Source organism: Streptomyces xiaopingdaonensis (genome assembly GCF_000262345.1).
Taxonomy (GTDB): domain Bacteria; phylum Actinomycetota; class Actinomycetes; order Streptomycetales; family Streptomycetaceae; genus Streptomyces; species Streptomyces xiaopingdaonensis.
This window is the reverse complement of record NZ_AJTQ01000257.1, coordinates 1-97,329: the sequence shown is the minus strand read 5'-3', so window position 1 is coordinate 97,329 and position 97,329 is coordinate 1. Positions and strand designations below refer to the sequence as shown.

Sequence of the window (97,329 nt, the reverse complement as noted above, 5' to 3'; positions counted from 1 at the left end):
GCCAAAGTGGCTGCCTAAAGCCGTGGAGCCGACCGCCCCAGCCACGATGTACCTCATCTCTGACCTCAACTGGCCGCTGTCTGCTGTCGCGCGGGGCGGCGGGGCCGGGCCGGAGCGGGGCGAAGACAGGAGCGGCGGCGCGGGCCCGCCGGGCCGCGCGCGGGCCGCGTGAGCGGGCCGCCTTGAAGTCGTAGAGAAAGTTGTTACTCACGCCCCTGATGCGGGAGTTGAGCCGTCGAGAACCACTCCGTGCAGGGAGGTAGTGCTCCGGCTTGGCGGTGTGCCAGGGGCAGGAAGATGACCGGGCGTACGGTCCAGGTGATCTCGGCGGCCTGGTGGTGGAGCGTGAGGGCGTATGAGTGTCCCGCTCTGAGGTCGCGGAGTGCTGTCTGATGGTCGTGCGTGATCCAGCTCCACGCTTGCTCGAACGCCTCACCGTCCAGTGTGGAAGCGAGTGTTCGGAGTGTCACCCGGATCCATCGCACCGCCTGGGCCGCGTCCTGGGCGTCGAAGTACGCGCGCAGAGTAGATGCACCCGTGTCCGGCTTCGCGAGGGACGTGCACTCGCACCAGTAGCCATGGCTCGCCTCAAGACCGTGCGAACTCATGACACTTGGTGCTGAGCAGGTACGGAATCGTCGGGGTGTTCGTGCTCCTCCGGCGTCTTGCAGCTGAGTTCGGCCGTGACCGTGTAGCCGTGCCTGCTGTCGCCGCGGACTTCTACGCGGTCGGCAAGGGCGGCGACCAAGCCGAGGCCTCTGCCGTGGATCGCATCCTCGTCCGGCTCCTCGGTGTGCGGGGTCGACTGCCGGCCTCCGGAGTCCTGAACCGAGAGAGCGACCGAATCGGCCGTGCGTCGCAGGTGGATGCGGACGACACCCGTGCCGTTCCCGCTCGCGCTGTGCAGTAGGGCGTTCGTGCCCAGCTCCGTCACGATCAGGGCCGCATCGTCGGCGCACGGGCTGTCGCTGAGGATGTCGCGCGTCCAGCGGCGGGCGCGTCCGATCTCTTCCCGAAGACCTGGACAGGAGAGTTCCCAGATCCGCACTGTGCTCGTATACTCGTGCATACAAGTTCCTTTGTGCTGGTGGCCGCTATGGGTAGTGGAAGTGAGCTAGACGAGTTTCACGCCGTCGTGCGCACGCACGGCCGGCGGGGATGCTGCGTCGAGTGCGTCCAGGACGCGAATCGCGTATGCCTCGTCGGCCAGTTCGGAGACTTCATCGCGAGTCGCCCAGTGCAGGGCGTACGTCTCGTCGCCGGTCGTCGCGGAACCGTCGGCCGCCTCGCAGCGGAAGACGAGCGAGACGATCAGGCCGGTCATGTTCTTGTAGACGCCGGTCAGAGTGGCGGGGAGAGAGATCTTGAAGCCGGTCTCTTCCAGGACCTCGCGCTGAAGCGCGTCCGGGACGGTCTCGCCCGGTTCGAGAACACCGCCCGGCGGCTCCCACCTGCCGTTGTCCCTGCGCTGGATCAGCAGGGCCCGGCCGTGGTCGTCGACGATGACTCCGGCGACGCTCACGGAGTGGGGGCGTTCAGCAGTGCTCACGTTCCTCGGTCCCCTTAGCTGACTAGGCTTCCCCACCGTAGCAACGTAACTCAGCCTCTCGTCTAGATATCCGAAGGAGTACAGCATGGTGGCTCTTCCCTCCGGTCTGCTCGGAGCGCTCGACCCGACCAGCGACCGCGCGGTCTTCCGGCAGATCGCCGACCAGATCCGCGAAGCGATCGACAAGGGGCGCTTCAAGGAGGGCGCCAAGCTGCCTTCCGAGGCTGAGCTCGTGGAGCACTTCGGGGTCTCGCGGATGACCGTGCGGAACTCGATCTCTCAGCTCCAGGGCGAAGGGCTCGTCTCGTCCGAGCACGGCAAGGGAGTCTTCGTACGGCCCCGGCCCCCTGTGCGACGGCTGGCCTCCGACCGGTTCGCCCGGCGGCACCGCGAGCAAGGGAAGGCGGCTTTCACCGTGGAGGCAGAAGCCGCGGGGAGCCGTCCCGAGGTCGACAGCCTGGAAGTGAAGGAAGAGCGGGCCTCGCAGGACATCTCTGCCCGGCTCGGATCGGTGCGCAAGGTTCTCTCGCGCCGTCGGCGGTATCTGCTGGACGGCCGGCCGGTCGAGTTCGCCACGTCGTACCTGCCGTTGGACCTTGCGCGCGGTACGCAGATCGCCGAGCCGAACCCGGGGCCCGGTGGCATCTACGCCCGGCTGGAAGAGCTCGGGCGCCACCTGGACCACTTCGACGAGGAGGTGCAGGCGCGCATGCCCTCGCAGGAGGAGACCAAGACGCTGCGGCTGGCTGCTGGTGTGCCGGTCATCCATCTGGTGCGGACCGCGTACGACTCCGAGGGTCGTGCGGTGGAGGTGTGCGACACGGTGATGGCCGCCGACGCGTACGTGCTGGCGTATCAACTTCCCGCCAACTGATCGTCGTTGCTGGTCAATGGGCTGGTGGGTGCGCTTCTCCCGAACTCGTACACGCCGATGGGCATACTCGTATAGACGAGTGAGCAAGCTGTGTGTCACAGTGGTTCTCATTCCGCCCGAGCGAACTGTTCTGGTGGAACTCATCTAGACGACTAGGCGTCGCTCGCTGCCGGGCGACGGCATACGAAGAAGGAGAAGTGACCTTGCGAACCATCCGTATCGAGACCTCGAACGCGACCGTCCTGCTCACCGAGGCCCCGGAGCCGAAGGTGCGCGATCGGCAGACCGGCGAGGTCGCCAAGGACGCCGTCAGCGGCGAGTCGCTGATGAAGATCGGCGTGGTCTACATCGACGAGGGGGAGTCCTCGCTGATCCACGTGACCGTTCCGGAGAGCGGGGTGGCCGAGGGGCTGACGCTCGGCGCCTCGGTCTCCCTGCCGGGGCTGATCGCCCGCCCCTGGGAGTCGGTGTTCAACGGCCAGCAGCGGCACGGCATCGCCTACCGGGCAACGGCCGTGGTCCCGGGCGCCGTTCCGGCCGGTGTGGGGGCCTGACCCTCATGTCCGAGCTGACGACGCTGATGGAGGTGGGTGGCCCCCTCGCCGCATGTGGTGGCGGGGCCGCCTACCTCCGGGCCCGGCACCCGGCGGCCTACTGGTCCACGGTCGGTCTGCCGGTCTCGGTGGCCCGGCTGGTGGGCACGTGCGGGTCGGTCATGGACTCGTGCGGGCTGACGGTGCAGCCGTCCCGGCTGCGGGTGCTGGCCACTCGGGCCACGACTCGGCGGGAGATCCGCCCGGTGCCGCCGCGCCGTGGGCTGATGCGGCCCACTTCGACCGGTCTGCGGCTGCGGCTCCGGCTCGCACCGGGCCAGGAGCCCGAGGACGTGGCGGCTGCGGCGGAACGGCTGCGGCACGCCTGGGGAGTTCACTCCGTGTACGTGCGGGACGTGAAGCCCGGCGTGGTCGAACTGCGGCTTGTCGGCTTCGACGTGCTGTCGCGGGTGCGCATGCCGCGCAAGGCCGGTGGCGGCTTCCTGCGGATGCCGGTCGCGCTTCGGGAGGACGCCACGGCCTCCGTACGGGACTACCGGGCGGTACCCCACCAACTGACCATGGGCGCCACGCTCTCGGGCAAGTCCATGTACCTGCGGCACCTGCTCACCGGGCTCGCGCGTCAGCCCGTCGCGCTGGTCGGTATCGACTGCAAGCGGGGTGTGGAACTGGCGCCGTTCGCTTCCCGGCTGTCCGCCCTGGCGACCGATCCGGAACAGGCGTCAGGGCTGCTGCCGGTGCTGGTGGACCTGATGGAGTCGCGCTACGACCTGATCAAAGCTCGCCAGGGAATCGCGCCCAGCACGCCGGACGAAGAGATCACGTCCGATGTGTGGGGCCTGCCGGAGAGTGAACGGCCGGTGCCGGTGGTGCTGTTCGTGGACGAGGTGGCCGAGCTCTTCCTCGTCGCGACGCGGAAGGACGAGGAACGGCGGGACGAGATGGTCACCCAGCTCATCCGGCTCGCCCAGCTCGGCCGCGCGGCCGGCATCTACCTCGAAGTCTGCGGCCAGCGCTTCGGCGCCGAGCTCGGCAAGGGCGCGACCATGCTCCGGGCCCAGCTCTCCGGCCGCGTCTGCCACCGCGTGAACGATGAGGCCTCCGCCAAGATGGCCCTCGGCGACATCGCTCCGGAAGCGGTCGGTGCCGCGTGCGCCATCGCCCCCGAACTGCCCGGCCTCGCCGTCGCCGGGGACACCTCCGGCGGCTGGACCCGCATCCGTACGCCGTACCTCTCGCTGGCCGACGCCTCCGCCGTCTGCCAGGAACACGCACACCTGGTGCCCGACGTGCCCGCGCTCAAGCCCTTCCGGCCCGCCGTCCCGGCCGGGCCCGTCGAGCGCCCGGCCTCGCTCGTGAAGCCCCGGCCCGTGGCCGACTGACCTCCTTCCCAACCCGGTTGGCGTGACCGCCTCGCGCCGCGTCCCTACCCCGCCCATGCCTGAATCCGGAAGGAGGCGCCGCGTGCGCAGCTACCTCGCCCGCGTCGACGCCGTACTCGTACAAGCGGTCATCGCTGCCGCGCTGTCCTTCGCCCACCTGCACGACCTGGCGTCGGCGGCCGGACAGGACGGCTGGAAGGCGTGGGCCTATCCGGTCTCCGTCGACCTGCTGATGGTCGCCGCCTGGCACCGGCTTCGGTCCGGACAGGAGAAGTCCGCGGCCTGGTGCTGGTTCCTCGTCGCCCTGGCCGCCTCGCTCGGTGCCAACGTCGCGACCGCCGGCCTCCTCGACCTGAATGACGTGCCCGACTGGCTCCGGATTCTCGTTGCGGGCTGGCCGGCGCTCGCCTTCCTCGGCGGGACTCTGCTGGCGCACACCGCCAGGGAGGAAAGCGGTACGCGGCAACCTGCGGGCCACTCGGCGCCGTTGAAGCCTGCTGCCGAGCCTCCGGCCTCCGAGCCTGAGCCCGCGCCGGTTGTACCCGCGCCGGTCGCCGAGCCTGCGCCTCTGCCCGCTCCCGAGCCTGAACCCGCGACAGAGCGGGAGCCCGCTCCTGCGGCACCGCCCGTACCTGCCGCGCTCGTCGCGCATGCCCGCAAGGTCGCCGACGACCACCAGACCCGTACCGGCTCGCCCATCGACGCCGACACCCTCCGCACCCGCCTCGGAGTCCCGGCGCCCATGGCCGACCAGCTCACCGCCCAACTCGCCTGACACCGAAGGAGATCTGCCATGACCGGAGACACACCGGACCGCTTCGACTTCCTCGACGCGGCATACGAGATGGCTGCGGAAGGCCGTCCCACCCTGGCCCGCCTGCTCGCCGAGGAAGCCGCCGCATCGGTCTCGGACCCCGCCGAAGCGGCCCGCATCCTGCGCGACTTCCCCGGCCGCTCACTGCGACTGGAGGACTGCTGATGCCGCTCAACCGCCGCTTCCGCCGCGTGATCCGCATCGGGCCCGTCCAGGTCGGCACCGCCAACGACCACTGGGGGCGCGAGAAGCACACCGCCGCCTGCACGGCTCCGCGCTGCGGCTTCTCCGCCGACTACGACTAACGCGCCGCCGCCGAACTCGCCGCCCGTACGCACCGCTGCCCCGTCCGCTGAACGGATCGACAGGAGCACTCACGCCATGACCGTCAATCTGCCGCTCGTCGTCGTGCTCGGCCTCATCACCTGGGGCGCCGTGAAGTTCCTCGGCGTCCGCGTCTGGCTCGTCGTCGTGATCGCGCTCTTCGGCTTCTACCTCGCCGACACGTTCCTCGCCCCCGCCATCGACTCCGGCGCCCGCAACGGGGTCGGGGTCGTCAACGGCAACCACGACTGAACGGAGATCGTCATGCTCTTCCGGCCTCAACTGCCCGACCCTCCGCAGCTTCCCGTGCAGATCACGAGCGTGCCTGGTTCGAGCGTGACGGGTTCAAGTCCCGTCATTCACGACCACGCTTCGGCCCCGGCCTGCGGCTGCCAGCACACCGCCGGCACCGCTGCCCCGGCCATCACCCCCGCCCGCCGGTCGCTCTCCAACGTCAGCACCGGAGCCATCACCGCCGTGATCGTCGGCGGGGTCGTCGTCACCGCGCTCCTGGCCGCCGTCGCCGTCACGGCCATATCCGTGGCCGTCGCCGCCGTGGTCCTGCGCTCCCTCATGAACTCCCAGCGCCACCACTGACGCGCTACCGGGGCGGCCTCGATACCGCCAAGCATCCGCCGCCCCGGCAGCCCACCCCTTCACGACCGAAGCCGTAAGGAGAACTTCCATCATCACCCGCCAAAACCCGGCTCCGCTCGCGGACCTCGGGAGCCTCGCCTCAACGGGCGCCCTGCCCGGTATCATCCGGCAGCTCTCCAACTTGGGCGGCTGCACCCACCCCATACGCCTGGCCGGACACCGCACCGAGCACACCGTGAACACCAATACCGGTGAGATCAGCCCGGCCCTGCGCCGCCTCGACTCCACCGACCTCCCGGCCGGCGACCTTTTGGTCCGCTGTGGCAACCGCCGGGCCACCCGCTGTGCGGCCTGCGCCGAGGTCTACCGCCGCGACACCTTCCACCTGATCACCGCCGGACTCCGGGGCGGAAAGGGCACCCCGGAAACGGTCACCTCGCACCCGCGCGTCTTCGCGACCTTCACCGCGCCGAGCTTCGGCCCGGTGCACAACCACCCGACCGGGCCCGGTGGTTCGGTACGGCCGTGCCGCTGCGGCCGACGCCACACCGACGACGATCCGGCGCTCGGGGCGCCCCTGGATCCGGACCGCTACGACTACGACGCGGCCGTGCTCTGGAACGCGCACGCCGGGATGCTCTGGCGCCGCTTCACCATCTATCTCCGCCGCGAGATCGCCCGCCGGGCCGGACTCACCCAACGGGCGTTCCCGGACCATGCGCGGGTCTCCTTCGCGAAGGTCGCCGAGTACCAGAAGCGCGGCGCCGTGCACTTCCACGCTGTCGTACGCCTCGACGGCCCCGGCGGTGGTGACACCCCGGCCCCGCACTGGGCCTCCGCCGAGCTGCTGGCCGACGCGATCCGTACTGCTGCACGCAAGGCAGAGGTGGCCGGCCCCGAACTCGACGGCCGCGCACACTCCTTCGCCTTCGGCCGCCAGCTCGACGTACGCACCATCCGGGGCGCCGACTTCGACGGTGGAGTCGAGCTGACCGACCGGGCCGTCGCCGCGTACATCGCCAAGTACGCCACCAAGGGCGCCGAGACCGCGACGGGCGTCCTCGATCGTCCGCTGAAGTTCGCCGCCGAGCTGGCGCACCTGAACCTGCCGCCGCATGCCGAACGCATGATCCGCACCGCCTGGTGGCTCGGTGCCCGCAAGGACCTCGAACACCTCAGGCTCCGCGCCTGGGCCCACATGCTCGGCTTCCGGGGCCACTTCTCCACCAAGACCCGCCGGTACTCCACCACCCTCGGTGCCCTCCGTCAGGCACGCGCCGAATGGCGCCGTCTCCAGGCCGCCATCGCACGCGGCGAAATGGATCTACAGCCTGTGGATGGTGCTCCGGGGGCCGCCGAGGAGACCACCCTCGTCCTCGCCCACTGGACCTACACCGGAACCGGCCTCACCCCAGCCGAGGAATGGCTCAGTGCCTCACTCGCCCAGGAAGGAGAGACCAACCATGGCTGACGAGCTGCTGACCGTGCCCCAGGTCATGCGACGGCTCAAGCTGGGCCGGTCCGCTGTCTACGACTTGATCAGGTCTCGTCGGCTGGCCTCCATCACCATCGGTCGTTCCCGCCGGATTCCTGAGAGCGCTGTTCGCGACTTCATCGCGCACGAGCTAAAGGTGGCGGCCTGATGGCGCAGCAGCGCAAGCGGAACCCCAACGGCGCGGGCACGATCACCAAGCGCAAGGACGGCCGCTATCAGGCCGCCGTCTACGTGATGCAGCCCGACGGCAGCCGAGCCCGCAAGTTCGCGTACGGCAAGACCTGGACCGAATGCGACACCAAGCGACGGGAGTTGCTGGACAAGGCAGACCAGGGCATCCCGGTGCCTACCAGGTCGGCAAAGCTCGCTGACTGGCTGCCCTACTGGCTGGAGCACGTCGTACGCCCGCGTCGGAAGCTCAGCACCTTCGACAAGTACGAGGCGCACGTACGGCTTTACCTCGTCCCCATGATCGGCACCAAGCGGCTGGAATCCCTGGGCGTCGCCGATGTACGCCGCTTCCTGACCCGGCTGGAGAAGCAGACCACGGCCGCCACCGCGAAGGAATCGCACCGCGTGCTGCGGTCGGCTCTCTCCGCCGCCTGCCGGGAAGAGCTGCTGACGCGGAACGTCGCCAGCCTCGTCGAACCGTCCCGCGTGACCGCTCGGGAGCTGAGCCCGTGGACCCTGGACGAGACGTTGACGTTCCTGGGCGCCGCGCGCAAGGACCCGCTGTACGCGGCCTTCGTGCTCGCCGTGACCATGGGGCTCCGGCGGGGTGAGATCGTCGGGCTCCGCTGGTCGGACGTCGATCTGGAGAACCGCGTTCTGTACGTGCGGCAGCAGACACAACGGCGGCGCGGAGAGCTCTACAGCGACGGTCCGAAGGGACGCCGTAGCCGTGCGATTCCGCTTCCCGCCATGTGCGTCGCCCCGCTGCGTTGGCACCGGATGCGGCAGGCAGCAGCGAAGCGGAAGGCGGGGGAGAAGTGGCAGGACAGCGCGTACGTCTTCACCACCGGTACCGGGCGACCGGTTGAGCCGCGCAACGTGTACCAGTCCTTCACCCGTGTCGCCAACTCCGCCGGCCTTCGGGTGATCCGGCTGCACGATGCCCGGCACGGGTGCGCGACGCTCCTCGTCGCTGCCGGGGTGCCTCCTCGCGTGGTGATGGAGATCCTCGGGCACAGTCAGATCAGCATCACGATGGACGTGTACACGCACGTCGTACAGGACACTCAGCGAGAGGCCATCAGCCACATGGACCGCATGCTGAAGAGGCGGCCTGACCGTGGATGACCGCCCGCGTTGATGTCAGATGTGGATGTCAATGGCCCCTCACCTACTAAGTTTAGTAGGTGAGGGGCCATTGAGCTGGTGCCCCCGGCAGGATTCGAACCTGCGACACCCGCTTTAGGAGAGCGGTGCTCTATCCCCTGAGCTACGGAGGCGGGGTGGCCGTTGCGGCCGGTGGGCAGGGCGGGGTGTTGCGCTGCCCGGGCCAGTGTAGCGGGTGATCGGGAGGTGGTGTCGGGGAGTGCGCAGGAGTGCGGCCGGAGGTGGGGAGCGGGGGAGCGCGTCGTGGGGACGTGAGGGCAACTACCCGGTGTGCCAGGACGGTTGGGGACGGGCTGCCGGGGTCGGGGTGCGGTGGGCTACGAGTAGCGGAGGCCGTGGCCGTAGGGGAACAGGGTGCGGGTGGGGTCGTCGAGGGCGGGGATGGGGACGGGGAGGCGGCCGGTGGGTGGGGTGTCGCCGTAGAGGATGCGGACCAGGGAGTCGAGGGAGGGGGTGGTGTGGGAGTAGGTGGTGAGGTAGGTGGGGGTGTCGGGGAAGTGGCGGATGTCGTACGGGTTCTGGACGGCCGCGACGATGACGGGGCGGTTGCCGGCCGACTTGCGCAGGGCCTCGACGAGGGCGGCTTGGGCGGTGCCGCGGTCGGAGGCGACTGCCGCGTTGGTGAGGACGAGGACGACGTCGTGGTCGGCGAAGGCTCGGACGCAAGCGGCGATTTGGTCGGCGTCGGGGGCCGAGCCCGTCGACAAAGGGGAGGCGTACTGGTCGGTGCGGGCGGCGATCGCTGCCGAGACGCCGTCCACCTGGTCCGTGCCCCAGCCGGTGACGAGAACGGAGCGGCGGGTGGTGGGGAGGGGGAGGACGTCGCCTTCGTTCTTCACCAGCGTGATCGTCCGGTCGGTGAGCGCGGAGCCGTCGAGGAGGTGGCGGCGCTTGCCGACCGTGCGCTCGGCGCGGGACTCCTGCACGTAGGGGCGAGGGAAGAGGCCGTGCCGCAGTTTGTGTGCGAGAAGGCGGACGACGGAGGCGTCGAGGCGGGCTTGCGTGATCGTTCCGTCGCGGACGGCCTTGAGGACGGCCTTGCGTGCGGTGTCCAACTGCGGTGCCAGGACGAGCTGGTCGCAGCCGGCCTGGAGGGCGCGTACGGGGGCGATGTCGGGCGGGAAGTCCTCCGTCGCTCCGCCCATGTCGAGGGCGTCGGTGGCGATCACGCCGCGGAAACCCAGCTTTTCGCGCAGGAGTCCGGTGATGATCGGGGGCGACATGGTGGCCGGTCTCTTCGCCGGGTCGAGGGCGGGGACGACGATGTGTGCGGACAGTACCGTGTCGACGCCCTGTGCGATGGCGGCGCGGAACGGGGGGAGGTCGATCCTGTCGAGCTCGTCTAGGGAGTGGTGGATGACGGGCAGGCCGGTGTGGCTGTCGGTGTCGGTGTCGCCGTGGCCGGGGAAGTGCTTCGCGGCTGCGGCGGTGCCGCCGCGGTGGAAGCCGCGGATGCTCGCGGCGACGAGCTGGGAGCAGAGCTCGGGGTCGGAGCCGAAGGAGCGGACGCCGATGGCGGGGTTGTCGGCGTTGACGTTGACGTCCGCGCTCGGCGCGTAGTCCTGGTTGATGCCGACGGAGGCGAGTTCGGCTGCCGTGATCTCCGCGGCGCGTCGGGCATCGGTGCGTGAACGGGAGGCGGCGAGCGCCATGTTGCCCGGGAGCTGGGTGGCGGGGGAGGGCATGCGGTAGACGACGCTGCCGCCCTCCTGGTCCGTCGCGATGAGGAGCGGCAGGCGCGCGCCCGAGTGCAGAGCGGCGCGTTGGAGTCCGTTGGAGAGCGCGGCTGTCTGGCGGGGGGTGCGGAAGTTGTCGGTGCCGCGTCGCGCGTCGAAGTAGATGACGCCGCCCGGACGGTACTCCTTGATGACGTCCGCGGGGGTGTCGACGCCGTACAGCTCGCGGTTCTTAGAGTGCGGGGCGTCCGCAGCCTGTCCGTACACCTCGACGACGAAGAGCTGCCCGACCTTCTCCTCCAGCGTCATCCGGCGGACGAGCGCCTCGGCGCGCTCCCGCACCCGGCGGGAGGCGGCGGCCGGAGGCGGGGCCGCGTCTGCGTGGACTGCGTTCATACCGAGGGCTGCTGCGGTTCCGGCGGCGGCGCCGAGTACCTGTCTGCGGGTGGTGTGCGGCAACGGAACGCTCCTCACTGGGGGGGTGTGGGAGTGCGCAGGTCGTGTGATCAGCACATCGTGGCAGCGGGGGCGGTGGGGGGGCCAGACGCCGCGCAGGGGGTACGGGTGAGTGGTGACCGTTGGGGGGAGTGTGTTTGGGCGTCGTCGGGGTGCCTGGCTTTCGCTGAGTTTGCGATGTGGGGTCGCGAGGTTTGACGTCGTCTGTGTGGGGAGGCGCCCTGGTGGCACTCGAGAAGAGAGGACGGGAACTCCCCGACTCCGACCGGAGAATGCGCATGCCGACGTTGTGATCCGCTCCGCTCCCGGGCTGGGGACACTGCGGCCGTGGCGCCGGACTCGGGCGGTGAGCCGTGGACGAGATGCCGGGCCGTCGAAGCGGAACGTGCTCGAGGCGCAACCAAGCGCGGCCGTACGTCGTCAATGCGGACGAGGGGCGCAGTACCCGCCGGGCACCGAAGGACCCGGCGCCGCCTTGCCGGAAGCAGTACGCCGACGCGCAACCGGCGGGACCGAGGCGGGTGCGCCGGGCGAGGGAGCCGACCGTGGCTCCGGCCGACCGCCGAGGAGCACGAGGCTCTCCGGAGGCCCCGCGACCGGCTGCTTTGCAGCCGGGGCGGCAGCGTGGCCGCACAGGGTACTGCATCGTCCGGAAAATGTTGCGTGAGTTGGGAATTCTGTCCGGATTCCAGTCGTTGAACTGATCGCAAGAGGGCACTCGGGGAGTGTCCGAGCTAGCCGCCAGGCCAGTTGAAGACCACTCGCAAGGGAGCACGCATGGCAACCCGTGCCGTCGCCCGTCGTAACGCCACCTCGACCGGTGCTGCTGACACGGCAAGCAGTGTTCGCGCCGCAGGCAGCGAAGTCGCGGACCGCGACCTGGTCGGCATGTACTTGGACGAGATCGCCCGCACCCCGCTGCTCGACGCGGAGAAGGAGGTCGAGCTCTCCCTCACCATCGAGGCCGGCGTCTACGCCCGGCGAATACTCGATGGTCTGGAGGAGCCCCTCGCCGGCGACTCGCCCAGTGCCACCGCCTCGCGTGAGGAACTGGAGCGGGTCGTGGCCGAGGGGGAGCGCGCGAAGGACGTCTTCATCAGGTCCAACCTCCGCCTCGTCGTCGCCGTTGCACGGCGCTATCCGCGCTCGGGGCTGCCGCTGCTCGACCTGATCCAGGAGGGCAACGCGGGTCTTGTGCGCGCGGTTGAGAAGTTCGACTATTCCAAGGGCTTCAAGTTCTCCACCTACGCGACGTGGTGGATCAGGCAGGCGATCACGCGTTCCATCGCCGACCAGTCGCGTACGATCCGCCTCCCCGTGCATCTCGTGGAGGAGCTCGGCCGTATCCGCCGCGTGCAGCGGGAGTTCAACCGCGAGCACGGGCGCGATCCCGAGCCGGCAGAGGTGGCGCAGGAACTCAACTCCACACCGGAGCGCGTCACCGACGTGCTGGACTGGGCGCGCGACCCGGTGAGCCTCAACATGTCCGTGGACGACGAGGGCGAGACGCAGTTCGGCGAACTGCTCGAGGACACCTCGGCGGTCTCCCCGGAGCAGTCCGTCCTCACGGTGCTCCGCCGCGAGGGCCTCGACGACCTCATCGGCCGTCTCGACCCGCGTACCGCGTCGATCATCAAGGCGCGCTACGGCATGGAGGACGGTCGCGAGCGGACCCTTACCGAGGTGGGCAAGCAACACGGGCTGACCCGTGAGCGCATCCGGCAGATCGAGAAGCACGCGCTGCTGGAGCTGAAGAAGATGGCCCATGACACCGGCTTCGACGAGGCGGCCTGACCGTCCGATCGAGCCCCCTGAACGAGCCCCGGCGCCCTCCCCCGAGCGCCGGGGCTCACCTCTGCCGTGGCCGTCCCGCCAGGGCGACGCGGTCAGCTGCTCGAAGTGGCCTTCGGCTTCGTCCAGTTGAGCGAGTAGCGGTAGTAGAGGCGGCGTCTGACGCGGGAGCCGGGGAGGAGCTCGGCGGCCGTACGACGGATCTCGCCGAGAGACTCGTACGGCTCCGCGACGACGACGCCGACATCGCGTGACTCCCGGTGCACGAGACCCATGAAGCGGACCGGCAGCACCGAGAGCGCTGCGACGAACACGTCGAGCTGTGATCTTCGCGCGGCCGAACCGACCACGCGGAGCCGCCCGCCGGGAGCGAGGAGTTCGGCTGCGCGGCGGAGGGCGGGTCTCAGCGGCATGTGGTGCAGGCTCGCCACGCAGAGGACCGTGTCGAACCCTGGCTGCCAGGGGGCGCCCCCGGAGTCGGTGCTCTCGAGGAAGTCCCCTTGCACCACCTGGCAGTTGGGCGCCTCCGAGAGCCGCTCCCGCGCGACCGCCAGAGCGCAGGGGTCGGCGTCGACACCGACGACCTCGTGGACGAGCGGGGAGAGCCGTTCCATGAGCAGGCCGTCGCCGCAGCCGATATCGAGGACGCGACCGCCCTGCCTCGCGGCGATGGCGCAGAGCTCGGGGTGGTACGCGGCGTTGTGGTTCCAGTACGTCTGCGGCGCCATACGGTGAGCGTAGCCAGGAGGACGACCGGATCCGCCGGACACCGGGCACCCCAGTACGCGGGGGACGGTGACGCCGCGCAGTCCGGCGTGGACGCAGCGCAGCCCGCCGTGCCGTGCTCCGAGGAGCGACGGCGGATTCGGGAGCCTGGCCGGCGGTCAGCGACCGTAGAGGTCCCGGTAGGCGGGGAAGACACCGCCCGGGCCGTCCACCCCTTCGGCTGCGAGGACCGCCTTCACCATCGCGCGCGTCAGCACGTCGGCTCCCGCGGCCAGCACCGTGTTGAACTCCTCTTCCTTCAGGGAGCGTTGGCAGGTGGCGAGTGCGAAGACGGAGTCCCCGTCGTACGTGAGGTGGATGGGGCGGACGGCGCGGGCCATCCCGTCGTGTGCCACGCCGGCGAGTTTCTGCGCTTGCGCCTTGTCGAGGCAGGCGTCGGTCGCCACCACGGCGAGTGTCGTGTTGAGTACGGGGCGGACCGGCCCGCCCGTCCGGCGGGACGTTTCCTCGGCGGCCTCGGTGAGCAGCATCACCGCTTCGGCGTGCTCGTCCGCCGAGGGGAGGTGCGGAGCCCGGCCGAAGAGTGCCTGGGAGCCGAGGAGTTCGCCGTAGAGAGCCCCCGTCGACGGGTCGATCGGGGAGCCCGCGGCGTTCACCACCGAGAGTGCGGCGACCGTCGCCCCGGAATCCATCACCGCGGAGGCCGTACCGACGCCGCCCTTGAGGCCGCCTGCGACCGCGCCCGTACCGGCGCCTACACACCCCTGCTCGACCGGAGCGCCTGCCGGGCTCTCTCCCGCCGACTGGGCTGCCGCGCGGCCCATGGACCGGTCCGGGCGGTTCCTCCAACCCCCTCCGCGGCCGAGATCGAAAAGGATCGCCGAAGGCACGACAGGCACCACCTGCCCCGGCTCGGGGCCCACCTGGACGCCGAGGCCCTGCTCCTCCAACCACTCGGCCACTCCGGAGGCCGCGTCGAGTCCGAAGGCGCTCCCGCCGCTGAGCACCACGGCGTTGATGCGCTCGACGGCGTTCCTCGGCTCCAGCGCGTCCGTCTCCCTCGTGCCGGGGCCGCCCCCGCGCGAATCGACCGCCGCTACCGCGCCTTCGGGGGCGAGGACAACGGTCGTCCCCGTGAGCCAGCCCTCGTCGGTGCGTTGGGAGTGACCGACGTGGAGGCCGGGGACATCGGTGAGCGCGTCGCGGGCGCCTTGGTTCTGCATGGAGCATGAATACCAGCGGGTCGTCCGACCGCGACAGCCGCGCGCCCCCGCCGCCGTACGCTGGAGACGTGAGTACCAGCGCGCAGCCTCCGACCGAGCCCGTGCCCGACGGCCCCGCTGAGGGCGAGGTGCCGGCGGACCGCCCGCCGCGGATCGCTCGTCGCGCGGCGCTCGTCTTCGACGATCCGCTCGACGGACGTTCCTGCGACGACTCGGACTCCGGCTGGGGGGACGACCGCGGGGGAGACCAGGACGATCTCGCCCGCTTCCTCCGTGAGAAGCCTCCCCACCACCTGTAGGCGCGGTGCCCGGCCGGCGGCTGCTTGGCTACTTCTGCAGATCGGTCCCGGGCTGCTGCCGCGGGATCTCCGTGCCGGTCGTGGAGGCAGCGGTCGAGGAGCCGCGCTGCTGCACGAGTGCGTCGCGGATCTCCTTGAGGAGCTCGACCTCCGTCGGCTCGGGCTCCTCCGGGGGCTGCTTGGCCGCGAGATGAGCCTTGTACTTGTTCATCGGCAGGATCATGAGGAAGTAGACGACCGCTGCCGTCATCAGGAACGTCAGGGAGGCGCTCAGGACCGGGCCCCAGCTGATGGCGATGCCCTCGCTGAGCTCCCCGCTCTTGTCGAAGGTGCAGGGGCCCTGAAGGCACGAGCGGTACTTGTCGAGGTCCTGTGTGCCGATGGCGCCCACCAGTGGGTTGATGAAGCCCTGCACCACGGCGTCGACGATCTTGCTGAAGGCGGCGCCGACGACGACCGCGACAGCCAGTTCGACGACGTTCCCGCGCATCAGGAACTCCTTGAAACCGGCGAGAAGGCCCTGCTTCTCCTCCTGCGCGGCTTCCGTGCCCTGCTCCTCGTCCTGCCCGCTCGCACGCGGGGTCTGCTCGCTCAACTTCCTGCCTCTTCCCGTGGCCTGTGCCCTGCTCGTCCCGTGGCTCCACCGGAGCGCACGGGGAATGGCGACGCCGGACGGTGCGGCGTGCCGCGACGGGGCAGAGAAGCGCCGCCGCGCGGGCGGTCAGGCGTCCGACGATGCTCAGCACAGCGTGACCGCCAGCCGTGTTCCCCGGGCCTTCGCCAACGCCGCCGCCGTGCTCCGCGTGACGTGGAGGACGGCGAGCGCCCCGTCGCCCGGCACAGTCTCTCGATTACGCGGCAAATCGGCCACTCGGACACATGTGGCGAGCATCCGAGCACGTTGGGTCCCGCGGCCGACGGAGAGCACATCGATCCGGTCACCGGGCTTCAACAGACGCACCGCTTCAGCATCCGGAAACCGGACGGGCGCGGAGACCCGGCGTTCGGTGCGGCTTCGGGCACCCCGCGCCGCAGGCCCCGAGGAAGCCTCGGCACCGTCCGCACGAGCGGCACCCGGCGGTGCGCTCGGCGCCACCCGGCCGGGGACCAGGGCGACAGCAGCGGCGACCGCCGCAACGGCGAGCCCCGCGGCCGCAGCACCCCGGCGCCTCCGGAGCCGTCCCCGCAGCCGGAAGCGACCCTGCTCGACGCGGATCGGGGCGAACGAGGGCACCGGCCCGAGGACTGCCGGGGACGGGCCACCGCCGCTGGGCGGGGTGTTGGTGCGCGGAGCACGCGGTTCTGCGGGCACGGGTTTCACCACCAGGTCTCGGGGCGGCCACGGTCAGGCCGTCGAGGACCACCGTGCCTGCTTCCCCGAAATCCCGCTCGAGCCTGTGGACAACCCCGGTTCTGTGGAGAACTCCGTCACTCGTCCGAGTCAACCTCCGCTCCCGGAAGGCAGGTTGAGACACCGCGGCAGACCCCGGACGCCAACCCCGTGTCGCACTTCAGGGCAGCAGTATCCCCGTCTCCAACCCGGCAAGCGCCGTCGTACAGGGGCAGTCGCGCTCCGCAGGAAGCTCCTTCACCGCGTCGAAGAGCACCCGCCGAAGCCGCTCGACGTTTTCGCCGAAGACGCGCATGACCTCCTCTTGCGAGACGCCGTCCCCGGTCTCCGCCCCCGCGTCGAGGTCGGTGACGAGCGTCATCGACGCGTAGCAGAGCTCCAGTTCGCGCGCGAGGACCGCCTCGGGATGCCCCGTCATCCCGACCACCTCCCAGCCCTGCGCCGCGTGCCAGCGGGACTCGGCCCTTGTCGAGAACCGGGGCCCCTCGATGACGACGAGGGTGCCGCCGTCGACCGCCTCCCAGCCGTGCGCCCGCGCGGCGGCGAGCGCGGCGTTGCGGCCGGCTTCGCAGTACGGGTCGGCGAAGCCGAGGTGGACGACCTCCGGTACGGCGCCGTCCTCGCGGGGGTAGCCGTCGAAGAACGTCTGGGTGCGTGACTTGGTGCGGTCCACGAGCTGGTCGGGGACGAGCAGCGTGCCGGGACCGTACTTGGGTTGGAGCCCGCCGACGGCGCACGGCGCGAGGACCTGGCGCACGCCGACGGAGCGCAGCGCCCACATGTTGGCGCGGTAGTTGATCCGGTGCGGCGGGAGGTGGTGGCCGCGACCGTGGCGCGGCAGGAACGCGACGCGGCGCCCGGCGATCTCGCCGAGGAAGAGGGAGTCGCTCGGGCGCCCGTACGGGGTGTCGACGTCGACCTCGGTGACGTCGTCGAGGAAGGAGTAGAAGCCGGAACCGCCGATGACACCGATCTCTGCGTGGTCACTCATGCGGCAACCCTAGAGCCGCCTGTTCCTCTGTCCGACCCGAACACCCGTGCCGGGACGCGGAGTCAGGCGGCGGTGCTGCTCGCCTTGCTCGTGCTCGACGACGAACCGGACGAACCGGATGACCCGGAGCCGCTGTCGGAGGAGCCCGACGACTTCGAGGAGTCGGACGAGGAGGAGGACGAGGAGTCCGACTCGGACTTCTTCGAGGAGGAGTCCGAGGACGACGTCTCCGAGGAGTTCGACCCCGAGCCGGAGCCCACCGAGCTGCTCGAGGAGCTGCGGCTGTCGTTGCGGTAGAAGCCGGAGCCCTTGAAGACGATGCCGACGGCGGAGAAGACCTTCTTCAGGCGTCCCTCACATCCGGGGCACTCGGTCAGCGAGTCATCGGTGAACTTCTGCACCACCTCGATGCCCTCGCCGCAGTCGGTGCACTGGTACTGGTACGTCGGCACGTTCTTCCTCCTGGCACTCGTACTCGTTGAGTGCTAACGACGCTCCATAGTGCAGTATTCCGGCCCGTCAGTCCACCGCGGCACCTTCGCGGTGACCGACGCCACGCGACGGGAGCGCCTCGTGCGCCGGGCCGTCCAGCGCCCCCCGGAAGACCGCGAGGACGGCGAGGGCGAGAGCGGTGCCGGCGAGCGGTGTGAGGAAGCCGCCGCGCGCGCCCATGCCGTCGGCGAGTTGGCCGGCGACGGTCGAACCCAGGGCCTGGCCGAACGCGATCGCGCCCGTCAGCCACGTGAACGCCTCGGTGCGGACGCCGGCGGGGACGAGCAGTTCGGTGAGGGTGAAGCAGGTGATCATGCACGGCGCCACGCAGAGCCCCGTGAGCAGTCCGAGTCCGCCGAGCAGTACGGCCCACGTTCCCCACTGGGCCGCGACGGCGAGCGCGAGCGTGGCCAGGACGAGCAGCGGGTACGCGGTGAGCAGCCTGGTCCGTGGCCCGCGCCCGCCCCGGAGGGCGCCGACGGCGAGCGCGGCGAGCATGTTGCCGGCCGCGAAGACGCCGTACATCACGCCGTTCGCCTCCGGCCGCCCGATCGACTCGGTGAAGGCCGTCAGCGAGACCTGCATCCCGCCGAAGACGATCCCGATGCCGAGCACGGCGATCGCGAGCACCCTCGTCCCCGGCACCCCCAGCGCGGACCGCGTGCCTTGTCCCGACTGCGTGCGCGGGGCGCGTACGGGCGCTGGTTGCGTGCGCCGTTGCGCGGCGAAGAGCAGCCCGCCGGTGAGCGTGACCGCCCCCTCAGCGACGAGCCCCGCCGCCGGGTGGACACCGGTGCACAGCGCCGTCGCGATCACCGGTCCGACGACGAACGTGAACTCGTCGGTCACCGACTCGAATGCGGCCGCCGTCGAGGCGAGCGGCGAGCCGCCGAGCTTCGCGGCCCACCGCGCCCGGACCATCGGCCCAGCCTGCGGCGCCGTCCCGCCCGTCGGCACCGCGGCGACGAAGAGCGCCCACGTCGGCGCCTGCGCGAGCGCAAGCGTGACGAGGACGGAGACGGCGGCCGCGTGCAGCACCACGCCGGGTACGAGCACCGCGCGCTGCCCGAAGCGGTCCGCGAGCTTGCCGCTCTGCGGGGCGAGGAGCGCGAAGGCGAGGCCGGAGGCGGCGGAGACGGCGCCGGCCGTGCCGTAGGAGCCGGTGGTGTGCTGGACGAGCAGGAGGATGCTGATCGCGAGCATCGCGAAGGGCTGCCGCGCGAGGTATCCGGTGGCCACGAAGGTCCACGCGCCGCTGGTGCGCAAGAGCCGCCCGTAGCCCGGGCGTTGCCCCGCTTCCGGGTGCTCGGTCTGCTCGTCGGTGCCGGCCGGGGATGCCACGGTCTGGCCTCTCCGCTGCCTGGTGACGCGCACGCGGTACGCGCCGAGAGCTGTCCTCTCGCGCATGACCGGGGTAGATACCTGGTCCCTCGACCGTGGCCGCCGTGCGGTCGTGCCAGCCCTGCGCCAGACAGAGTCGGTGCTGGTGGTTGCGACCCCGAGCGTACCGACTCGCTCCGGGCGAGCGGGAATCGGCCGTCGGCCCGGATGCTCCGACGTCGATGGGCGCCCAACTCCCGTACCGCCGTCGGTCGTTACCGAGAGCGGTCGTACGGTTACCGAATGCTTGCTCCTCGTCGAGTGCCGTAGGGTCGGAGGGGACGCGCTGGACCGTCCGTCAACTCCGCCCGGATACGGGTGGTTTGCGCTCACCCGATCGGTGGGCGTGGCGTGCGCCGCCGACTCGCTGTGTCGGCGCTACGGGGCTGCGCCTATGGTTGCTTCCGTACAACTCCCCGTCGGCAACCGAGCTCCAGATCCGCCCTGCCCCGCGAAGGACAGCGATGCCCGCCAAGAAGACCTCGCGACGCGCCCGTCTGATCGTGATCGCAGTCGTGCTGCTGCTCCTGGCGGGCCTCGGCGGCGGAGCGTACTGGAGCGTCGACACCGTCCGGGGCTCCTTCCCGCAGACGACGGGCTCGTTGAAGGTCAAGGGCCTGGGCTCACCGGTCGACGTCAAGCGCGACGAGCACGGCGTCCCGCAGGTGTACGCGGACTCCGCCGACGACCTCTTCCTCGCGCAGGGCTATGTGCAGGCCCAGGACCGATTCTGGGAGATGGACGTACGACGGCACACCACCTCGGGGCGGCTCTCCGAACTCTTCGGCGAGGAGCAGGTCGAGACGGACGCCTTCCTGCGCACCCTGGGCTGGCGGAAGGTGGCGGAGAAGGAGTACGAGCAGCTCTCCGGGAAGACGAAGAAGTACCTCCGGTCCTACGCGCGCGGAGTCAACGCCTACCTCAAGGACCACAAGGGCTCGGCGGCCTCCGTCGAGTACGGCATGCTCGAACTCACCGGCACCGACTACGAGCCGGAGCCCTGGGACCCGATCGACTCGGTCGCCTGGCTCAAGGCGATGGCCTGGGACCTGCGCGGCAACATCTCGGACGAGATCGACCGCGCGCTGATGTCGAGCCGATTGACGAAGAAGCAGATCGAGGACCTCTACCCGTCCTATCCCTACGACCGCAACAAGCCGATCGTGGAGGGCGGTTCGGTCAACCCGACGACCGACGAGTTCAGCACTTCGGATTCGTCCGACGGGCAGATGGAGAACCGTGGCGGGACGCAGAGCCCGCAGGACGCAGCGGGCGGCGTGGCGACCCAACTCGGCGGCGTGGCGGAGAAGCTGGACTCCGTCCCCTCCCTGCTCGGCCCCAACGGCACAGGTATCGGCTCCAACTCCTGGGTCGTGTCGGGCGAGTACACCACGACGGGCAAACCGCTCCTCGCCAACGACCCGCACCTGGCGCCGCAACTCCCGTCGGTCTGGTACCAGATGGGTCTGCACTGCCGCCAGGTCGACGCCTCCTGCCCCTTCGACACTGCGGGCTTCACCTTCTCCGGGATGCCGGGCGTCGTCATCGGCCACAACCAGGACATCTCCTGGGGCTTCACCAACCTCGGCGCCGACGTCACGGACCTCTACCTGCAGAAGGTGAGCGACGGCAAGTACCTCTACGACGGCAAGCGCGTCCCCTTCCGCAGCCGTCAGGAGACGATCGAGGTCGCCGACGGAGCGAGCCGGATGATCACCGTCCGGGAGACCAACAACGGCCCCGTCATCTCCGACCGGGACACCGAGATCCGCCGCGTCGGCGACGAGGCACCCGTCCGCAGCGCCGCCCCCGACCGGGCCGACGGATACGCCGTCTCGCTGCGCTGGACGGCGCTCGAGCCCTCGCGCACGATGGACGCCGTCTTCGAGCTCAACAGCGCCTCGAACTTCAAGGAGTTCCGCAAGGCGGCACGCGACTTCGCCGTCCCCTCGCAGAACCTCACCTACGCGGACACCGAGGGGAACATCGGCTACCAGGCCCCCGGGCGCATCCCCGTGCGCGGCGCCGGCGACGGCCGCTACCCCGCGCCCGGCTGGGACCCGCGCTACCGCTGGAAGCAGGACCCGGTCCCGCAGTCCGCGCTGCCGTGGGAGTACAACCCCGAGCGCGGCTACATCGTCACGGCGAACCAGGCCGTCGTCGACAAGGACAGCTACCCGTACCACCTCACCGACGACTGGAGCTACGGCGCCCGCAGCCAGCGCATCAACGACTTGATCCACTCGAAGATCAAGGACGGCGGCAAGATCTCCATGGGCGACATGCAGACCATGCAGATGGACAACAGCTCCGAGATCGCCAAGCTCCTCGTGCCGTACCTGCTCAAGCTCGACATCGACGACGAGTACGTCCGCGAGGCGCAACAGCTCCTGGAGGGCTGGGACTACACCCAGGACGCCGACTCCGCACCGGCCGCCTACTTCAACGCCGTCTGGCGGAACCTCCTCAAGCTCGCCTTCGGCGACAAGCTCCCGAAGGAGCTCCGCGTCAAGGGCGAGTGCCTCAACGTCCCACCGTCGGATGAGTCAGGACCGCTCGACGACCTCGACGGCAACGCCCGCCTGGTGCGCGAGTGCGGTAAGCGCGACGCCGCCTCCGCCCAGCCCGACGGCGGCGACCGCTGGTTCGAGGTCGTGCGCCGGCTCCTCAAGGACCCTGCCAGCGACTGGTGGAAGACCCGCAACACCAAGACGCGCTCCGGCGACAAGAACCGCGACGAACTCCTGCGGCACGCCATGAAGGACGCCCGCTGGGAGCTCACGGCCAAGCTCGGCAAGGACATCGACACCTGGAGCTGGGGCCGCCTCCACCAGCTCACGCTCCGCAACCAGACGATCGGTACGGAGGGCCCCGGCATCGCCCGCTGGCTGCTCAACCGTGGCCCGTGGAACCTCTCGGGCGGTGAGTCGGCCGTCGACGCCACGGGGTGGAACGCGGCCGGCGGCTACGACGTCACCTGGGTCCCGTCGATGCGCATGGTCGTCAACCTCGACGACTTCGACGACTCCCGCTGGATCAACCTCACGGGCGCCTCGGGGCACGCGTACAACGACCACTACACGGACCAGACGTCGCTCTGGGCGAAGGGCGAACTGCTCCCGTGGGCGTTCAGCGACAAGGCCGTGGAGAAGGCGACGGACGACAAGATGGCGCTCACCCCCTGACGGGTGCGCCCCGTCAGGGCGCCGAGCGCGGTCAGTCGCGCTCGGCGAACCTGTGCACGCCGGAGGGGGTCACCGCCGCGTGCACCGGCCGGTCGTGCGCCTCCGCCGGGACGTGCGCCACCACCTCGTGGTCGTAGAGGAGGACGGCGAGCGCCGGCTCGACGCCCGACTCGGTGAGCCGCTCCAGCACACGGTCGTACGAACCGCCGCCGCGCCCGAGGCGTACGCCCCGCGCGTCCACGGCGACCCCCGGCAGCAGCACCGCGTCCGCCGCGACGATCGCCGACGTGCCCAGCCGCGGGCCCGCCGGCTCCAGCAGGCCGTACTTCGCGGGCGTCAGCGCCGCCTGGCCCGCGTACTCGCCCCAGTCAAGGTCGTTGTCCGGAAGGAGCACGGGGAGCAGCACTCGTACCCCCCGTGCCCGCAGCGCGTCGAGGAGCGGCCCCGTGCCCGGCTCGCCGCCCATCGAGACGTAGCCGGCGACGGTACGTGCGTCCGCCAACTCCGTCAGACCGAGGGCGCGTTCGGCGAGGACCGAGGCGGCACGGCTGACCTGGTCGGGTGTCAACCCCGTCCGGGCGTGCAGGAGTTCGTGGCGTACGGCGCGCTTGTGGTCCTCGGTGCCGCTCACTTTTCGATCACCGCGCCGTCAAAACCCCTCTGTAAACGCGAATGTACGTGTACCGCAACAAACCGTAGCGAAGCTTATTCAGTGCTCATCCGGCCGTTATCGTGCGGGACATGACTACCTCCCGTTCTCGGACCGGCAACGGCCTCACCAAGGCCGTCATCCCGGCAGCCGGTCTCGGCACGCGCTTTCTCCCCGCGACGAAGGCCACCCCCAAGGAGATGCTGCCGGTCGTCGACAAGCCTGCCATCCAGTATGTGGTCGAGGAGGCCGCCGGAGCCGGGCTCTCCGACGTGCTGATGATCACAGGCCGGAACAAGCGCCCGCTGGAGGACCACTTCGACCGCAACTACGAGCTGGAGCAGGTCCTCAGGGACAAGGGCGACGCCGCCAAGCTCGACCGCGTCCAGGAGTCGAGCGACCTCGCGACGATGCACTACGTCCGCCAGGGCGACCCGCGCGGACTCGGCCACGCCGTGCTCTGCGCCGCTCCCCACGTCGGCGACGAGCCCTTCGCCGTCCTCCTCGGCGACGACCTCATCGACCCGCGGGACCCGCTCCTCGCCCGCATGATCGAGGTGCGCCGGCGGTACGGGGGCAGCGTCATCGCACTGATGGAGGTCGACCCCGAGCAGATCCACCTCTACGGCGCCGCGGCCGCCAAGCCCACCGAGGACGACGACGTCGTCAACGTCTCCGACCTGGTGGAGAAGCCGTCGACGCAGGAGGCCCCGAGCAACCTCGCCATCATCGGCCGGTACGTCCTCGACCCCGGCATCTTCGACGTCCTCCGCCGCACCCGGCCGGGCAGGGGCGGCGAGATCCAACTGACCGACGCGCTCCAGGCGCTCGCCGCCGACGAGTCCCTCAGCGGCCCCGTGCACGGCGTCGTCTTCGGCGGACGCCGCTATGACACCGGGGACCGGGGCGACTATCTCCGTGCCATTGTCAGACTCGCATGCGAACGTGAGGACCTGGGCCCGGAGTTCCGGGAGTGGCTGAGCACGTTCGTCAACGAGGAGATGTAGCGCTTTGAGCAGGACCTGGTCGGTCGACGAGCACCTTGCCGACATCCTCGCGCGGGTGCGCCCGCTGGAGCCGATCGAGCTCCCGCTCCCGGAGGCGCAGGGGTGCGTCCTCGTCGAGGACGTCGAAGTCCCCACCGCACTCCCGCCGTTCGACAACAGCTCGATGGACGGGTACGCGGTACGCAGCGCCGACATCGCGGACGCGAGCGAGGAGAAGCCGACGGTCCTGGAGGTCACGGGCGAGGTCGCGGCGGGCAGCGGCGCACTGCCCACGGTCACCGAGGGCACGGCCGCCCGCATCATGACGGGTGCGGCGCTCCCCCCGGGAGCCGACGCGGTGGTCCCCGTGGAATGGACCGACGGCGGCACGGGCGAGGGCCCGGCCGAGTCGATGACCGCTGAGGAGGCGCGCGGCGAGGTCAGCGTCCACCGCCCGGCAGACCCGGGCGCCCATGTCCGCACTCGAGGCAGTGACGTGGAACCGGGCGCCTCCGCGCTCACCGCGGGGACGGTGCTCGGCGCGCCCCAGCTCGGCCTCCTCGCCGCGCTCGGCATCGCGACCGTCCGTGTGCGCCCGCGCCCGCGCGTCGTCGTGCTCTCCACCGGCGCCGAACTGGTCCCACCGGGGGAGGCGTTGGGTCCCGGCCAGATCCACGACTCCAACAGCTACCTCCTCACGGCCGCCGCCCGCGCCGCCGGTGCCATCCCGTACCGCGTGGGAGCCGTCCCCGACGACCCCGAGGAGTTTCGCTCCACCCTGGAGGACCAGCTCATCCGTGCCGACCTCGTCGTCACCAGCGGCGGGGTGAGCGTCGGTGCGTACGACGTCGTCAAGGATGCGCTCAACGACTGGGAGTTCGAGCCGGCCGCGTCGCAGGAGGAGGACCCGGCGGGCGAGCCACCCGCGGCCGGAGTCGAGTTCCGCCGGCTCGCGATGCAGCCGGGCAAGCCGCAGGGCTTCGGCCTCATCGGGCCCGACCGCACCCCCATCCTCACGCTGCCGGGCAACCCGGTGAGCGCGTACGTCTCCTTCGAGCTCTTCGTCCGTCCGGCCCTGCGTACGCTCAGCGGCCTGGAGCCCGTGCAGCGCCCCGCCGTCCCCGCACGCCTGGAGTGCGCCGAGCCGCTCGGCTCGCCCGAGGGCAAGCGGCAGTACCTGCGCGGAAGTTACGCCCCGCCGTCGGAGGGCGCGGACATCGGCACGGTGCGCCCCGAGGGCGGTTCCTCCTCGCATCTCGTCGCCGCGCTCGCACGGGCCGACGCGTTGATCGTCCTGCCGGAGAAGGTCACCCGGGCGCGTCCGGGCGAGGAGTTCGAGGTGCTGCTTTTGGAGGAGAGCGGCGTGCCTTCCCGCTGAGCAGCCGTCCGACTCCGGCGAGGCGCCGGGCTGCCGGTACGGTGTCTCCGCACTCTCGGCGCGGGCCGGGCAGGCCGTATCCTGCGCTTACCGGGTTCGAGCAGGTGGAGAGCAGGATCGGGAGAGAGATGAGCACCGCGGAGCAACAGCACCTCACCCACCTCGACGAGACGGGCGCCGCCCGCATGGTCGACGTCTCGGCGAAGGAGACCACCGCGCGAACCGCCCGCGCCACGGGGCGGGTGCGGGTCTCGCCGCGCGTCGTCGAACTCCTGCGCGGCGAGGGGGTGCCCAAGGGCGACGCGCTCGCCGTCGCCAGGATCGCCGGCATCATGGGCGCCAAACGCACCCCCGACCTCGTCCCGCTCTGCCACCCGCTCGCGCTCTCGGGCGTCGAGCTCGAACTCTCCGTCGGCGAAGAGGCGGTGGAGATCGCGGCGCAGGTGCGCACCACCGACCGGACCGGTGTCGAGATGGAAGCGCTCACCGCGGTCTCGGTGGCTGCGCTCACCGTCGTCGACATGGTCAAGGCCGTGGACAAGGCAGCCGTCATCGACGGCATCCGCGTCGAGGAGAAGACGGGCGGCAAGTCCGGGGACTGGCAGCGCACGCAGGGGGCGGACGCATGAGCTACCGCGCCCTCGCCCTCACCGCGTCCAACCGCGCCTCCGCCGGCGTCTATCGGGACACCGGCGGCCCGCTGATCGTCGAGGGCCTCCGCGGGATGGGGTTCACGGTCGACGGGCCGAGCGTCGTGCCGGACGGGCAGCCCGTCGCCGAGGCGCTCCGCGTCGCCGTCACCGAAGGGTACGACGCCGTCGTCACCACGGGCGGCACCGGCATCTCGCCCACCGACCGCACCCCCGAAATGACCCGCTCCGTACTCGACTTCGAGATCCCGGGCATCGCCGAGGCGATCCGCGCCGAGGGCCTCGCCAAGGTGCCCACGGCCGCCCTCTCGCGCGGCACGGCCGGTGTCGCCGGCGGTACCCTGATCGTCAACCTGCCGGGCTCCTCGGGAGGCGTCCGCGACGGCCTCGCCGTCCTTGCCCGGCTGCTGGTCCACGCCGTCGAGCAGATGCACGGCGGCGATCACCGCAGAGGGGACGACCCGAGCTGAACGCCGGATGGCCAGCAGAGCTGTCGGACGGTCCAACGGCCCTCCGTCCGATACGGCTTCGCGACCAGCGCGCCTGGCGCGAGGTCAACCAACGCAACCGCGACTGGCTGCGCCCGTGGGAAGCGACGATCCCCCCGGCCCCGCCCGGTCACCTTCCGGGGCACCGCCCCACCTACCGGCAGATGGTCCGCCACCTGCGGGCGGAGGCGCAGGCCGGACGGATGCTGCCGTTCGTCGTGGAGCACGAGGGCCGCCTCGTCGGGCAGTTGACGGTTGCGGGCATCTCCTGGGGCTCGATGTGCTCGGGCCACATCGGCTACTGGGTCGACCGGTCCGTCGCCGGCCGCGGCGTGATCCCCACCGCCGTAGCCCTCGCCGTCGACCACTGCTTCGGCGCGGTCGGGCTGCACCGGATCGAGGTGTGCATCCGCCCGGAGAACGCACCCAGTCGGCGGGTGGTGGAGAAGCTCGGCTTCCGCGAGGAGGGCGTCAGGCCGCGGTACCTGCATATCGACGGCGCCTGGCGGGACCATCTCGTCTACGCGCTCACCGTCGAGGAGGTGCCGGAGGGCTTGCTCGCCAGGTGGCGCAGGGCGGCCCCGGGGGCGTCGCAGAAATGACCCGGAGTGCGGTGCCGAGGAGGGCAGTTGACCGGTGCGGGGAACTCCGGATGCGTCCCCTGCGTTCTTCCCGTGTCCTCAACTTCCCCATGGGACGAGCACATGTGAAGCCACGAAGTCCGGCAGTAACAAAAAAAGTTCGAGGGATCAGCCAGATCGTGCGACACACCGCGGTATTTGGCAGATGGCCCCTTGCAAACCCCTCTACGGTGTGAGGGTGAGCAGCAGCGGCCTCATCTACGCAGTCATCGTCGGGGCCTGGGCCGCCTACCTGGTGCCGATGTGGCTCCGTAGACAGGACGAGCTCAACGAGGCCCGTCCGACGGAACGCTTCAGCACCGCCATCCGCCTGCTCTCCGGCAAGGCGGGTATGGAGCGGCGCTACGCCAAGGACGTGGAGCGGCGCCAGGCCCAGCGCACCGACGACGCCGAGGCGGCCGACCCGGAGGAGCCCTCCGCGCCGACCGCCGAAACACCGGGCGCCCGGGCTGACGCCTACGCGGCGCAGCCGACCGACCCCTCGGTCGACGTCCGGGCCTTCGCCAACCCCAGAACCATGATCGGCGCCCCGCGGGCCGACGAAGAGCGGGACCCCGCGGGGCCCTTCGACGACGCCGCGCCCCGCCGCCCGGCTCGCGCCGCCTCCGAGGCAGGACGCGATGCGAGGCCGGCACCCCGCCCGGGTCAGGCAAAGCGCACGAGCCGTGCGAAGCGAGCCAAACTGCTCGCCCGGCGCCGGCGCACCACGATGTGCCTCTTCCTCGCGTTCACCTTCGGCGCCATCGTCGCCGCGGTCGGGGGCCTCGCGTTCCTCTGGGTCCCGGCCGCGCCCGCCGTCCTCCTCAGCGCGTACATCGTCTACCTCCGCGTGCAGGAGCGCCGCCGGTTCACCTTCACCATGGACCGCCGCCAGGCCGAGGCCGCCGCCCGGCAACTCCACCGCACCCGCAAGCCGACCGCGGAGCCCACCGCCGTCGCCGAGCCCGACGTCGGCGCCCCGCGTCCCCGCACGGAGGACGCAGGCGACGCTCCCGACCCGGCCGCACCGGAACGCCCCCGCGAGCCCCGTCGCGCTTCGCCCCCCGCCTCGGCCGACCGCCGCGCGCTCGTCGAGCAGACCGACCACGCCGAGTGGATCGACCAGCAGCGAGCGGCCCGCGACCGCGAGCCCACCGACGGCTGGGACCCCGTCCCCGTCCCCCTGCCCACGTACGTCAACGCGCCCGTCGCTCCCCGCGCCTCCCGCGACGTCGACCTCGACGCCCCCGACGCGTGGAGTTCCGCCCGCTCCACCGGCCCCCGCGCGGAGGACCCCGCTCCCGAGCGGGAGGCCCGCCCGCGCGACCGCCGTACCCCTCTCTTCGACCAGTACGCAGGCGAGGACGACCGCCCGCGAGCCGCCAACGAGTAGCCCGCCGCCTCGCCTCCGATGACCAGCACAGGAACGGATTTCGTCGCAGCCCGCTGGTGATGCTAAGGTTTCACCCGTCGCAAACAAGGGCCTGTGGCGCAGTCCGGTAGCGCATCTCGTTCGCAACGAGAGGGTCAGGGGTTCAAATCCCCTCAGGTCCACAGCGGGGAGCCTCCTCCGGCCAGCGGGAACGTTGGTCGGAGGGGGCTCTTTTTTGGCTTGCGCGGTGGATATCCCTATCGGTCGCCTCTCTTGTGTTGCTCTGCGTGGCGCACGTCCATGATCGGCCCCGGGGCGAGGCGGACAGGGTGCTACGTCGTTCGGTGGTACGGGGGCGGCTCCCGAGCGAGGCGGAAGGAGGCCGGGCTCTTCGACAGCCGGGAGGTCGCCGAGCAGTTTCCCGGCTCGGTGGATGCCCATGGTCAGTGCTTGGCGCCGCGGCCGGAGCCCGATGACCTTGGGCCCACGCGGTTCACGGCAGACACGTGCCGGTTCGGCTCGCGGTCCGGGGCCCTGGCCGGCAGTGGCTCTCCGCCGGATGCTGAGCGCTCGTGAGAGCGCTTGTCGACCGGGGCAGTAAGGCGGGCTGCCTCGGGTGGGCCTCGTAGTCCTCAACGCTTCCGTTGAGGTAGTGGAAGAGAAGCTTCGCGGCGTTGTCGTAACCGAAGAACACGCGCAGGGCGGACTCCACCGTGGTCGTCTGGTTCTTCACCCAGTAGTCGTGCAACGTTGCCCCGAGGCTGTCGTGTTCGCGGTACTCCAGGGCAAAGTTCACCGGGCGTCGGTTCGGAGCCGGACATCGACTCGGGGTCGGGTGCTGTCTGCATCAACTAGTCACCGCAGCGAAGGAGTTGGCGGGCAAGTTCCTTGCGCGAGCGACACCACTGATCTTTTCTCATCGGACGGCTCTGCCCGCGATGATCAGTACGCTGCTCGCGCTGCAGGCGCGAGCACGCCGTCCGGCACGTCGTTCGCTGATACGGCAGCCGAGAGGTCGCTGAGAACCGCGACTAGGTGAATGCCCGTGGTCAGCGTCGGCCCGACGGCTGGATCGGTGGCGAGGGCGGACGTCGAGTCGGGGCGAGACCGGCGGCGAGGTCCGAGCGTTCGTGCTGCGGTACGTCGAGCTGCGGCGTTGAAGGTGAGGATGTCCGAATCGCCGTCGGGCTCGGGCGGGTTGGTGGTGTGCGCGCCGGAGTTCGTGGAATCGGCGTGCCCAGATCTCTGCGTCCCGGTGCACGGCGCAGGCCGGTGTGGTTCGCGTCGGATGTCAGGCGAAGTAATCGGGGGAGCCGGCGGGGTGCCACTGGAACATCATGACGGTGGCGTCGTCGGTCAGACCGGCGTGCTGGTACTCGAGGAGGGTTTTGACCAGGCGGCGCAGGGCCTCGGGCGGGGGTTCGTCGGCGGCCATGGCGCGCATGAGGAAGTCGGTGAAGCGCGTGAGGCCGAAGCGCTGTCCGGAGGCGTCTTTGGCGTCGATGACTCCGTCGGTGTAGAGGAGGACCCGGTCGCCGGGTTGCAGGTGTGCCTCGTGCACCGTCCGCTTCGAGTCGGCCATGCCGGCGGGCAGGCCGAGCGGGGGTTCGGGCTCGCCTTCCAGCGCCTCGGGGACGAGGCTGGTGCCGCGCATCAGCAGGGGCGGGGGGTGACCTGCGTTGATCCATTCCAGGGAGCCGGTGTCCAGGTGCAGGTGGGCGAAGACGGCCGTGACGTGACGGTCGTCGAAGGCGTCCGACAGGGCTTGGTCGACGCTCCGGACGAGCGGTTCGAGGCCGGCCGAGGGGTCCGAGCGGCGGGTGTTGCGGCAGGCGGCCAGGGCGACGGAGGAGGACAGGCCGGCAATCAGGTCGTGCCCCATGCCGTCGACGATGGCGGTGTGCAGCGTGTGGTCGATCACGGTGTGGTCGAACGCGTCCCCGCCCAGGTTGTAGGCGGGCTCCAGGATGGCGCTGGAGGTTGTCAGCCGGGTGCCGATGGACCGCGGTGGGAGGAAGGCCCGCAACATCTCCGCGGAGATCTTCATCTGTTGAGTGCGTTGGGAGCGGGCGTAGAGGTCGCTGATGACGCCCTTGGCGTAGAGGACCAGGGTGACGACGGTGGACAGGGTGCGGCAGCGCCGGAGGGTCTCCTCGTCGAGGGCATCGGCCTCGACGCACAGGACGCCGAGGCGTTCGATGCCGTCCACCAACGGCAGCCACAGGGTCAGCCCGCGGGACTCTCTCGTGGTCACTCTTTCGACGAGGGTGCGGTACACCCAACCGGCCACGGTGGAGTCGATGGGCAGTGCGGCCTGGGAGGAGGCGGAGCCGTCCGGCATCATGGCCAGCTGTTCCTGCTGGACGTCCGCCAGGTAGAGGAAGACGTTCTCCACGCCCAGTTCGGAGCGGTGGCTTCGCAGGAGCTTTGGCAGCTCGGAGGGCTGCATGCGGTGGATGTCGCCCAGCAGAGCCTCGAAGACCGCGTCCGAGGAATCTGAGCGGTTGGCCATGGCTGTTCACCTCCGGCCCGAGAGGATGCGCACCCGCAGCTGCAGGGCACTTCCGTCAGGCTACGTTCCGGAGCGCTGGGGCGCGTCATGCGCTGCGGGGCCGTGCGTGCGGGTCGCGCCGGGTCCACGTCGCCGGCCCGGCCGAGGCGGGACCCTCACTGTTGCTAGGTACAGAGACTCCTCCTGCCGTCAGTAGTCTCACGGACGTCGGACAGGTCCTGTTCGTCGGTCTCGCACCTGTCGGGTGCGTTCAACGGGAGGAGAACCCACATGAAGGTACGCAGCGTGCTCGCGGTGGCCGGTTCCATGGCCGCGGCAGCGGCCGTGTTCACGGCCGCACCTGCCGGCGCCAGCCCTGCCGCCGCGCCCTCGGGGTGCGAAAAGGGCGACGTGTGCTTCTACACGGGAAGCAACTACTCGGGGTCCATGTGCGCCTGGGACGTCGCGGATACCGACACCACTTCCGGCTCGATCTCCTGCTCGTGGATGAGTAACGGGACCAAGCCGAAGTCGGTGTACAACAACGGGACCAGCGCCGACGGCTCCACAGGTGTCGCCTACTACTGGAAGACCAACTACAAGGGTGGCCGGATCGGCTGCACCAAGAACGGCAGTGGCGGCAACATCTCCGGGGACTACGTCCCCATGTCCCTCAAGTGGGTCTCCAACAAGTGCGGGTGAGCCCGTGAGCGACCCGCCGGGCGGTGGGCCGCTCACGGCGTACGGTCGGCGCTCTCCGGGCCCGGCAGCGGAACGTTCCGCTGCCGGGCCCGGGGCCGTTCCGTCGGGGGATGTCCGCCCCTCTGGTCCGGTATGGGCCAACTCTGTCCCGCTTACGAGGTCTTGGCCGCACCCCGCGCGCTGCCTAGTCTGGAGCTTCGTTTCGGGGGAGGAATCGAGCATGGAGAGCATCATCGTGGTGCCGCCCGGGTGTGCGCGGGCGGAGGAGCAGATCCGGCTCGCGCCCGGCGAGGTCCTGCACTTCGGGCGCGCGAGGCGGACGGCAGCCCCCGACGCTCTCCGGCTCGTGCTCGGGGACGAGGCCGTGTCCCGTACGGCGGGTTGCCTGACCGCGGGTGCGGCGTTCTGGTCGCTCAGCAACCTCAGCCGGCACCACACCTACGTGGTCGAGAATCCGGAGGGCGCAGGGGAGCACATCAAGCTCGCTCCCGGACGCGTGGAGGCGCCGGTGCCGTTCGAGTTCTCCCGTGTGCTGCTGCCCGCGCGCGAAGGCATGGCGACCTTCGACGTGTGGACGCCGCGCCACCTCTACACGTCGGCCGCGCACGAGCGCGGTGAGGGGCACACCACGGCGCACGCGTTCTCCCTGGACCGCAGCAAGCGCTACTTCCTCGTGCTCGTCGCGCTGTGCGAACCCCGCCTGCGCGGGCGGACGTTGGCGCCGCTCCCGACCTCCGCGCAGCTCATCTCCAGGGTCGAAGCCGTATGGCCGGAGGCCAACCGGGCGTCGGTGCAGTGGAACATCGATTACTTGGCGGTCAAGCTCGGCCTCAAGCCGGCCCGGGAGCAGTCCGTCTGCGGTGAGCGGATGCACGGGAAGAAGGAGCAACTGGCCTCGCTGGCACTCCGGTTCGACCTGGTGGGTGAGGACGACCTGGAGCTGCTGGAGACGGTGGCTCCGGATGTGTGCACGCCCTTACCGCTATGAGCAATCCCGACGGCCTGCCGGTCGTCGTGCCGTACGGGTACCGGGTCGGCCGCTGGGAGGTCCTGCACCCCCTGGCTTCGGGCGCCTTCTCCAGCGTTTACGCGGCCAGGAACACCGCCGTGGCCGGGCCAGGGAGTGCGGACGACGCCACGGAGGCGGACGGCGACGCCTACGACGGCGAACCCGCGACGGCCGCGCTGAAGTTCCTCGCCACCGGCACCCGGACGCCCCGTCAGCTACGTCACCTCCAGGAGCTCTCCGAGCGCGAACTGCGCCTGCACGAGGCGCTCCGCCGGCCCCACCTGGTCCGGATGTACGAGGCGTGCACCGTGGACGACCCCGAGCACCCCGAGCTCGACGGCTGCGGCGTCCTGGCGCTGGAGCGGGCCGAGAGTTCCCTGGACGTACTGCTCCGTCTGAACGCGCTCACGAGCCCGAAGAGGGCGCTGCCGGGTGCCGATCGATTGCTGGTCCAGATCTGTACGGGTCTGGCCCAACTGCACGAGTCGGGCTGGGTGCACGGAGACCTGAAGCCGGGCAACGTCCTCCTCTTCGCCGACGGCGCCGTCCGGCTCTCCGACTTCAACCTCGCCGCCGAACTGGAGGGCACCCACGCCTACACCCCGGCCTTCTCCACCCTCGACTACACGCCTCCGGAGCTGTTCTGGCCGGAGACGGGCGCACGCGGCATCCGGACGCGCCAGACCGCAGACGTGTGGGCCTTCGGCGTCCTGAGCCACCTGCTGCTGACCGGAAGCCTGCCCTTCCCCGGCGCCACCCCGGCACTGCGGCGCGACGCGGCTCTGCGCTACGCCTCGGGGCACGAGCCGCTGCCGCTGCCGGCCCGACTGCCGGACATGTGGCGGGACTTGGTCGCCGACTGCCTCGCCCCGACGCACACGGCACGCGCGCCGCACACCAGCGCGCTGCTCCTCGAGCGGGCGAAATCGGCGGCCGGGCCGAGCGGGGAGGCCGTCGTTCCCGGCGCGGGGGCGGGGGAGGCCGGAGGAACCGGGCCCAGGCGCCGGACGTGGCTGCGTACGGTCCTCCTCACCACCACCGCGCTGCTCTGCGGGCTCGGCCTGGGGCTCGGCTGGAGTCTGACGCGACCCCCGGCGGCATCGGGCGATTACGGCTACATCCGGTGCCCGGAGAACAACGTCTGCTTCTTCAGCGAGCGGAACGGCAACGGCGACATGTGTTCCTACCGCGGGAGCGACGGCGACTGGGCGAAGGGCGACGGGTGCGCCTGGACGCGGCGGAAACCCGTTTCCTCCCTCTTCAACAACGGCGACCTGAAGAACCCCTACTACAAGGTCGAGTTCTATCTGCGGCCGCATTACAAGGCCCGCGTGGGTTGCACCAGCATCAACCAGCAGGGCAACCTCACCGGCACCTACCGCGTGCGCTCCCACCGCTGGGTCCGCGACTGCTGAGACCGCGGCGCCCCGCACGGGCGCGTCCGGCGTGCACGCCCCGCACGGCCGCGTGGCTTCGCCGTGCCGGGTGCGTTCCTTGCTCCCACCGCTCCCAGGGACCTCCCGGCCTCCTCGGCCGGCTTGTCGGGCAACTTCCCTGGTTCCACGGGTTCTTGGAGCACGCGGAACGGCATTTCCACGCTGCGGGCGCTAGCCTGTGCGCGTGCCCGGGCCGTCGAAGGTCCGCGGCGATTTCGCCCACCGATGACCGGCGGTGGACGACGCGCGCGCTGCCTACTCCAGGACGTGACAATGAGCCAACCGCACTCTGCCCGCATGTACGACTACTACCTCGGCGGGAAGGACTGGTTCGCCGCCGACCGCGAGGCCGCCGAGGCCGTCCTCGGGCGCCTGCCGAAAGTACGTACCGGTGCGCGGGCCAACCGTGCGTTCATGCACCGGGCGGTCCGCGCCCTGGTGCGCGAGCACGGGGTGCGGCAGTTCCTCGACATCGGTACCGGCATCCCCACCGCGCCCAACCTCCATCAGGTCGCCCAGGAGATCGCGCCCGAGTCCCGCGTCGTCTACGTCGACAACGATCCCCTCGTCGTCGAGTACGCCGACGCGCTCATGCGCGGTACGCCCGAGGGCCGTACCACCTACCTCGAAGCGGATGTGCGCTCCCACGACATCGTTGCCGACTCCCATGTCGTCGACACCCTCGACCTGGAGCAGCCCGTCGCGCTCAGCCTCGTCGCCCTGATGCACTTCATATCCGAGGAGGACGAGCCCTACGAGATGGTCCGCCGCCTCCTCGAGCCGCTCGCCCCCGGAAGCTTCCTCGTCCTCTCGCATGCCACCGGCCAGTTCGACCCGGAAGGCGCCGCCTACTTCAAGGACATCTACGCCACCGGCAAAGTGCCCTTCGCGCCCCGCGACCAACAGCAGGTGACGAGGTTCTTCGACGGTCTCGATCTCCTGGAGCCCGGACTGGTGGCCACCCATCGGTGGCGGCCCGACGCACCAGTGGTCCAGTCGGACAGTGAAATCGGCGGATTCGCCGGAGTGGCGCAAGTCCGGCAGTGACTCGAGCGGCAGCGCCTCCTTCCGTTCGACTCCGCGAGCCATCGAGGCGCTGCCGCCTGCCGGGCTCGGGCTCAACGCCTGCCCCGCACGGGTGTGTTGGTGACAGAGGATGGGGACCGCGCCCGGTGCGGTCACTCTCCCCGAGCCGTCGAACCTCTCCTTCGCCTGCGAAAACGCGCCCACCCATTCCGGCGCCGGGAAAGGGAAGTCGGACGGGAAAAACACGAACGGCCACTGACGTCCGCCTCCGCGACGTACCGCGACGGAAAAACCACGCCGTCCCTCTCGGCTGTACGAGGAGAACCGCTTCCGTGTCCTCGCCCTGCGGTCCCCCGGAACGCCGCCGTCGGTGAGGTGAGTGCCGCGCTCATGATGATCGGCTTCCGGCTCAAGAGCATTCATGAAGGCAAAAACGAAATCGACTCCGAACAAAAGGAGTGGATCGATGGAATGACCGAGTCGCTGAACCCTCGGAGGCCGGTGACGTGCTGGACGGTGCGTGCATTTACATGTTCATGCCGTGGCTGCGGAAGGCCCACGAGGAACACGGGAAGGACGTCATCGAGTACGTGGTGCCGAGCCTCGTCGCCACCATGCAGAGGATGCCCGACAGCGTCCGCCCGGAGGCCGTCCCCACCATGGCAGGGATGGTCGTCGGTCGGACCCCCGGCTCGGCGGAAGGCCCACGAACCGGTAGCAGGAAAACGCCCCGCACGGTTTCACAGCCCGAAGAGTCCCGCCGCGTTGTCGTGGCACACGGCACGCAGCCACTCGTCCCCGAACCCCAGCCGCTCCAGGGCATGGAGTTGGTGCAGGTACGGATAAGGGGTGTTGGGGAAGTCGGAGCCGAGGAGGATGCGGTCGCCGAGCGCGGCGACCCGGGGCAGGGCCCGGCGGGGGAAGGGCATGAACCCCTCGGTGAAGTCGGTGAACGCCATCGTCGTGTCGAGGCGCACCCGGTCGTACCGCTCGGCGAGGTCCAGGAACTCCTCGTACTCGGGCATCCCCATGTGTGCGACGATCAGCGGCAACTCCGGGTGCCGCGCCAGCAGTCGCGAGACGGGCTCGGGTCCGGTGTACCTACCGGGCGCGGGCCCGGAGCCGCAGTGCATCACCACGGGGATGCCTGCCTCGGCGAGTACGCCCCAGGCCTGCTCCAGGCGTGCGTCGGCCGGGTCGTACGCCCCCACCTGTACGTGGGCCTTGAACACGCGCACGCCCGCCTCGACGGCCTCGCGGACGTACGCGTCGACGTCCGGCTCCGGGTGGAGGGTGGCGGTGTGCAGGCAGCCGGGGGTGCGGCGGGCGAAGTCGGCCGCCCACCCGTTGAGCCAGCGGGCCATGCCGGGCTTGTGCGGGTAGAGCATCGAGGTGAACGCACGGACGCCGAACTCACGTAGCAGGGCCGTGCGTTGCGCCTCCGTCTCCCGGTACGTGATCGGCCACTCCAGGCCGCCGGTCAGCGGTCCCTGGCCGTCGAAGTACTCCCAGACCTTGTGCAGGACCCGCTCGGGCATGAAGTGGGTGTGGACGTCGACCAATCCGGGCAGGCCGAGCCGACCCCAGAAGCGGCGGACCTCTGCGGCCTCCGCTCCCGGCGTCCCGGCTCCGTCCGAAGAATCCGGGACGCAACGGGCGTCGGGGGCAGCAGAGTCGGCGTATGTCGTGCGGTGCTCCTTCACGTCCACGAGCGTCCCCGGTGACGAGCCCGGTACGGCAGCGGCACGGTGAGGTGTCCGTCACACGGGCCGGGCTCAGCCCTCGGCCCTCGCGTCCGTGCCGTCGTCGTCCCGTCGGCCCAGCGCGCCAGGCCACCAGGCGCGGCGGCCCAACTCCCGTACGAGCGCGGGGACGAGCAGCGAGCGGACGACGAGGGTGTCGAGGAGCACGCCGAAGGCGACGATGAAGGCGACCTGGGCGAGGAAGGCGAGCGGGATGACGCCGAGGGCGGCGAAGGTCGCGGCGAGGACCACGCCCGCGGAGGTGATGACGCCGCCGGTGGCGGTCAGGCCGCGCAGCACGCCCTGGCGCGGGCCGTGGTGGTGCGTCTCCTCGCGGACGCGGGACATCAGGAAGATGTTGTAGTCGACGCCGAGCGCGACGAGGAAGACGAACCCGTAGAGCGGGACGGCGGGATCGGAGCCGGCGAAGCCGAAGAGGTGGGTGAAGACGAGCGAGGAGACCCCCAGCGTGGCAAGGAAGTTGAGCGCCACCGTCGCGACGAGCAGCACCGGCGTCACCAGCGACCGGAGGAGCCCGACGAGGATGACGAGGATGATCCCCAGCACGACGGGCACGATCAGCGTCCGGTCGCGCTCCGCGGTGTGGAGGGTGTCGTACTGCTGGGCGGTGTAGCCGCCGACGAGCGCATCGGCGCCGGGCACGGCGCGCACGGCGTCGCGCAGGTCCACGAGGGTCTCCTTCGCCGCGTCGCTGTCGGCGGCGTCCTCCAGCGTGACGTCGACGCGGACCCGCCCGTCGACGACGAGCGGCGCGCCGCCGCCCGGCCGTCCCGACGCGGTGACGGGGGCGGCCGAGGCGACGCCGTCGGTGGCCGTCGCCGCGTCGGCCACCTGCGTCGCCCTGCGCGCGTCGGCGATGACGACGGCGGGGTTGCCGGAGCCTCCGGGGAAGTGCTCGCCCAGCGTGCGCTGGGCGGCGACCGAGGGGGCGTCGTTGACGAAGATCTCGTCGAGGGGGACGCCCTTGGAGCTGAAAGTGGGCGCGAATGCGGCGCAGGCGAGGAGCCCGACCGTGGTGAGCGCCCAGACCCGCCGCGGTGCACGGTCGACGAGGCGGGCGATCCGCGCCCACAGGGTGCCCGAAGCGGCCTTCGCCTCCGCTGACTTGGGCTTCGCCGGCCAGTAGGCCGCACGCCCGAGGAGCAGCAGCACGGCGGGGAGGAAGGTGAGCGCGCCGGCCACGGCGCAGACGATGCCGATCGCGCCCACCGGGCCGAGGGCCCGGTTGTTGGTGAGGCCGCTGAGCAGCAGTGCGAGGAGTCCGAGCGCGACCGTGGCGGCGCTCGCCGTGATCGCGCCGACGGATTCGCGCCACGCGGCGCGCATGGCGGCGAAGCGGTCTGCCGTGCGCGCGAGTTCCTCGCGGAAGCGGGCGGTGAGGAGGAGCGCGTAGTCCGTCGCCGCGCCGATGACGAGGATGGAGAGGATGCCCTGCACCTGTCCGTCGACGCTCACGGTGCCCCGGTCGGCGAGGGCGTAGACGACCGCGCTCGCGAGGGCGAGGGCGAAGACGGCGCCGGTGATGATCACGAGCGGCAGCAGCACGCTGCGGTAGACGACGAGCAGGATCAGCAGCACGGTCGCCAGGGCGACGGCGAGCAGTATGCCGTCGATGCCGGCGAACGCGTCGGACAGGTCCGCCTGGCTCGCCGCGGGACCGGCGACGCCGACGTCGGTACCGGGGACGTGCCGTGCCGCGTCGCGGACCCGTTCGACCGCGGCGCCGAGCTCGTCGTCGAGATCCGGAGGGAGCCCGACGACGCCTTGGAGGGCCTCGCCGTCGCGGGAGGGGAGGGCGGAGGAGACGGAGGTGACGGCGTCGTCGCCGCGCAGTCCCGCGAGGGCGCGGGTGGCGGCGCGTCGTTGGTCGGTGTCGAGGCGTCCGCCGTCGGCCGCCGTCCACAGGACGACGGCGGGCACCGTCTCGCCCTGCTGGAACCGCTCCTGCGCGTCGATCACCTTGGTCGACTCGGCGTCCTCGGGGAGGAAGGCGGCCTGGTCGTTGGTGGAGACCTCGCCGAGTTTGCCCGCGTAGGGGCCGAGGGTGGCGCCGACGCCGAGCCAGACCGCGAGCAGGAGCAGGGGGATCAGCCAGCGGGTGCGGCGGGCGGTGGCGGGCATGGCGCTCCGGGGCGTAGAAATCTCAATCGTTGAGAGATGACCGTACACGGCTGCCCGGCCCGCACCCGGATGCGGCCTTGCGCGTCGTCCGGGGCGCGGGTGCTCAGCGGGGCTCGGTGCGGACCTCGGCCAGTTCCTCGTTGAGCGTCGTCAAGTAACGCAGTACGACGGCGAGTTCGTCCTCGCTGAAGCGGCCGTGCGCGCGCTCGGTGGCCTCCGCGAGCGGACGGAAGTGGGTGCGGGCGGCGGCCCGTGCCCCTGCCGCGTACTCGATGCGCACCACTCGGCGGTCCGCGTCGTCGCGGAGGCGCCGGATGTGGCCCGCGCGCTCCAGCCGGTCGAGGCACGCGCTGACGGCGCCCGACGTCAGGCCGAGGCGCTCGCGCAGCAGGCCGGGTGTGACGGGGCCCTCCGCGTCGAGGACGACGGAGAGGGCCTGCACGTCGGTGGCGTGCAAGCCGTGTTCCGGCGCGAAGGCGTGCATCGTCCGGTTGATCTCCCCGTTCACCCGCCGCAACTGCACGGCGAACGCCGGGAGACCGGCGCCGTTCTCCTCCTGCGGACCCCGCCGTCCGCGCTCCTCGCTCGTCACCACGCGGCCACCCTATAGAGAGCCCGGCGGACGCCGGACACGCGCGACGGGCGGCCCGCGCACCGTGGGGGCAAGCCACCTGGCGGTTCTCCGCGGGCGGCGCAGAATGGAACGGAGCGGCGACGCGAGCGGGAGGCAGGGATGCGCTTCTCCGATCCGAGCGGTGAGCACTCCTCCCGGGAGCCTCCGACCGCGGACGTCGCACTCGCGGTCAACGGGATGGGGAGCTTCACCTGGGACCTGGAAACCGGCGTCATGCACTACGACGGGGGCGCGTACGAGGTCATGGACTTCACCCCCGACGAGTTCGACGGAAGCCTCGCCATGCTGCGCGACCGGATGCTGCCGGAAGAGGTGCCCGCCGTCAACGAGCAGATCGAGCGGGCGCTGCGCGAGCGGTCCGAGTTCAGTACCTACTTCCGGGTGCGGTACCGCGACGGGTGGCTGCGCTGGACGCACACCCAGGGGCGCGTCGTCTGCGACGACGAGGGGCGGCCGACCCGGGTCCTCGGCATCATCCGCGACGCCAGCCGGGAGCTGCGCGCCGTCGACCAGACGCGCCAGCTACGCGAGGAGCGGGCCGAGCGGCACCGCCAGGCCGACATCATCGGGTTCGTCAACGACGAGCTCGCCCCGACCGTCACCGTCGACGACGTCGCCGAGGCGCTCACCAGCACGCAGATGCAGGAGCAGCTCGGCGCCTCCAGCGTCGTACTCGGGCTGGTCGAGGGCGGTTTGGTGAGGCTGATAGGCGCCAGCGGGATCAACGAGGAGCTGCTGCGCGACCTCCGGGTCGTCCGCGTCGAGGAGCAGCTACCGCTCGCCGACGTGGTCCGCCGCCGCGAGCCCGTCTTCCTCACCGAGCGCGAGGAGTACCTCAGGCGCTACCCGACCATGGGGCGCTACCTGCAGCTCTTCTCCGCCGCCAGCGCCGTCGTCTTCCTGCCGCTGATCGCGCACGACAGGCCGATCGGCGCGCTCGGTCTCACCTACGACGGAAAGGGCCGCTTCAGCACCGACGAGCGGACGGTGCTGCGGGCCCTGGGCCGCACCATCGCCCAGTCGCTGGAGCGGGCCTTCCTCTACGACCAGGAGCACGAGCTGGCGGCCGGGCTCCAGAACGCCATGCTCCCGGGACGGATGCCGTCGGTATCGGGGCTGACCCTGGTGCCGCGCTACCGCCCCGCCCGTGCCCGCGGCGGCATCGGCGGCGACTGGTACGACGCGCTCGTCCTGCCCGACGGCCGGGTGGCGGCGGTGATCGGGGACGTCCAGGGCCACGACGTCAAGGCGGCAGCCGTGATGGGCCAACTCCGCATCGCGCTGCGGGCGTACGCCGCCGAGGGGCACCCGGCCGCCACCGTGATGGCCCGCGCCTCGTCCTTCCTCACCGAGCTCGACACGGACCTCTTCGCCACCTGCCTCCTCGTCGTCCTCGACCCCGCCACCGGCACGGCCGAGACGGTACGCGCCGGGCACACCGAGCCCCTGGTCCGCTTCCCCGACGGAACCTGCGCCTGGCTCGAAAGCCCGGGCGGCCTCCCTCTCGGCCTCATGGTCGACGACCGCCCGGCCTACATGGCGAGCGAGACGGTACTGCCGCCGGGCGCCGAGCTCCTGCTGTGCACGGACGGACTGCTGGAGTCGAGGGGGCACGACATCGACGAGGGCCGGGACCTGCTCGTCGACACCCTCTCCACGGGTCCGGGCTCCCCCGGGGAGCTGGCCGACCATCTGCTCGGCGGCATGGCCGCGTACACCGGCGCCGAGGACGACGTGGCCCTGCTCGTCCTGCGACGCGGGACGCGCCCGCCGGCGCCGGACCCCCGACTGGACGTCGAGGTCCTCCGGAACGATCCGGCGTCCCTCGACACCGCCCGCGCCCTGCTGCGGGCCTCCCTCCACCGGTGGTCGATGGACCCGCTCGGCGACGTCGCGGAGCTGCTCGCCTGCGAGATGGCCACCAACGCGCTGCGGCACACAGAAGGGGACGCGACGCTCAGCGCCCGTCCTGTGCACTACGAGGGGGAGCGGCGGTCGCTGCGCCTCTCCGTCGCCGACGAGTCCTCCGACTTCCCCGTCCGCCGGGCGGCCACCGAGCTGTCCACCCGCGGGCGGGGGCTGATGCTCGTCGAGGAGCTGGCGGCGGCCTGGGGCGTGGAGCCGCGGGGGACGGGCAAGAGCGTCTGGTGCGAACTGTCGTGACCGGGTCCGCGAACCGGCTTGTGCCGGCGGGCGGGTGCGTCACCCGGCGCGGGTGCTCCTGCGGCGGATGTATGGGCGAGCCCGGTGCGAGGGCGCGCCAAGTCGGCACCGGGCGGCGGCAGATGGCGTCGGTGGGCGGTGCCGGCTCGCCGACTGCCGCCCGGTACAGGCTCCTCCGGTGCCGTTCGGCAACTGCCGTGCGCTGCCAATTACCGTTCACTGCCGGCTTCAGGGTGTCAGGGTGCATCTTGGCCAAGTCCCTGATCGGGCTGGAGCGGTGGCTGTATCCCGTGGCGTGTGAGGTGTGCGGATGCCTCGGACACGTCGCACGGGAACTCGACGGACCGCCGACGCAAGAAGCTCGGCCGGAAGACACCGGCCGAGCTTCTCGCGTGGTCTGTTCACCGCCTGGATCAAGCGGTGTGGCAACGGCTACCGGAATTCACGTGCCACCGATGCCGAACAGGCCCCGGGTCGATCCGTGCCGAGGAGTCCTCAGCATCCCCTCGTGGAGATCCCGTTCTTCGGGGGATTGGGGGCGGCGCAGGTGTCCTCGATGACGTTCTGGTCCCAGCTGCCGTCCGCGTTCTGGGTGCACTCGTACTTGACGATTATCGGGTTGTTCTCGGCAGACGACTTGCAGGACGAAAAGCTCCCGAACGTGCCGTTGACGTACCCGCCGCCCTTGGTGGTCGGGGCGGCCGGTGCGGCCTGGGCGGACTGGGCGGCGATGCCTGAGAAGGCCAGGAGGCCGACGGCGGCGACTGCTGCGCGCTGGAACTTGCGCATGTTTTCCTCTCTTCCAGTGCATAGGCGTGCGGGTGCTTGCACACCTGGATGGCAAAAAGACCCGGTTGTCACGGAGCGGGGCGAACCGGCCGGCTTCGCTGTCGGCCGGAGTCGTGCCCGGCTGCGGCAAAGCGCCGCGCCGTGCTCCAAGATCTCATCGGGACATCTGAACCCCACCACACGTTCGGATGACGCCTCAAGGACTCAAGATCGTTTGTTACGCGCCTATAGCAAGCTGGTCGAAGACCTTTGCTTTGCCTCCCATGGGCACGGACCCGACCCCGACGGCGACGAAATGCAGCGCCGCATCTGCACGACTGCGACGTACGCGAGAGGCTCGTCGACGCCCTCGCGCGCACCCGACCGAAGACATCCTCCAAGCTCGTTGTGCAACGACCCGCCCGCGGTTCCGCGCCGTCAACTACCGCCCGCCCGGCGCCCGTCCGTACTCCGACGTACCCCCGCCGACCAACAACAGGAGCGGCGTCCGATCAGTCGCAGACCTTCCGGTAGGGCGCGTCCGGTACGTTCTGCTGCCACTCCGTCCGTGTCAGGTTCTTCGGCCGGTGGACCTGTGCGCAGAGCCGCGCCGTGAGCCGGTCCGGGGCGAGGTTCATCGCGTACGCGTCGACCGCGGCGCCGGCGAGGTGGAGGTTGCCGTCGTCGTCGAAGGCGACGTCGAGCAGGTAGTCGTCGATCCCGGGGAGGACGCCTCCCATCGGCTGGCGGGAGGGGATGTCCCAGAGGTGGACGCGCTCGTTTCCGACGATGCCGACGAGCGAGTCGCCGTCCGGGGAGAACCGGAGCTGCGTCACCCCGCCGTCCGAGGGCTTCTCCGGTCCTGGCAGGTGCCCGACGCGGCGGGTCGCGTCCCCGTTCCAGAGGGCGACGCCTTCCGGCTCGGCGACGGCGAGCGTCTTCCCGTCGGGGCTGAACGCCACGTCGCTCAGGTCGAGTTCGCCGAGTGCCCTGCGTGTGGTGCGGCCCGTCGACAGGTCCGAGCGGTCGCCGCCTGTCGTCACGAGGAGCGGTTTCTCCGCCGGTCCGCCGACGGCGATGCCGTAGCCGCCGACGCGGGAGAGCGTGCGGGTCTTCCTGCCCGCCGCGGTGTCCACGACGTCGACGGACCAGGCGTCGTCGCCGTCGGCAGTGGTGCGGCTGACGGCGAGGGTCCGTCCGTCCTCGCCGAAGGCGAGCGCGGCGATGCGTGCGCCCGGGCTGCCGCCCAGTCCGATCCGGCGTGTCACCTTTCCCGTCCGGGTGTCCTGGAGCAGGACGGCGGTCGACTTCTCCGTCTCGCGGGCGTACGCCAACGTCCCTCCGTCCGGGCTGAGTTCGGCCGGGGCCATGTACTCGCCCTGGGGGAGGTACTCCCCCAGCGCCGTGCCGCCCGAGACCGGGTGGTCGGTACGCCTGCGCGGTGTCTGCTTCCCGTCCTCCGGGAGCGTCCAGGTTCGTACGCGGTGGCGCGTGCCCTCGTTCTCCGCGGCGAGCAGGGTCTGCGCGTCGGGGCCGAAGCGGGCGAGCGAGCGGTCCCGTTGTTTCCTCGGCAGTCCGAGCGAGCGCAGACTCAGCGTGTGCACCGAGGTCCCTTCCAGGTAGCGCAGCTCGCCGCGTCCGGAGTCGATCGCGAGCGGGCTGCCGTCGCTCGCCAGCTCGGAGTTGGCCACGCCTGTGGGGTGCGTGAAGAGCGGCTGGGAGGCGTCCGAGGCCGCGGCCACGGCCACGGAGCTGTCCGCCATGGCGGCGACGAACTTCCCGTCGGGGCTCATGCGGACGGGGAGCGGCCAGGCGTTCTCGCCGGTCATGGCTTGCAGGTTCCAGTTCTCCAGGGACGCCTCCGACACCTTCTCGCCGGTCGAGGTGGACCAGACGGCCAGCGCTCCCTCGGTCGTGCCGAGGACCATCCGGCCGCTGTCGGCGCTGAAGGAGGCGGTGAACCCGTCGGAGCAGCCCTGCTTCTCGGCGCCGTCCAGCTCCGTCGAGGCGCCGGCGTCGATGTCGTGCAGGAGCGGTGTGCCGTCCTCGGGGCACGAGACCAAGTACCGTGCGTCGGGGGAGAGTTGCGCCCCCGAGCCGGGAGCCCGGAGCAGGGTGTCACCGGTGTGCGTGTCGCGCACGGAGGCTGCGCCCTCGTCCACGTCGAGCGCGCGTACGCCGCCGGAGGCAAGGGCCTCGACCGAGTGCCCGTCGCCGTGCACCTCGCCGACGGTCTTCCCCGTCGCGATCTCCCGCACCTCGCCGTCCTGCACGGCGAACCTGCCGTCCGGGGACACGGCGCCCGAGGGGGTCTTCCCCCCGGTGCGCGAGGCGAGTTCCTTTCCGGTGCGGAGGTCGAAGCGCCGCGTCTTGCCCTCCGACGCTCCGAACGTCGCGGTGACCAGGGTGCGGCCGTCGGCGGAGAGCCTGCGGGCCGTCATGTTTCCGAGCACGGCCGGCTGCTTCGTCGGGTCCTGGAAGACGGCGCTCTCGCGCTGCCACGCCGACCGGTAGAGCGCGGCACGCGCCTCCTCGGCGGGCGCCACCTGCCAGGCGGCGGCGCTGAGCAGCGCTGCGGTCTCCGGGTCGGACATCCGCAGACCGTCGGCCACGGCGGCGACGTTCCGCGCGGTGGCGAACGCCTGCTGCTCCGCGTTGGCGCGCTGGAACTGCCAGGCGGCGACGCCCGCGACGAGCGCCGTCGCCAGCAGCACCGCGATCCCGCCCCGCAGCCTGCGGCGCCGGCGGCGTCTCCGGGACTCCTGGGCGCGCGACGCCGTGAGGAACTCCCGCTCGACCAGGTTGGGCCGGAGCGCGGTGCCGGCCGTCGCGGCGTGGTCCGCGGCGGCGCGCAGGACGCTCCCGTGCAGGAGGCGGTCGGTGGGGCGCCCGGCGCGGTCCCAGGTCCGCGCGGCGTCGCCCGTCCTGCGCAACTCCCGGAGCGTCGCCCGGTGTTCGGCCGTCCACGCCGCGAGCCGGGGCCATGCCCTGTGCAACGCGGCGCTGACGGGGCGGACCGAACCGTCGGGGTCGCGGATCAGCACCCGCTCCGCCGCGAAGGCCGCGAGCACCTGCTCGACGGCGGCCGCCTCGGGGGCCGGGCGGCCGTGCAGCAACTCGCCGTACTCCGCCGTCCGTACGCCGTCCTGCGAGCCGTCCGGCGCGTCGCCGGGCACCGTCAGCCGCAGCAGGATCTCTTCGGCGACGGCCCGTTCGACGGGGCCGAGTCCCGCGTACACGCCCTCCGCCACCGTGCCCCACTCGGGCAGCGAGGCGGACGCCCGCGCGGGGAGCGCCGCCGCGCGGGCGCCTTTCGCCAGCAGGTCCGACGAGGAGGGCGGACGCGGGTCCCGTGCGCCGGCCGTCAGCAGCCGGAAGAGGAGCTCGGCCGAAGTCGGCCTGCCCGCCGGGTCCTTGGAGAGCGCGGCGGCCAGGAGGGGACGTATTCGTTCCGGCACGGGCGTGAGGTCGGGCTCCCGCTCGGTCACGCGGACGACGATCTCGCCGAGGTTCTCCCCGTCGAACGGGGCGGTGCCGGTCGCCGCGAAGAGCACCACGGCGCCCCAGGCGAAGACGTCGCTCTTCCCGTCCGCGCGGGCGCCGCGCAGCACTTCGGGAGCCATGTATCCGGGGGTGCCCATCATCTTGCCGGTCTCGGTGAGCGACATCTCCTGGGTGCGGGCGATCCCGAAGTCGATGACGCGGGGCCCGTCGGGGCCGAGGAGCACGTTGCCCGGCTTCAGGTCCCGGTGCACGACGGAGGCGGCGTGGATGGCGGTGAGCGCGGTGGCGATGCCGGTGGCGAGGCGGACGAGCGCGTCGCCGTCGAAGGCTCCGCCTGCGGCGACGGTGGCCTGCAGGTCCCGGCCGTCGATGAACTCGCTGACGATGTACGGGGGTTGAGCCCCCGGGTCCGCCGCCAGCACGCGGGCCGTGCAGAAGGAGTCGACCCGCCGGGAGGCCGCGACCTCCTTGCGGAAGCGGTCCTTCGCGTAGTCGTCCCCCGCGCCCTCCCGCCGCAGCACCTTCACCACGCAGCGGGCTCCGGAGCCGTCGTACGCCTCGTAGACGACGCCCTGCCCGCCGGCCCCGAGCCGCGAGGCCAGCCAGTACGGGCCGATGCTCTGGGGGTCCTCGGGCCTGAGAAACTCCTGGCTCACACTGCCCTCTTCTGTCGGTGCCGTTGCCTCCCGCCGTCACCATCCTGACGCGCTGCCGTCCGGGCCGGGCCCGGGGTGCGGCCCTGTTACGGAGCTGACGAGATCGGTACACGGTGCCGCAACGGGCTGCCGGGGCGCCTTCGACGGCCGCGGGCAGGTTCCGCTGTCTCGGGGGCGGCCTATCGGCTAGCTTCTGGTGTGGTGGATCGTGTGCGCCGAGTGACCCGTGGTGCCGGCGGGCGACGCCGCCCTCGAAGAGATGCCGCACTGGACGAACTGGGGAGCCTGGCGTGCCGAGTGTGTTCGTGGACCGTGTCGAGCCGTTGGAAGAGCTCCGCTCGACGGCGCTGGCCCTGGTGGAGGGCCGGGGGAGCGCCCTGCTCGTCGAGGGTGTCTCCGGGATGGGGAAGACCTGCCTCCTCGGCGAGTTCAGCAGCCGGGTCGCCGAGGCGGAGTTGCCGGCGCACGCCTGCCGGGTCGTCAAGGCGCACTGCAACCCGGTGATCGGTCCCGGCGCGGCGTACGGGCCGATCGTCGACATCCTGCTCGACCTCAAGCGGCGCGAAAGGACCCGGCCGCTCCGGCGCTTCCTGGGGCAGGCGGGGCGCAGCACCGTGGACTCCCTGCCGAACGTCCTCTCGGCCCTGGTGCCCGGGCTCGGCGACGTGCTGCGGATAGGCAGCGAGGCCACCAAAGCGGCGCTCGGCTCGGGCTCGATGCCCTTCGACTCGTTGCTGCCCTTCCAGCAGGGCGTGGCCACGCAGATCGTGGACGCGCTGCTGGAGTCGGCCGGTTCCGGTCCGCCGGTGCTGCTCGTCATCGACGACGTGCAGCACATCGATCCCAGCAGCCTGCTCGTCCTCGATCGGCTGCTGCGCGCGGCGCAGGGCGCTTCGCCGCTCTCCGTGGTGCTCAGCCACGCTCTCGACGAGTCCCCCGACGGCACCTCGGAGAGCGTCGGGGAACTCCTGCGGACGTGGGAGTACGAAGGACTGCTGCGCCGCCGCGAGTTGGGCGGCCTTCCCGAGGACGCCGTGGCGGAACTCGTCCGCCATCGGCACCCGGCAGCGCCCGCGACCCTGTCGGCGAGCCTGAGCCGGCTCACGGAGGGGCACCCCGTCTTCGTCCAGATGTGCCTCGACGAATGGCAGCCGGGACACGGTGACAGCATCGCCCTGCCCGACAAGCTGGAGCGGGTGGTGAAAGAGCGCCTGAGACGCCTCTCCGACGAGGACCAGCTTCTTCTGATCACAGGGGCCACCCAGGGGCACACGTTCCTCTCCGCCACCGTGGCCGCGGCGTTGCGGCGCTCCCACGACGACGTCATGAGCCGGCTGCGGGCGCTGGCCGGTCCGCAGCGGCTCATCCTCGGCGCAGACAGGCCGGAGTGGGCGCGCGACGAACCCACGGACTGCTACCGCTTCCAGCACCGTGCGCTGTGGGACGTCCTCTACCGGGAGCAGACCCCGCAGCAGCGCCGCTCGCGGCACGGAAGCATCGCGCGGGCGCTGTCGGACGGCGGCGTCTTCGACTCCGCGCCGCTGGAGCGCCGCCTGGAGATCGCGCGGCACTTCGAGAGCGGCGGACCCCAGTACCTGGCGCAATCGGCCGCGGCCTACTACGCGTTGGCGCGCTCGGCCGCCATCGACGGACTCTCCTTCGCCGAGGCGGAGCGGCACTGCGAGAAGGCCATCCGCGCCGCCCGGGCTCTCTCGGCGAAGGACCCGGAAGCCGATCGCCGCCTCGCCGAGGCCGTCGAGCTGCTGCTCTCGCTGACGGAGGTGCGGTGGCGCGGGGACACCGAGTCGGGCGGAGGGCCGCACATCGACGCGCTCGCGGCGGAGGCCGAGGAGGCGGCGCTGCGCTGTGCGGTGCCCGAACTCGTCGCCCGCACCACGCTCCTGCGCGGCAAGACCCTCATGGCGACGCGCGGCCTCGTCCCCGGTCTCGACAAGCTCAGGGAGGCGGTCGAGATCGCCGAGGAGCAGGGCGACGCGGTCGCGCTCTTCGTCGCCAAGGTCGAGTACGGGCGCCAGGTCTCCAAGCGCACCCTCGCCGAGGGCGTCAGGCAGCTCCGGGAGGCCGAGGAGCTGTACGCCGCGGACGGGCGGCTCGGGGGCAGCGGCGACCCCGTCCTCCAGCACGCCCGGAACCTCAACGAGATGCAGCTCGGCATCAGCCTCTTCGACTCCGGCAGGCCGGAGGACGCCCTGACCCGGCTGCGGCGCTGCACCGACCGGCTCAGAGCGGAGCCGCTCAACGCGGAGTTGCCCATCGCTCTCAACTACACCGCGCAGGTCTGCGCCGGCCTCGGCCTCGCCGCAGAGGCCGAGGAGGCGCTCAGGGAAGCGCTCCGCGTCGAGCAGGGACGCGGCGGCGACAGCGGGTGGCACGCCTACAACGCCGCGCTCCTCGCCCAGCTCCTCGCGCCGGACCCGCGACGCCGCGGCGAGTGCCTGACGCTCGTCGAGGAAGGGTGGTGGGAGACGGAGCGGACGTGGCTGATCAACCTCGTGCCGATCGTCCGCAACCTCTACGCGCAGGTGCTGCTCGACACCGCGGGCGGCAACCTCTCGACGGTGGCGGCCGCCGGCCGCCTGGCCGCCGCCACCGTGGCGGAGACCCGGCGGACCGGCATGGTACGCAGCGAGATCGCCGGCCTCTGCCTCTCCGGCCGGGCGAGGCTCCGCGAGGGGGACCCGGCGGGCGCCGCCGCCTTCGCGCGGGAGTCGGTCGCACTGCTCGACCGCACCGGGGACATGCCCGCGTTGCGGAGCGAAGAGGTTCTCTTTCACGCTGCGAGGGCCCTGTACGCCGCCGGCGCCCGGAGCGAAGCGGAGGGACTCCTGAGCCGGGCGCGGGAGAAGATGGAGAGGAAGGCCGAGAGCATCGAGGACCCGGCGCTGCTCCGCGGCTTCCGCGAAGACGTTCCGCTGAACCGTGCCCTCGCGCTCGGCGATCTGGAGAGTGAGTAGCCGTCGTGCATCCAGCCAACGGAGAACCACAGGCAGGGCCTCGTCCGGGCGCGGCCGGCATGCTGACCATCACCAAGGAGTTCCACTTCTCGGCGAGCCACGTCCTCAGCAGGCTCCCTTCGTGGCACAAGTGCGCCCGCCCGCACGGCCACAACTACGTGGTCGTCCTCGAACTCTGCGCGCCGCCGGAGGAGTTGACCGACGCCGGTTTCGTCCGGGACTACGGCGACCTCGACGCCTTCAAGTCCTGGCTCGACGAGACCCTGGACCACCGTCACCTCAACGACGCCGTGGACTTCTCCCCGTCGGGGGAGCGACTCGCGCACTGGATCTACGGCCTCTGGGTGGAGACCTACCCGGAGCTCACGGCCGTCTGGGTCTCCGAGACGCCCCGCACCTGGGCGATCTACCGGGCAGGGGCGGAGCCTGCTTAGGCGGGCGTCCGCGCCGTTCGGCGGGGCTGTACGGGAGCCGGGCCGCGCGGGCAGGCGGCCGCGGGGCGTCAACGCGCCCGCAGGCGACGGCGGATGAGCGTCCCCGCCGTGCCGGCGGCGGCGAGCGTGCCGAGGGCGAGCGCGGCGGGCACGAGGTGCTCGGTCCCCGTGGGCGCCGGTGCGGCGGCGTGTTCGGGGTAGGGGCGGCCGTCGTCTCCGGTGAGGGCGAGGTGGAGGGCCTCGGCGAGGTGCATCGCGGTGCGCCCCGTGCCCGCCTGCTCGATCTGGGTGCGGCAGCTGAAGCCGTCGGCGAGTACGAGCGTTTCGGGCGCGGCGGCCCGGACGGCGGGCAGGAGGGCGCTCTCGGCGCAGGCCATGGAGACTTCGTGGTGGCCCGCCTCGAAGCCGAAGTTGCCGGCGAGGCCGCAGCATCCGGAGTCCAGGACTTCGGCGTCGACGCCCGCGCGGGCGAGGAGTTCCCGGTCGGCGTCGAAGCCCATGATCGCGTGCTGGTGGCAGTGCCGCTGCACGACGGCGTGGCGCCCGAGCCGGGGCGGCCGCCAGTCCTGTGGCGCGTGCCCGAGGAGGAACTCGGCGAGGGTGTACGTCTGGGCGGCGAGCCGTTCGACGTCCTTGTCGTCGGGGAGCATCTCCGGCATGTCGCTGCGGAAGACGGCGGTGCAGGAGGGTTCGAGGCCGACGATCGGTGTGCCGGCCTCCAGCCAGGGGCGCAGCGTGCGGAGCGTACGCCGGAAGACCCGTTGTGCGACGCCGAGTTGGCCGGTGGAGATCCATGTGAGGCCGCAGCAGGCGGCGGCGTCGTGGACGACGACGTCGAACCCGGCCGCCTCCAGCACCTCGACGGCGGCCTGCCCGACGTGCGGGTGGAAGTGGTCGGTGAAGGTGTCGGGCCACACCACCACGGTGGTCGGCGCACGCGGATCGGCGGGCGGGCGGTCTGCGCTGTGCGCACGCCACCACGCGCGGAGCGTCCGCGCCGCGAAGGGCGGCGCGTCGCGCTCCGGGGCGATGCCGGCGAGCCGCTTCCCCGCGGACGCCAGGAGCGGGGCGTGGACCGCGGCGTTGGCGGCGCGGGGCGCCCAGGAGGCGAGGCGTGCCCACAGGGGGAGCCAGCCCATCGAGTAGTGCGCGGCGGGGCGCGGTCGGCCGCGGTAGTGGTGGGAGAGGAACTCGGCCTTGTACGTGGCCATGTCGACGCCGACCGGGCAGTCGGACTTGCAGCCCTTGCAGGCGAGGCAGAGGTCCAGGGCGTCCCGCACCTCCGTCGAGCGCCAGCCGTCCTTGATCGGGGAGTCCTCGTGCGGGTGGAGCATCTCGAAGAGCAGCCGTGCCCGGCCGCGGGTGGAGTGCTCCTCTTCCCGGGTGACCTGATAGGAGGGGCACATGACGCCGCCTTCCTTCGCCTGGCGGCGGCAGTTGCCGATGCCGACGCACCGCATGACGGCACGGGTGAAGCTCCCGTCGTCGTGCGGGTACCGGAACTCGCCGCCCTGCGGCTCCGGTCGCCAGTCGGGTCCCAGCCGCAGGTGCTCCGCGGTTCCGTAGGGGTGGACGACCTTGCCCGGGTTCATCAGGTTCCGCGGGTCGAAGAGCGCCTTGACCTCGCCGAAGGCGCGGATGAGCTCTTCGCCGAACATCCGCTCCAGCAGCGCCCCGCGGGCCTGCCCGTCGCCGTGCTCGCCGGAGAGCGAGCCCCCGTAGGAGGCGACGAGGTCGGCGGCGCGCTCCAGGAACCGCTGGAAGTCGGCGACGCCGTCCGCGGACATCAGGTCGAACGGGGTGCGCACGTGGACGCAGCCCTGTCCGAAGTGCCCGTAGAGCGCGGGGCGATCGAGGCCGCTCTCCTCGAAGAGGGCGCCGAGGTCCCGCAGGTACGCGCCGAGCCGGTCGGGTGCGACCGCCGAGTCCTCCCAGCCCGGCCAGGAGTCGTGCATCCCGGGCGGACGTGCCGTCGCGCCGAGGCCCGCCTCTCTCGCCTTCCACACCTTGTCCTCGACGGCCGGGTCGCCGGAGAAGTAGACCCTCGGGTCCTGCTCCGCGCGGCCGAGCGCGTCGAGCAACTCCCGTGCGCGGGCGTGCGCTTCCTCCTCGGTGTCGCCGCCGAACTGCACGAGGAGCCAGCCCGCGCCCTCGGGGAGGAGCGCGCGCGCCTCGGGGCCGATCTTCTCCTCCTTCTCGAAGAAGACGAGCCGGTCGTCGACGCCCTCCAGGAGGACGGGGTTGCAGTGCTCGAGGACGGTGGGCACCGCGTCGGCGGCGCGGTCGACGCTGTCGTAGCCGAGGACGAGCATCGAGCGGGCGGCGAGCACCGGCATCAGCTTCAGTTCGGCGGAGAGCACGGTGGCCAGCGTCCCCTCGCTTCCGACGACGAGACGGGCGAGGTCGAATCCGGCCTCGGGCAGCAGCGCGTTGAGGTTGTAGCCGGAGACGCGGCGCGGGATGTCCGGGTACCGCTCGCGGACGAGGTCGCCGTACCGCTCGGCGATCCCGCGCAGCCCGCGGTAGAGCTCCGCCTTGCGGCCGCCCTCCTCGACGGCGGCCGTGTACGCGGCGTCGTCGGTCGGGCCGACGCGGCAGCGCAGCCCGTCGTAGGTGAGGATCTCCAGGCCGACGACGTTGAGGTCGGTCGTGCCGGAGCGTTGCGCGCTGGCTCCGCAGGAGTTGTTGCCGACCATCCCGCCGATCGCGCAGTGGCTGTGCGTCGAGGGTCTCGGTCCGAACTCCAGTCCGTACGGGGCGAGTTGCGCGTTGAGGTCGTCGAGCACGAGGCCGGGCTCCACCACGCAGGTGCGTGCCTGCACGTCGACGGAGAGGAGCCGGGTGCAGTACTTCGTCCAGTCGACGATGACGGCCGTGTTGGTCGCCTGCCCGCCGAGGCTGGTGCCCCCGCCCCGCGACAGCACCGGCGCCCCGTGCTCCCTGCAGACCGCGACCGCTTCGGCGCCGGCGTCCACCGTGCGGGGGACGACGACGCCGATGGGCACCTGCCGGTAGTTGGAGGCATCGGTGGCGTAGGCGCCGCGGCTGCCCGGGTCGAACCGCACCTCGCCGTCGACGCGGTCGCGCAGCGCCCTCTCCAGCGCGGCGGTGTCGAGTCCGGTTCCCGGCCGTCGGGTGAGTGAAATGTCAGTCTTGCTCATGCCGCCTACCTGACGTGAGGGTGATGAGGGTGCTGATCGAGGCTCGGATCGACGCGGTGCGGGCTTGTGCCTATACCGTCCCCACCGACGTGCCGGAGGCGGACGCCACCCTCGCCTGGGACGCTACGACGCTCGTCGTCTGCGAGGCGACCTGCGGCGGGACCACGGGGCTCGGCTACACCTACGCGGACGCGGCGTGCGTCCCGCTGATCGCCCGGACCCTCGCCCCGCTCGTCGAGGGCCGCGGGGCGCTGGACGTGCCGGGGGCGTGGGACGCGATGCGGCGCGGCGTCCGCAACCTCGGGAGGCCAGGGCTCGTTTCGTGCGCGATGTCCGCGGTGGAGACAGCCCTTCATGACCTCAAGGCGCGCCTGCTCCAGCTTCCGCTCGCCGCGCTCTTCGGCCGCTGCCGCACCGGGGTCCCCGTCTACGGCAGCGGCGGCTTCACCACGTACGACGACGTACGCACCCGAGCCCAACTGGAGCACTGGACCGGTGAGTCGGGCATCCCCCGGGTGAAGATCAAGATCGGTGAGTCCTGGGGGACCGAGCCCGAACGCGACCTCCACCGCGTCGCGTTGGCCCGCCGCACCGTCGGCGACGGGACGGCCCTCTACGTCGACGCCAACGGCGGCTACGGCGTCGGGCAGGCCGTCCGGATCGGCCGGGCGCTCGCCGACCAGGGCGTGACCTGGTACGAGGAGCCCGTCTCCAGCGACCACCTCGCCTCCCTGCGCCAGGTCCGCGCGCGGGTCTCCCCCGACGTCGCGGCCGGCGAATACGGCTACCACCTGCCGTACTTCGACGCGATGGTGCACGCGGAGGCCGTCGACTGCCTCCAGATCGACGTGACCCGGTGCGGCGGATACGGCGAGTGGCTCCGCGCCGCCGCCGTCGCCGCCGGAAACGGGACCGAGGTCTCGGGGCACTGCGCGCCGAGCCTCGCCGTGCACGTCGCGGCGGCGACACCCAACCTGCGGCACCTGGAGTACTTCCACGACCACGTGCGCATCGAGCACCTGCTCTTCGACGGGCCGGCGCCCCCCGAGGACGGCGTGCTGCGCCCCGACCCGACGACCCCGGGGAACGGCCTCGTCCTGAAGCGCACCGACGCGGAGCCCTACCGGGTGGGATGAGCAAGGGGGCCCGCCGTTCCGTGCGCGGCGGCTCATCCCTCGCCCCAGGGCCGCGCCAGCCGGGTCCCCGTCTCCAACAGCAGGGCGTGGACGAACGCCTGCGGCAGGTTCCCCCGCAACTGCCGCCGCGCGACGTCGTACTCCTCGGAGTAGAGGCCGGGCGGGCCGCAGGCCGCACGGGTGCGCTCGAACCAGCGGCACGCCTCGGCCGTGCGGCCCTGCTGGTGCGTGGCGAGCGAGGTGAGGAAGCCGCAGAGCAGGAAGGCGCCCTCTGCCTCGCCGAGCGGACGCTCGTCGTGCCGGAACCGGTAGACGTAGCCGTCCTGGGTCAACTCCCGGTGCACGCCCTCCAGCGTGCCGACGGTGCGCGGGTCGTGCGCCGGCACGGCGCCGCGGATCGCCGGCAGGAGCAGCGCGGCGTCCACCCGGGGGTCCCCGGCGGAGCGTTGCCAACGGCCCGACGGATGCACGCAGTTGCGCGAGGCGTCGGCGACCAGTGTGTCGGCGAGTGCGGCCCACCCGGCGGCGCGCGCCCCGGCCTCGCCGTCCTCGGCCACGGCGCGGAGTCCCGCGGCGCACACCAACCGCGAGTGCGTCCAGCGCCGCGGGTCCAGCTCCCACACGCCGGCCTCCGCCGACTGCCACCGCTCCTCGATCGCCGAGACGGCCGCCTCCACGGCCCGCCACCCCTGCGCCTCCAGCCTTCCGCACCGGGCGGCCGCGGCGAAGAGGAGCAACGCCTCGCCGAGCGCGTCGAGTTGGAACTGCCTGTTGACGTGGTTCCCCACGCGCCTGCCGCCACCCGGGTAGCCGGTGATCCCCGTGACGCACCGCTCGTCGGGGACCCTGCCGCCGGTGACGGTGTAGGCGGGGCGCAGGGTGGGGCCGTCCTCCAGGACCCGGGAGGCGATGAAGTCGACGGCCTTGTCGAGCAGGCTGTACGAGCCGGCGGCCGCGGCGGCCTGCCCGGCATAGCACTGGTCGCGGATCCACGCGTACCTGTAGTCGTAGTTGCGGCCGCCCTTGGCGCGCTCCGGCAGCGAGGTGGTCGCGGCCGCGGCCATGCCGCCGCTCGCGCTCGTCAGGCCGAGCAGTACGGCGTGGGACTGGCGTGCGTCGCGCTCGCCGAGCACCGCGTCGAACGCCGGGGCGCTGCGACGCCACTGGTGCTCGGTCGCCTCCCACGCCCTGTCGGCGGAGGGGAGTCGGCGCCCGAGCGGCGAGCCGGAGAGTTCCAGCACGAGGTCGTGACTCCCGCCGGCGGGTACGGCCAGGGTGCCCTCGCGGCCCGGCCCCGCCGCGGTGGCACCGGACCACCGGACGTGCAGCGGCCCGGCGCGTGCGCTCCACACGCCGTCCTCGACCGCGAGGCCCTCCAACGGGACGGAGGCGAAATCCGCGCCGACATCGAGCCGCACCCGTACCTCGGCGGGCCCGTCGACGGCCTCCACGCGGCGCAGCAGCACGGCGGTGCCGGGATCGCCGGGGAAGGCGAGCGCCTCCCGGCACTCGATCACGCCTTGCGACGTCACCCAGCGGGAGCGCCAGATGAGGGTGCCGGGCTCGTACCGGCCGGCGCAGACGTACCAGGGGTCGCTCGGGCGGATGACGTACGCGCCCGCGCCGCCGAGGAGTTCGGAGAAGACCGGCGCCGAGTCCCAGCGGGGCGCGCACATCCATGCGAGGTCGCCGTGCGGCCCCACGAGGGCGCCGCGCTCCCCGTCGGCGAGGAGCGCGTACTCGCGCAGCGCGGCGGGGCCTGCCCGGTCGGTCGGCACGGTGTCAATCCCCGTCCGGCAGGCGGCGTTTGAGCGACTCGGTGAACTCGTGCCCCTTCTGCTTGGCGCCCTTCGTCGCGATGCCCCAGGCCTGCGGGTCGCCCTTGCGGAGTGCGGCCGCCGCCTTCTTCGCCTGCATCTTGCCGATGTGCGGCGGGATCGGCGGGATCTCCGGATCGACGACGACCTCCAGCACGACGGGGAGGTCGGCGGAGAGCGCCTCGTCCCAGGCGCTGCCGATCTTCTTCGGGCTGTCGCAGCGGATGCCCTTGAGGCCGAGCAGCTTCGCCCACTCCGCGTACGGAACATCCGGGATGTCCTGCGAGCCGGGGAACTTGGGCTCGCCCGCCATGGCGCGCTGCTCCCAGGTGACCTGGTTGAGGTCCTGGTTGTTGAAGACGCAGAAGACCAGCGGGGAGCCCTTGAGGCGGTCGAGGTAGCGCTTGACGGTGATCAGCTCGTTCATGCCGTTCATCTGGAAGACGCCGTCGCCGACCATCGCGATCACGGGCCGGTCCGGGTAGGCGAACTTCGCGGCGATGGCGTAGGGCGTTCCGGGGCCCATGGTGGCGAGGTTTCCCGCGAGGGACGCCTGCATCCCCTCGCGCAGCTTGAGGTGCCGGGACCACCAGGTGGCCACCGAGCCCGCGTCCGTGGTCAGGATGGCCTCGTCCGGCAGCCGCTTGGAGAGTTCGTGCGCGACCAGTTCGGGGTTGAGCGGCTTCGCCTTCTCGTGCGCGCGGTCGTCGAGCACCTCCCACCACTCGCGCACCTGCTCGACGAGGCTGTCGCGCCACGCGGTGTCGGTCTTCTGCTCCAGCATCGGCAGCAGCGCGCCGAGGGTGTCCTTGGAGTCGCCGACGAGGTGGGCGTCGATCGGATAGCGGATGCCGATCAGGCGGCCGTCGACGTCGATCTCGACGGCCTTGCACTGGCCCTCTTCGGGGAGCCACTCGGCGTACGGGAAGCTGGTGCCGACCATCAGGAGCGTGTCGGCGCCCTGCATCATCGCGTAGCTCGCGGTGGAGCCGAGCAGGCCGATCGGGCCGGTGACGTAGGGGAGTTCATCGGGCAGCACGGCCCGGCCGAGGGACGTCTTCGCCACCCCGGCGCCGAGCAGGTCGGCGACGCGTGCCACCTCGTCGGAGGCGCCGGCGGCCCCCTGGCCGACGAGCATCGCGACCTTCTCTCCCGCGTTGAGGATGCCGGCCGCCTTGCGCAGCTCCGACTCGGGCGGGATCACCCGCGGCTTCGTCCAGCCGACGCTCGTGTAGACGGCGCCGTGCTCCCGCGGCGGCGAGGGCTGCGCCTCCTCCTCCGCCACGTCCTCCGGCACGATCACGGCGGCGACCGTGCGGTTCGCCAGCGCCACCTTGCACGCCCGGTCGATCAACTGCCGTGCCTGCGCGGGGTGCATGCAGGTCTGCACGTACTCGGTGACGTCCTTGTAGAGCGTGTTGGGGTCGATCTCCTGCTGGTAGGCGGAGCCCAGCGCGATGCGCTTCTGCTGGCCGATGACGGCGAGGACGGGCTGGTGGTCGAGCTTGGCGTCGTAGAGGCCGTTGAGCAGGTGGATGGTGCCGCCGCCGGAGGTCGCCATGCAGCAGGCCAGTTCGCCGGTGAACTTGGCCTGTCCCGTCGCCATGAACGCGGCCATCTCCTCGTGCCGCGTCTGGATGAACTCCGGGTCGCCTTCGGCGCGGTCGAACGCACCGAGAAGGCTGTTGATGCCGTCGCCCGGGTACCCGTAGACGCGGCCGATGCCCCAGGCCCGCAGACGATCGAGGATGAAATCGGAGGTCTTCGGCACGGCGCGGCTTCTCTCGTCGGCGGAAAGTGCGAGCAGGCCGTACCCTCACGGGCCGCCGGTCAACACCGCGGGCGCCGTCGGCCACCCGCTTGCGGCATCGAGCGGCGGGTCTTCCGGCGGGCGAGCGCCGTGCACGCCGCCGCTGCCGCCGCGCCGAGGAGGACGCGCCACCGGTGGACGGAGAGCCACAGCACCGGATCGCGGTCGTGCGCAAGGGCGTTGAACGGACCGTGCGCGCCTCTGTCGTACTCCTCGTCCCGCGGCGCGAAGACGTTGCTGCCCCAGCGCGGCAGGTCGGCCTCGGTCTGCTGGGAGGAGACGCCGGTGCGGGCGAGGTAGAGGTCGACGAGCTTGGGCGCCAGCCGCTCCCCGAGGATCGTGTACGCCGTGGGGACCCCGACCCACAGGTTGCGCCGCGGGTGCTGCGCGAGGTGGGCGATCGCCCGCGCCGCCACCTCCGGTTGGTAGACCGGGGGCACGGGCATCGGATGGTGCGGCATCCGGGAGGCGTTCCAGTTGAACTGGGTGGTGTTGAGCCCGGGGAGCTGGACCTGGCAGAGCCGTACGGAGCTGCCCTCGTGGCGCAGCTCCGTGACGACCGACTCGGAGAAACCCTGCACGGCGTGCTTGGCCCCGCAGTACGCCGACTGCAACGGGATCGAGCGGAACGCCATCGCGGAGCCGACGTTCACGACGACGCCGCGGTCGCGCGGGCGCATCCGCTCCAGCGCGGCCAACGTTCCGTGCACCTGCCCGAGGTAGGTGACGCCGGTGGTCCGGTGGATTTCCGCGATCGGGGTGTCCCAGGCGAACGAGAGCGAGCCGACGAAAGCGACGTTCGCCCACACGTCGATCGTGCCCAGCTCCTCCTCGACGCGGGCCGCCGCGTCGCGCACCTCCTCCCACTCCGCCACGTCGGTCCGGACGGCCAGCGCCCGACGCCCCTCCCGCTCGACTTCGGCGACGGCGCCCTCCAGCCCGGCCCGCCCGCGCGCCAGCACCGCCACGTCGTAGCCGCGCCGCGCGAACTCCCGTACCGCGGCCCGCCCGACGCCTGCGGAACCGCCCGTCACCACCGCGACCCCCGCGCGCTCTGCCTCCGCCATGTCCGTCCTCTCCCGCGAGACGAGGCACACTGGCCCGCCCGCCACGGCCGACTCACGCCGCCGCGCCAACCGCGGGCGCGGGTTCACCCGGGCGGGGCCCGCCGCCGGCCGTCCGGCGCACCGTCACGGGACGGGCGAGCGGGGCCGGGCCGTCGGCTCCCTCCGGTGCGCCCGTCGCGGAGGTCAGTCGCGCCCGGCCGGTTGCGGCTCGGCGGGCTCGGTGCCGGACGGCGCGTCCTCGTCCGGGCCGGCGGCCCGGCGTGCCGCCGGGATCACGGCGGCGACGGCGACGGCGACGAGCGCGACGCCGCAGCCGACGAGCAGCCCGGTGCGGAAACCGGTCTCGGAGGTGAGGGTGCGGCCGCCGGCCGTGGTGGTCAGTTGCGCGAGGAGGACGCCGATCACCGCGGCGCCTATCGACGTGCCGAGCGCCCGCAGCAGGGTGTTGAACCCGTTGGCCGCCGCGGTCTCCGACTGCGGCACGGAGCCCATGATGAGCGCGGGGATCGAGCCGTACGCGAGCCCGACGCCACCGTTGATGACCATGATCGCGAGCATGATCCCCCAGGCGGAGCCCATGAGCAGCAGCGAGACGGCGTAGCCGCCCGCGATGACGAGGGCGCCGCTGATGAGCGTCGTCTTCGGCCCTCGCGCGTCGGTCAGCCTCCCGCCGAGCGGGGAGACGAGCATCATCGTCAGGCCGCCGGGAGCCATCCACAGCCCGGAGGCGAGGAGCGACTGGCCGAGGCCGTACCCGGTCTCCTCGGGGAACTGGAGGAGCTGCGGCATCACCAGCATGCTCGCGTACATCGCGAAGCTCGTGAAGACCGACGCGACGTTGGTGAGCAGCACCCGGGGCTCGGCGGTCGCCCGCAGGTCGACGAGCGGCTCGCGGGTGCGCAACTCCCAGGCTCCCCAGGCGAGGAAGAGCAGCGCGGCGGCGGAGAAGAGGCCGAGCGTCGTGCCGGAGGCCCAGCCCCAGTCCGCTCCCTTGGAGACCGCGAGGAGCAGGCAGACGAGCCCGGCGCCGAGCCCGACCGCGCCTGGCGCGTCGAAGCGCTGCCCCCGCGTGCTCGACGGCACCGCCGACCCCGCCGGCACTACACTGCGCACGAGCAGAGCGATCAGCAGGGCGAGCACGGCCGAACCCCAGAAGAGCACACGCCAGTTGGCGTACTGCGCGACCGCGGCCGAGATCGGCAGCCCCAGCCCGCCGCCGATCCCCAACGAGGCGCTCACCAGCGCGATCGAGGAGCTGAGCCGCTCCGGCGGCATCACGTCCCGGAGCAGCGCGATCCCGAGCGGGACCATGCCCATCCCCATGCCCTGGAGCCCGCGTCCGAGGACCATCGGCACGACGCTCGACGAGAGGGCGCACACCACGGAGCCGAGGAACAGCGGGACCGTGCAGCACAGCAGCATGCGGCGCTTGCCGAGCATGTCGCCGAGCCGGCCCGTCACCGGTACGCAGACGGCGGAGACGAGCAGGGTGACGGTGATGACCCAAGTCGCGTTCCCCGGCGTGGTGTCGAGGATGCCGGGCAGCTTCGGCAGCAGCGGTGTGACGAGGGTCTGCATCACCGCGGCCGTCGTGCCGGCGAGGGCCAGTACGCCGACGACTCCTCCGGTACGAGTTGACTCCTGCTTCAAGACGTTCCCCTCCCGCTGGGCAGATGTTTGCGGCAACTATAAATCAGTCGATTGACTTAATCGGCGTCGCAGGTGTTCACTCCCTCAGGAGCCCCCACCGACCGCTGCCGTCCCAGGAGGTCCTCCGTGATCGATGCGCAGGAACCCGCCCCCTGTCCGCCGAAGGTGCGGACACCGCTCCAACCGGCCGCGGAAGGGGCGCAGTTGCGCGTCGCGCGAGTCACCTGGCCCAGCGGGGAGGAGGCCGCCCGGTACGCGGACGTACGCACGGCGCTCTTCGCCCCGCGCTTCAGCCGGGAGGGCCTGCCGCGTCCCGACGCGGCACGCACCGCGGCGGGGGACTCGCAAGGGGCCTTCGCCGCCGCACCCGAGTTGCGCGCCGAGGGGCTGCTCACCGCTCCGCTGCCCCGACTCCCCGTCGCCTGATGACGGTGACGCGCGCACACCGGGACCGTGCCGGCAGGACCCGTGAGGCGCTCATGGTGGCCGCCGAGCGGCTCTACGCCGAGCACGGGCTGCTCGCCGTCTCCAACCGCCGGATCGGCGAGGCCGTCGGGCAGCGCAACGTCACGGCGGTCGGCTACCACTTCGGCAGCAGGACCGAGTTGGTGCGCGCGATCATGGCGCGCCACGGCGAGCAGGTCGACGGGCTGCGCGGGAGGTGCCTGGCGGGCGGCCCGCCGGGCGACGATGTCCGGGGCTGGGTCGAGTGCCTCGCACGGCCGCCGCTGAGGTATCTCGCGTCGCTCGGCGTCCCTTCCTGGAGCGCCAGGTTCAGCGCGCAGGTGATGACAGAACCCGCGCTCGGGAAGCTCGTCGGCGAGGAGGCGTGCGCACGTCCGCACCTGCGGCGCATCCTCGACGGACTCGGCCGCCGCCTCGACCACCTGCCGCCTCCCGTCCGGGAGAGCCGCGGCACGATGGCGCGCCAACTCGTCACCGCCGTCGGGGCGGAACGGGAGCGCGCCCTCGCCGAGGGCGGTCCCCGCGAGTCCTGGGAGGAGGCGTCCCAAGGGCTCGTCGACGCACTCGTCGGCCTGCTGACCGCAGAGGTCACGGAGCCGGCGCGCACCATCCGAAACCCAAGGCAAGGAGACATCCGACCGTGAAGCTCAGCGTTGACGAGGAGAAGTGCTGCGGCGCGGGGCAGTGCGTCCTCATCGCCCCCGACGTCTTCGACCAGCGCGAGGAGGACGGCATCGTCGTCCTCCTCGACGCCGACCCGCCCGCCGAACTCCACGAGGCCGTACGGGAGTCGGCCGAGGTCTGCCCGGCCGCGGCGATCCGTCTCGGCGAGGACGTGTGAGGGCGCCGCGGAGCGTGCTCGTGGTGGGCGCCTCGGCTGCCGGACTCGGCACCGCGGAGGCGCTGCGCCGCAAGGGCTACGCAGGCCGGCTCACCGTGCTGGGCGCCGAGCACCGGCTGCCGTACGACCGGCCGCCGTTGTCGAAGCAGGTCCTCTCGGGGGCCTGGGAGCCGGAGCGTGCCGGACTGCGCAGCCGGGACGCGCTGGACGCGCTCGACGCCGAGTTCGTCCTCGGGGACGCGGCCGTCTCGCTCGACCCGGAGGCGCGCGCGGTGCGCACGGCCGCCGGGCGCACGCTGCGGGCGGAGGCGGTGGTCCTCGCCACCGGGCTCCGGCCGCGCCGGCTGCCGGGCCAGGACGACGTGGACGGCGTGCACGTGCTGCGCACCCTCGACGACGCGGTGGCGCTGCGCGGTGCGCTCGAACGGGCCCGGCGGGTCGTCGTGGTCGGCAACGGCGTGCTCGGTGCCGAGGTCGCCGCGACCGCCGCCGCCTCCGGTGCGCGCACCAGCCTCGTCGGCCTCCAACCGGCGCCGCTCTCCGAGCAGTTGGGGGAGCGCGTGGGCGGACTCGTCGCACGGCTCCACGCCCGGAACGGGGTACGCCAGTACCACGGCACGGGCGTCGAAGAACTCGTGCACGAGCAGGCGCGCGCGACCGGAGTGCGGCTGCCTTCGGGCGAGGTGCTCCCCGCCGACGTGGTCGTCGTCGCCGTCGGGTGCACGCCGGCCACCGAGTGGCTCGCGACGAGCGGCCTCCGCCTCGACGACGGCATCGTCTGCGACGCCCGCTGCCGCGCGGCGGACGGCGTCTACGCGGTCGGCGACGCGGCCCGCTGGTACCACGAGGGGCTCGGCGCGCACGTCCGGCTGGAGAACCGCACCAACGCCACGACGCAGGCCGGCGCCGTCGCGGCGAACCTCCTCGGCGGCGACGTCGCCTACGCGCCCGTCCCGTACTTCTGGACCGACCAGTTCGACGTGAAGATCCAGGTCTTCGGCACCCCGCGACCCGGCGCGGAGGTCAGCTTCGTCGAGGGCGACGAGGAGGGCGGCCGGTTCGTCGCCGTCTACGGCGGCGAAAGGACACGGGCCGTCTACGGCGGCGAAAGGACACGGGCCGTCCACGGCGGCGAGCGCCCGCACGCCGTACTCGGCTGGAACATGGCCAAGCAGGCCCGCCTGCACAGCAGATCCCTCTCCACCGCGGGCGCCGCGGCCTGACGGCCCCGCACGCACAGACGCACGCCAACCCAGACCCCGAAGGACGCACCTTGACTCTCGCGCCCGAGGCGTACGACGACCTCCCCGAGTTCCCCAACCCCCGCGCCGCCTCCTGCCCGTTCGGGGTCTCGCCCCCGATGCGCGGCCTCTTCGACCGCGGCCCGCTGACGCGCGTCGCCTCCTGGGGTGCGAGCACCCCGTGGGTGGTGACCCGGCACGCCGAGCAGAAGGCCCTCCTCGCCGACCCGCGTCTCAGCGCCGACTTCTCGCACCCGGGCTTCCCCAGCCCCGTCGACCCCGAAATGGCGCGGGGCGGGCACTCGGACATGAGCTTCGTCGGCATGGACGATCCCGAACACGCGCGGCTGCGCCGCATGGTGAGCGGTGCCTTCACGGTGAAGCGCGTCCAGGCGATGCGTCCGGCCGTGCAGCGGATGACGGACGAGTTCCTCGACGCCATGCTGGCCGGGCCGAAGCCGGCTGACCTCGTCCAGCAACTCGCGCTGCCGATACCGTCGTTGGTGATCTCGCACCTGCTCGGCGTCCCCTACGAGGACCACGACTTCTTCCAGACCAACAGCAAGACGATCGTCTCCTCGGTCACCTCGGCCGAGGAGCGGCAGACGGCGCACGGCAACCTCTCCGGGTACCTCGACGACCTCGTCGGCCGCAAGCTCACCGAGCCGGGCGACGACCTCCTCTCGCAGCTCGCCGAGCGCGTCAGCGGGGGCGAGTTGGCGCGCAGCGAGGTCGCGGCGATGGGTGTGCTGCTGCTCCTCGGCGGCCACGAGACCACCGCCAACATGATCACGCTGGGTACGCTGCTGCTCCTGGAGCACCCCGAGCAGCTCGCCGCCGTCCGGGACGCCGAGGACCCGAAGGTCGTGGAGGCGGCCGTCGAGGAGCTGCTCCGCTACCTCTCCATCGTCCATCTCGGGCGCCGGCGCACGGCGTTGGAGGACATCGAGGTCGCCGGCGAGACGATCCGCGCGGGCGAGGGCGTCATCCTCCTCAGCGAGCTCGCCAACCGCGACCCGGCGGTCTTCCCCGAGCCCGACACCCTCGACATCACCCGCAACGCGCGCCCGCACCTCGCGTTCGGCGCCGGTACCCACCACTGCGTCGGTCAGCCGCTCGCCAGGCTGGAGCTCCAGGTCGTCTACCCGACCCTCTTCCGCCGTGTGCCGACGTTGCGCGCGGCGGCGCCGGTCGAGGACATCCCCTTCAAGCACGACGCCGTCATCTACGGAGTCCACGAGCTGCCGGTGACCTGGTAGGGGCAACTCCCGTACCGCAGCGGTCCGTTGCGGTACGGGCACGTCTCACCGCGGCCAGCGGCGGCCCGAGAGCTCCTCGATGTCGGTGTTGAACTGCCGCAGGTGCGCGATGAAGCTGCGCAGCCTCTCCTCCGGCCAGTCGGCGACGACCTGCGCGATCCCCGAGGCGATCGCGTCGCGGTCGGCGGCGAGGCGCTCGGCGCCCCTGGGCGTGATGCGGAACTTCCGTGCGATGCCGCCCGCCGGGTCGAGGGTGCGCTCGACGAGCTGGTCCCTGAGGAGGGCGGCGGTCTGGCGGTTGATGGTGGAGGCGGCGAGGCCGAACGCCTGGACCAAGTCGGCTATGGACATGGGGCCTTGGACCTCCAGCCGGCTCAGCAGCACGTAGGCGCTGCGGTCGAGCGCCTCTTCGCCGCGGAGGCGCCGCGGCGACGACATCTCCTGGTGACGCGTGAGGATCAGCAGCTCGCGTTCCAGGTCTTCGCCCGCCTGTCCGGCATCCATCTCGGTCCGCCTCCGGCTCGTACGTGGGTACGCGGTCAGAATACGCCAATGTGCGTCATGCCTAAGCTGTGCATGATGCTCTCGTTGTGCATCATGCAATCGTTCCGTACCGTGCGGTCCATGGAGCCTCACGCGGCTGCCCGACGGGGCAACTCCGCACGTACGCGCAGCAGTCACCGCCGCACGCTCGGCCGTCCGCACCGTGCGGTGCCGACCCGGCCGGGGCGAGGCGGAGTCGGCCACCCGGCGTACGGACGCCGGAGGAAAGCCGTCGCCGCGTCCGCCGCATCCCCGAACGTCGCACAGGAAGAGGTCGTATGAGCCAGCACGAGCAGACCCTTCGCTACCCGCTGCCCCAGGAAGACGCGCTCGCCGCGCCCGCCGAGTGGGAGCGGCTGCGCAGCGAGTGCCCCGTGGCCGCCGTCGAACTGCCGAGCGGGGACGAGGCCGCGCTGCTGACCAGGCACGAGCACGTCAAGCAACTGCTCTCGGACCCGCGGTTCGTCCGTCCGACGTCCGCCGACGGCGCCGCACGGGTCGCGCCCGGAGGCGTGGGCGGCGCGGCGGCGACCGGCGACTCGACCGCCGTGCCCGACCGCGGCGAGGAACACCAGAAGTGGCGGCGCATGGTGGGCAAGTGGTTCACCGCACGGCGCATGTCGGCGCTGCGCCCCTCGATAGCGGAGATCGCCGAGACGCTCATCGACGACATGGTCGGGCAGGGGAAGCCCGCCGACCTCAAGGCGGCCCTCGGCTTCCCGCTGCCGGTCTACGTCATCTGCGACATGCTCGGGGTGCCCGCCGAGGACCGGGCGCGCTTCTCCCACTGGTCCGACGCGATGCTCAGCCTCACGCGCTTCTCGCAGGACGAAATCGACACCGCGCACCGGGAGTTCGTCGCCTACATGGGGGACCACATCGCCGCGAAGCGGGCTGCGCCGGCCGACGACATCCTCAGCATGCTGATCACGGAGAGCGCCGAGGAGGGCGCAGGGCTCACGGACTCGGCGCTGCTGGGCACCGGGATGGGGCTCCTCGTCGCGGGGCACGAGACGACGGCGAACATGATCGGCAAGATGGTCGCCATGCTCCTCGCCGACCGCGCGCGGTGGGAGCGGCTCGTCGCCGACCCCTCGCTCGTGCGTACGACCGTGGAGGAGTCGCTGCGCTTCGACGCCAACCTCGGCTTCGGGATGCGCCGTTACGTCAGCGAGGACGTCGAGGTCGGCGGGGAGGTGCTGCCCGCGGGGACGACCGCGATATGCAGCATGCAGGCGGCCAACCGGGACGAGGCGGTCTTCGCCGGCGCCGACGACATGGACCTCGGGCGGAGCCCCAACCCGCACCTGGCCTTCGGCGCGGGGCCGCACTCCTGCCTCGGGCAGGCCCTCGCCCGCACCGAGCTCCAGGTCACGCTGGAGGTCCTCGCCCGCCGGCTGCCGTCGCTCGAACTGGCGGTGCCGGTTTCGGAGTTGCGGCGCGTCGAGGAGATGCTCGTCGGCGGCCTGCGCGAGGTGCCGGTGCGGTGGTGAACCCGACGGGGAGCGAGGAAAGGGGACTTGGATGAAGATCACTGTCGACGAGGAGAAGTGCTGCGGGGCCGGCCAGTGCGTGCTGATCGCTCCCGAGGTCTTCGACCAGCGTGAGGAGGACGGCATCGTCCTGCTGCTGGAGGCGGAGCCGGCGGAGAGCGAGGAGACCGACGTCCGCGAGGCGGCGGCGGTCTGCCCCGCGGGCGCCATCCACCTCGCGGAAGGCGGGTGAGCGCGGGGGACGTGCGCCCGGGGGCGGTGGCGCGCCCGGCCCGGAGCGGGCCGGGCGCGAGCCGTCACTCGGGCGGCATCAGGACGCTGTCGATGATGTGGACGGTGGCGTTGGCGGTCTGCACGTCGCCGCAGCCGATCTTGGCGCCGTCGCCCACGGTGTAGGAGTCGCCGGAGCCCGAGGTGGTGAGCTTCTGCTTCTGGAGGGTGGTGAACTCCCCGTCGGCGAGCTGCTTCTTGCCGGCCTTCTCCCCGACGACGTGGTAGGTGAGGACCTCGGTGAGGGCCTCCTCGTCGCCGAGCAGCTCCTTCAGGTCCGCCTCGGGGACCTTCTCGAACGCCTCGTTGGTGGGCGCGAAGACGGTGATGTCCTTGCTGCTGTTGAGCGTGTCGACGAGCCCTGCCTTCTTCACCGCGCCGACGAGCGTGGAGAGTTCGGGGTTGTTCGAGGCGGCGGTGGCGACCGGGTCCTGAGCCATTCCGTCGAAGCTGCCCTTGCCGTTGTCGGGCACTGAGGCGCAGGCGGGGCCGAAGGGCTTGCCGGCCATGTCGTCGCCGCCCTTGCCCGCGTCCTGGCCCTTGCCCTCGTCCTGGGACGAGCCGCCCTTCTCCTGCTGCTCGCTTCCGGACTTGCCGTCGGAGCCGTCGTCGTCGCTGCCGCACGCGGTGAGCGCGAACGGCAGAACGCCGGCGGTGGCGAGGGCGACGAGAGTACGGCGTGTGCGGGTCTGCATGTGAACTCCTTCGTGTGAAACGTGCGTTGGGGGGCGGGGTCGGTTCAGGCCACGTTGACCACCACCGAGTGCCGTCCGGTGGCGCCGCCGGGGACGGTGCCGGACCGGTCGGCGGTCTGGGTCTCGCCCGTGCCGTCGGTGGCGCGGACTTCGAGGCGGTGCGAGCCGGGCGCCGCGTCCCACGTCCAGACCCACTGGCGCCAGGTGTCCTTGCTGTCCTCCGCCGCGAGACGGGCGCGGCGCCAGGGGCCGTCGTCGACCCGCACCTCGACGCGGGTGATGCCGCGGCGCTGGGCCCAGGCGACGCCCGCGACCGCCGTCGGCCCCGCCGCCACGTCGGCGAGCGGCCGCGGCGTGTCGATGCGCGACTGCGTGAGGACGGGCGCCTCGCGGGCCCAGTCCCTCTCGACCCAGTACGCGTCGAAGTCGTCGAAGGAGGCCAACTCCAGCTCGCGCAGCCACTTGCAGGCGGAGACGTAGCCGAAGAGACCGGGCACCAGCATCCGTACGGGGAAGCCGTGCGCGAAGGGGAGCGGCTCCCCGTTCATGCCGACGGCGAGCATCGCGTCCCGCCCGTCGAGGACGTCCTCCACGGGCGCACCCAGCGTCATGCCGTCCTCGGAGCGGGCGACGAGCTGGTCCGCAGGTCCGCCCTTGGACGGCGGGCGCACCCCGGCCTCCCGGAGCAGCGGCGCGAGCGGGACGCCTAGCCAGCGCGCGTTGCCGACGTACGGGCCGCCGACCTCGTTGGAGACGCAGGTGAGCGTGGTGTCCCGCTCGATCAGGCCACGGGAGAGCAGCTCGTCGAAGCCGAGCGTCACCGGGCGCGCGACGCCCTTTCCGTGGAGGCGCAGCCGCCAGTCGCGTGCGTCGACGCGGGGGACGCGCAGGACCGTGTCGACGCGGTAGAACGCGGAGTTGGGGGTGGTGAAGGGCGGTACACCGGCAAGGCCGAGGTCGGCGCCGCGGGGCACGGGCGCGGCGCGCGAGACCGGCGCGGGGAGCGTGACTCCGGCGCGCGAGGCCGCGGCGGCCGCATCGCCCGCGGAGTTGAGCCGTCGCCCCAGCGTCGCCGCGGCGCCGGTGCCGACGAGCGCCGCTCCGGCCGTGAGCGCGAAGCCGCGGCGGTCCATGGGCGAGCCCCAGCCGGCGTCCCGCGGCGGCTTGCGCAGCGGCCGGCGTCCGGCGAGCCGGGCGGCGAGCACCCACAGCACGGCAGCGGCCGCGAGAGCGCCGACGGCGGAGGGCAGCGCGTCGGGCGGCGCGCCGTCGCGCCCGCTCGCGGCGACCGCCGCACCGGCCGCGCCGACGACGAGCACGGCGCCCGCGGCAGCCACGGGGCGGCCAACGGCCAGCATCCCCACGCCCGTTGCGCAGAGCGCGAGCACCGCCACCATGCCGACCTGGAGCGCGAGCTTGTCGCTCTCGCCGAAGGTGCGGACGGCGAACTCCTTGACGGGCGCGGGCGCCGCGTCGATCGCCGTCGTCCCGACCGCGTCGAGCGGCGCGGCCTCGGGCCGCACGGGAACGGCGGCCAGCTCCGCGACGGCGAGCGCCGCAGCCGTGGCGAGCAGTCCGCCCAGCGCGCCCAGTGCGCGCCGCGCAGGCCGGCCCGGCCTCGTCGGCTCCTCGCCGTCCGCCGGGTCCGCGGTCGTCACCGTCCGGTCTTCACTCACATCCCGCATTCGGCGTGGGCGCGGCCGCGGATTGGTGGACGGGGCGCGCTCTTTCCGGCACGGCGGCCCGGAGGCCCCTCCGCCCGGCACGGGGCCGTGGGGGAGCGTCCCAACTCCTCCCGGACGCCGGCTTGTTGCACAGCGAGACGGCCTCCCGCGGGGCTCGGTCGAGTGCGCGGCTGCGGTCGGGACGACATCGCCCGCGCCATGCGAGCACGGTGGGTGACCGGTCGGAGCCACGGCACACTTCCGCCCCCACGTGTGGCACCGCCCGCCTCGGGCACCCGGGCCGGTGGACGGCTGCGTACGCACGGCCCGGTGCCGTCGGTGCAGCCGCGTCATGTGCTGACAGTCGAGGAGTCTGCCGAGGGCAAGATGAAGATCGTGGCTCTGCTGTACCCGGAAGAACCGCACGCCCGCACCGACTCGGGGGTGCTCGCCAGCGCGGAGCGCGTACTGGACCTGCGCGACTGGCTGGAGGGCGAAGGCCACACGGTCGTGGGGACCACGGACACGGGCGAGGGGCTCGACGAGGAGCTGGCCGACGCCGAGGTGCTGATCACGACGCCGTTCTGGCCCGCCTACATGGACGACGCACGGTTCGCCAAGGCACCGCAACTCAAGCTGGTGATCAACGCGGGGATCGGCTCGGACCACGTGGACCGCGACGCGGCGAAGCGCCACGGGGCCTCCGTCGCGGAGGTGACGGGGAGCAACGTGGTGAGCGTCGCCGAGCACAACGTCATGCAGATCCTGCTGCTGGTGCGGGACTTCCTCCCGGGGCACCGGCAGGTGGAGGAGGGGCGCTGGGACGTCGCCGACGCGGTGCGGTCCTCGCACGACCTGGAGGGCAAGACCGTCGGCCTCGTCGGACTCGGCGCCATCGGGGGCCGAACCGCCCTGCGGCTCAAGGGTTTCGACGTCCGCATGCTCTACTACGCGCCCCACCGGCGCTCCCCCGCCGAAGAGGAGACGCTCGGCGTGAAGTACGCGCGCCTCGACGACCTCGTCGCCGAGTCCGACGTCGTCTGCCTTGCGCTGCCGCTCAGTTCGGAGAGCCAGAGCCTCTTCGGCCGGGAGCGGATCGCGGCGATGAAGCCGGGCAGCTGGCTCGTCAACACCGCGCGGGGCGCGCTCGTCGACACCGACGCACTCGTGGAGGCGCTGGAGAGCGGGCACCTCGCCGGCTACGCGGGCGACACCTGGTACCCGCAGCCCGCGCCGGTCGACCACCCCTGGCGGACGATGCCGCGGCAGGCGATGACGATCCACACCTCCGGGATGAGCCTGGAGGCACAGCAGCGGATCGCGTCCGGCGTCCGGGAGATCCTCGGCGCCTACCTCGCCGGTGGCCCGCTGCCGGAGGACTACCTCCTCACGGACGGCTCCGGCGGCTGACGGACCCGGCCGCCCGGCGCCTTGCTGCGGCCCGGTGGCGAACCGGGCCGGCGCCGTGGGGAGTCGGGGGCGCCGCGTCGGAACCGATCGGGACGTGCCGAACGGGCTCTGAGGCCCCGGGAACGGGGAGCGGCCTCAACTCGTGAGCCGCCGGACCGCCTCCAGGGTCAGCTTGCGCGTGTGCGGTTCTGTGTCGAGGGCGCGGTGGATCGACAAGCCCTCGATGAGCGCGTCGAGTTGGCGTGCCGTCGCGGGGTCGAAGTGCCGTTCGAGCGAGGTGCGGCTGCGTTGCATCCAGGCGCGGGTCAGTTGGCGGTAGGCGGGTTGGCGTGCGGCGAGTGTGTAGAGCTCGTGGGTGAGGACGAGTTCGCGTCTGCTGGCGTCGGAGAGGCGGTGGACGAGGTCGGCCACGGCTTTCCGGGCTTCGGCGGGTGTCGTTGCCGAGTCGAGGTACTCCTCGAAGACCTTTGAAATCCCTTGTGCGAAGCGGCTGAACGCTTCCCGGAGCAGTTCTTCCCTGCTGGCGAAGTGGTAGGTCATCGAGCCGAGCGGTACCCCTGCGCGGGCCGCCACCTTGCGGTGCGAGGTGCCCGCGACTCCGGACTCGGCGATGAGGTCGAGCGCCGCACCGATGATGCGGTCCCTGCGTTCCGGGTCGTTGCGTCCGGTGGCCACGGCGCGCCTCCTAGAGGGAGCGGATCACCCGCGCGGGGTTGCCGAGGGCGAGGACGTTCTCCGGCACGTCCTTGGTGACGACGGAGCCCGCCCCGATCACGGAGTTCTCCCCGATCGTCACCCCGGGCAGCACGATCGCGCCGCCGCCGAGCCACACGTTGTCCGCGATCACGATCGGCTGCGCCGCCTCCCACTTCTCCCGCCGCGGCTTCGGTTCCAACGGGTGCGTCGGGGTGAGGAGTTGGACGTTCGGGCCGATCTGGCAGTCCCGGCCGACGGTGATCGGCGCGACGTCGAGCGCCGTCAGGTTGCAGTTGGCGAAGGTGCCCGCGCCGACGGTGAGGTGCGTGCCGTAGTCCACGTAGAGCGGCGGCCTGATGTTCGCGTCCTCACCCAGCTCGCCGAGGAGTTCGGCGAGGATCGGCCGCGCAGCGGCCGGGTCCCGCACGAACTCCCGCTCGTACTCGGCCGCGAGGCGGACCGCGCGGCGCTGGGCCTTCTCGATCTCCGGGTCGTCCGCGATGTAGAGGTCGCCCGCGAGCATGCGTTCGTGCTGGGTACGGGGGTCTGCCTGGGGATCGTTCGTCACGCGTACGATCGTACACACGAGGCGTACGACCGTACGCCTCGACGCGCGGCGCGTCACCGTCGCTCCAACACCCCCACGCGAAGAGGCGGTTGCGCATGAACGGCAGAGGCAGGTCGCTCGACCACGGCGCCGCGCTGCGCAGGCGGCGGACGGCCCTCCACGTGCTGATGCTCGCCACGGGCATCGGGATGGCCTCCTGGGTCGCGCGCACGCCCGCGGTGCGGGACGCGCTCGACATCACCACGGGCGGCATGGGCCTCGTCCTCTTCGGGCTCTCCTGCGGTTCGATGGCCGGCGTCCTCGTCTCCGGCGGACTGGTGCGCCGATACGGCGCGAAGCCCGTCATATGCGCCGGCGCGGCCTTCCTCGTGGCGGGCCCCGCCGCCATCGCCGCCGGCTCGACGGCGGCCTCACCGCCCGCGGTCTTCGCCGCGCTCGCGCTCTTCGGAGCCGGGATGGGGCTGACCGAGATCGCCTTCAACATCGAAGGGGCCGCGCTCGAAGGGGAGATGGGGCGCCCCGTGCTCCCTGTCCTGCACGGCTGCTTCAGCCTCGGCACCGTCCTCGGGGCGCTGGGCGGCATGGCGCTCACCGCGGTCGCCTTCCCCGTCGGGCTGCACCTGTCCGCCGTGGCCCTGGTGGTCGCCTGCGGCTCCCTGTGGGCGGTGCGCCACCTGCCCGCCGGCACCGGACGCGCGCCCGCCGGCGGACGCCGCAGGGGCGAGGGCCTGCGGGTGCAGCTCGAGGTGTGGCGGGACGGCCGGCTCGTCCTCATCGGACTCGTCGTCCTCGCGATGGCCTTCGCCGAGGGGAGCGCCAACGACTGGCTCCCGCTGCTGATGGTCGACGGCCACGGGGTGAGCGCCACGGCCGGGTCCCTCACCTTCACGGCGTTCGCGGCGGCCATGACGGCCGGACGGTTCGCGGGCGGGCCGCTGCTGGCGCGGTTCGGACGCGTCGCCGTGGTGCGCGCCAGCGCGCTGACGGCGTCCGTGGGGCTCGCGCTCGTCGTCTTCTCCCCGGTCCCGCTCGTCGCCGGGGCCGCCGTGGTGCTCTGGGGGCTCGGCACCTCGCTCGGGTTCCCCGTCGCGATCTCGGCGGCGGGCGACGGCGGCGGCGAGGAGGCGGCGCGCGTCGGCGCCGTCGCCACCACCGGTTACTTCGCCTTCCTCGTCGGGCCGCCCTCGCTCGGCTTCCTCGCCGACCACGTCGGGCTCCGGCTGACGATGCTCGTCATCCTCGCGATGCTCCTCGCCGCCTCCTTCCTCTCCCGCGCGCTCCGTCCGGCGGCCAGAGCCGGGGCAGCGGCGACCGGTGGGCGCGTCGACGAGGAGTGCGCGCGCTGACCCGCGCTTCCCTCCCGCTCCGGGGGCGACCGTCGGCCTGAGGTCGACGCTGCGCTGCCGCTCGCGGCATCCCGTTCGGTCACCGCGGAGGCGTCGCCCGTCGCCGAGGTCCTGGTCCGTTCCGTCCACGGCGGCCGTCGCCGGAGGTCCGGTGGCGGGGGAGCGGCCCCGTGACGCGGGTGCCCGGGGCCGCGGGAGCCCCCTGCGTATCGTTCAGGCGTTCTAATTACGATGGCGGCATGGAGAGCGAGTGGCACGAGCGGGCGGGGCCGTGGGCCCGGTGCGTCCTGCCCGACAGCCAGGAGCTCGACGTCGTCGTGACGGCCCGCACCCGCGCGCCCGACGGCCGCTGGTGGTACGAGTGCGAGGCGATCCTGCCCGCCCGCCACGACACCTGCGGGGGCAGCCGCGCTGCGGCGCAGCCGACCGCCTTCACGGCACCCGCGGAGACGCTCACCCCGATCCCCGGCGAGGACTACACCGCGCTCCCCACCGAAGGCGCGGTCGCCGGACGGCAGTGGCTCCTCCAACGGCTCCGGCAGCACCACGACCATCTCCCCTCGCACCGGCTGCACCGCCGCGACTGCTGGCAGGCCGACCCGTCCGCCACCCCCGTCACCACGGCGACAGCCCACCGCCTGGCACGCGACCCGCACACCGAACCGTGCGAGGTCTGCCGGCCGGACCGGCCGCTGCTCGGGCAACTACCGTGAGACGGCAGGGCGTTCGGCCTCCGGGCGGCCGGAGGCGCGGGTGTCGCAAGGCCGAGCGACGGGGCCCGCGGGCCGTGGGGACCGCGGTCGCACGGGAGTCGGACGCCGCGGGCTGTGCCCCGTCCACGGCCGCGCACTCGTGCCCGAGGACGGGCAGCCCCGGTCCTCACCCAAGTGCGCCCTCGGTACGGCGAGTTGGAGTCGTCCGAGCCAACCGGAAGGAGCTGCCGCAGAGGTACGGAGGCCGATGCGGTGAACCCCTGAACTCCAGGGGCAGGCGGGCCCATTCCGTGACAACGTCGCAAAGCACCTACTGAGCAGCAGGTCGTTGCTCCCCACAGGCGCGGAGGTGTCCGCCAACGCGGTCGCTGCCGGGGCCCAGTGGCGGAAGAGGCGACCGTCGCGGTCGAGCTGGAGCGGCTGGACGGTGTCCGGACGCGGGCTTCGCCCGGCTGGGCGGGCGGCTCGCTGCGGTGCTGGAGCGTACGGAGCGGATGTGCGGCGGCTGCGTCCGGAACGCGATCAGCATCTCGCGGAGCTGTGCGGTGCCGTGGAGACGCCGGGGCGGGGCGGCGGAGACGTGTCCCCCGCGAGGTGATGGTGGACAGTCGGACCCGGTTGGATGAGGGCTGCTCTTGATCACGACGTAGCGGTCGTGGGCGTGGAAGTGACCGCCGAGCTCTGCCCCGGGCGCGCCCCCTCGACCGCCGGCGCACCGACCGCCCCCGGCGCACCAGGCGCCCCCGGACTGAGGCACTGCGCCCCCGCGAGCAGCTCCTCGACCACCTCGTCCAACTCCAGTCGCCGTTCCACCCGTTGGAGCTCGCCGGCGTGGGCCTTGGTGGTCACCCGGGGTGGGGCGAGCAGGCCGCAGCAGTCCTCGTCGGGGAGGACGGAGATCTGTGCGGTGCCGATCGCGGTCGCCTCGTTGATGATCTCCTGCTTCTCCCAGCCCAGCAGCGGGCGGAGCACGGGGAGCGTGGCGGCCTCGTCGACGGCGGCGAGGTTGGCGACCGTCTGGCTCGCCACCTGGCCGAGGCTGTCTCCCGTGACCAGCGCGTCGGCGCCGAGGTCGCGCGCGAGGACGGAGGCGGCGCGCACCATCAGCCTGCGCTGTGCGACGACCTGGACGCGCCCGGCGCCGGCGATGGCAAGCTGCTTCTGCGCGCGGCCCATCGGGACGACGTGGAGGCGGGCGGCCGGCTGGTAGGCGTTGAGCTCGCGGGCGAGCGCGTACGCCTTGTACGCGGAGGAGGGGTCGGTGTAGGGGGCGCCCGTGAAGTGGACGAAGTCGCAGCGGAGGCCGCGGCGCATGGCGCGGTGCGCGGCGACGGGCGAGTCGTACCCGCCGGAGAGGAGCGCGAGCGCCCGGCCGCTCGTGCCGACCGGCAGCCCCTCGAGCCCGCGGAGCCGGCGCCAGCTCAGGTAGCTCTCCCCGCGCTCGACCTCCACGCGCAGCTCGACGTCGGGCGAGGAGAGGTCGACGGGGAGGCCCAACTCCCCCTGCACGCGCGCGCCGACGGCGGCGGCGAGCTGCGTCGAGGTGAGCGGGAAGGCGCGGTCCCTGCGCTTGGCGCGGACCGCGAAGCTGAACCGGCCGCGCTCGGCCCGCAGGACGCCGAGCACCTCGGCGGCGGCCGCCTCGATCTCCTCCTGCCCCCCGGCGATCCGCAGCGCGGGCTGCACCACGCCGAAGCCGACGACCCGCCGCACCGCGGCGAGGAGTACGTCACCCGGCACCTCTCCGCCGACGAAGGTGACGCTGCGGCCCTTCCTGATCCACGTCCGCCCGTCGAGCCGGTCGAGCGCGGTGCGGAGGTTGGCGAGCAGCCGCTCCTCGAAGAGGGCGCGGTTGCGGCCCCTGAGGAAGACCTCGCCGTGCTTGAGCAGCACGCAGGGGCGCTCCCAGACCCAGGGCAGCGAGGCCGTCCCCGGCGCACCGCCGGGTGACCCCGCGCTCGCCGGGCGCGGCTCCTGGACGCTCCGCCGTGCGGGCACGGGACCCTCCTTCACCTCTCGTCGCAGGCGGGCCGGGACGGCTGCCTGCCGTCGGCGACGGTACCCCGCTGCCCCGCTTGCCCCGCTACGGGGCGACCCGCGCCACGTCCTCCGGCGCGAGCGGCGGCGCCGCGGGGCCCTCGCGCACCCGGTCGAAGAGCGCGGCCCGCAGGACGGCGGGGGCGAAGAGCGCGGTGAGGGGCTTGTCGAGGGCGAGCACGCCGCGGAAAGCGGCGCCGACTACGGAGTCGGCCTTCGAGCGGTCCTGGACGCGCCGCAGGTACCAGCCGGCGAGGCGGTCGGCCGCCGTGGAGCCGAGCGCGTTGCCCGTCGCGCCCGGCATCGCCTTGTCGGCGCCGGCGCAGATCGTCCACGCCTGCGCGGAGGCGGCGAGAAGCGCCCGCTGCACGCGCCGCGTGGACGGTGTGCGCCGCGGGTGCGCGAGCGCGTCGCGCAGGGCGGTGGCGCAGAACGCGGCGACGGACATCCCCTGCCCGTAGATCGGGTTGAAGGTGCACAGCGCGTCCCCGACGGCGAGGAACCCGGCCGGACGCCGTCCCGGAAGGTCGTACCTGCGGCGGACGTTGGCGGTGCTGCGGAAGCCGTAGACCGGCGAGAGAGGTTCCGCCCCGGCGAGCCACTCGGCGAGCACCGAGTGGGGCAGCCGGTGCGCGTACTCCTCGAACCCGTCCTCGTCGACGGGCGGTTGGTCGTCCCGCAGCCCGGAGAAGGTCACCAGGTGGCGCCCGTCCTCGATCGGCATGATCACACCGCCGTGCGGCCGGGTGCCGTCGGGGACGAAGTAGTAGCCGAGGCAGTCGGCGACGTCGTCCGCCGAGCGGTGGCGGTAGATCCGCGTCGCGTAGGCGAGACCGGTGTCGATCACCTCCTCGTGCGGCGGCTCGGCGCCGAGCGCGGCCATCCACGCGGCGGCCTTCGAGCCGCGCCCCGACGCGTCGACGACGAGGTCGGCGGCGAGCGCCCTCGTCTCCCGCCGCGCGGAGGAGCCGCGCCGACGCAGCAGGACGCCGCGGACCCGCGAGGCGTCGCCCTCCAGCCCCACCACCTCGGTGCTCTCCAGGAGTTCGATGCGAGGGTCGGCCGACACCCTTGCACGCACGAGCCGTTCGAGGCGCGGGCGGTGCCCGGTGAAGTAGGAGGAGGTGTTGGCGCTCCGCCGGAGCCAGCCGCCTCCCTGCCATTGCAGCACGTCGCGCGGGATGCCCACTCGGGGCGAGCCCTGCTCCTCCAACTCGCGTGTCACGCCGGGCAGGAGGGTTTCGAGAGCCGACCGGCCGCCCTCCAGGAGCACATGGAGGTGCCGGTCCTGCGGGACACCGGCGCGCGGTTCGCCCGTCGCGGGCGGGCGGTCCCGCTCCACGAGCGTCACCCGTTCCGCGTGGTCCGCGAGCACGCGGGCCGCGAGCAGCCCCGCGATGCTTCCGCCGATCACCACCGCGTGCCGCTCTCTCGCCGACGTCTCCATACGCTCCCCTTCGCCGCTTTTCGACTTCCCCCACTATTCCCCTTCGGGAGGCCACGGGTACGGCAACGTGCGAAGTGTCCATGGATGTCGGGCTGTTGGAGGACGCCCGGCACCGTCCCCCGCGCGAGCTACGCGCAAGTGTCCACCGGACGGTGACGATTCCCGGGCGGCCGATCCGTAGCGTCCGTGGCACGCGGCGCCCCTGCCGCGGAGCGGGTGGAGGAGGACGAGTGAGACTGGTGTGGCAGTTGGCGGCCGTGGTGGCGGTCGCCTTCGTCGGTGGGCAGGGCGTCGCGGCGGTGGAGGGGAACTGGTGGCTCACGCTCGCCCTGGGTCTCCTGACGGCCGTGGTCTCGGTGCTCGTCTACGGGTGGGTGGTGCGGAAGACCGAGCGCCGCGCCGTCACGGAGGTGGACCGGGCGGGGGCCTGGCCCGCGCTCGGCCGGGGGACGCTGATCGGCGTCGTGATGTTCGGGGCCGTCATGACCAACCTTGCGGCCGCCGGGTACTACGAGGTCGCCGGGATCGGCTCGGTGACGGGCGCCGTGGGGCTGGTCGGCTTCATGGCGGCCGCCGCCGCGACGGAGGAGGTGCTGTTCCGCGGCGTCCTGTTCCGGATCGTCGAGGAGCGTGCGGGCACGTGGATCGCGCTGCTGCTCACCGCCGTCCTCTTCGGCCTCTCGCATCTGCTCAACCCCAACGCCGGTCTGTGGGGCGCCCTGTGCATCGCCGTGGAGGCCGGCGGCATGCTCGCCGCCGCGTACGTGGCCACCCGCAACCTGTGGGTGCCGATCGGCGTCCACTTCGGCTGGAACTTCGCCGCGGGCGCCCTGTTCAGCACCGAGGTCTCGGGGAACGACACCCCGCAGGGGCTGCTGGACTCGTCGACCTCGGGCCCCGTGCTGCTCACGGGGGGCGACTTCGGCCCCGAGGGCAGCGTGTACTCGGTGCTCTTCGGCGTCCTGGTCACCCTGGCGTTCCTCTGGCTCGCCCGCCGTCGCGGCCACCTGGTGCCGCGACGCCGCCGTGCCGCGGACGCCGACACCTCCATTACGCTCCCCCGGTGATCGATACTCGGCGCGTCCGGCAGATCTGTCGCCGCTTCGGCTTCCCGGCCGTGTGCCTCCTGCTCGGCCTCGCGCTCTTCGCCATGTCGTTCCTGCCCGGCTTCGAGAGCCACGGAACGGTGCTGGGAGGCGTACCGACGCGCGACTTCGACGCGTTCACGCTCGTGGTCGTCGTCCTGCAATGCGCCCCGCTCGTCTTCTTCCGACGGTGGCCGGCCGTGTGCCTCGCGCTGGTGTCGTTGGGCTTCGCGTGCGACCAACTCCGCGGCTACCACACGGTCGCGGCCACCGCGCTGCCGTTCGCGCTGCTGGGCGCGGGGGCGTACCTGGAGCGGCACCGCCGCGCCGTCGTGCTCGCCCTGTCGGCGGCGTACGTGCCGCTCGTCTTCGCGCTGTGGGAGCTCGGCTCTGGCGAACCGCCGCACGAGTTCGTGACGTTCTACCTGCTGCTCGTCCTCGTCTGGGCCGCGGGCGCGTGGCTGCGCTCCTACCGCGCGACGGAGGCCGAACGCCGTCTCCGCGTCGCCGAGGAGACCCGCGCGGCCGAACGCACCCGTCTCGCCCGGGAGTTGCACGACGTCGTGACCCACCACGTGACGGCGATGGTCGTGCAGGCCGAGGCGGCCCGGTACCTCACCGCCGCGCCCGACCGCCTCGATCAGGCCCTCACCGCCGTCACCGACACCGGCCGACGGGCCGTCACCGACCTGCGGCACCTGCTCGACCTGCTCGACCCCGGCCACGAAGCGGAGGCGAGGACACCGGCGGCCGGCGGGCTGAGTACGCTCGTGGAGCAGACGCGCAAGGCCGGGCAGCCGGTGGAGTTCACGGAGGAGGGGGCGCCCGCCGAGTCGACGGGCGGCGCCGACGTCGTCGCCTACCGGGTCGTGCAGGAGGCGCTCACCAACGCGCTCAAGTACGCCCGGGGCAGCCGCACTTGGGTGCAGGTGCGGCACGGCGGAAGGGAGGTCTCGGTGGAGGTCGGCACGGAGGGCGCGGGACCGCCCGCCGCCTCGCCCGGAGGGAGCGGGCGCGGCCTCGCCGGGCTCCGCGAGCGGGTCGACGTCCTGGGCGGCGACTTCAGCGCGGAACACGGGGAGGACGACCGCTTCGTCGTACGGGCGCGGATACCCGCGCGCGGCCCGTCGTGACCCCGCCGACCCGGGTGCTCGTCTGCGACGACCAGGTGCTCGTCCGCACCGGCCTGGTGACGATCATCGACGCCCAGCCCGACCTGGAGGTGGCGGGGGAGTGCGGGGACGGACGGGCGGCGGTCGATCTCGCCGGGCAACTCGGCCCCGACGTCGTCGTGATGGACGTGCGGATGCCGGAGCTCGACGGCATCCAGGCGACCCGGCTGCTCGCGGGCGCCGGCGTGCAGCACCCCGTCAAGGTGCTCGTGGTGACGACGTTCAACCTCGACGAGTACGTCTACGAGGCGCTGCGCGCGGGGGCGAGCGGCTTCCTCCTCAAGGACGCGCCGCCGGCCCAACTCCTCCACGGCATACGGACGGTGGCCACGGGCGCGGCGCTGATCGACCCCGAGGTGACGCGCCAGCTCGTCGGCAGGTACGCCGCGCGCATCCGGCCGTCGGAGCAGGGATCGCGGGACATCCCGCTCACGCCGCGCGAGTTGGAGGTCCTCCGCCTCATCGCGGACGGCCTCTCCAACGGGGAGATCGCCGGGTCCCTCCTGATCAGCCAGGAGACGGTGAAGACGTTCGTCTCCCGCATCCTCACCAAGCTGGAGCTGCGCGACCGCGTCCAGGCCGTCGTCTACGCGTACCGCAGGGGCCTCGTCGTCTGACGCCGGCGGAGCTCCTACTCGCCCTCCTCGGGGGGCAGCTCGTCGAGCATCTGCGCCAGCCAGCCCACCCAGAACGACTCCTGCGCGATCCCCGCGCGCAGCACGCCGTGGAGCAGGCGGTCCTCGTCGGCAGCGCCCTCCACCGGAAAGTCGCGCTCCTCGATCGCCCGGTACTCCTCCAACTGCGCTCTGTGCAGGCCGAGATGACGGTGGAGTTCGGCGGCGAGCCCCTCGGTCCCCACCACGGAGGCGGCCCGTACGCGCACCATCAGCGGGTCGCGTACGGGCCTGGGGTCCTGGCCCGCGGCCACCCAGCGGCGCAGCTCCGCGCGGCCGTCCGGGAGGACCTCGTACTCCTTGCGCTGCCCGCGGCTGGGCGGCTGCGGGACGGCCCTGATCAGTTCCGCGTCCTCCAGGCGGGCCAGTTCGCGGTAGATCTGCTGGTGGGTGGCGGACCAGAAGAAGCCGATCGACTTGTCGAACCGCCGCGTCAACTCCAGCCCCGAGGACGGCTTCTCCAGGAGTGCGGTGAGGATGGCGTGCGGCAGCGACATGCGGCGATCCTAGAGGGCGGCCGCAAGCCGTGTCCCCTGGTCAACGGCGCGCTTGGCGTCGAGTTCGGCGGCGACGTCGGCGCCGCCGATGAGGTGCGGCTCGCCTCCGTCGGCGAGCAGTTCCTCGTAGAGCGCGCGCCGTGGCTCCTGGCCCGTGCAGAGCACGACCGTGTCGACGGGGAGCACCTGCTTCCCGCCGTCGACGCTCAGGTGCAGCCCCTCGTCGTCGATCCGGTGGTAGGCAGCGCCCGCGACCATGGTGACGCCGCGGTGGCGCAGCTCGTTGCGGTGTACCCAGCCCGTCGTCTTCCCGAGCCCGGCGCCGACCTTGCTCGCCTTGCGCTGGATCAGGTGGACTCGCCGCGGCGGCACGGGGCGTACGGGCGCGACGACGCCGCCGCGCGTGCGGTGGCGGGGGTCGACGCCCCAGCGCGCGAAGAAGGCCGCGGGGTCGAGGGCGGCGCCGTCGCCGGGGTCCGTGAGGTACTCGGCGACGTCGAAGCCGATGCCGCCCGCGCCGAGGATCGCCACCCGCTCGCCGACGGGCGCCGCGTCCCTGAGGACGTCGAGGTAGCCGACGACGCTCGGGTGGTCGAGGCCGGGGATCTCCGGACGCCGGGGAGCCACACCGGTGGCGAGGACGATCTCGTCGTGCCCCTCGACCGCGAGCAGTTCGGCGGTGGCGCGGGTGCCGAGGCGCACCTGCACGCCCAACTCGTCGAGCCGGTGGCGGTAGTAGCGGAGAGTCTCGGCGAACTCCTCCTTACCGGGGACGCGTCGGGCGATGTCGAGCTGGCCGCCGATCGCCTCGCCCGCCTCGTAGAGCGTGACCCGGTGCCCGCGCTCGGCCGCGGAGACGGCGCAGGCGAGCCCCGCGGGCCCGGCGCCGACGACGCCTATCCGCTTGCGCAGCCTGGTGGGTGCGAGGACCAGCTCGGTCTCGTGGCAGGCGCGCGGGTTGACGAGGCAGGTGCTCGTGCGCAGCTCGAAGGTGTGGTCGAGGCACGCCTGGTTGCAGCCGATGCAGGTGTTGATCGCCTCGGGGCGTCCGGCCTCGGCCTTGGCGACGAACTCCGGGTCGGCGAGCATCGGCCGGGCCATCGAGACGAGGTCGGCCTTGCCCGAGGCGAGCAACTCCTCCGCCGTCTCAGGGGAGTTGATGCGGTTGCTCGTCACCAGCGGCACGGAGACGGCGCCCATGACGCGCTCGGTCACCCAGGTGTAGGCACCGCGCGGCACCGAGGTGACGATCGTCGGCACGCGCGCCTCGTGCCACCCGATGCCGGTGCTGATGAGCGTCGCGCCCGCCTCCTCGACGGCCCGCGCCAGTTCGACGACCTCCTCGATCGTCGAGCCGCCCGGCACCAGGTCGAGCATGGAGAGCCGGTAGACGAGTAGGAACTCCTCGCCGACGCGCTCCCGTACGCGCCGCACGATCTCCAAGGGGAAGCGCATCCGGTTCTCGTAGGAGCCGCCCCAGCGGTCGGTGCGCCGGTTGGTCGGCGCGGCGACGAACTCGTTGATCAGGTATCCCTCGGAACCCATGATCTCGACGCCGTCGTACCCGGCGAGCTGCGCCAGCTCGGCGCAGCGCACGAACTCCTCGACGGTGCGCTCGACTTCGTCGCCGCTGAGCTCGCGCGGGGTGAAGGGGCTGATCGGCGCCTTGAGGGGGCTCGGTGCCACGAGGTCCTCGTGGAAGGCGTAGCGCCCGGTGTGGAGGATCTGGAGCGCGATGCGGCCCCCGGCCGCGTGGACGGCCTCGGTGACGGTGCGGTGCTCGGCCGCCGCCTCGGGCGTCGTGAGCATCGCGCCGCCGTCGTAAGTGCGTCCGGCCTCGTTCGGCGCGATGCCCCCCGTCACGATGAGTCCGACGCCGCCGCGCGCCCGCTCCGCGTAGAAGGCGGCCATCCGCGCGAAGCCGTCGGGCGCCTCTTCCAGGCCGACGTGCATCGAGCCCATGACGACGCGGTTGGGCAGGGTGAGGTGTCCGAGGTCGAGCGGGCTCAGCAGGTGCGGGTACGCGGTCATTCGGGGCCTCCTCGTCCGGCGCGGCCCGCTCCCTGCGGCCGCATCCGACGATTATGCAACTGCGTGCAAAACGCGCCTGGGGCGGCCCCTCGCCGAGACGCGCACCCGCGCCTCCGCGCGCTCCCGCTCCCTTCGCGCAACGGCCCCGCACCGTGCGGGGCCATGCGGCACACTCGCTCACGCCGCGCGGGGGCCGCGCCGCGGGCGCAGGCGGCCGAGCCGCTCGCGCAGGGCTGCGAGGCGTTCGCTCCTGCTGCGTTGCTCGCGCGAGCTGCGGTCGAGCTCGTCGAGGAGGCGCTGGCTGCGGTTCTCCGGCTGGAGCTCGTCGAGGACGCGGTCGATCTGCGCGAGCAGCACGCCGAAGTGCTGCCACTGCTCCGGGTCCTCCCGCACCTTCGCCAGCAGAAGCTGGGCCACCTTCTCGCGGGTGTCGCGGGCGGCGTCGAGCTCGGAGGAAAGCCGGTCCTCCGCCTCCTCCGCGTTGGCGCTCGTCTGCGCGGTGACCAGCACGGAGAAGCTCACCATCGCGCCGCCTACGTGCGACAGCATCCCCTCCAGGTCCGGCGCGATGCCCTCGGGGATCAGCGGCTCCTCCTCCTCGCGCTCCTGCGCCAGATCGGTGAGCGAGCGCGCGAGGACCCGGACGATCACCGCGCAGATCTCCAGCGTGTCGAGCCCGGTGCGCAGCACCGCGCGGGAGAGCTGGGCCTCCCGCACGCGCGGGTTGAACCGGAGGCTGTCCTCGGCCTGCCGCAGCGAGGAGTCGACCTGGCCGATCTCCTGGTCGATCCGGCGCGCCTCGTCCAACCGGGCCGACGTGCGTGCCACGGGTGTCGGGGTGCCGAGCGCCTCCGCCGTCTCCATCATCAGCCGCCGCATGCGCCGGGCGAGCTCCTCCATCGAGTCGCTGGCGCTCTTCACCCAGACCGGCGGTGCGAGGAAGAGGTTGAAGAGGATGCCGACCGCCGCACCGATCAGGGTGTCGAGCACCCGCACCCAGGCGCCGCTCGTCGATCCCGCGACGCCGAGGATGAGCATCGCGCTGATCGCCACCTCGTTGACGAACTCGTTGACGCGCAGCAGCCGCCCCGCGACGAGCGCCGCGAGGACCACCAGGCCCAGACTCCACCAGTGGAGCCCGACGAGGGCGCTGAAGCCGATCGCGATCAGCACCCCGATGACGACCGCGTTGACGCGCCGGAACCCGAGCTTCAGCGTGGCGAAGAGCGTCACCTGCACCACGAGCAGCGCGGTGAGCGGTGCCGTGATCGGCGCCGGCTCCGGGCTCAACTCGGCCGCGACGGCGTAGGCGCACGTCGCCGCCGCGGTCGCCCGCGCCGTCTGCACGACGACCTGGTTCCGACTCTTCGCGGAGACCTGGCGCCACCCGCGCCGCACCGCTTCCCTGGCGTCACCCACGCAGTGCCCCTTCCCCGCGGCGCTCCGCCACCCGCGGTGCACGCCCCGCTGCCACCTGCGTGGAGTCGAGCCCGCCGGAAACGCCGCGCGCCCGGAGGGCGGTACGTTCACGCGACGGACGGCGACGGCTCCTTCCCATCGGATTCCCCGCGGACGCGGCGGCGAGGTACGACGAGGAGACGGCGGTGGTGTCGGCGCGCGCCGCGGTCGAACCCGCGCTCGCGGTGCTCGCGGGCGGGGGACGGGCCGTGGAGTTCCGCGTCGGGACGGGGCGTTTCGCGCTGCCCCTCGCCGCATGCGGGGTACCGGTGCACGGGAGCGATGGTCGAGCGGCTGCGCGCCGAGCCGGTCGGCGCGGACGTCGGCGTCGCGACCGGGGTGCGGGCGGCGGGGCGGTTGGGCCTCGCCTACCTAGCCCGAAACTCCGCCATCAACCTCACGGCGCGGGATGCGCAGGTCGCCTGCTTCCGGAACGCGGCGGCGCCTCTCGCGACCGTCGGGTGCTTCCTCGTCGAGGTCGGCGTCCCTGCGCTGCGGCGGCTGCCGCCGGGCAGCGTGCCGTGCCCTTCCACGTCTCGGAGGAGGGCTGGTCCTACGACGCCCACGCCACGGCGACGCGGGCGATGACCTCGCACCGCGTCACGGCGGGCGGGGACGGCACAGGGCGATCCCGTCCCGGTACGTCCGGCCGACGGACCCCGACCTCATGGCGCGGCTTGCGGGGATGCGGCTGCGGCACCGGTGGGCGGACTGGTCGCGGGCGCCGTTCACCTCCGAGAGCGAGGGGCACGTGTCGGTCCGGGAGAAGCCGCCGGAGTGAATCCGCCGCTCGGGTAGCGGAGTTCGCGGGCGGCGCCCGGGGTCGCCCGAGCAAAGGGTTGCGTGCCGGCTCGTCCACCGCGTGCGGAAGCCTCGCGGACCGCCGCGGGGGCGCAGGGGCGCACGTCATGCGCATGCGAGAGCGGAGCGCCGCCTTCGTGATCCCATGCGCCCGCGTTCACCCAGAGTTCACAGAGGAATTTGCACATGGCGGTGGGCGAACGGTCAGAATGGAGACCGCTGTCCAAGGCGGCTCCGCCCGCGGGCACTTGTGCCCTGCGCCGGATTCCGCCGGCCCGCCCCGCCTCACCGGCCGCGCGGCCCCGTGCCGCAACTCCGCGAGCGGCGGCGGCCGTTCGCCCCAGCCGACGACGCAACGCCAACCCCACGAGAAGACGAGGAGGCGGTCCCTTGCGGCGCACCAGCACCCCGATCAGGGCGCTGGTCGCCGCTGTCGTCCTCGTCCTCTCCGTGCTCACGGCGGCCGACGTCGCCCAGGCCGGGCAACAGGCCCCCGAACGCGGGGAGATCACCTCCGAGCGCGTGGAGAGCACACTCGCCGAGAGCGCCAAGGCCCCGCCCGGGGAGCGCAGGGCGCGTCCCTCCGCGGGGGTGCAGGCGGCGGCGTTCCAGTCGCTCCAGGTGTGCGCGTGCGCGGTCCGCGCCGAGCTGCGCGGCCGACCCGCCGTCGCCGAGACCGGCCGCGCGGTGGTGCCCGTCACCGAGAGATCGGACGAACTCCCCATCCGCCACCAGGTGTTCCGCTGCTGAGCATGCGGCACGCCGGAGGCGCTGCGCGCTGAAGCCGCCCGTGGCAGGCGCACGCAGCCGCCTCCGAACCGCCCGCACCCGGCACCCACCGGCGCCCGTCCGCGACCCCACCGCGCGAGCGGACCCGGGTCCGGACGCTGCGTGCCCGACGTGCCCCACGAACCCCAAGAGCCAGCGATCTGACCGCCCCTGCGCAGGCACCGGCGCGCCGGACCGCGCTGTGGCGCGACTGGAGGCAACCATGCAGTCCTTCATCCACCACGCCCGCGATCTCCACACCCGCATCTCCGCACACGACGACGAACGCGAGCGCTTCGGCCGACTCGCCGGCGGCCAGGCGCCCGAGGCGCTCTTCATCACCTGCTCGGACTCGCGCGTCGTCCCCTCCCTCATCACCGGTGCCGAGCCCGGCCAGCTCTTCGAACTGCGGACGGCGGGCAACGCCGTTCCTCCGTACGGGACCTCGTCCGAGGTCAGCGGCGAGGCGGCGACGATCGAGTACGCCGTGAGCGTGCTCCGCGTCCCCGACATCGTCGTCTGCGGGCACTCGCACTGCGGCGCCGTGGGCGCCCGCGTCCGCGGCGAGGACCTCGCCGCCGTCCCGGCCGTCGACGGCTGGCTGCGCAGCCAGCTCGCCCCGTCGGCCGAACTCGCGCCCGGGGCGGCCGAGAAGGACGAGCCCGAGGTGAGCGGCGCCGTCCAGCGCCACATCCGCACCCAGCTCGACCGCCTCGCGTCCTACCCGTGCATCCGCAGCCGGATCGACGCGGGCGAGCTGCGGCTGCACGGCTGGTTCTACGCCGTCGACACCGGCCTCGTCCTCGGACACCGGCCCGAGCACGGGGCGTTCCTCCCGCTCTGAGCCCTCCCGTGCCGTACCGCGTACGGCACCATCCACCATCGCAGAGGAACCCCATGCCCAATCCAGCGAAGAAACTCCTCCCCGACCGCGCACGGCGGTCCGTGCGTTCCCCGCGCACGGCCGGCACCCTCCGCGCCGACTTCACCGCCTCCCTCGTGGTCTTCCTCGTCGCGCTGCCGCTCTGCGTCGGCGTGGCGGTCGCCTCCGGCGTCCCCGCCGAACTCGGGCTCGTCACCGGCATCGTCGGCGGGCTCGTCACCGGACTCCTCCCGGGCAGCTCCCTCCAGGTCAGCGGCCCCGCCGCCGGACTGACCGTGCTCGTCTACGAGGCCGTGCAGACGTACGGACTCCCCGCGCTCGGCGTGCTCGTCCTCGCCGCCGGGCTCGTCCAACTCGCCCTCGGCGCCCTCGGGTTCGGGCGCTGGTTCCGTGCCATCTCCGTCTCCGTCGTGCAGGGCATGCTCGCGGGCATCGGCCTCGTGCTGGTGGCGGGGCAGGTCTACGCGCTCGCGGACCGGCCGGCGCCCGGTGAGGGGGTGGCGAAGCTCGCCGGGCTGCCCGGGCTCGTCGCCGACGTCGCCGGTTCGCCGAAGGCGCTCACCGCGCTCGCCGTCGGCGCCTCGACCGTCGCGGTGCTGGTGCTCTGGCCGAAGTGGAAGGCGGGAGCCCGTGCGGTGCCCGCGCCGCTCGCAGCCGTGGCGCTGGCGACGCTCGTCACCGCCCTCGCCGGGCTGCCGATCGAGCGGGTCGAGGTGCAGGGCCTCTTCGAAGCCGTACAGCCGCCGGGATTCGGTGAGTTCGGGCAGCTCGCGGGCGTCGGCATGATCGGGACGGTGCTCGCCTTCACGCTGATCGCCTCGGCCGAGTCCCTCTTCAGCGCGGCGGCGGTCGACCGGCTCCACGACGGGCCGAAGACCGAGTACGACAAGGAGCTGATGGCCCAGGGCGCGGGGAACACCGTCTGCGGTGTGCTCGGCGCGCTGCCGATGACGGCGGTGATCGTCCGCAGCTCGGCCAACGTCGCGGCCGGCGCCAGGACCAAGGCGTCCCGCGTTCTCCACGGCGTGTGGCTGCTCGTCTTCGCCGCGGCCCTGCCGGCCGCGCTCGGCGTCATCCCGCTCGCCGCCCTCGCCGGGGTGCTCGTCCACGCCGGGTGCAAGCTGATCCCGGTGAAGCAGTTCGGCCCGCTCTGGCGGGAGCACCGGGCCGAGGCCGTGGTGCTGGCGGTGACGGCCGTCTCGATCGTGCTCATCGACATGTTCCAGGGCGTCCTGATCGGCTTGCTCCTCGCCGTCGTCAAGACCGCCTGGGAGACCTCCCACGTCCACGTCGACGTCGACGACCAGGGCCCGCAACGGCCCCTGCACGTACGGGTTTCCGGCAACGCGACCTTCCTGCGCCTGCCGAAGCTCCAGGACTCCCTGGAGTCGCTGCCCGCCGACCGCCGCGTCGCGCTGGACCTCGGCGGACTCCGCCACGTCGACCACGCGTGCGGCCTCGCCCTCTCCACCTGGGAGGAGCAGCACAACACCGCGGCCGCACGGTACGCCGCCGAGGAGGAGGACGAAGCAGAGGAGCCGGCCAGAAGGGCGGGTGCAGGAGCCCCGCACGACTGACCCCCGGCCCGCCGCGGCACCGCGATCCGGTGCCGCGGCGGGCACCCCGCCCGACGGGCCCGGGGGTCAGCGGGGTTCGAGGCGGAGGGTCGTCCGCGCCGAGTCGGCGGAGAGCATGTTGTCGACGTACGGGGAGCCGCCGTACTTGCTCCGGTAGGCGTCGTCGACAGCACGCCGCACCTCCTCGTCCGCGACCGGCTCGCAGTGCACGGGCAGCCGCGCGCCGCCCACCCGCACCGCGCCGTCGGGGTTGCGCCGCATCCGCCGGTACCAGCGGCCCTGGGCGCCGCGGAACGACCGGAGGTACGGGACGCCGCCGGCGACCACGGCCCACACGGTCACCGGCGCCCGCTCCGTGCCGTCGTCCCCCGGCGCGACCACCTCGACCTCGCTGCGCTCGGCGAACTCGCGCACCTGCTCCTCGCTCCACACCATCGCTGCCTCCTGCTCGCGATCCGACGGAGGCCATCCTCCGCCCCGGCCCGACGGACCGCGACCGCGCGCACACGTACGGCGCATCCCCACCAATCCGCTGACCGCGCGGCGACGAAGGAGTATGGGATGCCGCCACAGGAGGACTGATGAACGACACCGGAGACCCGGAAGCCCCCGAGCGGGGCGACCCGCGCCGAAGGAGGGCCGCCGCGTGAGGGAGCCCGTCCGCATCGAGGGGGGCGCGACGGGCGCGCCCTCGCTGGAGGAGCTCCTCGCGCGGGTGGCCCAGGGCGACCAGAGCGCTTTCGCCTCCGTGTACGACACGGTCGCGGGGCCCGTCCTCGGTCTTGTCCGCTCGGTGCTGCGCGACCCCGCCCAGTCGGAGGAGGTCGCGCAGGAGGTGCTCGTCGAAGTCTGGCGCCTCGCCGCGCACTTCGACCCGGCGCGGGGCGGCGCGACGAGCTGGGTGATGACGCTCGCGCACCGCCGCGCCGTCGACCGGGTGCGCTCCGCGCAGGCCGCGAGCGACCGGGACGCGCGCGCCGCGCAGCTCGACCGGACGCCCGCGTACGACGAGGTGGTCGAGCAGGTCGAGGCGCGGCTCGAACGTGAGCAGGTGCGGCGCTGCCTCGGCTCGCTCACCGAACTCCAGCGCCAGTCGGTGACGCTCGCGTACTACCGCGGACTCACCTACCGTGAAGTGGCCGAGCTCCTGACGCAGCCGCTCGGCACCGTCAAGACCCGACTGCGCGACGGCCTCATCCGGCTCCGCGACTGCCTGGGGGTGAGCGCGTGAACACCGCCGAACTCCACACGTTGACGGGCGCGTTCGCCGTCGATGCGCTCCCCCAGGACGAGCAGCACCGCTTCGAGGCACACCTCACCGAGTGCACGGCCTGCGCCGCCGAGGTCGCCGAGCTCCGCGCGGCCGCCGCGCGCCTCGGGCTCGCCGTCGCCGAGACCCCTCCGCCCGCGCTGCGCGACCGTGTACTGCGCCGGATCGGAGAGGTCCGCCAGGAGTCCCCGCCGTCGGGGAACAGCCAGCGGGCCGACGAGCGGCGGCCCGGCCGCGCCGCGAAATGGCGCACGTACGCGCTCGCCGCATGCCTCGCCGTCGCCGCGGCGCTCGGCGGTACGGCCGTCTGGCAGCACCAGCAGGCGGACGAGGCCCGCGAGCAGACGCAGCAGGCCCGCCGGCAGACCACGCAACTGGCGGAGTTGCTCGCCTCGCCCGACGCGCGGACGATCAGCGGAGGCGCGCTCCCGGGCGGCGGCTCCGCCACCGCTGTGGTGTCGCAGGACCGCGACCGGGCAGCCCTCCTCGCCTCCGGGATGGCCGAGGCACCGGACGGCAAGGTCTACCAACTCTGGTTCGCCGACGGCGGCACGATGCGCCCGGCCGGATTCGCAGAACCGGGCACCGGCGCCGCCCTGCTCGACGGCCGCGTCGACGGCGCTTCGGGCATGGGCATCACCGTCGAGCCGGACGGAGGCTCCCCGCAGCCGACGAGCGACCCGGTGCTGCTGCTGGAGTTCCCCGCCTGACGAGACACGGAGGCCCGCATGCACGTACGCCTGCTCCGCACGGTCGGCGCGGCAACAGCCGCCTACGGCACCGCCGTCACCCTGTGGCCGGAGCTGCTCGCCCGCCCCTCACGGCTCGTCGACGCCGCAGGCCGGACGCAGGCGCACACCCGCACCGCACTGCGCCCCGTCGGCCTACGGGACGCAGCGAGCGGCGCAGCACTCCTCTGCGCCCCCGAGGGCCCCGCCCTCCGCACCGCCGCCTTCGTGCGCCTCGCCGCCGACTTCGGCGACGCGGCACTCCTCGGGTGCACCCTGCCGCGGGGGGCGCGGGGGGCGCGGGGGAAGGCGGTCGGGGTGTCGGTGGTGTGGGGGGTGCTTTCGTTGGTGGGGGTGAGCAACTGGACGTTGTCCGGGGGGCGTTGACGGGGTGCGTCGGTCGGCGGCCCTGCCCGGTGGGCAGGGTGGCGCGAGGCGAGGGTGTCGCTAGCCGACAAACGGCTCCTGGGAGGTCAGCCCGTGACGGACGCGTTCCATCAGCGCGGGATGCATGGGGTGTTCGCCGAGTCGAGACGGTTCCACCCAGCGCACTTCTGCGGCCTCGTCGGGTTGCGGTTCGATGTTCCCGCCGGTCACCCGGGCGCGCAGGCAGATGTTGATCGGCTGCCGGACTTCGTCGACGCGGTCACCGTGCAGGTAGACGATCACGTGGTCCGGACTGGAGAACACGCCCACGAGGCCGGTGATCTCGACCTCCAGCCCGGTCTCTTCCTTGCACTCCCGAGCCCCGGCCTCTCCGACCGTCTCCCCCTTCTTCACGCCTCCGGTCGGGATGGTCCACAGGTCGTTGTCCACACGTTTGAGCAGAAGCAGCCGCCCGGCCTCGTCGCGCACGAAGACACTCGCTGAGGTCTTGCGGCTCGTGGGACGCGGGGCGTCGGGATCTTGCCAGTGGTCGATCCTGCGGGTGCTTTTGCTCACTACGCCTCCGGTGCTGTGGTGGCGGATCGGGCCGCGGCCCATACCCGCTCGTAGGACTCGACGTAGGTGTTGAATTAGGCGTTCGCGGCGGGCGGCTGCGACGCGGTAACGGGTATCCGGGTAGGGAATTGATTCGCTGCTGCTCCAGCGCTGGTGCTGAGAGCATGCCCCGGAACGGTGCATGGCACGGCGTTGGGGGCCATTGACTGCCTGACCGGTATGGCACTTGACGACGCTCGGCGGCCGACGGATGTCGGAACGTGCCCTGCCATCCTGGTCAGAAGCGTGGAGGGAACGACTCTCGGGCCTGTAGCGACGGCACGGAGGAGATCGTCAACGCTCCGGAGAGGACGAGCAACCAGACGCTGTCCGCGAGATGTTGAGGGGCCGCGTCGAGCGGCTGTCGGCCCTGTACGACAAGAGCGCGCACTACGCGCCAGCCGACACCACGGCGTACCGTTCTGAGTGTCGAGGAACGGAGCACCGGCATGCCCGAGCACACCGACACGCACATCGGCGAGCGCATGCGCGAAATCCGCAAGCGCCGAGGCATGACACAACGTGAACTCGCCACGTCTTCGGGCGTCTCCCTGTCTCTGGTGAGGAAGCTTGAGCAGGGCGAGTACACCGACACCCGCATGGAGACCGCGCGGCGCTTCGCCCACGCCCTCCGCGTACCCACCGGCCGTCTCCTGCGCCGCGACGCCGACCCGGCGGATTCCGCCACCGCCGACCGCTGGGCCCTCGTCCGCGCCGCACTGCTCGCGCCCCCGGCGGACCGGCTCGACGAGGAGCCGACGACGGCCGGCGTAGCCGCCGGACTCTCCGATGCGGAGCCTCTGTTCGAAGCGCTGGACCTCCTCGGACTGGCCGCGCTCCTCCCGCCGCTCCTTCGCGACGCCGATGCCCTCACCGGCACCGACTCCCGCACTCGCGACCTACAGGGGCGTGTGCTCCGACTTGCCGCCTGGCTTCTCACCCAGACCCGCCAGTACGAAGCCGCCGCCCTTGCGATCGACCGCGCGCTCGACGTCTCCGCAGACCGTCTCGACGCGACGGCGACGGTCAACACGCACTGCTGGCTCCTGCTGCGCACGGGACGCCTCGCCGAGGCACGCGCCCTCGCCACACGATGGGCCGACGACACCGAGCCGCGCATGTCGCGCGCCACGCCCGCCGAACTCGCCGGGTGGGGCTGGATGTTGCTGCGCACGGCGGGAGCCGCCGTGCGGGACAACCGGCCGGGCGAGGCCGCCGACGCGCTGCGCCTCGCGCGGTCGGCCGCCGTCGCGGTCGGTCACGAAGAGATCGCGGGGGCGGACAGACTGCGCACGTTCGGTCCGACGACGGTTGCCCAACACCGCATCGAGCACGCGTCCGTCGTCGACCGCCCCGATCAAGTCCTCACGCTCGCGGCTCACATGCCGCACGGCACGATCACCGGTAGCAACCGAGGACGGCACCTCCTGGACGTGGCGAACGCCCACGCCCGCATGCGCCACTACGGCGACGCCATCGAGGTACTGCACCGTGCCCGCAGCGAACAGCCCGCATGGTTTCCGCACCAGCGCTACGCGCGGGACATCCTGGGACACGTCATCGGGCGCCGCCGGACCCTCACAGCGGACATGCGCACCCTCGCTGACGCGGTCGGCATGCCTGCTTAGTTGCGGCATATGGCACTTCCGTTGCGGAGCCAACGGGAGTGCCATACCGCCCATGCCCCGGCGTACTTAAAGTGTGACTCTCAGTAACCTTCACATGCTGGAGGTACCCGTGCCGCTCATGCGCAGAACCCCACAGGATCGCGCTCGCCGAGTCCGCATTGCAGACGCCGCAGCCGGTATCGCACCCGCCGCCACCCCTTGGATGCCGGACGGAACACGACACACCGGCAGCCTGTACTGGCTGCTCCCCGCTGAACTGGCCGCAGCATGGCGCCCTCTCCGCGTGCCCGCAGCTCGCACGACACGAGCCGCCGAGGTGGCTTGCTCCGAGGGCATAGGCGAGCAGCCCTGACACGTCCGGCCCCGCGCCTCCGCGGACCAGCGACGTTCCTGCTCCGCGCACTCCCTGTCCCGCTACCTGCCTTCCCGGGGTGATCCTGCATGTCCCACACTGTCTTCCGTCTGCGCCGATACGCGATCGTTCGCGATGAGGAGCCCGATGCCGAGCCGCACTCGTACGCGATGGAGTGCGCCGTCTGCTCAGAGACCGGCCCGCCGAGCACCGACGCCGACGTGGCCCACGACTGGGTACCCGCCCATCTCCGCGCGCACGCCGCGCACTTGACCTACCGCGAGCACGTCACCCGCCCGTACCGCGCCATCCCGGGACGGTGGCTATGACCCGGCCCGCGCACGCCGCCCGGCGCCGCATCGGAGCGTGGGCGGGCCCACTCCTCCTCTTTTCGATCACCGCGGGCATCGGCTTCGTGCTGTGCGCCGCCTGGCTCACTCGCTGGGGAGCATGACGTGCTCAAGAAACGACACCCGCAGCCGCAGCCGCAGCCGCAGCCGCAGCCGCGGGAGCGACCCTGCCGGCACCGCACCCTGACCCCCGACGGCAAGCGCTGTGCCGACTGCCACGCCAAGATCTACCTCTAGGAATCCACCATGATCCGCACCGGCTGGTACGAACTCTCCGGCGGACTCGGCCCGTTCGACCTGCAACGCGGCGACCGCGTCCTGCACGGTGGACGTTGGGTCACCGTCGTCGATCTCTACGCTCCTGGCAGTTCGGGACACGGCCGGGTGCTCCACTTGGACGACGGCCGCCTCCACCTTCTCCGCCCCCTCGAACGCGTCCGCACCTACCGCCGCTCACCCCGCGGTTGAGACCCCGCTCGGGTCCGGTGCTCCGTCCCGGGTCCGAGCGGATGCCTAACTCATTGGTGGTTGTTCGCGCGGACGCGGTGTTCCTCGTAAGTCGTGTTGTTTCAGTGTCGGTTGAAGAGACCGCCCGTGTCGCCGTGAGGACTCCCTCTTTCGAAGGCGGCGACGATCGCAGCACGGGGTGAGGAACTCGCGCAGTAGCGGGTCATCCTGCGGGCGCAGCAGGACCGGGCGCCGTTCACCTCGCGGCGGCATACCCACGGCAGCAGAGGCGCGCGCGGCGGCGTCAGCCGGTGTGCGTCGGCGGAGGGCGGCGAAACCGGCGGCGCGGTCCCGGCGCGGGCCCCGGCGAAACCCCGGCGAATTCTCCGGCGCCATTCCCGCTCTGCTGCATGCGCCATAGGCTCGAAAGTTCGGTGGCATGGCGCGGGTGCGAGGGAAGGGCCGGGATGGGACAGGCGCGGCAGCCCAAGCAGCGCAATGTGCTCCTGGAACACTTCATGGAGCGCGCGGAGCTGTCCGACGGCGTCCTCGCGCAGGAGGTGGCCACGCGGGGGCGGGCCGCAGGGCACCGGCAGATCAACCCCGACGAGAGCCGGGTGCGGCGCTGGCGAGGCGGGGAGCGGCCCCGGCCGCCCGTGCCGCAGTTGATCGCGGACGTGCTCGGCGCCCGGCTCGCCCTGCCGCTCACCCCCGCGGACATGGGCCTGCCCGGCCCGCAGCAACCTCCCGGCCACGGCGCTGACCTGCCGTGGCAGCACGCCGCCAGCATCGCCGCCATCGCTCGCCTCACCCGGAGTGATCTGATGCTGCCGCACACCCGCACCAGCGACGACACCACCCAGATTCAGACCGCCGAAGCCCTGCTGGAACCGCTACGCCGCTGGCCCTCGGCGAAACCCGCCTCCCTGCCGGACAAGCCCCGCGGCCGGAAGCTGGGCAGCGCGCAGGTGGAGGCCGTCGAACAGCTCACCGCCGCCTTCCGGGACAGCGACAACCGGCACGGTGGCCTGCTCTCCCGCCGCGCGGTCGTGGCGCAGATGGCCGAGACCAACGAGCTGCTGGAAACCTCCACCTACACCGAGGCCACCGGGCGGCGTCTCTTCCGCGCCGTCGCCGACCTGGGCAGCGTCGCCGGATGGATGTCTTTCGATGTGGGCCGCCACACCAGCGCACAGCGCCTGTTCGTCGCCGCGGTACATGCGGCCAGCGAAGGCGGGGACCGGCAGCTCGGCGCGCACATCCTTCAGTGCATGGCCCGGCAGATGTCCCACCTGGGGCACGTCGAGGACGCGCTCGAACTGGTCGCCCTGGCCCAGTACGGGGCGCGCCGCAGCGTCGGCCCCGGCACGCGCGCCGTCCTCGCCTCCCTCCAGGCCCGCTTCAGCGCCATGTGCGGGGAGCTGGAGGAGAGCCAGCGCGCGGCCGGGGAAGCCGAAGACGCCTTCACCCGCATCGTGCCGGGCGAAGAGCCGCTGCACACGGCGTTCTTCGACGAGGCGGAGATGTCGGCCACCCTCGGCATCGCCCACCAGATCGCCGCCAAACAGGTCACCGGCCGGCAGCGCACCGAGCGCGCCGAGCAGTCCCTGGCCATGCTGGCCAACGCGCTGCGGCTGCGCCCCTCCGAGCGCGTACGGTCCAAGGCGTTCGACCACATCGGCCTCGCCCGCACCCACCTGGCCGTTGGCGAACTCGCCGGGGCCTGCCAGGAGGCCACCACCGCGCTCACCATCGCCGAGGGCCTGCACAGCACCCGCGTCGCCGACCGGCTCAGTGAGCTGTACGAGGAAACTGAGCCGCACACCACCAGCAACGACGTCAGTAGCCTGCGCGAGCGCCTAGAGCACGCGGTCACCGCGAAATGACGCACGTGCGGGTCCGCCTCGCACCGACTGCCCGCTGCGCGTCGGTCCTTCCTGGCGTCGGGACTCGAGGAGCACCCGTTACGCATCCTTCGGTCGATCCAGCGACACTCCTGCTTCGCCGGACCGGCCGAAGAGGGCGTGGACAGCCGGATCTTGGGCACGCGTAGTCAGCGTCCTGCGCCGACGAAGCGGCGGGACCGCATGCGCCAGTGGAATGACCGGATCACTCCGTCACGGGCAGGCACTCGGCGAGCAGGTCGACGACGTCGTGCCAGGCTCGCTGCGCATGCCGTGGGTGGTATCCGACGCCGGTGGGTGCGGGGTGGTCGACCGGCGGGTGGTGGAAGGCGTGCAAGGCGCCGCCGTGGACCACTAGGCGCCAGTCGACGCCCGCGGCCTGCATCTCGGCGGTGAAGGCGTCCCGTTGCGCGGGCGGCATGATCGGGTCTTCCGAACCGACCCCGGCCCACACCGGGCAGCGGATGCGCGCCGCCTCGCCCGGCCGGCCCGTGGTCAGTCCGTTGACGGTCGCGATCGCGCGCAGGTTGACGCCGTCGCGCCCGAGTTCCAGCCCGATCGCGCCGCCGGTGCCGTAGCCGACGGCGGCGATCCGGTCGGGGTCGCTCCGCGGTTCGGCGCGCAGCACGTCGAGCGCCGCGCGGCCGATGTCCCGCATCCGGTCGGGGTCGTCGAGCAGCGGCAGACAGCGGGCCAGCATCTCCTCGGGATCGTCCAGATAGCGCCCGCCGTGGAGGTCGAAGGCCAGCGCCACGTACCCGAGTTCGGCAAGGGCGTCGGCCCGACGGCGTTCGACGTCGCTGAGCCCCATGCCTTCCGGCCCGAGCAGCACTGCGGGCCTGCGGTCGATACCTGCCGGGAGTGCAAGGTGCCCCGTCATCGACAGAGCGTCGGCCGGGTACTCGATCGTGCGCGTGGTAACCGTCGTCATGAGATCGGACGGTAGTGGGCGTCGGGCACGGTCGGGACGGGGTTCACCGCCGGCGGAACAGCGCGGGTGCCCCTCTGCCCGCGTCAAGAAGAGAACCGCACCCGCGCGAGCCGACCTTCGGAGGCGATCCGGCGGCTCACG

87 protein-coding genes, 2 tRNA genes and 2 pseudogenes are annotated in these 97,329 nt (G+C 72.3%); 54 read left to right on the top strand and 37 right to left on the bottom strand.

The features are described from left to right. Window positions 1-604: 604 nt before the first annotated feature. Entirely contained in the window at window positions 605-1,069 is a 465-nt protein-coding gene (locus UWG_RS0120745) for an ATP-binding protein (RefSeq protein ID WP_016909124.1), read from the bottom strand. Between the two features lie 45 nt (window positions 1,070-1,114). Beyond that, window positions 1,115-1,522 (bottom strand): NUDIX hydrolase, encoded by a 408-nt coding sequence (locus UWG_RS0120740; RefSeq protein WP_016909123.1) that lies wholly within the window; start codon window positions 1,520-1,522, stop codon window positions 1,115-1,117. Window positions 1,523-1,634: 112 nt separating this feature from the next. On the opposite strand from UWG_RS0120740, the gene UWG_RS0120735 reads away from it, so the two are divergent. The 11 genes and pseudogenes from UWG_RS0120735 to UWG_RS0120685 all read left to right on the top strand — a co-directional run bounded on the left by UWG_RS0120735 (window position 1,635) and on the right by UWG_RS0120685 (window position 8,888). Beyond that, the gene (locus tag UWG_RS0120735) at window positions 1,635-2,423 is read left to right on the top strand and encodes a GntR family transcriptional regulator (protein WP_016909122.1); all 789 of its coding nucleotides are present in this window, start codon (window positions 1,635-1,637) and stop codon (window positions 2,421-2,423) included. Between the two features lie 203 nt (window positions 2,424-2,626). Then, window positions 2,627-2,977: an SCO3933 family regulatory protein gene (locus tag UWG_RS0120730; protein ID WP_029391632.1), complete on the top strand. Its 351-nt coding sequence runs from the start codon at window positions 2,627-2,629 to the stop codon at window positions 2,975-2,977. 5 nt (window positions 2,978-2,982) lie between these two features. Continuing rightward, on the top strand, window positions 2,983-4,359 hold the full coding sequence (locus tag UWG_RS0120725; protein ID WP_029391631.1) for an FtsK/SpoIIIE domain-containing protein: 1,377 nt from the start codon (window positions 2,983-2,985) through the stop codon (window positions 4,357-4,359). Between the two features lie 82 nt (window positions 4,360-4,441). Then, a complete protein-coding gene (locus UWG_RS0120720; protein WP_016909118.1) occupies window positions 4,442-5,134 on the top strand; it encodes a DUF2637 domain-containing protein in 693 nt (230 codons plus the stop codon). Window positions 5,135-5,152: 18 nt separating this feature from the next. Then, window positions 5,153-5,338, top strand: a complete 186-nt coding sequence (locus UWG_RS0120715) for a hypothetical protein (RefSeq protein WP_016909117.1) — start codon at window positions 5,153-5,155, stop codon at window positions 5,336-5,338. After that, a pseudogene (locus UWG_RS31510) lies at window positions 5,338-5,475 on the top strand (mobile element transfer protein); the annotation flags it as partial. The gene UWG_RS0120715 and the pseudogene UWG_RS31510, both read left to right, overlap by 1 nt. Window positions 5,476-5,554: 79 nt before the next feature. Further along, window positions 5,555-5,749: a hypothetical protein gene (locus UWG_RS0120705; protein ID WP_016909115.1), complete on the top strand. Its 195-nt coding sequence runs from the start codon at window positions 5,555-5,557 to the stop codon at window positions 5,747-5,749. 12 nt (window positions 5,750-5,761) lie between these two features. Then, window positions 5,762-6,094, top strand: a complete 333-nt coding sequence (locus tag UWG_RS0120700; protein WP_016909114.1) for a hypothetical protein — start codon at window positions 5,762-5,764, stop codon at window positions 6,092-6,094. A 151-nt stretch (window positions 6,095-6,245) separates the two neighbouring features. Beyond that, window positions 6,246-7,565: a replication initiator gene (locus UWG_RS0120695; protein ID WP_029391630.1), complete on the top strand. Its 1,320-nt coding sequence runs from the start codon at window positions 6,246-6,248 to the stop codon at window positions 7,563-7,565. Beyond that, complete coding sequence (locus tag UWG_RS0120690) at window positions 7,558-7,737, top strand: helix-turn-helix domain-containing protein (protein ID WP_016909112.1); 180 nt, start codon at window positions 7,558-7,560, stop codon at window positions 7,735-7,737. The genes UWG_RS0120695 and UWG_RS0120690 overlap by 8 nt, the downstream gene beginning before the upstream one ends. Next, the gene (locus UWG_RS0120685) at window positions 7,737-8,888 is read left to right on the top strand and encodes a tyrosine-type recombinase/integrase (RefSeq protein ID WP_016909111.1); all 1,152 of its coding nucleotides are present in this window, start codon (window positions 7,737-7,739) and stop codon (window positions 8,886-8,888) included. The genes UWG_RS0120690 and UWG_RS0120685 overlap by 1 nt, the downstream gene beginning before the upstream one ends. Before the next feature lie 76 nt (window positions 8,889-8,964). Here UWG_RS0120685 and UWG_RS0120680 read toward each other — a convergent pair. Beyond that, window positions 8,965-9,040: transfer RNA gene (locus UWG_RS0120680), tRNA-Arg, on the bottom strand. Window positions 9,041-9,244: 204 nt separating this feature from the next. Then, the gene (locus tag UWG_RS0120675) at window positions 9,245-11,062 is read right to left on the bottom strand and encodes a glycoside hydrolase family 3 protein (protein ID WP_016909110.1); all 1,818 of its coding nucleotides are present in this window, start codon (window positions 11,060-11,062) and stop codon (window positions 9,245-9,247) included. 774 nt (window positions 11,063-11,836) lie between these two features. On the opposite strand from UWG_RS0120675, the gene UWG_RS0120670 reads away from it, so the two are divergent. After that, window positions 11,837-12,853, top strand: coding sequence for a sigma-70 family RNA polymerase sigma factor (locus UWG_RS0120670; protein WP_019549332.1), 1,017 nt, complete (start codon window positions 11,837-11,839; stop codon window positions 12,851-12,853). A gap of 92 nt (window positions 12,854-12,945) precedes the next feature. Here UWG_RS0120670 and UWG_RS0120665 read toward each other — a convergent pair whose 3' ends face one another. Next, window positions 12,946-13,578, bottom strand: coding sequence for a class I SAM-dependent methyltransferase (locus UWG_RS0120665; protein ID WP_016909108.1), 633 nt, complete (start codon window positions 13,576-13,578; stop codon window positions 12,946-12,948). Between the two features lie 156 nt (window positions 13,579-13,734). Continuing rightward, window positions 13,735-14,799 (bottom strand): P1 family peptidase, encoded by a 1,065-nt coding sequence (locus tag UWG_RS0120660; protein ID WP_016909107.1) that lies wholly within the window; start codon window positions 14,797-14,799, stop codon window positions 13,735-13,737. Window positions 14,800-14,900: 101 nt separating this feature from the next. On the opposite strand from UWG_RS0120660, the gene UWG_RS0120655 reads away from it, so the two are divergent. Further along, on the top strand, window positions 14,901-15,098 hold the full coding sequence (locus tag UWG_RS0120655) for a hypothetical protein (protein ID WP_016909106.1): 198 nt from the start codon (window positions 14,901-14,903) through the stop codon (window positions 15,096-15,098). A 28-nt stretch (window positions 15,099-15,126) separates the two neighbouring features. Here the strand turns inward: UWG_RS0120655 and mscL are convergent, their stop codons facing one another. The 4 genes from mscL to UWG_RS0120635 all read right to left on the bottom strand — a co-directional run bounded on the left by mscL (window position 15,127) and on the right by UWG_RS0120635 (window position 19,339). Beyond that, a complete protein-coding gene (gene mscL / locus UWG_RS0120650) occupies window positions 15,127-15,693 on the bottom strand; it encodes a large conductance mechanosensitive channel protein MscL (RefSeq protein WP_016909105.1) in 567 nt (188 codons plus the stop codon). A 916-nt stretch (window positions 15,694-16,609) separates the two neighbouring features. Continuing rightward, window positions 16,610-17,440, bottom strand: a complete 831-nt coding sequence (locus UWG_RS0120645) for an S-methyl-5'-thioadenosine phosphorylase (RefSeq protein ID WP_016909104.1) — start codon at window positions 17,438-17,440, stop codon at window positions 16,610-16,612. A 62-nt stretch (window positions 17,441-17,502) separates the two neighbouring features. After that, complete coding sequence (locus UWG_RS32280; RefSeq protein ID WP_237720194.1) at window positions 17,503-17,841, bottom strand: FmdB family zinc ribbon protein; 339 nt, start codon at window positions 17,839-17,841, stop codon at window positions 17,503-17,505. 118 nt (window positions 17,842-17,959) lie between these two features. Next, window positions 17,960-19,339 carry an MFS transporter gene (locus UWG_RS0120635; RefSeq protein ID WP_016909101.1) on the bottom strand — a complete coding sequence of 460 codons (1,380 nt, stop codon included), beginning with the start codon at window positions 19,337-19,339 and terminating at the stop codon, window positions 17,960-17,962. 437 nt (window positions 19,340-19,776) lie between these two features. On the opposite strand from UWG_RS0120635, the gene UWG_RS0120630 reads away from it, so the two are divergent. After that, window positions 19,777-22,497 carry a penicillin acylase family protein gene (locus UWG_RS0120630; protein ID WP_016909100.1) on the top strand — a complete coding sequence of 907 codons (2,721 nt, stop codon included), beginning with the start codon at window positions 19,777-19,779 and terminating at the stop codon, window positions 22,495-22,497. A gap of 31 nt (window positions 22,498-22,528) precedes the next feature. Here UWG_RS0120630 and UWG_RS0120625 read toward each other — a convergent pair whose 3' ends face one another. Further along, a complete protein-coding gene (locus tag UWG_RS0120625) occupies window positions 22,529-23,128 on the bottom strand; it encodes a 5-formyltetrahydrofolate cyclo-ligase (RefSeq protein WP_016909099.1) in 600 nt (199 codons plus the stop codon). A 110-nt stretch (window positions 23,129-23,238) separates the two neighbouring features. Between UWG_RS0120625 and galU the strand changes: the two genes are divergently transcribed. The 7 genes from galU to UWG_RS0120590 all read left to right on the top strand — a co-directional run bounded on the left by galU (window position 23,239) and on the right by UWG_RS0120590 (window position 28,822). Continuing rightward, on the top strand, window positions 23,239-24,153 hold the full coding sequence (galU, locus tag UWG_RS0120620; RefSeq protein WP_016909098.1) for a UTP--glucose-1-phosphate uridylyltransferase GalU: 915 nt from the start codon (window positions 23,239-23,241) through the stop codon (window positions 24,151-24,153). Between the two features lie 4 nt (window positions 24,154-24,157). Further along, window positions 24,158-25,510, top strand: coding sequence for a molybdotransferase-like divisome protein Glp (glp, locus tag UWG_RS0120615; RefSeq protein WP_016909097.1), 1,353 nt, complete (start codon window positions 24,158-24,160; stop codon window positions 25,508-25,510). Between the two features lie 128 nt (window positions 25,511-25,638). Next, a complete protein-coding gene (gene moaC / locus UWG_RS0120610) occupies window positions 25,639-26,139 on the top strand; it encodes a cyclic pyranopterin monophosphate synthase MoaC (protein WP_016909096.1) in 501 nt (166 codons plus the stop codon). Then, the gene (locus UWG_RS0120605) at window positions 26,136-26,630 is read left to right on the top strand and encodes a MogA/MoaB family molybdenum cofactor biosynthesis protein (RefSeq protein ID WP_016909095.1); all 495 of its coding nucleotides are present in this window, start codon (window positions 26,136-26,138) and stop codon (window positions 26,628-26,630) included. The genes moaC and UWG_RS0120605 overlap by 4 nt, the downstream gene beginning before the upstream one ends. Next, on the top strand, window positions 26,627-27,250 hold the full coding sequence (locus tag UWG_RS0120600; RefSeq protein ID WP_029391633.1) for a GNAT family N-acetyltransferase: 624 nt from the start codon (window positions 26,627-26,629) through the stop codon (window positions 27,248-27,250). The genes UWG_RS0120605 and UWG_RS0120600 overlap by 4 nt, the downstream gene beginning before the upstream one ends. Window positions 27,251-27,467: 217 nt before the next feature. Beyond that, window positions 27,468-28,661 carry a divisome protein SepX/GlpR gene (sepX, locus tag UWG_RS0120595; protein WP_016909093.1) on the top strand — a complete coding sequence of 398 codons (1,194 nt, stop codon included), beginning with the start codon at window positions 27,468-27,470 and terminating at the stop codon, window positions 28,659-28,661. An 87-nt stretch (window positions 28,662-28,748) separates the two neighbouring features. Continuing rightward, a tRNA-Ala gene (locus tag UWG_RS0120590) sits at window positions 28,749-28,822 on the top strand. 311 nt (window positions 28,823-29,133) lie between these two features. Here the strand turns inward: UWG_RS0120590 and UWG_RS0120585 are convergent. Together UWG_RS0120585 and UWG_RS0120580 are read right to left on the bottom strand one after the other, a co-directional pair. Then, window positions 29,134-29,436, bottom strand: coding sequence for a hypothetical protein (locus tag UWG_RS0120585; RefSeq protein WP_016909092.1), 303 nt, complete (start codon window positions 29,434-29,436; stop codon window positions 29,134-29,136). Window positions 29,437-29,931: 495 nt separating this feature from the next. Continuing rightward, the gene (locus tag UWG_RS0120580; RefSeq protein ID WP_016909091.1) at window positions 29,932-31,152 is read right to left on the bottom strand and encodes a PP2C family protein-serine/threonine phosphatase; all 1,221 of its coding nucleotides are present in this window, start codon (window positions 31,150-31,152) and stop codon (window positions 29,932-29,934) included. A 270-nt stretch (window positions 31,153-31,422) separates the two neighbouring features. Here UWG_RS0120580 and UWG_RS0120575 point away from each other — a divergent pair, with 270 nt between their 5' ends. The 4 genes from UWG_RS0120575 (at window position 31,423) to UWG_RS0120560 (ending at window position 35,325) form a co-directional block, all read left to right on the top strand. Next, window positions 31,423-31,833: a peptidase inhibitor family I36 protein gene (locus UWG_RS0120575; protein WP_016909090.1), complete on the top strand. Its 411-nt coding sequence runs from the start codon at window positions 31,423-31,425 to the stop codon at window positions 31,831-31,833. Between the two features lie 220 nt (window positions 31,834-32,053). Beyond that, window positions 32,054-32,821, top strand: coding sequence for a hypothetical protein (locus tag UWG_RS0120570; RefSeq protein WP_016909089.1), 768 nt, complete (start codon window positions 32,054-32,056; stop codon window positions 32,819-32,821). Next, window positions 32,818-34,257 (top strand): serine/threonine-protein kinase, encoded by a 1,440-nt coding sequence (locus UWG_RS0120565; protein ID WP_029391628.1) that lies wholly within the window; start codon window positions 32,818-32,820, stop codon window positions 34,255-34,257. The genes UWG_RS0120570 and UWG_RS0120565 overlap by 4 nt, the downstream gene beginning before the upstream one ends. Window positions 34,258-34,551: 294 nt before the next feature. Continuing rightward, window positions 34,552-35,325: an SAM-dependent methyltransferase gene (locus UWG_RS0120560; RefSeq protein WP_029391627.1), complete on the top strand. Its 774-nt coding sequence runs from the start codon at window positions 34,552-34,554 to the stop codon at window positions 35,323-35,325. A 505-nt stretch (window positions 35,326-35,830) separates the two neighbouring features. Here UWG_RS0120560 and UWG_RS34300 read toward each other — a convergent pair. The 4 genes from UWG_RS34300 to UWG_RS0120540 form a co-directional block, all read right to left on the bottom strand. Next, complete coding sequence (locus UWG_RS34300) at window positions 35,831-35,965, bottom strand: hypothetical protein (RefSeq protein ID WP_016909087.1); 135 nt, start codon at window positions 35,963-35,965, stop codon at window positions 35,831-35,833. 79 nt (window positions 35,966-36,044) lie between these two features. Beyond that, window positions 36,045-37,013: an amidohydrolase family protein gene (locus UWG_RS0120550; RefSeq protein WP_016909086.1), complete on the bottom strand. Its 969-nt coding sequence runs from the start codon at window positions 37,011-37,013 to the stop codon at window positions 36,045-36,047. A gap of 66 nt (window positions 37,014-37,079) precedes the next feature. Further along, window positions 37,080-39,188: an MMPL family transporter gene (locus UWG_RS0120545; protein ID WP_016909085.1), complete on the bottom strand. Its 2,109-nt coding sequence runs from the start codon at window positions 39,186-39,188 to the stop codon at window positions 37,080-37,082. Window positions 39,189-39,291: 103 nt separating this feature from the next. Continuing rightward, entirely contained in the window at window positions 39,292-39,783 is a 492-nt protein-coding gene (locus tag UWG_RS0120540; RefSeq protein WP_016909084.1) for a MarR family winged helix-turn-helix transcriptional regulator, read from the bottom strand. 138 nt (window positions 39,784-39,921) lie between these two features. Between UWG_RS0120540 and UWG_RS0120535 the strand changes: the two genes are divergently transcribed. Next, window positions 39,922-41,985, top strand: coding sequence for a SpoIIE family protein phosphatase (locus tag UWG_RS0120535; RefSeq protein WP_016909083.1), 2,064 nt, complete (start codon window positions 39,922-39,924; stop codon window positions 41,983-41,985). 495 nt (window positions 41,986-42,480) lie between these two features. Here UWG_RS0120535 and UWG_RS0120530 read toward each other — a convergent pair whose 3' ends face one another. Both UWG_RS0120530 and UWG_RS0120525 read right to left on the bottom strand, forming a co-directional pair. Further along, window positions 42,481-42,774: a hypothetical protein gene (locus UWG_RS0120530; RefSeq protein ID WP_016909082.1), complete on the bottom strand. Its 294-nt coding sequence runs from the start codon at window positions 42,772-42,774 to the stop codon at window positions 42,481-42,483. 491 nt (window positions 42,775-43,265) lie between these two features. Then, complete coding sequence (locus tag UWG_RS0120525) at window positions 43,266-46,913, bottom strand: WD40 repeat domain-containing serine/threonine-protein kinase (protein ID WP_029391626.1); 3,648 nt, start codon at window positions 46,911-46,913, stop codon at window positions 43,266-43,268. 290 nt (window positions 46,914-47,203) lie between these two features. Between UWG_RS0120525 and UWG_RS0120520 the strand changes: the two genes are divergently transcribed. Further along, window positions 47,204-49,888, top strand: a complete 2,685-nt coding sequence (locus tag UWG_RS0120520; RefSeq protein ID WP_106429996.1) for an ATP-binding protein — start codon at window positions 47,204-47,206, stop codon at window positions 49,886-49,888. Between the two features lie 59 nt (window positions 49,889-49,947). Continuing rightward, on the top strand, window positions 49,948-50,322 hold the full coding sequence (locus UWG_RS0120515; protein WP_016909080.1) for a 6-pyruvoyl trahydropterin synthase family protein: 375 nt from the start codon (window positions 49,948-49,950) through the stop codon (window positions 50,320-50,322). A 68-nt stretch (window positions 50,323-50,390) separates the two neighbouring features. Here UWG_RS0120515 and UWG_RS0120510 read toward each other — a convergent pair whose 3' ends face one another. Then, on the bottom strand, window positions 50,391-53,483 hold the full coding sequence (locus UWG_RS0120510) for an FAD-binding and (Fe-S)-binding domain-containing protein (RefSeq protein ID WP_016909079.1): 3,093 nt from the start codon (window positions 53,481-53,483) through the stop codon (window positions 50,391-50,393). A gap of 23 nt (window positions 53,484-53,506) precedes the next feature. Here UWG_RS0120510 and UWG_RS0120505 point away from each other — a divergent pair, with 23 nt between their 5' ends. Next, on the top strand, window positions 53,507-54,619 hold the full coding sequence (locus UWG_RS0120505; RefSeq protein WP_016909078.1) for an enolase C-terminal domain-like protein: 1,113 nt from the start codon (window positions 53,507-53,509) through the stop codon (window positions 54,617-54,619). A gap of 32 nt (window positions 54,620-54,651) precedes the next feature. Here UWG_RS0120505 and UWG_RS0120500 read toward each other — a convergent pair whose 3' ends face one another. The 4 genes from UWG_RS0120500 to UWG_RS0120485 form a co-directional block, all read right to left on the bottom strand. Then, the gene (locus UWG_RS0120500) at window positions 54,652-56,397 is read right to left on the bottom strand and encodes a glycoside hydrolase family 15 protein (RefSeq protein WP_016909077.1); all 1,746 of its coding nucleotides are present in this window, start codon (window positions 56,395-56,397) and stop codon (window positions 54,652-54,654) included. Between the two features lie 4 nt (window positions 56,398-56,401). Beyond that, window positions 56,402-58,207: a thiamine pyrophosphate-requiring protein gene (locus UWG_RS0120495; protein WP_016909076.1), complete on the bottom strand. Its 1,806-nt coding sequence runs from the start codon at window positions 58,205-58,207 to the stop codon at window positions 56,402-56,404. A gap of 59 nt (window positions 58,208-58,266) precedes the next feature. After that, complete coding sequence (locus UWG_RS30600; protein ID WP_016909075.1) at window positions 58,267-59,313, bottom strand: SDR family oxidoreductase; 1,047 nt, start codon at window positions 59,311-59,313, stop codon at window positions 58,267-58,269. 183 nt (window positions 59,314-59,496) lie between these two features. After that, window positions 59,497-60,963 carry an MFS transporter gene (locus tag UWG_RS0120485; protein ID WP_016909074.1) on the bottom strand — a complete coding sequence of 489 codons (1,467 nt, stop codon included), beginning with the start codon at window positions 60,961-60,963 and terminating at the stop codon, window positions 59,497-59,499. A 126-nt stretch (window positions 60,964-61,089) separates the two neighbouring features. On the opposite strand from UWG_RS0120485, the gene UWG_RS0120480 reads away from it, so the two are divergent. From UWG_RS0120480 to UWG_RS0120460, 5 genes are read left to right on the top strand one after another with little or no spacing between them, the layout of a single operon-like run. Then, entirely contained in the window at window positions 61,090-61,389 is a 300-nt protein-coding gene (locus UWG_RS0120480; RefSeq protein ID WP_029391624.1) for a hypothetical protein, read from the top strand. After that, complete coding sequence (locus UWG_RS0120475; RefSeq protein ID WP_016909073.1) at window positions 61,389-62,072, top strand: TetR/AcrR family transcriptional regulator; 684 nt, start codon at window positions 61,389-61,391, stop codon at window positions 62,070-62,072. Before UWG_RS0120480 ends, UWG_RS0120475 begins: the two co-directional genes overlap by 1 nt. Continuing rightward, window positions 62,069-62,269: a ferredoxin gene (locus tag UWG_RS0120470; protein WP_016909072.1), complete on the top strand. Its 201-nt coding sequence runs from the start codon at window positions 62,069-62,071 to the stop codon at window positions 62,267-62,269. The genes UWG_RS0120475 and UWG_RS0120470 overlap by 4 nt, the downstream gene beginning before the upstream one ends. Beyond that, window positions 62,266-63,492 (top strand): NAD(P)/FAD-dependent oxidoreductase, encoded by a 1,227-nt coding sequence (locus UWG_RS0120465; protein ID WP_029391623.1) that lies wholly within the window; start codon window positions 62,266-62,268, stop codon window positions 63,490-63,492. Before UWG_RS0120470 ends, UWG_RS0120465 begins: the two co-directional genes overlap by 4 nt. Before the next feature lie 50 nt (window positions 63,493-63,542). Beyond that, a complete protein-coding gene (locus tag UWG_RS0120460) occupies window positions 63,543-64,769 on the top strand; it encodes a cytochrome P450 (protein WP_016909070.1) in 1,227 nt (408 codons plus the stop codon). 45 nt (window positions 64,770-64,814) lie between these two features. On the opposite strand, the gene UWG_RS0120455 is transcribed toward UWG_RS0120460, so the two are convergent. Next, window positions 64,815-65,273, bottom strand: a complete 459-nt coding sequence (locus UWG_RS0120455) for a MarR family winged helix-turn-helix transcriptional regulator (protein ID WP_016909069.1) — start codon at window positions 65,271-65,273, stop codon at window positions 64,815-64,817. Between the two features lie 317 nt (window positions 65,274-65,590). Here UWG_RS0120455 and UWG_RS0120445 point away from each other — a divergent pair, with 317 nt between their 5' ends. Both UWG_RS0120445 and UWG_RS0120440 read left to right on the top strand, forming a co-directional pair. After that, on the top strand, window positions 65,591-66,805 hold the full coding sequence (locus UWG_RS0120445) for a cytochrome P450 (protein WP_016909068.1): 1,215 nt from the start codon (window positions 65,591-65,593) through the stop codon (window positions 66,803-66,805). A gap of 31 nt (window positions 66,806-66,836) precedes the next feature. Beyond that, window positions 66,837-67,037 carry a ferredoxin gene (locus UWG_RS0120440; RefSeq protein WP_016909067.1) on the top strand — a complete coding sequence of 67 codons (201 nt, stop codon included), beginning with the start codon at window positions 66,837-66,839 and terminating at the stop codon, window positions 67,035-67,037. Between the two features lie 64 nt (window positions 67,038-67,101). Here UWG_RS0120440 and UWG_RS0120435 read toward each other — a convergent pair whose 3' ends face one another. Together UWG_RS0120435 and UWG_RS0120430 are read right to left on the bottom strand one after the other, a co-directional pair. Further along, window positions 67,102-67,770 (bottom strand): fasciclin domain-containing protein, encoded by a 669-nt coding sequence (locus UWG_RS0120435; RefSeq protein ID WP_016909066.1) that lies wholly within the window; start codon window positions 67,768-67,770, stop codon window positions 67,102-67,104. Window positions 67,771-67,814: 44 nt separating this feature from the next. Continuing rightward, the gene (locus tag UWG_RS0120430; RefSeq protein WP_078495691.1) at window positions 67,815-69,455 is read right to left on the bottom strand and encodes a molybdopterin-dependent oxidoreductase; all 1,641 of its coding nucleotides are present in this window, start codon (window positions 69,453-69,455) and stop codon (window positions 67,815-67,817) included. A 333-nt stretch (window positions 69,456-69,788) separates the two neighbouring features. On the opposite strand from UWG_RS0120430, the gene UWG_RS0120425 reads away from it, so the two are divergent. Further along, window positions 69,789-70,844 carry an NAD-dependent formate dehydrogenase gene (locus tag UWG_RS0120425; protein ID WP_237720190.1) on the top strand — a complete coding sequence of 352 codons (1,056 nt, stop codon included), beginning with the start codon at window positions 69,789-69,791 and terminating at the stop codon, window positions 70,842-70,844. Window positions 70,845-70,979: 135 nt separating this feature from the next. Here UWG_RS0120425 and UWG_RS0120420 read toward each other — a convergent pair whose 3' ends face one another. Beyond that, on the bottom strand, window positions 70,980-71,519 hold the full coding sequence (locus UWG_RS0120420) for a TetR/AcrR family transcriptional regulator (protein ID WP_016909063.1): 540 nt from the start codon (window positions 71,517-71,519) through the stop codon (window positions 70,980-70,982). Window positions 71,520-71,529: 10 nt separating this feature from the next. Continuing rightward, a complete protein-coding gene (locus UWG_RS0120415) occupies window positions 71,530-72,063 on the bottom strand; it encodes a sugar O-acetyltransferase (protein ID WP_016909062.1) in 534 nt (177 codons plus the stop codon). Window positions 72,064-72,203: 140 nt separating this feature from the next. On the opposite strand from UWG_RS0120415, the gene UWG_RS0120410 reads away from it, so the two are divergent. Both UWG_RS0120410 and UWG_RS0120405 read left to right on the top strand, forming a co-directional pair. After that, window positions 72,204-73,454, top strand: coding sequence for an MFS transporter (locus UWG_RS0120410; RefSeq protein ID WP_016909061.1), 1,251 nt, complete (start codon window positions 72,204-72,206; stop codon window positions 73,452-73,454). Window positions 73,455-73,693: 239 nt separating this feature from the next. After that, window positions 73,694-74,167: a DUF6233 domain-containing protein gene (locus tag UWG_RS0120405; RefSeq protein ID WP_016909060.1), complete on the top strand. Its 474-nt coding sequence runs from the start codon at window positions 73,694-73,696 to the stop codon at window positions 74,165-74,167. A 639-nt stretch (window positions 74,168-74,806) separates the two neighbouring features. Here UWG_RS0120405 and thiI read toward each other — a convergent pair. Continuing rightward, window positions 74,807-76,165 (bottom strand): tRNA uracil 4-sulfurtransferase ThiI, encoded by a 1,359-nt coding sequence (gene thiI / locus UWG_RS0120400; protein WP_016909059.1) that lies wholly within the window; start codon window positions 76,163-76,165, stop codon window positions 74,807-74,809. 85 nt (window positions 76,166-76,250) lie between these two features. Then, window positions 76,251-77,651, bottom strand: a complete 1,401-nt coding sequence (locus tag UWG_RS0120395; protein WP_016909058.1) for an FAD-dependent oxidoreductase — start codon at window positions 77,649-77,651, stop codon at window positions 76,251-76,253. 230 nt (window positions 77,652-77,881) lie between these two features. Here UWG_RS0120395 and UWG_RS0120390 point away from each other — a divergent pair, with 230 nt between their 5' ends. Genes UWG_RS0120390 through UWG_RS0120380 form a run of 3 tightly spaced genes read left to right on the top strand, consistent with a single transcriptional unit; the run spans window position 77,882 to window position 80,525 of the window. Further along, entirely contained in the window at window positions 77,882-78,718 is an 837-nt protein-coding gene (locus UWG_RS0120390) for a CPBP family intramembrane glutamic endopeptidase (RefSeq protein ID WP_029391619.1), read from the top strand. Next, window positions 78,715-79,869, top strand: coding sequence for a sensor histidine kinase (locus UWG_RS0120385; RefSeq protein ID WP_016909056.1), 1,155 nt, complete (start codon window positions 78,715-78,717; stop codon window positions 79,867-79,869). The genes UWG_RS0120390 and UWG_RS0120385 overlap by 4 nt, the downstream gene beginning before the upstream one ends. Then, a complete protein-coding gene (locus UWG_RS0120380) occupies window positions 79,866-80,525 on the top strand; it encodes a response regulator (protein ID WP_016909055.1) in 660 nt (219 codons plus the stop codon). Before UWG_RS0120385 ends, UWG_RS0120380 begins: the two co-directional genes overlap by 4 nt. Before the next feature lie 14 nt (window positions 80,526-80,539). Here UWG_RS0120380 and UWG_RS0120375 read toward each other — a convergent pair whose 3' ends face one another. The 3 genes from UWG_RS0120375 to UWG_RS0120365 form a co-directional block, all read right to left on the bottom strand. Beyond that, window positions 80,540-81,079 carry a PadR family transcriptional regulator gene (locus tag UWG_RS0120375; protein ID WP_016909054.1) on the bottom strand — a complete coding sequence of 180 codons (540 nt, stop codon included), beginning with the start codon at window positions 81,077-81,079 and terminating at the stop codon, window positions 80,540-80,542. Between the two features lie 9 nt (window positions 81,080-81,088). Continuing rightward, a complete protein-coding gene (locus UWG_RS0120370) occupies window positions 81,089-83,110 on the bottom strand; it encodes an oxidoreductase (protein WP_016909053.1) in 2,022 nt (673 codons plus the stop codon). Between the two features lie 177 nt (window positions 83,111-83,287). After that, window positions 83,288-84,508, bottom strand: a complete 1,221-nt coding sequence (locus UWG_RS0120365; RefSeq protein WP_016909052.1) for an FUSC family protein — start codon at window positions 84,506-84,508, stop codon at window positions 83,288-83,290. A 158-nt stretch (window positions 84,509-84,666) separates the two neighbouring features. On the opposite strand from UWG_RS0120365, the pseudogene UWG_RS33785 reads away from it, so the two are divergent. The 4 genes and pseudogenes from UWG_RS33785 (at window position 84,667) to UWG_RS0120345 (ending at window position 88,597) form a co-directional block, all read left to right on the top strand. Next, a pseudogene (locus UWG_RS33785) lies at window positions 84,667-85,349 on the top strand (SAM-dependent methyltransferase). A gap of 410 nt (window positions 85,350-85,759) precedes the next feature. Then, entirely contained in the window at window positions 85,760-86,119 is a 360-nt protein-coding gene (locus UWG_RS0120355) for a hypothetical protein (protein WP_016909050.1), read from the top strand. 241 nt (window positions 86,120-86,360) lie between these two features. Further along, the gene (locus UWG_RS0120350) at window positions 86,361-86,981 is read left to right on the top strand and encodes a carbonic anhydrase (protein ID WP_016909049.1); all 621 of its coding nucleotides are present in this window, start codon (window positions 86,361-86,363) and stop codon (window positions 86,979-86,981) included. Window positions 86,982-87,034: 53 nt separating this feature from the next. Further along, window positions 87,035-88,597 (top strand): SulP family inorganic anion transporter, encoded by a 1,563-nt coding sequence (locus UWG_RS0120345; protein WP_016909048.1) that lies wholly within the window; start codon window positions 87,035-87,037, stop codon window positions 88,595-88,597. Between the two features lie 66 nt (window positions 88,598-88,663). On the opposite strand, the gene UWG_RS0120340 is transcribed toward UWG_RS0120345, so the two are convergent. Then, complete coding sequence (locus UWG_RS0120340; protein ID WP_016909047.1) at window positions 88,664-89,032, bottom strand: DUF2255 family protein; 369 nt, start codon at window positions 89,030-89,032, stop codon at window positions 88,664-88,666. A 211-nt stretch (window positions 89,033-89,243) separates the two neighbouring features. Here UWG_RS0120340 and UWG_RS0120335 point away from each other — a divergent pair, with 211 nt between their 5' ends. The 3 genes from UWG_RS0120335 to UWG_RS0120325 are packed head-to-tail and all read left to right on the top strand — an operon-like array spanning window position 89,244 to window position 90,982. Then, on the top strand, window positions 89,244-89,828 hold the full coding sequence (locus UWG_RS0120335) for a sigma-70 family RNA polymerase sigma factor (protein WP_016909046.1): 585 nt from the start codon (window positions 89,244-89,246) through the stop codon (window positions 89,826-89,828). Next, window positions 89,825-90,577, top strand: a complete 753-nt coding sequence (locus UWG_RS0120330) for an anti-sigma factor (protein WP_016909045.1) — start codon at window positions 89,825-89,827, stop codon at window positions 90,575-90,577. Before UWG_RS0120335 ends, UWG_RS0120330 begins: the two co-directional genes overlap by 4 nt. 18 nt (window positions 90,578-90,595) lie before the next feature. Continuing rightward, window positions 90,596-90,982, top strand: coding sequence for a hypothetical protein (locus tag UWG_RS0120325; protein WP_016909044.1), 387 nt, complete (start codon window positions 90,596-90,598; stop codon window positions 90,980-90,982). 60 nt (window positions 90,983-91,042) lie between these two features. On the opposite strand, the gene UWG_RS0120320 is transcribed toward UWG_RS0120325, so the two are convergent. Then, window positions 91,043-91,579, bottom strand: coding sequence for an NUDIX domain-containing protein (locus tag UWG_RS0120320; RefSeq protein ID WP_016909043.1), 537 nt, complete (start codon window positions 91,577-91,579; stop codon window positions 91,043-91,045). Window positions 91,580-92,025: 446 nt separating this feature from the next. On the opposite strand from UWG_RS0120320, the gene UWG_RS0120315 reads away from it, so the two are divergent. From UWG_RS0120315 to UWG_RS30585, 5 genes are all read left to right on the top strand, one after another. Beyond that, on the top strand, window positions 92,026-93,204 hold the full coding sequence (locus UWG_RS0120315; protein ID WP_016909042.1) for a helix-turn-helix domain-containing protein: 1,179 nt from the start codon (window positions 92,026-92,028) through the stop codon (window positions 93,202-93,204). Between the two features lie 441 nt (window positions 93,205-93,645). Then, entirely contained in the window at window positions 93,646-93,885 is a 240-nt protein-coding gene (locus UWG_RS0120310; protein ID WP_016909041.1) for a DUF7848 domain-containing protein, read from the top strand. Between the two features lie 126 nt (window positions 93,886-94,011). Beyond that, window positions 94,012-94,143: a hypothetical protein gene (locus UWG_RS34010; RefSeq protein ID WP_016909040.1), complete on the top strand. Its 132-nt coding sequence runs from the start codon at window positions 94,012-94,014 to the stop codon at window positions 94,141-94,143. A gap of 9 nt (window positions 94,144-94,152) precedes the next feature. After that, window positions 94,153-94,374, top strand: a complete 222-nt coding sequence (locus UWG_RS0120300; RefSeq protein WP_016909039.1) for a hypothetical protein — start codon at window positions 94,153-94,155, stop codon at window positions 94,372-94,374. A gap of 446 nt (window positions 94,375-94,820) precedes the next feature. Beyond that, on the top strand, window positions 94,821-96,239 hold the full coding sequence (locus UWG_RS30585) for an NsdA family TPR-like regulatory protein (RefSeq protein WP_016909038.1): 1,419 nt from the start codon (window positions 94,821-94,823) through the stop codon (window positions 96,237-96,239). 223 nt (window positions 96,240-96,462) lie between these two features. Here UWG_RS30585 and UWG_RS0120290 read toward each other — a convergent pair whose 3' ends face one another. Next, window positions 96,463-97,188 (bottom strand): dienelactone hydrolase family protein, encoded by a 726-nt coding sequence (locus UWG_RS0120290; protein WP_016909037.1) that lies wholly within the window; start codon window positions 97,186-97,188, stop codon window positions 96,463-96,465. Between the last annotated feature and the right edge of the window lie 141 nt (window positions 97,189-97,329).

Coding starts and splice junctions, on each gene's coding strand:
- UWG_RS0120340 (WP_016909047.1), bottom strand. CDS start 89,032: ATGGTGTGGAGCGAGGAGCAGGTGCGCGAGTTCGCCGAGCGCAGCGAG.
- UWG_RS0120565 (WP_029391628.1), top strand. CDS start 32,818: ATGAGCAATCCCGACGGCCTGCCGGTCGTCGTGCCGTACGGGTACCGG.
- UWG_RS0120315 (WP_016909042.1), top strand. CDS start 92,026: ATGCCCGAGCACACCGACACGCACATCGGCGAGCGCATGCGCGAAATC.
- UWG_RS0120560 (WP_029391627.1), top strand. CDS start 34,552: ATGAGCCAACCGCACTCTGCCCGCATGTACGACTACTACCTCGGCGGG.
- UWG_RS0120405 (WP_016909060.1), top strand. CDS start 73,694: ATGGAGAGCGAGTGGCACGAGCGGGCGGGGCCGTGGGCCCGGTGCGTC.
- UWG_RS0120570 (WP_016909089.1), top strand. CDS start 32,054: ATGGAGAGCATCATCGTGGTGCCGCCCGGGTGTGCGCGGGCGGAGGAG.
- UWG_RS0120445 (WP_016909068.1), top strand. CDS start 65,591: ATGAGCCAGCACGAGCAGACCCTTCGCTACCCGCTGCCCCAGGAAGAC.
- UWG_RS0120685 (WP_016909111.1), top strand. CDS start 7,737: ATGGCGCAGCAGCGCAAGCGGAACCCCAACGGCGCGGGCACGATCACC.
- UWG_RS0120670 (WP_019549332.1), top strand. CDS start 11,837: ATGGCAACCCGTGCCGTCGCCCGTCGTAACGCCACCTCGACCGGTGCT.
- UWG_RS0120630 (WP_016909100.1), top strand. CDS start 19,777: ATGCCCGCCAAGAAGACCTCGCGACGCGCCCGTCTGATCGTGATCGCA.
- UWG_RS0120290 (WP_016909037.1), bottom strand. CDS start 97,188: ATGACGACGGTTACCACGCGCACGATCGAGTACCCGGCCGACGCTCTG.
- UWG_RS0120300 (WP_016909039.1), top strand. CDS start 94,153: ATGATCCGCACCGGCTGGTACGAACTCTCCGGCGGACTCGGCCCGTTC.
- UWG_RS0120545 (WP_016909085.1), bottom strand. CDS start 39,188: ATGCCCGCCACCGCCCGCCGCACCCGCTGGCTGATCCCCCTGCTCCTG.
- UWG_RS0120415 (WP_016909062.1), bottom strand. CDS start 72,063: ATGCTCGCGGGCGACCTCTACATCGCGGACGACCCGGAGATCGAGAAG.
- UWG_RS0120320 (WP_016909043.1), bottom strand. CDS start 91,579: ATGGGCCGCGGCCCGATCCGCCACCACAGCACCGGAGGCGTAGTGAGC.
- UWG_RS0120370 (WP_016909053.1), bottom strand. CDS start 83,110: ATGACCGCGTACCCGCACCTGCTGAGCCCGCTCGACCTCGGACACCTC.
- UWG_RS0120350 (WP_016909049.1), top strand. CDS start 86,361: ATGCAGTCCTTCATCCACCACGCCCGCGATCTCCACACCCGCATCTCC.
- UWG_RS0120535 (WP_016909083.1), top strand. CDS start 39,922: ATGCGCTTCTCCGATCCGAGCGGTGAGCACTCCTCCCGGGAGCCTCCG.
- UWG_RS0120705 (WP_016909115.1), top strand. CDS start 5,555: ATGACCGTCAATCTGCCGCTCGTCGTCGTGCTCGGCCTCATCACCTGG.
- UWG_RS0120430 (WP_078495691.1), bottom strand. CDS start 69,455: ATGCGGGATGTGAGTGAAGACCGGACGGTGACGACCGCGGACCCGGCG.
- UWG_RS0120410 (WP_016909061.1), top strand. CDS start 72,204: ATGAACGGCAGAGGCAGGTCGCTCGACCACGGCGCCGCGCTGCGCAGG.
- UWG_RS0120440 (WP_016909067.1), top strand. CDS start 66,837: ATGAAGATCACTGTCGACGAGGAGAAGTGCTGCGGGGCCGGCCAGTGC.
- UWG_RS0120665 (WP_016909108.1), bottom strand. CDS start 13,578: ATGGCGCCGCAGACGTACTGGAACCACAACGCCGCGTACCACCCCGAG.
- galU (WP_016909098.1), top strand. CDS start 23,239: ATGACTACCTCCCGTTCTCGGACCGGCAACGGCCTCACCAAGGCCGTC.
- UWG_RS30585 (WP_016909038.1), top strand. CDS start 94,821: ATGGGACAGGCGCGGCAGCCCAAGCAGCGCAATGTGCTCCTGGAACAC.
- UWG_RS30600 (WP_016909075.1), bottom strand. CDS start 59,313: ATGGCGGAGGCAGAGCGCGCGGGGGTCGCGGTGGTGACGGGCGGTTCC.
- UWG_RS0120345 (WP_016909048.1), top strand. CDS start 87,035: ATGCCCAATCCAGCGAAGAAACTCCTCCCCGACCGCGCACGGCGGTCC.
- UWG_RS0120475 (WP_016909073.1), top strand. CDS start 61,389: ATGACGGTGACGCGCGCACACCGGGACCGTGCCGGCAGGACCCGTGAG.
- UWG_RS0120735 (WP_016909122.1), top strand. CDS start 1,635: ATGGTGGCTCTTCCCTCCGGTCTGCTCGGAGCGCTCGACCCGACCAGC.
- UWG_RS0120510 (WP_016909079.1), bottom strand. CDS start 53,483: ATGAGCAAGACTGACATTTCACTCACCCGACGGCCGGGAACCGGACTC.
- UWG_RS34300 (WP_016909087.1), bottom strand. CDS start 35,965: ATGGTGGGGACGGCCTCCGGGCGGACGCTGTCGGGCATCCTCTGCATG.
- UWG_RS0120645 (WP_016909104.1), bottom strand. CDS start 17,440: ATGAGTGACCACGCAGAGATCGGTGTCATCGGCGGTTCCGGCTTCTAC.
- UWG_RS0120505 (WP_016909078.1), top strand. CDS start 53,507: ATGAGGGTGCTGATCGAGGCTCGGATCGACGCGGTGCGGGCTTGTGCC.
- UWG_RS0120605 (WP_016909095.1), top strand. CDS start 26,136: ATGAGCTACCGCGCCCTCGCCCTCACCGCGTCCAACCGCGCCTCCGCC.
- UWG_RS0120690 (WP_016909112.1), top strand. CDS start 7,558: ATGGCTGACGAGCTGCTGACCGTGCCCCAGGTCATGCGACGGCTCAAG.
- UWG_RS0120660 (WP_016909107.1), bottom strand. CDS start 14,799: ATGCAGAACCAAGGCGCCCGCGACGCGCTCACCGATGTCCCCGGCCTC.
- UWG_RS0120745 (WP_016909124.1), bottom strand. CDS start 1,069: ATGCACGAGTATACGAGCACAGTGCGGATCTGGGAACTCTCCTGTCCA.
- moaC (WP_016909096.1), top strand. CDS start 25,639: ATGAGCACCGCGGAGCAACAGCACCTCACCCACCTCGACGAGACGGGC.
- UWG_RS0120375 (WP_016909054.1), bottom strand. CDS start 81,079: ATGTCGCTGCCGCACGCCATCCTCACCGCACTCCTGGAGAAGCCGTCC.
- UWG_RS0120715 (WP_016909117.1), top strand. CDS start 5,153: ATGACCGGAGACACACCGGACCGCTTCGACTTCCTCGACGCGGCATAC.
- UWG_RS0120725 (WP_029391631.1), top strand. CDS start 2,983: ATGTCCGAGCTGACGACGCTGATGGAGGTGGGTGGCCCCCTCGCCGCA.
- UWG_RS0120700 (WP_016909114.1), top strand. CDS start 5,762: ATGCTCTTCCGGCCTCAACTGCCCGACCCTCCGCAGCTTCCCGTGCAG.
- UWG_RS0120435 (WP_016909066.1), bottom strand. CDS start 67,770: ATGCAGACCCGCACACGCCGTACTCTCGTCGCCCTCGCCACCGCCGGC.
- UWG_RS0120530 (WP_016909082.1), bottom strand. CDS start 42,774: ATGCGCAAGTTCCAGCGCGCAGCAGTCGCCGCCGTCGGCCTCCTGGCC.
- UWG_RS0120395 (WP_016909058.1), bottom strand. CDS start 77,651: ATGGAGACGTCGGCGAGAGAGCGGCACGCGGTGGTGATCGGCGGAAGC.
- UWG_RS0120580 (WP_016909091.1), bottom strand. CDS start 31,152: ATGGCCAACCGCTCAGATTCCTCGGACGCGGTCTTCGAGGCTCTGCTG.
- UWG_RS0120310 (WP_016909041.1), top strand. CDS start 93,646: ATGTCCCACACTGTCTTCCGTCTGCGCCGATACGCGATCGTTCGCGAT.
- UWG_RS0120325 (WP_016909044.1), top strand. CDS start 90,596: ATGCACGTACGCCTGCTCCGCACGGTCGGCGCGGCAACAGCCGCCTAC.
- UWG_RS0120635 (WP_016909101.1), bottom strand. CDS start 19,339: ATGCGCGAGAGGACAGCTCTCGGCGCGTACCGCGTGCGCGTCACCAGG.
- UWG_RS0120575 (WP_016909090.1), top strand. CDS start 31,423: ATGAAGGTACGCAGCGTGCTCGCGGTGGCCGGTTCCATGGCCGCGGCA.
- UWG_RS0120515 (WP_016909080.1), top strand. CDS start 49,948: ATGCTGACCATCACCAAGGAGTTCCACTTCTCGGCGAGCCACGTCCTC.
- UWG_RS0120455 (WP_016909069.1), bottom strand. CDS start 65,273: ATGGATGCCGGACAGGCGGGCGAAGACCTGGAACGCGAGCTGCTGATC.